Raw genomic sequence first — 114111 nt, 5'->3', positions numbered from 1 at the left:
CGTCGATGCAATATTGCACCATCGTCTCAAGCGCTTGCCGGCTGGCGCCGCGCACCTGCGCGGCCAGACGGTCATCCTTCATCGCCAAACTACGAAGCGGTGAATCGAGGTGAAGATCGGCAGTGTGCAGAATACGAAGGGTCACGGACGGAGGCCACCTTGTTCACGGAAAACGCTGCGGTCTTTGTCACGTAGTTCACATTCCGTTGCAACGGGCCGCAGTTGTGTCTTGCGGCTTTGATCCGCTGATCCCGCGGGCTAAGACTGTCACACCCGCCTGATAGAAAGTCATTCGATGCATCGACACGATATCCCGCTGACCCAAGACCTGGTGCTGATCGGCGGCGGGCATGCCCATGCGTTGGTGCTACGCAAATGGGGGATGAACCCGCTACCGGGCGCGCGGTTAACCGTCATCAATCCCGGCCCCACGGCCCCATATACAGGTATGCTGCCGGGCTATATCGCGGGCCACTATTCACGTGAAACACTCGAGATTGACCTCGTGCGACTGTGCCGCTTTGCGGGCGCGCGTCTGATCCTGTCTCACGCCACAGATATCGATCGCACTGCCCGTCTGGTTCATGTCGAAGACCGCGCGCCTATTGCATATGATGTTGCCTCCTTTGATATCGGGATCACCGCTAAAATGGGTATCCCGGGGTTTGATGGCTTTGCTGTCGGTGCAAAGCCACTTGATGTCTACGCCAAACGCTGGCGCGATTTCCTTGCCGCGGTGACGAGCGGCGACATAGAGCCCGAAATCGCCGTGATCGGCGGCGGTGTCGCCGGTTGCGAGCTGTCCCTCGCGATGGCCCATGCCGTGCGCAGCGCGGGGATCGAGCCTCGGGTCACCTTGCTACAGTCCGACCCGACGCTTTCGGGCCTTGGCAACCGCGCGCGCCACACGGTCGAGGCCAAGCTTCGCGGCGCCAAGGTCACCCTACGCACCGGCATACGCGTCACGGAAATCGCCGCCGATCATGTCGTTCTGGGCAGCGGCGACAAAATCCCTTCTCAATTGACGGTCGGCGCTGCCGGTGCTTTCCCGCATGAATGGCTGGCGCAAACGGACCTCCCCTTGCGTGATGGCTTCATCGAAACAACGCCCGATCTGTCACTTCCCGGTGACCCAACTGTATTTGCCGTCGGTGACTGCGCAGCAATGCCCTTTGCCCCACGCCCCAAGGCTGGCGTGTTTGCCGTTCGCGCAGCACCCGTCCTGTATCACAACCTTCGCGCCGCCCTCACCAATGGTCCCCGCAAGCCCTTCAAACCACAAAAACGTTACCTAAAGCTTATCTCCCTTGGGGAAAAATCGGCTTTGGCGGAAAAATTCGATCTTGCATTCTCGGGGCCTGCGTTATGGCACTGGAAAGACCGGATCGACCGCGCCTTCATGGATAAACTCGACGATTTGCCGCCGATGCAACCGCCAGCTTTGCCCGATACGCTGGCGCAGGGTGCCCGCGATATACTGGCCGCGAAAACCCTGTGTGGCGGCTGTGGCGCTAAGGTCGGAAACACAGTGCTTCGTGACGGGCTATCGTCGCTTCAAGGTCCGACGGATGCGGCCATTCTTTCTGTCCTCGGCGATGATGCTGCGGTGCTAAGGCAACCCGGTGGCGGTTTTCAGGTCATCAGCGCCGATCACTTGCGCGCTTTGATCCACGACCCTGCCTTGATGACGCGCATCGCAGCAGTGCACGCCTTGGGCGACATTTGGGCCATGGGAGCGCAGCCCCAAGTGGCCCTTTCCAGCATCGTACTACCCCGTATGTCTCAGGCGCTTCAGTCCCGGACACTGCAAGAAATCACCGACGCAGCCCGTGCGATATTCGACCACGCGGGCGCGACGATTGTCGGGGGGCACACATCGATGGGTGCCGAAATGACCATCGGATTCACCGTCACCGGCATGCGCGAAACGCCACCAATCACCCTGTCGGGCGCTCAAGCTGGCGACTGCCTTGTGCTGACCCGGCCCATCGGATCAGGAATTATCATGGCTGCGCATATGGATGGCACAGCACGGGGAGCCGACGTCGCCCAGGCCCTAAACGAGATGGCAGAACCGCAGGACCGTCAAGCCTTCCACCTGCGTCGCGCCAATGCCATGACAGATGTCACCGGCTTTGGCCTTGCGGGCCACATCGCCGCCATCTGCCGCGCATCGCGCCTGAGCGCGGAAATCTCGGCGGGTGCCATTCCCGTCTACTCCGGTGCCCGAGACCTATCAGATCGCGGCGTGCACTCCTCGCTGTATCACCCCAACGTCGACAACGCGCCCACGCGAGGACGCAGCGACCCGCTTTTGCACGACCCTCAAACCGCAGGCGGCTTGCTGGCTGCCCTCCCCCCGGCCGAGGCAAAGATTGCGATCAGAGACATGGCCGCCGAAGGTAAAAAATCCTGTATTATCGGGCATTTGACCGACGGCGAAGGACCAATCACTGTGCTGTAGCTACACTCGGTGCGCCTGGCGATCCCGGGAGGACTCGAACCCCCAACATCCTGATTAGAAGTCAGGTGCTCTATCCAGTTGAGCTACGGGACCACTCAGGTCATCTCATAGCTAGTTTGCGTGGGATGAGCAAAGCAAAATCTATCCGCAATCCCCATGATATTGTCATCAAGTATCTCCTCTTCCGATAGTGTAAATCACCAATGGCTCCGCACAGGGACCCAATACTTATTGATCTTTGGGGCTTAGCCGTCGGCGATCCCAAGTGATACCGGCACGCACAACACGCGCCGGCGCGCCCACGGCCAAGCTATGTGCGGGGATAACCCCAAGAACCATGGAGCGGCTACCGATCACTGAATGCTGCCCTATCTGCGCGCCTTTCATGATCCTGACACCATGGGCCAACCAGACGTGATCCCCGATTTCGATATCTTGGGGCGGGTTGACCCGTTCCCCCGTTTCTACGTCAAGGATCGAATGCATATCACTGACATCCATGGTGATATCCCCGGACAGCATGCAGTCCTCGCCAATCGTAATCGCGCCCGCTTCGTGCAGACTGAGATGCGCCATCATGATCGTGGTGCGATCGCCAATGCGAATATGCGTATCACGCGCGCGGCATCGAAATGACCCCGCCAAACGACAATCTGCGCCAATATAGACGGCGCTCTCGTGATTCCTGAGCTCAATCAAGCCACCGGAGATCACAGTACCCTCGCCGATCACCACGTGGTTATTGCGCCCGTATATATTAATCTGCACCCCTTCGGCGCAGGTGGCTGTTGGCGATATATCTACCTGATTGTTCTGACCATTATCCGTCACCAAAACGCCAAGTTGCGTTTTGCTCACCTATGTCACCTCCCGTAAAATCCGAACAAAAATTCTGTTGTAATGCTGAGTAAACTTAACCTCCCCTTAAGAGTGAGCGTGCTGATCTAGAGATCTATCAACGCAACATAGAATCGAAATGATTGATTTTGTATAAACAGCTCAAAGCTCTCTTTGCCCGCTATATCGCCGCCCACCTAAGGGCCGTGGGGCGTCCAATGCACATCACGGATCCGTCCGGTGCCACGGTGGGTGCCGTTGATGTATTTGCCGTAAATGACGGGAACTTGAGGCTGGCGGGCTGGACGTTCGCGGATGATATCGTGCTGCATATGAACGGCGTCAAAGTAAGCGCTAAAGCTGACTTGATCCGTGACGACGTGGCCGAAGCCTATGGTGGCGCCCGACGGGTCGGATTCGACCTGACCACGCCGCTCGCCCCGACCGGCTTGCAAGAAATCGGGCGGTTTGGGGTCGAATTTCACCGTGTCCGCAATGGCACCTGGACAATTGCGCGAAGTCTAGAACTCCCTCACCTTTGGTGGATTCAAGCGCGTTTGATAATCAAGTTCGTCATCGCGCTGATGCTGCAGTTGCCTGCTTATGGCGGCTGGCGCGTCAAACGAGACCCCGCTTTTCGCACGCGGATCAAACGGGGGCTGGGGCTATGCCCCGTTCACCATGCGCGCGAGCTTGACCCTGACCTATTCCGCGCCAATGCGCCTCCCCTCACAACGGCATCGGTGACGATAATACTGCCGGTATTCAACGCGCATGACCTACTGAAAGAGGCGCTGCGGCGCGTCGTCGACAATACCGATCTTCAGTGGCGCATTATTCTGATCGAAGATTGCTCAACCGATAAACGGATTCTACCGTTGCTGCGCGCGTGGTCTTTGGCACACAATGACCGTGCGACACTGCTTGAGAATGATCAAAACCTTGGGTTTGTAAAAAGCGTAAACAAAGGCTTGCGCTATGCAAAACGCTGGCCCGACAAGGTAATTTTACTGAATTCTGACGCCTTAGTCCCGGCGAACTGGGCGAGCCGCCTTATCCGCCCCCTCGTTGAATATCCACGCGCCGCCACTGTAACTCCAATGTCTAACGACGCGGAAATTTTTACCGCCCCCCTCATATGTGCACCCCAAAAACTTGCCGCCGGACAGGGGGATCTTATAGATGTGACCGCCGCGCAGCTGAACCCGCAAAGCTATCGCGTGGCCTCGCCGACCGGGGTGGGATTTTGCATGGCGATAAATCCCAGCTATCTCAGGACTGAACCGCAATTGGATGTCAGTTTTGGTCGGGGATACGGCGAAGAAGTCGATTGGTGCCAGCGCATCAGAGCAGCGGGCGGACAGCATTATTGCGCCGTTAACCTTTTCGTAGAGCATCGCGGTGGACAAAGTTTCGGATCGGAAGAGAAGACGCGTCTCATCGCGAAAAATAACGCTCTTATTTCAAAACGTTATCCCGAATACGATAGAGATGTGCAGCAGTTCATTGCCTCTGACCCATTGAAATCGCCCCGCCTCGCTTTGGCATTGGCTTGGCTAGGGGCACAAGACACGTATCCGGTCTCGATATATATCGCCCACAGTATGGGTGGCGGCGCTGAATCGTATCTGCAACATCGGGTGAAATCAAAACATCACGCGTTGGGCCGTTCCGCTGTTGTAATCAGGGTCGGCGGTGCCATGCGATGGCAAATCGAATTGCATTGCCATGACGGAATAATCTCCGGCGGGACCAACAACCTCGACTACGTCAAACAACTTCTACACCCCATAAAACGGCGACGATTAATCTATTCCTGCGCGGTTGGGGATCAAGATCCGCTGACTATTCCAAGTGCAGTTCTAGAATTGAGCCAAACCGGCCAACAGGTGATAGAGTTTCTCTTTCATGACTACTTCGCAATCTCGCCAAACTACACTCTTCTGAACGATCACGGAGTGTACGATGGCCTACCCCCACTTCACCTAAATGCCCCAGCAACCACAGGTGCACCGATAAGCATGATTCGGTGGCAAAGCGAGTGGGGAAAACTCATGACCGCATCCCAAGAGATCGTGGTATTTTCTAAAAATAGCAAAGAAATTGTGCGCGCAGCATTCCCCAACTGCGCCGATAAAATTCAAGTTACACCGCATAGAATTTCAGACGCCGTGCCCCGTATCCCTCGGCCCCTCAGCCCAAAGCGCCCGGTGATCGGTGTATTGGGCGACATTGGTCTTCAGAAAGGCGCACAGATCATCAGCCGAGCCGCTGATGCGATAGATGTGCAAGGTGTCGGTATGGTCATCGTCGGGAACTTCGATCCCGCCATTCCCCTCCCCCCCTCGGTGCCTATCCATGGAAGATATACCATATCAGATCTGGGCAAAATTGCCGCCCGATACGGCGTGACAGATTGGTTAATACCTTCCGTGTGGCCGGAGACATTCTCGTTTACCACGCACGAAGCTCTGACATCCGGTTTGCCCACCCATGCGTTCGCAATTGGTGCTCAGGGCGAGGCGGTTACGAAAGCTGAAAACGGTTTCCCTATTCCCTACTCAACCCAACAGGATTTGGCGGATATTCTGCTGTCTCACATTAAAAATCACATCACCAAAACCTGGGCGGTGGCCTCATGAGCCAGATCTCAGTTCCCCTAAAATTTTTGCGAAACAATGGCATCGAAGTACTGAACCGGGGTGCTACGTCGATCAACTTGCCCAGACATACCGTGCTCGAAGCCCCGGGGAGCCTGAAATGGACACAGTATGAACACTCGTTAGAGATGGGAACGTTCTCGTATCAAGTCTCGGGATACTGTTTTGCCGCACGCATCGGCCGATATTGTTCATTCGGCGAATCCGTCCAAATAGGTCGGCAAAACCACCCGTTGGACTGGGTATCCACAAGCCCCGCTTTCTATCTTGGGGACCGGGTATTCGAACTTGGCGACGGTTTTGAGGCAGCCGAACATTACCACAATTATAGGACAGCTCACAGCAAGCCTCCCACCAAGGTAAAAATCACTACAATTGGAAATGATGTATGGATCGGGCACGGGGCGTATATCGCCGCCGGGGTCACCATTGGCGACGGCGCAATAATCGGTGCGCATTCGGTCGTGACCCGTGACATTGCCCCTTATTCAGTCGTCGCGGGGAATCCGGCCACTCTCAAACGAATGCGCCTACCGCCGAACTTCATCAGTCTCATGTTAAAGTGCCGCTGGTGGCAGTTTGCGCCGTGGCAAATGGACCACCTTGATCCGTCGGATGTGCTGGAATTCTGTAGAGGGATAAACTCAATGCTCAAAGATGTCGCGCCTTTCGCACCCCCGACGCTGGATCTGAGATCGGAAACCATTCAGTGAAAAAAGTCGCATTTTTACACATACCCAAAACCGCGGGCCAATCTGTTCACTCGGAGCTCACTAAAATTTATAGCAGCGCTCGAACCTCTCCTGTTCGCGTTCACCACCAAGCTTCTTCAGACGGTCAATTCCCCAACGGGTATGACCTTTACTCGGGTCACCTAGATTGGTGCCGCCTTCGTGAGACCCAGACAGATGCCTTTGCGTTCACGGTACTTCGCGATCCATTTGAAAGGATCGCTTCTTTCTATTTTTATTTAAGAAATAAGGCCTCGCGCCTCACGGACAGCCTACTCTCGTCGCCTGGGCATATGGGGTTGTACAAAGTAAAAAATTGCTCCCCCGCCGCATATTTCTTTGGCGGAAGTCCCGCTTGGCAACAGTTCATTAAGGATCACTACGACAATTTTTACTGTAGCTATCTCGCCACCGGGAAAGTTCGCGGGGCGGCCGAGGTCTGCCATTTCTCGAAAGATATGCTTGTTGGTCAAGCGATAGGCGGCGCGCGGAAACTAGATAGAGTTTATCGCATAAGCAGTTTAAATCTGCTTGAGAATGACATTCAAAACCTAACGGGGCATCGTCCTTCGATTGTAAAAACGCGCATCAATGTTGGGCCAAAAGGCGTTCAGACAAGCCGTTGGCAAGATCTAATGACTCTGATCAACGATAAACCAGCACAGGAAAGACTGGCTGCGTTTGCTGAGGCTGACATAGCCCTGCTTGATCGCCTCAATGACGAGGGTTTGTTAAGTTAACACCGATTCAGAACCGTTTGAGTTGTGCAAGCGCGCGCAGGGCTAGATCCCCCGCCTGTGTTTGCCGGTAGATCCCGAGCGAAGTAAGTGCCGCGCGACCCTTAGTATGACTTTGGGATCGCCAATCGAGAAACCTCAGTAATTGCTCGCGAGCGGCCGCCGTCAGAACGGGAGCAATTCGGTACATCGCGGCCGCATTTGCATCGATCCAATTCACCAACGTACCATCCGCCATGCATCGAGCCCTGCGCCGTAAATGACGAACAGGCGCGCCCACAAGATTTTCACCGTGTTGCCTGTATAATACCCCAGGTTTCTGATCATGAAGAATACCAAACCCGGCGCCCGTGATCGCTTGATACATCCACCAATCATGAAAAGGAGTTTCCGCAACGTCGGTAGTACTTAAAATGCTACGCAGATAGTTGGTGACGATAGGTGGAATCACAATCGTATTCCCGCGCAAAACATTCTGTACGATTGCATTTCCAAACCGATAAGGGCGATTCAGCGTCGGGGACGTTCCCAACCGCCCCCCCGTTTGGTCCACATAGTAACTTCTACTACTGTAAACACATCTACCACCCAGCCGCCCGACGAGCGCGACAGCACGGGATAGTTTGTGAGGCAGCCAGACATCATCCTGATCGGAAAACGCCACCCACTTCCCATCTAACTCGTGGTTTTTCAACAATTTATAATAATTGGCGGCAACGCCCCTCTGGGGCCCTTTGAGCAAGTGAATATCATGGTGCGGAGTTTCCGCTTTGAAATTTTCAAGCGCCTCCCAGGTGCCATCGGTCGAGCCGTCATCGCTTGCCCAAAGGCTCCAATCCTGATGCGATTGCCCGCGGATTGAGGCCAGCTGATCTGCCAAAAACATGCCACCGTTCTTCGTCCCCATTAAAATGTGAACATGCGGTTCCGCCATCCCAAAGTCCTTCGTAGTTTAATCGACTTTCTCTGAACTACTTCGCGCGAATTAATAAACTGTGAGGACTATTGAATTAGGCACTGAGATCATGACCCATAATCCTGCCCAATCAACGACCACGCACCATACGCACGCGGCGCGCAAACAACAAAAACTGCGCGAGCGTGAGGAAGCTTTGCGACGCATCGAAAAAAAAAGGCATGATAGAGCGCTTGCCGTTGCGGCGCGGGAAACAAAACGAGAAACCGCCTCTCAAGCGACCATTCTGACACTGCCAGTCACGTCGATCGTCCCGCCTGTGCCGCAAGCGCGCCTTCACCTACGTCATCGGCTTTCGTTTGTCAGCTTTATCATCATCGTTCTCGGAACCAGCCTGTTCGTGTCATGGTACCTTTGGGAGCGCGCTGCAGATCGCTATACCTCTATCGCAGGATTTGCTGTCCATAGCGAGGATATGAGCTCGCCGGTCGAACTCTTGGGTGGGGTTGCAAATCTCTCGGGGTCCGGTGCCGCGGACGAAGAAGTTCTGTATCAATTCATTCAAAGTCAGCACTTAGTGGAGAAAATCGATAAGTCTCTGAACTTGCGAAAAATATGGTCGCCCCCCGCAACAAACTCTGATCCGGTCTTCGGCTACCACGCCCCTGGTACGATCGAGGATCTGACCAAATACTGGGGTCGCATGGTCAATGTATATAGCGATAGTAGCACCGGTCTGATCGAGGTTAAGGTGCAAGCATTTGCTCCCGAAGACGCGCGGGCCATTGTCCAAGAAATCTATGCTGAAAGCGCACAACTGATACATGAACTTTCCGCGATAGCGCGCGAGGATGCTACCCAACATGCTGAAGAAAACTTGGCGCGCGCAGCGCAGCGCCTCAAAAAAACGCGGCTTACGCTGGCCGAATTCCGCATGAGGAACCAATTGGTGAGCCCCGATACACCGCTTCAAATTCAAACTGGGTTATTGGCATCTTTAGAAGCAGAAATGACGGAAACGTTGATTAGCATCGACATGCTTCAACAAACCAGCACACCAACCGATCCCCGCTTGAAGCAAGCGCAACGAAGGCGCGACATAATAGCAGCGCGTATCTCGCAGGAGCATCAAAAATTGAACGCCAAGCAGGGTGCAACGCACTCCATTGGTTTCGCGGATCTTTTCGGGCAGTTTGAAAGCCTAAAGGTCGATTTGGAATTTGCTGAACAGTCTTATACCGCCAGCCAAGCCGCCTTTGATACAGCGGTTGCAGAGGGGCGAAAAAGATCAAAATACTTGGCGGCGCATATCCCTCCGACACTTGCAGAGACTTCGATTTATCCAAATCGCCCTTTTCTTCTAGGCGTCACATTCGCATCTAGCTTCGCCCTGTGGGCGCTCATTATGCTGGTTTGGCACTCCTTACGAGATCGGCACTAGGATCGCCGATGATTGTCTTTCGAAATTTGACCAAAACCTATCATGTGCGGGGGCGACGGAAGACAGTCGCTTCAAATATTAACGTTATTTTTCCAACTGGTATTTCTGTCGGGCTGCTAGGGCGGAACGGCGCTGGAAAATCTACGCTGCTCAAGATCATTGCGGGGGCAACTGACCCTACATCGGGCGAGGTCATCTCTGATGGCAGTGTATCCTTCCCAGTTGGCTTTGCTGGGTCGTTCCACCCCGACATGACGGGGGCACAAAACACGCGCTTCGTTGCACGGATTTATGGTGCAGACACGTCTGCACTGGTCGACTACGTCGCCGATTTTTCAGAGCTTGGGGTTCACTTTCACCTTCCATTCCGAACATACTCCGCCGGTATGAAGTCGCGTCTGGCTTTCGGCGTTTCCATGGGGCTGCAGTTTGACACCTATTTGATTGACGAAATCACCGCTGTCGGAGATGCTCGGTTCAAACAGAAAAGTCGTTCCATTTTTATGGACCGCCTGTCCCGATCTGGTGCAATATTTGTAAGCCACTCCAATGGCATGCTACGAGAACTATGCACTGCAGGCGCTGTTCTAGAGTCCGGAAATCTAGAATATTTTGCCGACATTAACGATGCGATAGCACATCACGAATACAACATGGGGAAATGATCAGCTCATCCCAAGGCGTACCGTATGACTCCATCTCTTCTGCCGGAAAACACCAAGCTTGCCTATTGCATCGGGGCTCAGAAAGCCGGCACGACTTGGCTTTATGAAACCTTGCGCACCAGCAGTCAGATTCATTTTTCGCGCAATAAGGAACTTCATTATTTCAATGTGATCGCGGGTAAGTCTGACCAGGTTTTTGACCTACGTATGAACACGGCGAAAACCTTGGCAAGGGAACTGGTGTCAGAACGCGGCCCCAAGAACCGGCGCAACCTTAGGGTCCTCAGCGAATTGGCTGACCTTTTGTCCATCTACACGGATGCGCCTGAACATCACGAGGCTTATCTTTCCTATCTTACTCAGGGATTTAGCGGCCAGCCTGTGATCTGCGACATCACCCCGGCTTATGCGATACTGGACGCAAAGGACTTCTCTGAAATGGGGAGCCTTGGCGAAAGTTGTTTCATTTTTATTTTGAGGGATCCGATTGATCGTATGTGGTCCCAAATCAGAATGGCCGTTAGCGCGGATGCCGCCCAGGTAGCCGACTTTCAAACGGCTTGCGAGGCGCGCGCGCAGCATTTGATCGACAGTAAACGGCTGCCTAAGTTAGAGCGGGCGAACTATCGGCGCACGATGAGCGAGCTGGAAGCGGTGATCCCTCCACATCGAATTAAATATGTATTTTACGAAGACCTTTTTCACGCTCATACCATGCGCGATATCTGCATGTTCTTAGGTATTTCGCCGATTTCACCCAAAGCTGATCTTCGCAGTAATTCTGGTCGCCACGCCATGTTGCCAGAGCACCTAAAACACAGTTTTAGAGAGGCCTTTGCCCTACAGTATGACTTCATTATAAATCGTTTTGGCGCAGCGACGCCCGCACGATGGCAGGTCAACAGCGCGCAGAGGGTACCAGGATGATAGGTCGGGTCGCACGCCGACGAAGAACAATGGTCTTTGCGACGCCGCGCATTATCGTCGCGCTGATACTTCGCGAAATCGGGACCAGCTATGGCCGGTCCCCGGGTGGGTATATTTGGGCATTGGCTGAACCCGTTCTCGGGATCGCGCTGTTGACCGCAATATTCTCGATCGGGTTTCGTATGCCCCCCCTCGGAAACAATTTTCCAATCTTCTACGCTACAGGATTGCTGCCCTTTTTGATGTTCGTCGATCTCAGCAACAAGGTCGCGCAGGCGATCAACTATTCGAAACAGCTACTAGCCTACCCGCGCGTGACTTTCGTCGACGCCATCTTGGGGCGGTTCATCCTCAATTTTCTCACTCAACTTCTTGTAGGCTTTATCGTACTGAGTGGGATCATTTTTCTGTTTGATACGCGGGCCGCAATAAATGCATCAGACATCGTGTCAGCTCTGACTATGATTGCCGCGCTTTCACTGGGCGTGGGGGTATTCAACTGTTTTATGATGTCAATGTTTCAGGTCTGGCAACGTGTCTACGGGATTTGCACGCGGCCGCTTTTGCTACTGTCCGGCGTCATCTTTTTATATGAAACGATACCCGAACCCTACCGCGGCTATCTTTGGTTCAATCCACTGATCCACGTGGTCGGCCGCGTCAGGTCCGGATTTTATCATAACTACGACGTACCCTATGTCTCCTCAGCCTATGTTTACGCCGTTGCCGCGATACTGGGTCTTTTTGGCCTTGTATTATTAAGGCGCTATCACCGTGACATTCTGGAACGGTAACGATCCCAGCGTGGCAGTTTAAACTTTAAAAGCTTTCGAAGTCGCCGTTTAGGATAGATAGGTTTTCGACGCCCAACAGGTCCAGTGTTTTGCCGCTGCCAAAATCCAGCACGATATGCCCCTCGGCCCCTTTGCGTGCGAACGACTGAAGTTGGCTCATCGATAAACTTCCCCCACCCCAAAGGGCAGAATCCAGCGAAAGAGTGTCAATTTCGTTTTGAAAGCTCAGGATAGTGTCTTGGCCTGCACCATAGATAAACCGATCCGCCCCGATCCCACCGGACAGCACGTCGTTTCCCGCGCCGCCATCAAGCGTATCGTGACCGGCATTGCCTTTGATCAAATCATCGCCGTCTCCGCCGATCAGCTGGTCGGCACCATTGTCGCCCGACAGCGTATCGTTCCCGGACCCACCGTTAACCGTATCGTTGTTGATCCCCCCGGCAAGACGGTCATTCCCGCTGTCCCCCTGCAGAAAATCTGCCCCCGCATTTCCGAAAAGCTGATCATTCCCGCTGCCGCCAAGCAGTTGATCCGCACCGGCGCTACCCTCCAAACGGTCTTTGCCGGCACCGCCCCACAGGCTATCGGCATTTAACCCGCCGATCAGATGGTCATCGTCCCTATCCCCATAGAGCCGATCCGCACCGTTATTGCCGGTTAACGTGTCGTTCCCATCGCCACCGCCAAGCGCGTCATACCCGTCGCCGCCCCACAGGGCGTCGTCCCCATCACTACCGCGCAAAGTGTCCCAGCCGATACCGCCCCAGATCTGATCCCCCTCGGTCCCACCGTCAATCAGATCGCTTCCGCCGTTACCATAGATCGTGTCGGCCCCAGCTTCGCCAAGAATCGTATCATTGCCGCCTGCGCCGATCAGCCTGTCGCCATCCGCGCGCCCACTGATATGATCATCGGCCGCATCCCCTTCCAGCACATCCGACTGGGGCGTGCCAACCAGAACCAACGGGGTCGGTGCGGTGGGGAGGGATGGCGTATCAGCTTCCTCTGGCAGGGTCCAATCCGGCATGAAACGCGACTGCCCAATCAGATCGAGCGCTTGAACCTCCTCCTCGCTAAGGGACTGTCCGTTCGATGTTTTTATCTCTAGCCGCTCCTCACCAAAGGACAGAACCGCACCGTCTTTGGTCGAAGATATGGTCAACTGAGACCCATGTCTCAGGAACGGCCAGGCCGACAGATCAATACTGTCCTGCGCGCTGTCGAAATCGGCAATCGTATCGGCCTCCCCATCTGCGGAAAGGACAAAAAGATCGCGGCCGGAGCCGCCGGTCAACAGATCACGGCCGCCGCCGTCTCGCAAAATATCATCCCCTGCGCGCCCGGCGATATGGTCCGCGCCATCCCCGCCGGATAGCAAATCGCCCCCCGTGCCGCCTGTCAGCGTGTCAGCTTGATCACCCCCTGTTGCCGCCGCAACCCGGTCAGAAATATCCACCGTAAAGATGCTCAGCCCCGCTTCGGCACCCGAGGCGACGGCGAGGTGCAGTAAATCTCCTTGTACCGAAAAGTTAAGCGCCGACACCGCGTCAAGCGTGCTCCCTTCCGTGTCTTCGATCGACACCAGATGCATCAACCGGCCATCGTCCATCAATTCGAAGACCGAAACACCGTCATCTCCGCCCGCCGCCGCCACATAGGCGCGGCCGCGATGTGTTGCGGTCTCGATCACATGCACCCCGTCAAATCGCGTGTCCCGCGTGTCGAGGACGTGATCCGTTAAGGTTAACCCACCATTTTCCCCCAACATCGCGACGCTCAAACTCGCGCTTCCCGCCGCGGCCAATATCGCAAATCCATGCCCCCCAACCTCTACAAAGGCTGTCGCGCTTGGCCTGCCGATCCCCACGCCATCCTCCGCCGCGATACGAGAGACTTCTCGCGGGATACCATTCCCATCCAATTTGAACGAAATAAATGCGTCGTCCCGCGCCGAGGACGCCAGCAGATACGGCGTGCTTCCGACATACCCGACGCTCAGCCCGGTCAGACCTGCCTCTGACGCGACGCCACTGTCGCCCGATATGCGCGTCAGCGCCCCATTGTCGCCCATGCGCCACGACCCGATGCTATCCGCCCCCCGCACCAGCCCGTATAGATGGCTCTGCCCGCTTAAATCCAGCGTCTCAACGGCCAGTAACTGGGCAGGCACGGCACCACCGGTCACGGCAGAAACATTACCAAAGCGCCCATCATCTGTTAACGCAACGCGGGTGAGCGCGGCGTTATCCGCCCCCGTGAGCAATAGCGCACCGTCTACGACCTCCAGCCTGCTGGTGACCCCGGCCCGCGTGTCCCCGGCGATGGCCCGACTGTCCACAAACCGAAGCCCCCCTTCCGCATCAATGCGATAGGCCAGCAAGTCACCGCCACCAAAGCGCGAGGTCGTGTACAGCACCGCCCCGCCAGAGGATTGGACAACCGCCATATCCGTCACCCCGGTCAGCGCCATATCCTCCCGCGCGGACAATGTGGTTTTGTGCTCAAGCTCCATCGGTTTATTCCCCTACATGTTCCGGGGATAAAGATGGGCCGAATTCCTTAACGGCAGCTTCAGCATTTAAGGCGGCAATGTGGCCCTTTCATACAATTGTCAGGTTTTCGCAGATCAGAGGTATAGGCCACCGCTTTGCGTCGTGCCCGCGATATCGCCCGGCAGCACGGTCCCGCCACTTTGCACCACAGCGTTGCTGCTCACGTCAAAACGTTTGCCCGTGGCTGTGCCGGTGAAACCATGCCCGCTGAAGTCCGCCTGCCCAGCCATCTCGCACCTCACAAACGCAGTGGCAAAGTCGGGCGTATTCGCCAGCGTCACCGTCTGCATCCCCCGCGCCAGCACAGCCCCCTGCGACAGACGCAGATGATACGCGGCATCGCCGTCGATAACGTACGAACCCGCACCCTCGACGCGCCCGCCAACGATATCCAGATGTCCCCCCGCCGCGCCAAAGATGACCTCATCAACCTCTAACACCGCTTCCGGCAACACCCGGATCGCCGGGTCGGCACCGGAGGTTTCTATCCTCATACCCCGCAAACTCAGACGCCCCGAAACCAGCTCGATCACCGACCCTGTCGCTGTCATCGTGACCGCGTCGGGGTCGCCGGTATTCCCGACAAGCTCAACCAGACCTCCCCCCAATGCCGCGCCTACCGCGACTGGCGAAGCGCCCAGATCATAGCTGCCATCCGCCAACTGAACCGTGACGGCGTGGCCTGCGCTGTCCAAACGGACGACTTCCTCCATCGCACGGCCTAGCGACGCAAAGGCAGCCGCCCCCGTGCCCCGCCCACTTTGCCCATCGCCACCCTGAAGGGGGTCCACGTAGTAAACGCGAGCGGCAGTCAGCCGCTCTCGCCAACCCGAGACTGGGGCGGTCACACGCCCGCTCGCCGCTTCAATGCGCAAAGCTTCCGCCCAATTTGCGCCGTCTGCGCTGACCTTGATGGCGAAATCATCGCTTCCCGAGGTCCCCATCTCGGCCCGCCCCCCGAAGGCGGTCTGGAACAGCAGACTGGCCGTGTCCCCTTCGGCTGCCTTGTTGATCTTCACCTGATGCCCCGCCCCGGCATTGTTGAACAGCACCGCATCCGACGCCACAACCAACCGGTTATACGCATCCGGCGCCGCCCCGACACCAAGCCGAGGCACATCTTGCAACCCCGGCACCGCCCAGCGCGCGCCGTCGTAAACCACTTGGGTTTGGCCGGGGGCCACAGATGCCACCCAGCCCGGCATCGGCGCGATAAACTGCCACGCCCCGTCCACGAACACTGCCACCGCGTGGTCATGCCCCGCCCAATCCCCGACAGCGTTTGAGGCCACCAGATACCGATCCCCCTCGCCTGCGGTCGCGGGTGGCGTAGTTTCGGTGAAAGACAGGACCGACAGTTGCACAATCGCATCCAAAAGCCGCAGCGCCTCGTTATGGGTTACATGCTTTTGCGCTTGCGACGGTTGAATATACGGAAGGGCGAGAACGGGGGATGTATCGGTCATATGGTGGCTCCTGTTCGGTAGATGGTGATCAGGGCTCACCCTGCCGCAGACAGGTTAACGCGAGCCTGCACCACCGCGCGCGGTATTGCGTAACCGCTCTTATCCTTCATTTCGCAACCAGCGGCTGACAATCCAAAACCGACCCGCTACAAGACCGCCTAGCGCAGAGGGGCCAGCGGGCCGCAAGGAGCGGGGCAGCCGGATATGACATCGCCACAACGCCACCCGAATGGGGCAGCCACATGACCACGATGATCCCCGCCTGGGTCAACGGCAAGCTTACCCCCGTCGAAAAGCTCGAGGTCCACCAGCGCGGTCTGCGCCATAAGGCTATCTCGGTTTTCGTCATGCGCGGACGCGAAACCCTGATCCAGCGGCGGGCGCTTGGCAAATATCACACCCCCGGTCTCTGGGCGAACGCCTGCTGTACCCATCCGTTCTGGGAGGAACCCGCGCTCACCTGCGCCAAACGGCGACTGGACGAAGAGCTGGGGATCAGCGGCCTAAGGCTCGACCATCGCGACCAGGTCGAATACCGCGCCGATGTGGGCGGCGGCCTGACCGAACATGAGCTGGTAGAGATTTACGTCGCCGAAGACGTCGCGCTCACCGATGTGACCCCGAACCCCGCCGAAGTGATGGACACCGCCTGGGTCGACCTCTCCGACCTCGCCCGCCAGACCCAAACCACGCCAGAGCGTTTTACCCCCTGGCTGCGCATCTATCTGGCCGAACACATGGACAGCATCTTTACCGCTTAATCCTCAGTCTCGTCCGACGGTTCTGGCGTAAACAGCATGAACAGCGCATTCCCTTCGCGCAGCAAGTGCACCTCGGCATCACCGGCAGTCATATCTGGCCGGGACGGGCAGGTATCAGGCAGCTCGTCACAGGCGACCGCCGTCTTTCCGGTCAACTGTTTCAGCCGGAACGGCAGCGCTTTGTAAGATTGTATGCCGGCCTTTAGCCCAGCGGCAATTTTCGACGAATCGCCATAGACATAGACCGGCCCCTCCGTCGCCCGCACCTCCTGCGCCCAGAGTTTGGTATCACTACGCCAATCATTGGACTGCCCATAGGCTAGAAACAGCTGGATGAACCACACCCCGACGATCAACAGCAATAGATTGCGCCCTAAACGGCCGTATAGACCCTCATCCTCGCTCAATATCTGAACCGCACGCACCACAGTGAGCGCAAAGAAAACCCAAAAGAAGATAAACGCGCGCGGCGGAACGATCACCCCCAGCTTCAGCGCCTGAACCACCGTCAGCGCCAGCCCGATCGCCATACCAGCCGCAAGATACAAAGCCTCAAGCGGCGCGCGCTTGCGCAGCACATTCAGGGCAATGATATAGACGAAAGGAATAAGCCCGATCAGCGGCGGATACCCGATGCCGGTCCGGTTGAGGAACAGCGTAAATGTTTCCCCCAGCTTCGGCAGGTTCGCGATCATCCCGCCAATCCCGTCCCCCGCGGTCGGATCACGCCAATCGGCTACAGGCACGCCAAACACACCGTGAACCTGCCAGTTCAACGTATAGACCGTCAGCACCGCGACAACGAAGCTTGCGCAAAACAGCGCCATCAGCTCCGCCAGATCGCGGATTGACCGGTCCCGCGTGCGCGCAATGCAAATCGCCAACAGCAGCAGCGGATAGGTCGTATAGGCCATAAAGCTGACGATCACGAAAATCGGCAATAGCCAGCGCAACTGCGCGCTGGAGATGTAACAGGCCAGCACCGCAAACAGCGCCACAACAGCCAACCCGGGGATGAGCGTATTGAACCAGAGCGAGATCAACATCTCGGACGGGCAAACCACCAGCAGCAGGGCCAGCACGACAGTAAACCAGCGCTGCGCACCGGGCCCCATCGCCGCAACGGCAAACGCAGCGACAAACGCCGCCCATAGGCTCTGATACAGGGCAAAGTTCAGCCAGGCAGGCGTAACCACCTCGCGCAGGTGCCAGATGTAGTTCAGCCACCGCCCCTCGTGCAGGGTCTTGTTCCAAAAGGCGGGCGCATCTGCGAAAAAGGCGGGATAGTCATCATGGCGGATCATCGGATCCAGCAGATTTTGCCCCGTCAGCAAGAACGCCGCCACCAGTGTGATCAGGAAGACCGGTGCCAGCTGCAGCCGTTCAGATTCGGCCCGCATCGCCAACTGCCGCCCGACCGCCGCCGTCATACAACCGCGCGACCCAGGGTTTTGGCACGGCGCGCCCGCAGGGCAAGCACCATCGCCCGCGCTTGCGCAATGGCAGTGACAACGCCGCGTGGCAGGGTCTTGACCACAGCCAAACGCAACCGCCAGCCAAGGCTACCCGCGTTGCGCAGCTTTTGGCCCGCAGGCACTTGGGTCGCGAGGATCTCTTTCGGCAAACCCGCGCGCCCGGCCTCATTCACATACAGGATCGCGTTGTAACGATACCAGGGCGCGATATCCTTGTTGTCTTTCAATGCAGGGCGCACGCAATCATAGGCGACATAGCCTTTAGCCGCGAAAATATCCTGCCAGAAGGACAATGGCTGTTCATTCACGTGAAACTCGCCCCCCTGTCCGGTGACCGCAGCGGAAAACAACACACGATCAGATGCCCGCGTGAGGCTATCAACCAGAACCTCCGAGGCTTTGGTGGGCAGATGCTCCCCGACCTCAAGGCTCTGCGCCAGATCAAAGCGACGGCCCGTCTTTACCGGCTGTGTCAGATCGGCGGCCATGAACTGCTCTGGCGCGACTGCCAGTTGCGCCCGGTCTACATAGTCCCCGTCTACCGCCAGCACGTCCTCCGCGCCACCTTTGCGCCATTCATCCATCCAAACACCGCGTCCACTGCCCAGATCGATCACCGTCGTGGGCTTCAGCAAAGGAAACAGCAATGACACAAACGGTTTTGCCGACGCGCGCGCACTTTGGTTGATGTAGTCGAAAAATGTATCACTGTAGATATGGCTCATGACATGTACTCCGTCTTGGGGTGCGGCAAGGCGAACACCCATAGGGTCATCAAAATATAGTTCTGCACCGGTAGATACAGCGCAACGGCCAGCGCCGCCGCCCAGGCCGGCATCCCCAAAGCCTCTGCCAGAGGGCCCGTGACAAGCATCGACATGCCAAAACCGCAGCCCACCATGATGGCGAATTTTGTGATCTGGCTGCGATTGATCAGCCGCCGTTCAAAGGTGAACAAGGCATGACCAATGTACTGCAGCACGATCGCCAGAAAAAACGCCAGCGCATTGGCTGCCGGTTGTGGCACCCCCGCCGCCAGAAACGCCGGATACATCGCCACGTAGGATAATGCCGTCATAATGCCGACAACCCCAAAGCGGGCGCACTTATAGTCAAAAACACGCATCAGGCACGCAACCGTTTCACGTCTGGGACCATATCGCGCGTATCATCGCTCACGAAATAAAGCGGGCGATCCTTGGCCTCGACGTAAAGGCGACCGATATACTCCCCCAGAATACCCAGCGTCAAAAGCTGCGCCCCCGAGAAGAAGCTAACGGCGAGCACCACCGACGCCCAACCCGGTGCCGTCTGGTACACGACCAGCGAATAGATCACATAAACGGCCATCAACGCCGCCATGAACAAGCTGACAAAAGACAGACGCGTCGCAAGTTTCAACGGCTTCGTCGAAAAGGCGGTCATCGCGTCGATGGCAAAGCGCATCATGGCGCGGAAGGGATATTTGGTTTCGCCCAAGGCGCGTGGTGCGCGGATATATTCAATACCCACCTGTTTAAAGCCTGCCCAAGCGAACATCCCCCGAATAAAACGGGCCTTTTCCGGCATCGCCAGCACCGCATCCAGCGAGCGACGGTTGACCAAACGGAAATCGCCCGTGTCCTGCGGGATCGGGACATCGGACATGGCATTGAGGAAGCGGTAGAACAGATGCGCCGTGGCCTTCTTGAACATGGTCTCGCCTTGGCGCTCGCTACGACGGCCGTAAACCACGTCAAACCCGCGATCCATCATGAACATCATGTCGACCAGCAATTCCGGCGGATCTTGCAAATCGGCATCCAGCATAAAAATGCGTTCGCCCTGTGCCGCCTCAAGCCCGGCGGTCAGCGCGATTTGATGCCCGCGATTGGCCGAAAGCTTGATACCCACCAGTTGCGCACAGCCGGCTTGCGCGGCCTCGATCGCTTTCCACGTGGCATCGGTGGATCCATCATCCACCAGAATAATCTCGGCCCGATCTTTCCACGGCGCGATTGCCTGCGTCAGCCGCGATACCAGCCCCGGGATCGAGGCTTCTTCGTTCATGCAAGGGATCACAACAGAAAGATACATATCACACCGCCTGAATAATTGACCCGTTCAGGGGTAATGAGGCGATGTGGCTGAAATAGGGCACCGATGGGTTCTATTTGCGAAACCTCTGGCCGTTAGACATTCCCTTTGAAACATAAAAGGCCGGACATTTCTGCCCGGCCTTTGGTCATCAATCGTGGTCAGATCAATTGCTGACCGCGTTCCCCACACTCAGGATCTGCGGCAGGATCTGCGAAACAGCGCGGCTCCATTTGGTGACGGGCTGCTGCGCGATAAAGATGATGTCATCGGGGCGCAGCTCGAACCGCGGGGCCAGCGCGAAATTCGCGGCGTTGCGGGCATCCAGATGCCACGCGGTAATGGCGCCCAGTTCGCGCGGGTCAGAGGAGGCGCGCAGCACATAGACCTGCGATACATCGCCGGTCGACGACGCCACACCACCCGCATCATACAAGGCATCTGCCAGACTTGCCTTACGCTCGTACGGCAAGGCAAAGCGCGACTGCGTTCCAACCTCACCCGCGAGATAGACATAGTCGCGATCATCGGCGCCTAGATCACGGCGTGCTTTATAGTTATCGCGGGCTTCGTCCAGATTATCGCGGCGCAAGGACACCTCAAGCTGAAGCTCCTGTAATGCCGAGGCGCGTGCCGCCTGACGCGCCTGAACCAAAGTAATCTGCTGCGCGAAATATTCCTGCGCACGCGCCAGTTCGTATTCCGTATCAACAAAGATCGCATCGCCGGGCAGCAGACGGGTCTTGGTCAGGCTCGCGCGGGAATAAAGCTGCGACAGCGGGATCTGATACAGCGTACCATCACGGTACAAACGGATCGAGGCATAGTCCTGATCCTCGACCGTGATCCCGCCGGCAGCGGCCAAGGCTTCTTCCAGATAGAGCGGCGTCAGCGTTACCGGCACAACAGTCGGCTGCGACACGGCACCCCCGATGGACACACGGCGCGAGTTGAACTCGGAAATCTCGAGGCTGAAAGTCGGGTCAATCTGGTTCTCGACCAGACGCTGGAACAAGGCCGCTTCGGCGTCTTCAATGGTCAAACCGGCAATACGCACACGGCCCACATCGGGAATGTTGATCGATCCGTCATCCTGCACCGTATAGCCTTGGCGCGCGTTTTGTGCGGCCAGCAGCCCGGTCAACTGTTCAACCGATCCGGCGGCGCGCGGCGTGGCCAGCAGCACCACATCACCGATACCAATCTCGTAGGGACCGGGATCAACCGGGGGCGGCAGGCGCAGCTCAAGCGCGTTGGGGCGGGTCTGAACGTCGAGTGTGGGCGATGGCAGCGCCCCGGTTCCACGCAGCCCCGAGCCAGAGCCTGCGGTGCGGGAAAACACATCGGGCAGGCTCCGTGGCGCATAGGCGGATCTATTCGCCTGAATGACGGATTCAGCAGTGAGGTTCATTACCCGTACATTGGTGCCGCCAGCGACGCCCTCTACAACTTCAGGTGTTCGGTAAACCGTACCACAGCTTGCAAGGGTCAGGCCCAAAACAGCTACCAATAGGTATCGCACTTTAATACTCCCATTCATCATGTGACACCTCGCCCCCAGACAGGTTCGGCCCCTGTTAACCTTAACGGGCGGCGGCCTTGGTCATCAAATACCCGACCTCGTCACCCGCCCATTGCCGCGCCTGTACAATGGCACCGCTCTTTACACTGACCCAATACGTATTCCGAAACGACTGGTCCAGACTTTTACAATCCTCGGTTACAACCCGCGTCGGCACGGTGCCGATCTCAAGCGCGAGCGTCGCGCTGCCCTGCGGCTCCACCAGACAGCGATACGCGCGGGTAGAAATCTCATCCAATCCTGTCAGATTGCTGTGCAACCGGTCTGAATAACCGCGCCGCCCGGACAGGATCAGCGCCTTGGGCTCCGACACATCAGCGGCGAAGAGTTCAGACCCAAGGCCGCGTGTACCTTGCAGCATCCCGTCTTCCAGCATCAGCGCCGTTAAATCCGAACTCAGCCATGTATCGACACCGTTCACACGCGCCTCGCGCAGCATGCGGCCGGTTTGTGCACGGTTTTCTACGGTCAGCAGCAAGGCGGGGGTAGCGGTATCCTGCACCAGCGCGGCAAAACGCGGCGGAAACCCTTGCGAGGTTTTGGGCACGACTGAATCGTCGTCCACAGCAACGGCAACACCACGCGCCAGAAGATTCTGACTGGCGCTACAGGCTGTGAGGCCCGCCAGACACAGACCAAGGGTCAACGCACGTAAGATCATCGCAGGTATCTCCCCCAGCTGTCCCGCAGCTCTTTGCCGCGATAGTCGCGCACGACCCCGTGCAAACGGTTGGCGACAGCAAGACGCGCCCCGCCGTCGCGTGTAATCGGCTTGATTGTTTGCTGGACTTTCGTCCGCGACGGGCGTCCGGTCAGCCACGAAAGCGGCACTTCGAACCGCAGGCCCTTGTCGAAAGACCCTTCACCAAAATCATCAAAGGACACATCCGTGAGCGTGAAATACCCGCCAACCTTGAACCCGTTGTTAAATTCACGATCCAAAGAGAACGTCGCGCCATAGTCACCCGCAAGATAGCGACCAACGTCTAGCTGCCCGAAGAACCCATTGCCCAGATCATAATAGGCAGAGGCATGGCCGGTCACAACGTCATAGTCCTGAAACCCGAACAGCATGTCGAAATCACGTTGTTTGACATAGTTCAGCTCTGCCCCAAGTGCGAGCCGGCTATCCATCGGATACCAAAGCACCTCGGTCGACACGCCGCCAAACATCCCTTCCAGATACCCTGCAGAAACACGACCGAACAGGTTTTTCCCCGGGCGGAACAAATACTCCGCCGTGAGGCTGTTCACCTCAAGCTCAGATTCCTTTGCATAGCGTATAGCATTAGAGCGGACCGGCTCGATCACGGAATCCGACACGCGGAACGATTTATCGATATTACCCACCAGCGGATAGCGGAAACGACCCGCAAAGGTCAGCCCCGGACGGGGCCGGTAATCCATCTTAAGCTGGACGCCTAAATCGGCCCTGATCGGGCTGTTAGGGTCGAAAAAGGACGTGGCGAGATATGGGCCGATCGACGTGTCAAAGACCGGATAGACATCCGCCAACTCGCCTTCGCGGCCCTGATCGTGCCCGTCTTCCAGACGCGCCCGCGCCAGACTGCGCCAGGCACCATCGTAATCAAACTGCAGCTCTTCCAGATCGGATCTTTGCGTCACGATCTGGTTCAGCGGCACGCCGCGCTCCAGAAACACGACCGTGAACTCTTCGATCGCGGGGGGTAGCGTCACCGCCATGGCCCGCGCCGTGCGCCCTGCCGCTTGGGCCTCATTGTCGAAACGGGTGTTTTCCACGCGCACGGTCGCGCGGTTGCCCGACATGGTGAAGCCTTGCAGCTCCAGCCCGTCTTCCGCCAGCACACGCTGCAAAACGGTCTCGACCGCATCACGCCCGCCCCCGGCAGCAGAGTTGTTCCACTCAGCAATCGCCAGACGGTTGCGCGCGCCGACGGTGCGCGGGGCCTGCTCCAACCCGCCGGGTACAGACGGTTTCTTGGGGTTGATGACATAGCTCAGCTGCGCGCCGACCTCATGCCCCCCGACGACAAACCCCTTGAGGTGCACACCGTTCTTGAAACGATACTCCAACCCCACGTTGAGGGGCGAAGACACGTCGATGCCCGTGTTCACCGATTCCCGCGTGTATTCATCGGGGGAGTATTCGGCGAATAGCGTCATCTGGTCCGACACATTCCACTGCACGCCCGCGAAGACCGACGTCGGCCCGCGGAACCAGTTCCCTGTTTCTAGCTGGCCGCCCGTGTTGGCGTCGCGCGTCCGTGTGTCAAACCGGTCTGACAAAATACTGAACGGATTCGAGAATGAGTTCCGCCCCGCAAGCCGCCCCCATCCCAGACCGCCGGTGACCTCCAGCTTCGACCCGAAGCTTTTGGTGGCCACAAAATATTCACTGCTCAGGATACCGGTGCCTAAAAAGTCACGCAAACCCACGGCGAAAGCAGGGCGTAGGTCGGTTTCATCCCAGATCTGGTAATGCACATCAAAGCTGCGGTCGAAGGTATCGCCATCAAGGAACGCATTGGTACTGATATTCTTAATCTGCGAATACCGGAATGTCCCATAGAGACGCGGCAAGACCTGGAACGTTGCTGAATACCGGTAGTTGGGGCCAAACGTGCTTGCCGTGAAGGCCAGATCGCCGTCCTTCAACACGCGGGCCGTCGGCATTTCAACCAACCCGGGTGTGCCGTAGGTCGATAAAGATTGCGCTGAACCTTCGGCAAGACTAGTGACGCAAAACGCCCCGGCTAGCATCGAACAAGCTAGTTTCCTCGAGCGCCCTTGCATCTGCTAACCTACCTATTAATTAATTGTTGCGAATACCGGGACCGTAGAGAAGTTTAGGAAGGACTACACTTTGTGTGCCGTCCAATCAACGGATTTACCATTTCGTTGCGCCAGTTTTGCAACACAGAGGATACGCCAAGACCCATGCTGAACCGTTGGTTTAAACGCCGTCAACCTGACCCCGAGCCCGAACCCCATTTCGATCCGATCACACCGGATGTGCCCGTGATTGCGATCGGAGATATTCACGGGCGTTTTGATCTGCTTGAAAGACTGCCCGAACCTCCGGCCGGCACACAGGTGATCTGCGTCGGCGACCTTGTCGACCGCGGCGAACAAAGCGCGCAGGTTCTGCAGGCGCTGCACGAACAGCCCGATATCATCACGCTTATGGGCAACCACGAACAGATGATGCTAAAGTTTATCGACAATCCGAAAGAGAATGGTCCGCGCTGGCTCCGGTACGGCGGGCTCCAGACTTTGTCGAGCTTTGGCGTCTCGGGCGTGTCGCAAACATCCTCTGGTGACGATCTTGAACGCGCCCGCGATGCCCTGCAAGGTGCTATGGGCGAGGCCTTGCTTGACTGGGTGATCAACCTTCCGACCTCTTGGATGTCGGGCAATGTCGCCTTCGTCCACGCCGCTGCTAACCCACTGATCCCTATCAAGGATCAGGAAAGCCGGACGTTGCTTTGGGGGCATGAGGATTTCGGGCGCAAACGCCGCCGTGACGGCATCTGGGTCGTACACGGGCACACAATCGTCGACACGCCGATGATCAAGGGCGGCGTGGTGTCGATCGACACCGGTGCCTACGCGACGGACAAGCTCACCGCCGCAACGATCCACAATGGCGAGGTCGAATTTAACTACCTTTGATCTGACGGCATCCCGATTTTAACCACACCTTAGGATACCTCTGCTTTAGCTGACACACCGGCACATGCGTCGGTGTTTGGTTGCTATGGGTAAGAGGTGACGATGGCGTTTATCGATATCGGGATACGGCAGGGCAGTGATGTCCATGCACGTCGGGCACCACTTTACGAACGTGGCGGGAAACGGGTGTTCGACCTTGCCGTCAGCCTCGCGTTGCTGCCGCTGATCCTGCCGGTGATTATCGTTTTATACTGTCTGGTGGCATCCACGGGTCAGGGCGGCCTTTATGCCCACCCGAGGATTGGGCGCGCCGGCAAGGTTTTCCGCTGTTGGAAAATCAGAACGATGGTCCCTGATGCACAGGCCGCGCTGCCGGCGATTCTATTGGCGCGACCTGATCGCGCGCTGGAATGGGCGTTGTACCAAAAGCTGACCAAAGATCCGCGCGTGATCCCCGGCGGCCATTTCCTGCGTCGCACCGGTCTGGATGAACTGCCCCAGATCTGGAACGTACTGCGCGGCGATATGTCTTTGGTCGGGCCGCGCCCCGTCACCCGGGCGGAGCTGCACAGCTACGGTGATGCACGCCAGGCTTACCAACGGGTGCGCCCGGGGGTCACAGGGCTTTGGCAGGTATCGGGGCGCGGCATCCTGCTGTTTGCCGAACGCGCTTCGCTTGATGAACGCTATGCCCGCCAGCCAAGCTTTATGGGCGATCTCAAGATCATCGCGCGCACTCTGCCCGTCCTGTTGCGCCCCACCGGATACTGACGGGGCGCAACAACAGTTAACGCGGTGACAAGGCGCTAGACCAACCCTTTGATCCCCGTTGCGGTGGTGCCGCTGTCGCGCACTTTTGAGATGCGAAACGGGTAGACGACCCCCGCCATCAAACCGGGCAGAGTGATTGCATCCCCGCTTTTCAGCGTCACCGCGACATCACCGGCCCCACCGACCATAAAGCCACGGGTGATCTGCGGCAGGTCGGCGGTATCGTCGGGCACAATATCAAAGGCCCCGCAAATAGGGCCGGTCAATCCTGCGGTATAGTCGTTGAAATTGTCGGTAATTGGCATGTCGCTCTCCGTTTGGTGAAAAGCGCAGCTTGGTCTACCGATCCTACCTAAATCTTACCCCACCGTGCGGAGCACCCCCAAGGCCAGCAACCAGCCTTGGGGAAGATCATTTACGCAAGCTTGCCGTGGCAATGCTTGAACTTTTTGCCCGACCCACAGGGGCATTCATCATTGCGCGCAGGGGTGCCCCACGTGCTTGGATCATTCTCATCGAACCCCGCCACAGCGGTCGAACCGGACGCGGCAGCGGCGGTCGAAGCCGGCGCTTCGCTGTTCTCTTCCGCCGCCTGCGCTGCGTTAACCTGCGCCGCGGCCTGACGTTCCTGCATTTGCGACAGGATTTGCTGCTGCTCTTCCTCTGTCATCGGACGGATCTGACCCAGCTTCTGGGTCACTTCGGTCCGCAGGCTGTCCAGCATGCTTTCAAACAGTTGGAAGGATTCGTTCTTGTATTCGTTCAACGGATCACGCTGCGCATAGCCGCGGAAACCGACGACCGACCGCAGATGTTCTAGCGTCAGAAGGTGATCACGCCACTTGCCGTCAATCGCCTGCAACAACACCTGCTTTTCGATGTTGCGCATGTTCTCGGGGCCGAATTGTTCAGCCTTCTGGGCCATCATGTTTTCGCTGGCTTCGACAAGACGTTCGCGGATGACCTCATCGTCGACGCCCTCTTCCTCACACCATGCTGCAACGGGCACATCCAGGTTCAGCTGATCCGCAACCGCGGCCTGGAAACCTTGTGTATCCCACTGATCTGCATATGTTTTTGGCGGCATGAACTGGTCGATCAAATCGTCGATCACCTGCTCGCGCATGTCGGCGGTGATCTCTTGCAGGTCGGCAGCTTCCATGATGTCGCGGCGCTGGCCAAAGATGACCTTCCGCTGGTCGTTCATCACATCGTCGAACTTCAACAGCTGTTTGCGAATGTCAAAGTTGCGCCCTTCGACCTTGGCCTGCGCGCGCTCCAACGACTTGTTGACCCAAGGGTGTACAATCGCTTCGCCCTCTTTCAGGCCAAGCGTCGTCAACACTTTCTCAAGCCGTTCAGAGCCGAAAATACGCATCAGATCGTCTTCGAGAGACAGGTAGAAGGACGACCGGCCGGGGTCCCCCTGACGGCCCGAACGGCCGCGCAGCTGGTTATCGATCCGGCGGCTTTCGTGACGCTCGGACGCCAGAACATAAAGGCCCCCTGCGTCGAGCACTTTTTTCTTCTCGTCAGCGTGTTCCGCTTCGATCTTTTCACGGATCGCAACGGGATCGGCATCAGGATCAGCGTCCAGCGCTTCAATCACCTTCAGCTCGACGTTGCCGCCCAGCTGAATGTCGGTGCCGCGACCGGCCATGTTTGTCGCGATGGTCACCGCGCCGAACTTGCCCGCATCCGCCACGATCTGCGCTTCCTGCTCGTGCTGGCGCGCGTTCAGAACGTTATGCTTGATGCCCGCTTCGGTCAGCATCTGGCTCAGCATTTCGGATTTCTCGATAGAGGTGGTACCCACCAGAACCGGCTGGCCTATCGCATTGGCTTCTTTGACCTTTTCGATCATCGCCTGATATTTTTCCAGCGCCGAACGATAGACCTGATCGTCTTCGTCCACACGTGCAACCGGCACGTTGGTCGGGACAACGACAACACCCAGCCCGTAAATCTCGGCGAATTCTTCGGCTTCGGTTTCGGCAGTACCCGTCATGCCCGCCAGCTTGTCATATAGGCGGAAGTAGTTCTGGAAGGTGACCGAGGCCAGTGTCACGTTCTCGGGCTGGATCTGGCAGCCTTCCTTCGCTTCGATCGCCTGATGCAACCCGTCGGACAGACGACGACCGGACATCATACGCCCGGTGAATTCATCGATCAGCATCACCTCGCCGTCGCGCACAATGTAATCCTTGTCGCGCTGGAACAGCTTATGCGCCCGCAAACCCTGGTTCACGTGGTGCACGATGGTGGTGCTTTCGGGGTCATACATCGTTAACCCTTCTTCCAGCAAGCCGCGGCTGTGCAGCTCTTGCTCGAGGAACTCGTTCCCTTCGTCGGTAAAGGTCACGTTGCGGGTTTTCTCGTCCAGCTCGTAGTGGCTTTCCTGCAGCAGCGGGATCACATCGTCGACGATTTTATACATCTCGGAGCGGTCTTGCGACGGGCCAGAGATAATCAGCGGCGTCCGCGCCTCGTCGATCAGAATACTGTCGACTTCATCCACGATGGCAAAGTTGTGCTGTTTCTGGAAAATCTGGCTCAGCTCAGACTTCATGTTATCGCGCAGATAATCAAAGCCCAGCTCGTTGTTCGTGGCGTAGGTTACGTCGCAATCATAGGCGGCGCGTTTGTCTTCCTCGGTCATGCCGGACACCGCAGCGCCCGTGGTCAGCCCAAGCGAGGCAAAGACCTTGCCCATCCAGTCGGCGTCCCGTTTCACGAGGTATTCGTTCACCGTGACCACATGCACGCCCTTGCCGGTCAGCGCATTGAGGTAAGCGGCCAGCGTCGCGGTCAGGGTTTTACCCTCGCCGGTTTTCTGCTCGGATATATTGCCCTGATGCAGGAAAATCGCCGACATCAACTGCGTGTCAAAGGCGCGCAGACCCAAGGTCCGGCGGGCGCCTTCACGGCAGTTCGCAAAAGCTTCCGGCAGCAGATCATCAAGGCTTTCGCCGTCAATGGCCCGCTTGCGCAGCTCTTCCGTTTTTTGCTTCAGACCGTCGTCGGTCAAAGCCAAGAATTCTTCTTCCAGCGCGTTGATCTTTTCAACCAGCGGGCGGGTCGCCTTGATTTTACGGTCGTTTGGGGTCCCAAAGACTTTTTTGGCGAGTGTTCCGATGCCCAGCATGCAATCTCCTGCCGAAGTTATGTTCCAAGGCGTCCATCTGCTTGCCGAGCCGCCGGACAGCCCCTAGATACAAGACTGAACGTGCGCCAAGGCCGCGCCCATAGGGCGATGTAAGGGCCGCACTAAACCGTGTCAATGTAGCAGCCCCTTGTGGCTGCCAAACCAAGGACAGATACATGCAAAAACCTCTCACTTTTCTGGCACCATTCGTGGTGGCAGCTTCGCTCGCCCTGCCCGCTGTTGCGCAGGACGACACTGCCGAAAACACGGATGCGCAGACAGACGTCACCGCTGAAACCGTGGTTGCCACGGTCAATGGCACCGACATCACGATTGGCAGCATGATCATTGCCCGCGCCACCCTGCCCGAACAATATCAACAGCTTCCCCCCGAAGTCCTGTTCAAAGGCATTCTGGATCAGCTTGTGCAGCAAACCGCCTTGTCGCAAGATTTTGACGGCGAAGTGCCAAAGCGGATCGAGATGGCGCTTGAAAACGAACGTCGCCAGCTGATCGCGGGCGAAGTGATCGAGAGAGCAATGGCCCAGGACGTCACCGAGGAAGAGCTGCAAGCCGCCTATGACGAAGCTTACGCCGATGCAGAACCGACCGAGGAATTCAGCGCGTCGCATATTCTGGTAGAAACAGAAGAAGAAGCCCAAGCCGTCAAGAAAGAGCTGGATGAAGGCGCGGATTTTGCCGAGCTGGCGAAAGAAAAGTCCACCGGTCCTTCCGGTCCTGCGGGCGGTACTTTGGGTTGGTTCGGGCCCGGCATGATGGTGCCCGCGTTTGAAACCGCCGTTGCCGAGCTTGAAGTCGGCGCTGTGTCTGATCCCGTTGAAACCCAGTTCGGCTGGCACGTGATCAAACTGGACGACAAGCGCCAGAAAGAAGCGCCCAAGCTCGAAGACGTGAAGGACGAGCTGGAAACCCAGGTCCGTCAGGTCAAGGCACAGACCCTGATCGAAAAGACCACCGAAGCCGCAGATGTTGACCGCTCGGCGGCTGACACAATCGACCCTTCGGTTCTGACCAACCTCGGCCTGCTGGAGTAACAAATGGGCAAAATCACCGCTGTATCCCCGCTGGCACCCGATCACTTCCCTGATCTTCCTGTCATCGATGGTGTGCGTTTCGCCACCATCGCGGCGGGGGTACGGTATCAAGGCCGCACCGATGTGATGCTGGCCGAATTGGCGCCGGGCTCTACGGTGGCGGGGGCGTTTACACGCTCTGCCACCCGCGCCGCGCCGGTTCTGGATTGTCAGGCCAAGATCGGCGCGACATCAGACACCGGTGCCGCGATCCTGGTCAACTCGGGCAACGCCAACGCCTTCACCGGCAAGGGCGGCGTCACCGCGGTCGAAGCAATTACCGCTGCGGTTGCTGATGCCTGCAACATTCCCCAATCGCGTGTCTTCACATCTTCAACAGGTGTGATCGGCGAACCGCTGCCCTACGACCGGATTACGGCTGTTCTGGCGGACCTTAAGGGCGCGTTGTCCGACAAGGGCATTTCCGATGCGGCCAAGGCGATCATGACCACGGACACCTTCCCCAAAGGGGCTCGTGCCGAGGTCGAGATTGACGGTGAAACAGTCTCTATCGCGGGGATTGCGAAGGGATCGGGCATGATCGCGCCAGATATGGCGACGATGCTGGTCTATATCTTCACCGATGCGGTTGTGAGCCAACCGGCGCTGCAAAAGATGCTGTCGACCCATACCGATAGCACCTTTAACTGCATCACCGTGGATAGCGACACATCGACCTCCGACAGTTTGATCCTGGCTGCAACTGGCGCGTCGGGCGTGGATGCCAGCGAAAGCGATGCGTTCTCGGGAGCGCTGCACGGCGTCATGCTGAACCTCGCGCATCAGGTTGTGCAAGATGGCGAAGGGGCGACCAAATTCGTCGAGATCGCCGTGACCGGTGCCGCTACGGATGACGACGCCAAGACCCACGGCATGGCCATCGCCAATTCCCCCCTCATCAAGACCGCCATCGCGGGCGAGGACCCGAACTGGGGCCGCGTGGTGATGGCCGTCGGTAAATCAGGTGCTGCTGCTGATCGGGATCGCCTGTCGATCCGCTTTGGCGATATCGAGGTGGCCAAAGACGGCTGGCGCAGCCCCGACTACTCGGAAGAGGCAGCGGCGGCGCATATGAAGGGCCAGAACATCACCATCGGCGTTGATCTGGGCCTTGGCGACGGCAAAGCAACGGTTTGGACCTGCGACCTGACCCACGGCTATATCGAGATCAACGCGGACTATCGTTCGTGAAGGTTATCCTTGTCTCGGCGGTTGCCCTGATCGACGTGGACGGGCGCGTGCTTTTGGCACAGCGCCCGCCCGGCAAATCCATGGCCGGTTTGTGGGAGTTTCCGGGCGGCAAGGTCGAAGCCGGCGAAACCCCCGAAGCCGCGCTGATCCGCGAGCTGCAAGAAGAACTGGGCATCGACACATGGGCCTCCTGCCTTGCCCCGCTGACCTTTGCCAGCCATGCCTACGATGATTTTCACCTGCTGATGCCGCTGTTTGCCTGCCGCAAATGGAACGGCACACCGCAGGCGCGTGAGGGGCAGACCCTGAAATGGGTCCGTGCCAATGCGCTGAAAGATTATCCGATGCCCCCTGCGGACATTCCCCTGATTCCGATCCTGCGCGACTGGCTTTAGGGCCAGCGCGACCTCGCCGCTGTTTCTTTACGCGCGTGAATACTGCATCCTCGACTTTTTTGTTGCTAGACTTAGGCAAATTGTCGCTTATAAAGATGCAACTTCAGGTTCTTCTGGGAGGAAGCAATGCTTCGCACAATCACCATCGGTTCCACCGTATCCGTCCAGGGTATTTTCGTCCGCGACATGCCCGACGGCCGCGTATCGGTTAAGGTTGATGACGCGATCTATACCGGCAAGCCAATCCAGCGCCGGAACTGATCAGGCACACGCAAAACATCTGAACCATCCCCCTGCCCCAAGCGTTTGCTTAGGTCATCAAGGATGGATCAATCATGAAGCCTCAACGTGTTATCGTTATTCTGAACAAGGGCTCCGGCCGCCAAGACGGGACAGAGCGTAAGTCCCGGATTTCAGAGAGGTTTCAACACCACGACATTCCCGTCAGCTTCGTTGAATTCTCGCCCAATGGCGCGGATTTGGGACAGGTGGCGCAATCCACTGCCGAAGCGAACCCCGATGCCACCATCGTCGCGTCAGGCGGCGATGGAACGATCAGCGGCGTCGCCTCGGGCTTGGCGCATGTGCCCAACCAGATGGGGATTATCCCCGCAGGCACCTTTAACTATTTCGCCCGTTCGCTGAACCTGCCCGAAACCGTTGACGAAGCCGTGGATGTCATCGCCAAAGGCGTCCTGCGCCCCACGGACATCGCCAAGATCAATGGCAACGCGTTTCTGAACAACGCCAGCATCGGGGCCTATGCCGCCATCCTGAAAACCCGCGAAGGCATCTATGACCGCTGGGGCCGCAGCCGTGTCGCGGCCTATTGGTCGGTGGTCAAAGCGCTGGCAACACTCCGCGCGCCGCTCAGGCTGACGGTGACGATTGATAGCAAATCCTTTAAACATAGGACACCGCTGGTCTTTGCGATCAGCAACGCCTTTCAGCTGAACCAAATGGGGCTGAGCGGCGAAGACTGTATCGCCAAGGGCGGCATGGTGCTGCTGGTTGCCCCCGATACGAACCGCTGGGGGTTGTTCAAACACGCCGCCGCGCTGGCCCTTGGGGTCGCGAAACGTGAAACCGACTATCAAATGCACTGCGGGAACGAGATCACGCTTGAGATGCCGCATAAATCACGCCCCGTCGCCCGCGACGGAGAGCTAAGCCGCATGAAAGGCCCGTTCAAACTGCACATGCAGCGCGAGGCCCTGCAGCTGATCGTTCCTGCCGAATTCAACGAGGCCGTCAGATGAGCACATTGGTACATCTCTCAGATTTACACTTCGGCAAGGATCGACCCGACCTGCTGGAACCGCTGCTCTCTTGTGTGAACGAACTGAACCCCGATATGGTCGCCATCTCGGGCGATTTCACGCAGCGCGCGCGGCGGAGCCAGTTCGAGGAAGCGCATAACTTTATCCAGCGGATCAACGCGCCTGTCTTGGGTGTGCCGGGGAACCATGATGTCCTGCTTGACCGCCCGTTCCAGCGGTTTTTCATGCCGTGGCGGCGGTATCGCAAATGGATCAACGCCGATCTGACGCCTCGGTATGAAGACGACGATATGGTCGTCATCGGCATCAACTCGGTCGATCGCTTTTCGTGGCAGACGGGAAAGCTGACGGCAGGGCGTATCGCGCATGCCTGCAAGGCGATGGACGACACCGCCGCGCGCAAAGCCCGCGTGTTAGTGGTGCATCACCCGCTAGAGCATCCCAATCACACCAAGAAAAAGCCCATACCCGGTGCCGAGATCGCGCTGGAAAAGCTGCTGTCTTGCGGGGCGAACCTGATCCTGTCGGGGCACCTTCACACGTGGCACGCAGAGAATTTTACCGTCGAATCCGGCGGCACCACGGCGATCCAGTTGCATGCGGGGACCAGCCTGTCGTCGCGCGTGCGCGGAGAGCCGAATGATTTCAACCTTGTGAAAATCTCGGACGATCAGGTCTGTGTCGACCGGCTGAGCTTTAACGAAGATAAACGGGTCTTTGAAACGACAGAAGCCCGGACATTTAACCGGGCTTCTGATCATCAGATATCGGACGAAGTGTAACTTAGTCCAGCGTGCGTACGACTTCTTCACGTGTGAAGATTTCGATAACGTCGCCCGGACGGATGTCTTCGTAGTTCTCGAACGCCATACCACATTCCTGGCCTGACGGTACTTCGGCAACTTCGTCCTTGAAGCGCTTGAGCGTTTTCAGCGTGCCTTCGTGGATCACGACATCGTCGCGCAGCAGACGCACACCAGCGGCGCGGCTTGCTTTGCCTTCGGTCACCAGACAGCCCGCAACCTTGCCAACGCCAGTCACTTTGAACACCTCTTTGATCGACGCATAGCCGATGAAGTGTTCGCGGATCTCGTTGCTCAGCAGGCCACTTGCGGCAGCTTTCACATCATCAACCATGTCATAGATGACCGAGTAATACCGGATCTCGACACCCTTCTGGTTTGCCGAGGCACGGGCCGATGCGTTTGCACGCACGTTGAAACCGATGATCGGCGCGTTGGAGGCTTCGGCAAGACCAACGTCGGTATCGGTGATCGCACCCACGCCCGAGTGAAGGACGCGCACGCGGACTTCGTCGTTGCCGATTTTCTCCATCGCTTGAACGATCGCTTCGGCAGAACCCTGAACGTCTGCTTTGATCAACAAAGGCAGCTCGCTAATGGTTTCATTCACTTTGGCGTTCGCCATCAGCTGTTCCAGCGTCGTGGCAGCACCAGCCGCAGCGCGTTTGTCTTTGGCGGCTTTTTCACGGTATTCCGCAATCTCGCGCGCCTGCGCTTCGGTGTCGGTGACGTTCAGAACGTCGCCCGCACCCGGTGTCCCGTTCAGGCCAAGCACCTCTACCGGCACGGATGGGCCTGCCTCTTTCACGCGCTCGCCCTGATCGTTGATCAGCGCACGGACCTTACCGTACTGCTCGCCCACAACAAAGATGTCGCCCTGACGCAGCGTACCGTTCTGAACAAGAACAGTCGCAACGGGGCCGCGGCCCACGTCAAGCTGCGCTTCGATCACGGCACCGACCGCGGCGCGGTTCGGGTTCGCTTTCAGTTCCAGCAGTTCCGCTTGCAGCGCGATGGCTTCCAGCAGTTCGTCCAGACCTTGACCCGTGGTGGCCGATACTTCGACGTCCTGTGTTTCACCGGACATCTTTTCAACGATGACCTCGTGCTGCAGCAGGTCCGTACGGACTTTGTCAGGGTTGGCTTCGTATTTGTCGATCTTGTTGATCGCCACGATCATCGGCACCTTGGCCGCTTTCGCGTGGTTAATCGCTTCGATCGTCTGAGGCATCACAGCATCATCCGCCGCGACCACCAGAACGACGATGTCGGTGACCTGCGCACCGCGCGACCGCATCGAGGTAAAGGCCGCGTGGCCCGGTGTATCGAGGAAGCTCAGAACCTGACCGTTGTCGGTTGTGACCTGATAGGCACCGATGTGCTGCGTGATACCGCCCGCTTCGCCGGACTGAACCTTGGCTTTGCGGATCGCGTCAAGCAGCGATGTCTTACCGTGGTCAACGTGGCCCATGATCGTGATGACCGGAGGACGCGAGACCAGATCTTTCGGATCGTCTTCGGCTTCCTTGATCACGTCTTCAACGTCAGCGTCGGAAACGCGCACCACTTTGTGGCCGAATTCCTCGATGATCAGCTCGGCTGTGTCAGCGTCGATGGTTTCGTTCTGTGTGACCATCATGCCGTTTGTCATCAATGCTTTGACGACAGCGCCAACGCGTTCGGCCATCCGGTTCGCCAGTTCGGAAACCACGATCGCCGGAGGCAGGTTGACGTTGCGCACGACCTTTTCACGCTCGACCGAACCGCCCATTGCCTTCTGGCGCTGGCGTTCCTGCTTGCGTTTCATCTGCGCCATGGACCGTTGACGGCCACCTTCGCCACCGGACAAAGCCTGGTTCAACGTCAGTTTGCCGGAACGGCGGCTATCGTCGCCACCCTTGTTGCGCTTGTTGGTTTCCTCGCGGTCGCCTTCTTTCTTGCGGGCCGCAGGGGTCGGTGCGCCGGATTTGATGTTCGGCGAACGCGGCGCGACAGGGGCCGCTGCGGGGGCTGCGGCAGCGGCTGCTGCGGCTTCCGCTTCTTTCTTGCGGCGCTCGTCCTCTTCGGCTTTCGCCTTCAGGCTTTCCTCGCGCTCGCGCTCTTCGGCTTCTTTCGCCTCGATCTCGGCACGACGACGCTCGCGGTCTTCCGCGCGGGCCTTTTCCTCGGCTGCGCGTGCTTCGGCTTCTTCCGCCTCGCGGGCGCGGGCAGCCTGAACCGCCTTCAGCCGGCGTTCCATTTCGGAATCGGTGATCCCTGCCGGACGCTTGGAGGGATCCCCGAGCGATGGATTGCTACCGCCGCCGGCTTTTGCGCCAGCAGGTTTGGGCACCACAACGCGCTTGCGCTTGGTCTCGACCACGACGTTTTTCGTCCGCCCGTGGCTAAAGCTTTGCTTTACGTTGCCGGGACGCGAAGACGCTCCCCGCAGGCCCAATGTCTTTTTGCCGTCACTATCGCTCATGAAGCTCGTCTATCCTTTCGGGTGACCGTTGCCACCCTCGTTTATGCGCACGCCTTTTAACCGCTGAGCCTCCTCTACAACACGAGAGGTAAGACCACCAGAGGCGAGCGCCCCATGTATCACAGTTTGGCGTCCGAAAGCCAAACCCAATTCGTCTGCCGTCAGCCAGCCAATGTAATGGCCGTAATGCGGCGTGCTTAGTTTCGATTTGCCGCGGCCCGATCCATCTACTGCCTGGATCAACACTTCGGCTTCTTCCATTTGCAGCCAACCTTTGACTTTTTCGTAGCCCGCAACGGCCTTGCCCGCCTTGCGTTGCAACGAAATCAGGTCAACCACACGGCGGACAAGTTGCTTTTCAACTTCATCCACCAAATCATCCGCAACCTTGACAGGTTGCTTGGCCGAGCGAGCGAACAGACCCTTCTTGGCCGCTTTCTCCAATGCGGCCCGATCCGCTGACACATACATCCCCCGACCGGGCAGTTTTCCCATGATATCCGGGAAAACATGCATGTCGGGGCCAATGACAAAGCGGATCAGCCCGTTTTTGGGCTGCGCCTCGCCAGTGGCGATACACTTTCGTTCGGGACCGTCTTGCCGGTCTTTAGAAACGCCACCACGTGTCATATCGTTCCCCAAGGCCCCGCGATCAGGCCTCGGCCTCCTCGTCCGTGTCGATGTCGGCATCGAACTCTTCGTCGACATCATCCGCTTCAAGCTCGGCAGGATCGACCCAGCCCAGCAGGACGCGCGCGGTCATGATCAGCTTTTGCGCATCTTCCAGCGACAGATCGAAAGGTTCAAGTGTCCCTTCATCCTTGGTGCGTTCGCCATTCACGGTAGTCCAGCCGCCGGCCAGCTCCCAATCCGCGCAAGTCGCGAAATCTTCGAGCGTTTTTACGTCGTCTTTGGCCAGTGCCTCAATCATTTGGGGTGTCAGACCGTCGAATTCAATAAGCGTGTCGTCCACACCCAAGGCGCGCGCCGCATCAAGCGCCGCTTTGTTCTGCGCTTCGATCACGTCACGGGCGCGGGCTTGCAGTTCGCTTGCGGTGTCTTCGTCAACACCGTCGATGACCAGCAGCTCGTCCACTTCGACATAGGCGACTTCTTCGAGGTTGGTAAACCCTTCGGAGACCAGAAGCTGGGCAAAGAATTCGTCCAGATCCAGATTGTCCATGAACAGCTTGGTGCGCAGTTCGAACTCTGCCTGACGGCGCTGGCTCTCTTGCTCTTCGGTCATGATGTCGATGTCCAGACCGGTCAGCTGCGACGCCAGACGCACGTTCTGACCACGACGGCCAATCGCCAACGACAGTTGTTCTTCGGGAACGACGACTTCGATTTTGCCCGCTTCCTCGTCCAGAACAACCTTGGAGACTTCAGCAGGCTGCAACGCGTTCACCAAGAACGTCGGCTGGTCTTCGTTCCACGGGATGATGTCGATCTTTTCGCCCTGAAGCTCGTTCACAACGGCCTGAACGCGGCTGCCGCGCATACCAACGCAGGCCCCCACAGGGTCGATGGAGCCATCATAAGAGATGACAGCGATTTTCGCGCGCGAACCGGGGTCACGGGCGACGGCCTTGATCTCGATGATGCCGTCATAGATTTCAGGCACTTCCATCTTGAACAGCTCGGCCATGAACTCAGGCGCGGTGCGGCTCAGGAAGATCTGCGGGCCACGCTGTTCGCGGCGCACATCCTTGATGTACACGCGGATACGGTCGTTCGGGCGATAGCTTTCGCGGCCGATTTTCTCGTTGCGACGCAGGATCGCTTCGCCAGCGCCCACATCGACGATAACGTTGCCATATTCCTCGCGCTTGACCAGACCGTTGATGATAGTACCGGCGCGGTCTTTGAATTCTTCGTACTGGCGGTCACGCTCGGCTTCGCGGACCTTCTGCAAGATCACCTGCTTGGCGGATTGTGCGGCGATACGACCCATTTCAACCGGTGGGACTTCTTCGCTGAATTCCTGACCGACTTCGGGGTTCGCCATATACTGCTTGGCCTGCTCTACCGTGAATTCCGCCTGATAGTTCTCAAGCTCGTCATCGGCCACAACCGTACGCACACGGGTAAAGGTCGCGCGACCGGTCTTGCGGTCGATGGAAACGCGAATGTCCATCTCAGCGCCGTAGCGCGACTTCGCCGCCCGAGCGAGCGATTCTTCCATCGCTTCAACCACGAGATTGGGGTCGATCATCTTTTCGCGGGCCACAGCCTCGGCGGTTTGCAGCAGTTCCAGCTGGTTGGCAGATGTAATGGCCATTTAGTCGTCTCCCTCGGTGGACCCTTCGGTCTCGATGTCATCGAATTTGGTTTCGTCAATCGCACCGGACGCTTTGCGTTGGCGCAGCATTTCTTTGATCAGATCGTCGGTCAGAACCAGTTTGGCGTCGGTCAGCCAATCGAACTTGAGCCCGATGGTGCCTTCCTCGACGTTGATCAGCACCTCGTCATCCTCGACGCCCGCCAGCTCGCCCTTAAAGCGGCGGCGGCCGTCGATCAGTTCGCCGGTTTCGATCTTGGCTTCATAGCCCTCGAACATCTCGAAATCCTTGAGCCGCGTCAGCGGGCGGTCGATGCCGGGGCTCGACACTTCAAGGGTGTATTCATCAAGGATCGGATCCTCGACATCCATGACAGCGCTGATGGATTGGCTGATCAGGGCCAGCTCGTCCACCTCGATACCGCCATCGGGACGGTCTGCCATCACCTGCAACGTCGTCGATTTGCCCGACATCAGGCGAACGCGCACCAGTTCAAACCCCATATCCTCGATCACCGGTGTGATGATCTCGGCCATGCGGCGATCAATGGCTGCTTTTGCAATCAGGTCGTTGTTCATAATCTCACTATCATCCTGCGGTTTCGAGCAGGCACAAAAAAACGGGCGCGCGGCCCGTGTTCAAGATCGGTGGAGCCTCAGGTGTGGACCCCGATGCGCCGCTGTTGAGACGTCATATACGCCCGTATATGTGAAACTGCAAGCCCCGTGTGCCTGCCCTGCTTAGGCCAGCCACCAGCGTTCGGCGGCGCGCAGGTTGTCCAACGGGCGATGCTGGCCGGTGCGCAGGGGCATGGCGATGCTGCGTGACACCGCATGGGTCACCCCGCGTGCATGGGGCAGCAAGGCAATATCATCATAGGATTGAAGGGCTTCGCCATCATTCAGGTCTGCCGCTTCGACCAGATATTCAGCCATCGCCTGCGCACGGACCTGCTGCGCGGGAATGGACACCAGTTCAACCGTATCGAACCAACCGGCGCTGCGCCCTTTGTAGTGATCCGCCACACGTTCGGCCAAAACCTGCTGACCCGGCGTAAATCTTCGCAGACGGTACAGGCCGGTGCCGATGCCGTCGTCCATCCCGTGGGCGGCGCGGATCACATGACGCGGGTCCGCCAGCGTAAAGGGCAAGTCCATCGCGGGCGCATCCATCGTGATGCGCAGCTGATGGGGGCCTGTCGCCTCTACCACACCGTCCAGCGCGAGGGACGCGACAACATCGCGCGCGGTCATGGGGCGTTGATCGTGAAACAGCACATCCTTGCGCAGATCGACCAACCAGACGCGCCCGTCGGCGCTGCCCTGCCAAGCTGTTGCCAGCTCTCCGCGCAGGGTGCCGTCAGCGGCGATTTCGGTCAGCGTATCAAAGATCAACCCCTGCCGCGCCACCTGCATGAACAGACCATCGCCCTGCCCCCAGGTATCGCTGCGCGCCGCCCCCGACAGCGCCATCCGCAACCGCCCGCCCGCTTTGGGCATGGACGCCGCCGACACCCCTGTCGCCGCCAGCAAGGCCGCCGCAGCACCCGAGGCAAATAAAGCACGGCGATCCATCAAAGAGCGGGTCATTGCGCGGCAATCCTGTCCATCGTGCGCACCAGTTCGGCGCTGATGCCGGGTTCAGACAGCGCATGACCGGCATTGCGCACCATCTTCAGCTCGGCATTGGGCCAAGCCTGCGCCAGTTCATACGCGCTGGAGGGGGGGCAAATCATATCGTAGCGGCCTTGCACAATCACGCCGGGGATATGGGCAATGCGGTCCACATGCGCAAGGATCTGGCCATCAAACTCAAGAAATCCGGCGTTGGTGAAATAGTGATTCTCAAGCCGGGCGAAGGTGCGCGAATATTCCCCCGGGCCCTCATACGACCCGCCCGATGCATGGATCGAGGCCAGCGCATTTTCCCACGCGGCCCAGGCCTTGCCGTATTTCACTTCGGTCATGCGGTCGCCACAGAACAGCCGGCGGTGGTAGGCAGCGATCAGATCGCCGTGCTCGGCTTCGGGGATCAGGCCGGTAAACCGCGCCCAAAGATCGGGCCAGAACTTGCCCGCGCCGCCGCCATAGAACCAGTCAAGCTCCGCCTGCGTCATCATGAAAACGCCGCGCAGGATGATGTTGCGCACCCTCTCGGGGTGGGTTTCGGCATAGATCAACGCCAGCGTCGCGCCCCAGCTGCCACCAAAAGCGATCCATTTCTCTATGCCAAGCGCTTTGCGGATGCGTTCGATATCCGCGACCAGATCCCATGTGGTGTTATTGATGACCGACGCAAAAGGCTTGGACCGCCCGCACCCGCGTTGGTCAAACAGGATCACGTGATATTTTGCCGGATCGAAATAGCGCCGCATCGACGGGCTGCACCCGCCGCCGGGGCCGCCATGCAGGACCACCACGGGGATGCCATCGGGGTTGCCGCATTGTTCGACATAGATCGAATGACCATCGCCCACGTCCATCATCCGCTGATCGAACGGGTCGATCGGCGGGTGAAGATATTGCACTGCGCGCTTTTGGTCCGGGATTTTGTCCATTACAGCCCTATATAGTCATTGGACCCAAAAGAGCACAGAGAGATCAGAATGCAAGCGCCTCAAAGCACTGTTGACCCCGCCGAGATCGAAAAGTTTCAGGCCATGGCCGCCGAATGGTGGGACGAGAACGGCAAGTTCAAGCCGCTGCATATGCTCAATCCCTGCCGTCTGGATTACATCACCTCCCAAATCGCCGGAGAGTTCGACCGTGACCTGAAATCGCCCGAACCGTTTCGCGGGCTGCGGATTCTGGACATCGGCTGCGGCGGCGGGCTGCTGTCGGAACCGATGGCGCGGTTGGGTGCGACCGTGGTCGGTGCCGATGCCGCGGCGGGCAACATCCCCGTCGCGCAGGTCCATGCGCAGCAATCGGGGCTCAACATCGACTATCGCCACACCACCGCCGAGGCGCTGGCCGAAGCGGGGGAACAATTCGACGTGGTGCTGAACATGGAAGTGGTCGAACATGTCGCCTCTCCCATCGATTATCTGATCGCCTGCCGCACCCTGCTGAAACCCGGCGGGCTGCACATCTGTTCGACACTGAACCGCAACCCCAAGTCTTTCATGATGGCGATTGTCGGGGCAGAGCACGTGATGCGCTGGCTACCCAAGGGCACCCATGAATGGTCGAAATTCATCACGCCGGATGAACTCTTTGACCTGCTGCACAAGGCGGGCCTGACGGCGGTGGATCGCAAAGGGTTCGTGTTCAACCCGATCACATGGTCGTGGCGTTTGTCCGATCGTGACCTGAGCGTGAACTACGTCACCGCCAGCCTGAAGCCAGAGTGACCCAAACCGGCGTCAGCCTTCCAGCTGGCGCCGCAGGGCGCGCAGGGTATCAAGCGTGGCACGCACCTGTGCCTCGCCCAGATCATCGGCCACGTCATTGATCAACGGCGAGATTTGCCGGATCGCATGATCCCGCGCATTGCGGCCTGCGGGGCTGATCGCCACCATCTTGCGCCGCGCATCGTCCCAATCGGGGCGGATATGCACATAGCCCGCCCAGACCAGTTTATTCAGCGTGTTTGTCATCGCGCCACGGGTGACATTGAACGTCTCGGCCAGCTGCGCGGGGGTCTTTTCACCGTCATGCCAGGCCAGATTGTTCAGCACCGAAAAATGCGAAATCTCCATGCCTTTGGGCAGCGCCCGGGTCAGCCGGTTGCGCATCCGTTGATCAGCCGACAGCAATTCGCTGATCAACGTGATCGCAAGTGAGTTTCGATTTTCCGTCATAAGCCGTTACTAAGGTGCCTTGAAATCCCGCCGGTTGGCAAGACTGGGTACGCGGGTACGTGCCTCTTGTACACGCGCCATGTCCAGCGTGAACGGATAAATGCCCGGCGCGGTGCCTGCATCCAGCAGCACCTCGCCCCACGGGGCAACAACCAGCGAATGGCCGTAGGTGTCGCGGGTCTTGTGGCTGTCGCTGGCATGGGTGCCGGTCTGCGCGGGGGCTAACACGAAACACCCTGTCTCGATCGCGCGGGCCCGCAGCAGCATGTGCCAATGCGCGGCACCGGTCACGGGCGAAAACGCGGCGGGCATGGTCAGGATCGTGGCCCCCGCATCCGCCAGCGCCTGATAGAGCTTGGGGAAGCGCATGTCATAGCAGATGCTCATCCCGACTTTGGCAAAGGGCGTCTGCGTCACAACCGCCTGATCGCCGGGGCGGTAGCCTGCCGATTCGCGGTAGCTTTCGCCCGCGTCGATATCCACGTCGAACATATGGATCTTGTCATAGCGGGCCTTGATCTGCCCCTGCGGATCAATCAGGAACGACCGATTGGCAAAACGCCCGTCCGCATCCCGCGTTTTCAGCCCAAGCGATCCGATCAGCAGCCAGATGCCCGCCTCTTGCGCCACATCCCGCAAGGCGGCGAGGGTGATGTCATCGTCTTCGTGCTGCAAAACGCTGCGCTGGTGGTCGCGGCTGGTCGAGACGCAGTTCGTGACCTCTGGCGTGAGGACAAACGCCGCCCCCTGCGCCGCGGCATCGCGCACCATCTTTACCGTGCCCGCCAGATTGCGGGCCGGTGTATCGCTGACGTTCAGCTGGATCAGCGCCGCCTGCATCAGGAGGCCAACAAAGCGTCCAGCTTGCCCGCACGCTCAAGCGCGTAAAGGTCATCACAGCCGCCGACATGGGTGTCGCCGATAAAGATCTGCGGCACAGTGCGCCCGCCATTCGCACGCTCGATCATCTCGGACTTACGCTCTGGCTGGGCAAGCACGTCGACCTCGGCAAAGCTCACGCCTTTTTCATTCAGCAGACGTTTGGCGGCATGGCAAAAGCCGCACAGCGGGGAGGTATAGATCTCAACAGGTTGCATGTTGATGTCCTTTCAACAAATGGGTTGGATCAAGACTTAAGTATCTTTTACCACTCTTGCCAGTGTCACGACGCAGATTGGCCCTGCGCGTGCGTCCAGACAGGCCCGCGCCGACGCCTGTAATGTCGCGCCCGATGTCATCACGTCATCCACCAACAGCACCGGACGGTCACGCAGCAGGTCAGCGCGGCGGGGATGGGCGGTGATCGCGCCATCCAGATGGGCGAAGCGTTCGCGGCGTCCCTTCCCCTCTAGCGCGGCGGTGCGTCGGACGCGGCGCAGCGCGTCGGGGCACCACCCGAGCTTGTGTTCGCGGGCAAGTGCACGGGCCAGCAAGGCCGATTGGTTGAACCGCCGCTTCCACAGCCGCGCGTAATGCAGCGGCACGGGCACCACCAAAGTGTCAGGCGTGACGAAGGGCGCGATCACCCGCGCCATCCAGTGCCCTGCGGGTTTGGCGATGTCCTGACGGTCGCCGTGTTTCAGCGCCAGCACCAGTCGGCGGCCGGTATCTCGGTACAAAAGGACTGCGCGCCCGTGCTCCCACGGCGGCGGCGCGTCAAGGCACGCGTCGCAGCGCACGTCTGTCTCGGACATATCGCCCAGCAAGGGAATACCGCAGGTCTCGCAAACCACACCTTCGATGAACCCCGTGTCGCGCCAGCACGGGCCGCACAGCCCCCCATGTGCAGCCACCCACGCCCCGCACGCCAGACAGGACGGCGGATAAATCAGCGCAACAGCGGTTTGTAACTGGTCTCGCATGATCTTATTATCCTTTCATGAACGCTTCACACACCCTGACCGATCGCGCGGCGCTGACCCGCAACCGTAGCCGCGCAACCGATGACGCCCTGTTCCTGCACCGCGCCGCGCTTGAAGAGGTCGATGATCGGCTGTCGCTGGTTAACAGAACCTTTACGTCAGCAGCGATTGTCACCGGCTTCCCGCAGGTCTGGGGCGCGCTGCACCCCTCCGCGACGCTGGTGGAGGACACCGATACGCTTGCGCTGACCCAAGGCGCGCATGATCTGGTGGTCCATGCGATGGGGATGCATTGGGCGAATGATCCGGTGGGTCAGATCATCCAGTCACGCCGTGCCCTGCAACCCGACGGGCTGTTTTTAAGCGTCGGTTTCGGCGGGCAGACACTGCACGAGCTGCGCGCCTGTCTGGGTCAGGCCGAGGCGTCGATCACCGGTGGGCTGTCGCCGCGGATCGCCCCTATGGCCGAGTTGCGTGATATCGGCGGGCTGCTGCAACGGGCGGGGCTTGCGCTGCCGGTGGCGGATTCCGTGACGCTGACGACAGAATACAGCGATATCTGGCACCTGATGCGCGACCTGCGCGCCATGGGAGAGGCCAACGCCCTGACCAGCCGCCTGCGCCGTCCCAGTGGCCGAGCGATCTTTGACGCGGCGGGGCAGCTTTACCGCGACCACTACGCCACGCCAGAGGGGCGCATCAAAGCAAGCTTTGAGCTGGTCTTTCTGGCGGGCTGGGCACCGGCGGACAGCCAGCCCAAACCCCTGCGACCCGGCTCTGCGCAGCAGCGCTTGGCCGATGCGCTGGCCACGGCAGAAACGCCGCTGCGCGATTGACGCGCGACCATAACCGTTTATCTCAGCGCTAAACGCAGAAAAGGAATGCCAGATGACGCAGCAGCGCCCAGCCCATGCACAGCCTGACCACCCCACCGTGCCCGCCCCCAAGGTGGGTATCCTGCTGGCGAACCTCGGCACGCCGGACAACTATGATTACTGGTCAATGCGCCGTTATCTATCGGAATTTCTGTCGGATCGCCGCGTCATCGACTATAGCCCGTGGAAATGGCAGCCGCTGCTTCAGCTGGTGATCCTGTCGAAACGCCCCTTCACCAGCGGTGCCGCGTATAAGTCGATCTGGAACCACGAGGCGGGGGAAAGCCCGCTGATGACCATCACCAAACAGCAAACCGCGAAGATAAAAGACGCGATGCAGGCGCGGTATGGTGACGCAGTCATGGTCGATTACTGCATGCGCTACGGCAACCCGTCGACCCAATCCAAGGTGGCGGCGATGACCGCTGCGGGCTGCCAGAAGATCCTGTTCTTCCCGCTGTACCCGCAATACGCCGGTGCCACATCTGCCACCGCGAATGACGCGTTTTTCGCCGCGCTCGCCAAAGAGAAATGGCAGCCCGCCGCCCGCACGGTTGAACCCTATTTCGACCGCCCCGATTATATCGAAGCGCTCGCCACCTCGATCGAGAAGGCCTACGCCAAGATGGAGACAAAGCCCGATAAGCTGCTGTGTTCCTATCACGGTGTCCCGCTGCGCTATTTGATGGAAGGCGATCCCTACCACTGCCAATGCCAGAAAACGACGCGCCTGCTGAAGGAACGGCTGGGCTGGGACGACACCCAGATCATGACGACCTTCCAGTCGAAATTCGGCCCCGAAGAATGGTTGCAGCCCTATACCGTGGAAGAGGTCGCGCGGCAGGCCGAAGCCGGCAACAAAAAGATCGCGGTCTGTGCCCCTGCCTTTTCAGCCGATTGCATCGAAACGCTGGAAGAGATCAACGAAGAGATCAAGGAAAGCTTTGAACACGCGGGCGGGGAGGAGTTTCACTATATCCCCTGCCTCAATGACGACGACTTGCACATCAAGGCGCTGTCCAACGTGATCGAGGAAAACCTGCAAGGCTGGATCGACTAATCCCCCGCGCGGGTTGGACCTGAAAACAAAGAAAGCGCCTGTGGCTACAGGCGCTTTTCTTTTGTCCGCTTGTCATCTGGAGCCGAACGGCAGACATAAAAAAAGGCGGTGTAGAACACCGCCTTTTTCTAACTGAAACTTCGACCGAATTAGTCGGAAGCAACTGCAGCAGCAACAACGGCCAGCAGCAGCAGAGGAATCAGGATGCCCGAGGAAGAAGAGGTGGACTCTTCAACGATGACGGGTGCTTCGATGATTGGCTCTGCCAGCGAACCAGCAAATGCATTCGATGCAGCAGCTGTCAGAGCAGCGGCGAGAACGAGTTTCTTCATAACATAACCTCCAGAAAAGGCGTACTTCACAGTGTGATAGCACGCGCCCAAGACTTACCTCGTAAAACTTTCTAAACAGCATCAGCGGGTAATTGCAAACCCGGATTCAGCTTTTGAGCACCACAATCGCTAAAAAGTTGTCAAATAAGCAACACTTGGGTGCCGACGTTCGCCATGCCAAAAAGTTCAGCAATATGTTCATTGTACAGGCCAATGCAGCCATTCGACGAACGACGCCCGATCTTGCGTGTGTCATGCGTGCCATGGATACGGTAGTACGTCCAGCTCAGGTACAGCGCGTGGGTGCCCAAGGGGTTGTCAGGGCCTGGCCCGATCACCGCTGGCCACTCTGGGTTGCGTTCCAGCATCGACGGGGTCGGGCGCCATGTGGGGCCGACGACCTTCTGGATCACGCTGGTGCGCCCACGGCGGGTCAGTTCCTCTGTCAGCGGTACGCTTGAGGGGTAAAGTTTGTAGATCGATTGATCCTCGGACCAGTAATGCACCGCGCGGCTGTCGATATCGACAAGAATGGCCCCGTTCTTGGTGTCGCTGAAGTACGGCTGCCAATCCAGCGTGCGGAAGCTGGAGGTGTTGCGACGCACCGTCTCGGTCAGATCACGCTCCGTCTCCGTGGTCGCTTCGCTGTTCACGCTGCTTTGCGCCAGAGCGGGCGTTGCCAGCATTGCGGCGCTGCCAGCAAGGAAAGCACGGCGCGACGAAAGGGTAAATTTCTTATCAGACATCAGATGTCTCCTGAAGGTAGTTACAACCTAGTATAATACTGTCGTATATGGCTCGAAAGTCGCAGTTTCAAATCAAACAAGCGTTAACAGGCGCGCTCACGCTCATGTGCGTTTGATCTGCAACGCATCAAGCTGTATGGCACGACAAACCCAATTGCGTGGAGCTGCGCCATGATCCGTCTGTTTTCAATCCTTATTTCCCTGACCGTGGCGCTGGCGGCCTGTACCCCTGCACCGACCCCGCTTGCGTCCGACGGTCGCCCCGGCCCTACCGTCTATAAGATCGGTCGCAATGATACCGGCAAGCTGCAATTCCGCATGCTTGATTCCGTGAACGCGCTGCGCGGTGCCTCCGGTCTGGCACCCGTTCAACTGGACGCACAGCTGAACGCCGCCGCCGCGACCCATGCGCGGGATATGGCGGTGCAGAACCGCCCCTGGCACTTCGGGTCTGACGGGTCGTCCCCTGTCGATCGTATCCAACGTGTAGGATATACTGGCGCGCTGGTCGGCGAAGTCATCTCGGAAACCTACGAGACCGAGCTCGAAACACTTGCCGCGTGGATGGAGAAGCCGGACACCCGCCGCATCATCATGTCGAAGGACGCTTTGAACATGGGCTTTTCCTGGCATCAGGAAAACAACGGCAAGATCTGGTGGACCATGGTGATGGGGAAGTGACCGCCAAGGTCACCCCCGCTTTTAGCTAGACATCAGGGGTTCAGTGCGATCGGGGTGTTATCCCCGACCATCGCATAGATCTCCTCCATCTCGTCGTTCGAGACAGAGATACATCCCCACGTCCAATCGGTGCGATTCTTGTCCTTGGCGGTCTTTTGACCGTGGATAAAGATATCGCCACCGGGGCTTTTGCCCAAAGCTTCCGCGCGGGCGCGGTCCATTTCATTGGGGTAGTTGATGCCGATCGACAGGTGGAAGCGGCTGTTCGGATTGCGCCGGTCGATCATATAGATCCCTTCGGGCGTGCGCCCGTCACCTTCGTACACCTTGTGGCCCACAGGCGCGAACCCCAGTTTGATATCGTATGATTCCAGCACCTTGTCGTGGTGCATCAGATACATCCGGCGGTCGCCCTTGTTGACGATCACATAGGTGACCTGCGGCCCATTGTACCGTTTGAATTTACTGCTGCTGCAGGCCCCAAGCGCGACCAGCGCGGTGCCACCCAGAATCAGGTTTCTGCGTTTCATGTTCACTATGCCTCGTTCCCGCGACCTTTTCGGCCTTATGTGGATGCCCTATCATGTAGCAAATATCGATGCGGTCAAAAAGCCGTTACTGGCGGCTGTGCTCTGCCAGCTTCTTTTCGATCGCTTCCAGCTTTTCCATCACCTCAAGCCGGTAGGCATCGGTGCGCACGGTCTCTTCCTCGTTATGCGCGTCCTGCATCGAGTTCACGATCAGACCCACCAGCAAGTTCACCACGGCGAAGGTCGTGACCAGAATAAACGGCACGAAGAAGACCCAGGCATAGGGGTAGACCTCCATCACCGGGCGGACGATCCCCATCGACCAGCTTTCCAGCGTCATGATCTGAAACAGGCTATAGGCGCTGGCGGGCAATGACCCGAACCATTCGGGGAACTGGTCGCTGAACAATTTGGTCGCGATCACGGACCCGATGTAAAAGATGATCGTCATCAGTAGGAACACCGACCCCATACCGGGCAACGCGGTGATAAACCCTTCGACGACGCGGCGCAGACGCGGAGCGACGGACAGCACCCGCAAAACCCGCAGGATACGCAACGCCCGCAAGACAGACAGCCCCTGCACCGCGGGCACCAGCGCGATGGCAACGACCGTAAAGTCAAAGACGTTCCACCCGTTGCGGAAGAACCCGACCCCACGCGCAATGATCTTGAGCGTGATCTCGGCGATGAAAATGAACAGGCAGACGCGATCCAGAAACAGGATCAGCGTGCCGTATTTCTCCATCAGGGCGGGGGCTGTCTCCATCCCCAGCAGGGCGGCGTTGAACACGATCACACCGATGATGAAATTGCTGACGGCCCGCCCTTCGACCCATCTTCCCAGACGTTCCCGCATATTTACCGTGCCCACCATAGATCTGCGTTATTTACGTTTGCGTTGTACTTCCGGCGCAGTGAACTGCGCTGCCAGCTCCACATGGGATGACCAGCGGAATTGATCAACGACTTGCACCCAATTTAAGGTATAACCGGCGGCAATCAGCACGGCGGCGTCCCGCGCGAAGGTGACGGGGTTACACGACACATAGGCCAGCACCGGCGGCATCGCTTTGACGATCTCGGCGATCTGGGCCTCGGCCCCCGCGCGCGGCGGGTCGATGACCACCGCGTCGGTCTTGGCCAGCTCGTCCGGCAGCAAGGGACGGCGGAACAGATCGCGCGCCTCTGTCGTGACGGGTTTGAGCCCCGTCGACATGCGCCACCCGTGATCCAGCGCGGCGGTCATGGCGGCGTCACCTTCGACGGCGTGTACCTCTGCCTGATCGGCCAGGGGCAGGCTGAACGTGCCGCAGCCGGCAAACAGGTCAATCACATGACGCGCCTCACCGACAGCCTCGCGCACGGCGGTGACCAGCGCCGCCTCTCCGTGCGGGGTGGCTTGCAGGAAGGCACCGGGCGGGGGTGTCACCTTGGCCGCACCGAAACGCTGTACGGGCGGCGTGCGCATCGCGATCACCTCGCCGTCCCAGGTCAGCCGCGCCAGCCCCAGACTGTCGCACAGATGCGCCAGTTCTTGCCGCAAGGGGCCGTCCAGCTCTTTCCCGTTCTGGACCGAGATATCGAGCCCCCCGCGCGACGCGGTCACCGTTACAGCCAGTGCGGCCTTGCGGCTTGTACCGATCACGGCAAGCTTTTCGGCAATCGGCAGCGCGCCCATCACCGCAGGGTCCAGCAGCTGGCACCCGGGAATTTCGATCACCACATCAGACCCGCGCCCGTGGAAACCGGCCATCGCGCCCTTTTTGGTGCGTTTCGCCGCAAAGGTGGCCCGACGGCGCGATTGCGCGGGCGAGGTTTGCAGTTGCTTAAAAACAGTCTCTATCCCGTGGGCATCCAGCGACGCCTTGACCACGCCCAGCTTGAAATCCGCGACATAGTCATCCGACGCATGCTGCAACTGGCAGCCGCCACAGGCCTTGAAGTGGCGACACGGCGCCGACACCCGGTTCTCTGACGGGGTGACGATACGGATGTCGGTCAGGGTCTGACCGTCAGGCGTGCCTGTCACCACCTCGCCCGGCAGGGTCATCGGGGCAAATAAAGGGCCGGGCGCAATGCCGTCGCCCAGGTGGCCAAGTCGCTGGATTGTATATTCTGTCATGCGCAGGGCTTACCGCGAAGCCGGGCGCAGCAAAAGCCTTATTCTGCGGCCTTCATATCCAAAAACCCGCCCGACTGCCGCCGCCAGTAGCGGGCATAAAGCCCGTCTTTGGCAAGCAGCGCCTCATGGGTGCCGATCTCTACGATGCGGCCCGCGTCCATCACGGCGATGCGGTCCATCTCGGTCAGGGTCGACAGACGGTGGGCGATGGCCATCACGGTCTTGCCATCCATCACGCGGGTCAGCGCGCTTTGGATCGCGGCTTCGACCTCGCTATCCAGCGCGCTTGTCGCTTCGTCCAATATCAGGATCGGCGCGTCCTTGAGGATCGCGCGGGCCAGCGCAATACGCTGACGTTGCCCGCCCGACAGCTTCACCCCCCGTTCCCCCAGATGCGCGTCATAGCCGCTGCGGCCCGTGTGGTCCTGCATCTTCTCGATGAACTCATGCGCCTCGGCCTTGCGTGCGGCGGCGATGACCTCTGCCTCTGTCGCGTCGGGTTTGCCATAGCGGATGTTGTCGAACGCCGACCGGTTGAACATCGCCGTCTCCTGCGTGACCATCCCGATCTGACGCCGCAAGCTTTGCTTGGTGACCAATGAGACATCCTGCCCATCAATCGAAATGTGACCCTGTTCCGCCGTATAGAGCCGCAGCAAAAGCGACACCAACGTCGATTTCCCCGCCCCCGATGCGCCGACGATGCCCAGCTTCTCTCCCGGTTTGATCGATAGGCTCAGCTCTTCGATACCGCCCGTATCGCGGCCATAGGTAAAGCGCAGCCCGTCAAAGCGGATCGCCCCTTCGCGCACCACCAGCTCTGCCGCGTTGTCTGCATCGCGCAGCTGCTGCGGCGCGGCCAGCGTGCGCATCCCGTCTTCAACCTCGCCCACATTCGCATAAAGCGCCATCAGCGTGAAACTGACCCAGCCCGTCATCTGCGCCAGCCGAAGCGACACCGCCCCCGTCGCCGCAATATCACCCGCCGTCACCAGACCCAGCGACCAATACCAAAGCGCACCCCCCACCAGCAGCACCGGCAAAAATCCCGCAATCGTCATCAGCCAGAACCGGAAAGAGACGCTGACCCGCCCGAAATCGAGGCTCGTATCCAGAAACTTGCGCATCGCCCCCAAGGCGGCGCGGTCCTCGTGATCGGCATGGGCGAAGAGCTTGACGGTTTTGATGTTGGTGATCGTATCGACCACTTGCCCCGTCACCATCGCGCGCGCGCCTGCCCGCGCTTTGGAATGTTTGCGGACCCGCGGCATGAAGTGGCGGATCAGGAAAACATAGCCCACCATCCAAAGCACCAGCCCCGCAGCGATGCGCCAGTCTACCGTGCCAAGCAGCATCACCGCACCGACAAAGGACGCGGCGGCGAAGAGCACCGTATGCAGCACCTCGGTCACGACATCGGTCAGCGCGCGGCTGGTCTGCATTTCCTTTTGCGAAATCCGGCCCGCGAAATCATTGTCGAAAAACGTGACCGCCTGCCCCAGCGTGTAGCGATGCAAGCGCGACAGCACGAGGTTGAACACATTCGGCGCGACCACGATCGACTGCATATACGAACTGACGCCGAACAGCGCCGGACGCAGCAGCAAAAAGAACGCCAGTCCCGCCAAGAGCAGCCCCGTATGATCCGAGAATACGGCCCCCGCCTCGGCGGCAAGCGCCGCATCCACGACCCACCCAAGAACCAGGGCGGCCATCACCTCTATCACGCCGGCGAAAATCGATAGCACGCCCGCGACGCCAAGCGCAGGGCCGCTGCCCTTCAACGCCCAACGAAAAAAGGCCGCCAGACGGCGCGGCGGCTCTGTCTTGGCGGGGGAAAACGGGTCGATCCATGTCAAAGGCATTACGATGTCGGCTCTTCTGTGCGAAGGAACCCGCCGGATTGCCGGTTCCAGAAATCTGCATATAGCCCGCCTTGTGCTAAAAGCACCTCATGTGTGCCCTCTTCGACGATACGGCCCCCGTCCATGACCAGAATACGGTCCATTTCAGCGATGGTGGACAGGCGATGCGCGATGGCGATGACGGTCTTGCCCTCCATCATGCCGTACAGGGTCTGCTGGATCGCGGCTTCTACCTCGCTATCAAGCGCGCTCGTCGCTTCGTCCAGCAAAAGGATCGGCGCGTTCTTGAGGATGACCCGCGCCAGCGCGATGCGTTGCCGCTGCCCGCCCGACAGCTTTACCCCCCGCTCGCCAACCTGCGCGTCATAGCCGGACCGCCCGCCCTGATCGTTCAAACCCTGAATAAAGTCATGGGCTTGGGCCTGTTTCGCTGCGGCGATCACCTCTGCCTCCGTCGCAGTGGGACGACCGTAGAGAATGTTCTCGCGGATCGATCGATGCAGCAGGGCATTGTCCTGCTGTACCATCCCGATCGCTTGCCGCAGGCTGTCCTGCCGGACGGTGGTGATATCCTGCCCGTCAATCAGAATACGTCCGCCTTCGGGGTCGTAAAACCGCAGCAGCAGCTTGACCAAGGTCGATTTGCCCGCGCCCGACCGCCCGATCAGGCCGATCTTTTCCCCCGGCTGCACGGTGATATCCACCTGATCCAACCCGCCCGAACCACGGCCATAATGATGGGTCAGCCCGCGCATTTCCACCCGCCCGTCGGTCAGGGCCAGCGGCTTGGCATCGCTGTCGTCAACCAAGGTGATTGGCTGCCCAATCGTTTCTAGCCCCTCGGCCACGACGCCAAGCTGCTGGAAGAACGTCGATAGCGCCCACATGATCCAGGCGGTCATGGAGTTCAACCGCAGCGTCAGCGCCGTCGCAGCGGTCACCACGCCCACCGTCGCGTTGCCGGTTGACCACAGATAGAACGCCCAGCCTACGACCCCGACGATTAACAAACCGTTCAAGCTGACCAGACAGATATCCATGATGGTGAATATCCGCATTTCCTTTTGAAAAGTGACGCGCGCCTTCTCGATGGCGCCCTTGGCATATTCAATCTCGCGGTCATGGTGGGCAAACATCTTGACCGAATGAATGTTGCTGTAACTGTCGACCACGCGGCCCGTCACCTCTGAGCGGGCATCCGACGCGGCTTGCGACGCAACCGCCACACGCTTGATCGTCCATTGGGTCAGCACAGCATAAAGCGCGAACCACGCGACCAAGGGGATCAGCAGTTGCCAGTCCGACGTGGTTAACAAAATCGCTGCGCCGATGAGATAGGCCAGCGCATATGAAATCGCGTCAAAGACCTGAAACACGACCTCCCCCGCAGCGGGGGGCGTTTGCATGATGCGGTTGGCGATGCGCCCGGCAAAGTCATCCTCGAACCAGCCGACTGATTGCCGCAGTACCTGCCGGTGTCCGCGCCAACGGAAAAGCGTGCCGTAATTTGGCAACACAGCGTTGTTCAGGAGTAACACATGAACCGCCTGCACAGCAGGCCGCGCGATCAGGATAAGCAGCGCGACGACGATAAACTCCGTCCCATAGCTACGCCATACCTCGGCCGGGCTGCCGTCCATCAGATCGACAAGACGGCCCATATAGTAGATCAACCCGATCTCGATCGCTGCGACGACAACGGAAAGCACACCCGTGACCCAGAACACCGTTTTGAACGGCGCGCTGTAGTTGCGGAAAAAGGGCCACAGCCGCGTGGGCGGCGTGTCTTGCTCGGCGTAATCCGCATAGGGATCGACAAGATTTTCGAAAAATCGAAACATAATTCACCTGTAGGGCGCGTGTTCGCCGCCACTATAGAAAGAGCCGCGCCGAAAAGACCACAGGTTGCGTCAGCTTTCTGGCGTGTCCAACAAACTGTCGCGCGTCGCCGCAAACCCCGAAGCGATCCAGACCGCCCTAAGCTCGGCCAGCCGCCTGCCCAAAGCAGGTCCGGTGTATTCCGGCATCAAATCAGCGGCTTGCACGGGAAATACGGCAGCTTCGGCCTGCGCGATACGATCAAGCACTGCCGCATCGGGTGGCGTTTCAGACAGGTACGCACGCAGCACAACAACCGCGCGCGCCATATCGCCGCCGTCGATATGGGCAATCGCGGCCACCGTCTCTGCGCCATATGCCGCCTCTTTCAGCCGATGCAGGTGTTTCGCGTCTGCCTTGCTCAACCTCAGGCGCTGGTCGATATCCTCACCGCCAAGCGCGGCCAGCCGCGTTCGCCAGTCCACAGACATCTGCAACAGCTGTTCGAAATGCACGACCATCCCGAGCCAGCGATCATCGCTCCCCGGCAGAATTGTCCCCAAAACGCCGGTTTGGCGCATCGCCGCGACCGCTGGCGCAGGGTCCGGCGCGGTTAACAGCTTCGTAAGCTCTGCCCCGATCCGCTCTGCCGACAGGCTTTCCAACCCGTCGGTATGCGCTGCAATCGCGGCCAAAGCCTCCGGATCGAAGCCCTCGACCGGGTCCGCATACCACGCGCAAAACCGGAAATAGCGCAACGTGCGCAGGTAATCTTCGCGGATACGTTGGGCGGCATCCTCGATAAACCTCACCCGCCGGGCGCGCAAATCAACAAGACCTTCAAGCGGGTCGATCACCCGCCCCTGCGCATCCGCGTAAAGCGCGTTCATCGTAAAATCACGGCGCAACGCATCGTCGAGGATACTGTCCGAAAAAGCGACAACCGCACGTCGCCCGTCCGTTTCCACGTCCCGGCGGAAGGTCGTCACCTCGAACCCCTTACCGCCGCTGACCACGGTGACAGTTCCATGTTCCACGCCCGTCGGTACGGCTTTCAGCCCAGCGCGCGCGGCAAGAGCCATGACGCGTTCGGGCAATGCATTGGTCGACATGTCGACATCGCTATCCGCCACGCCCAAAAGCGCGTTCCGCACACAGCCCCCGACAAAATAGATCGCATGCCCGCCGTCCGTCACCGCATCGCATACGGCTTGGGCATCGGGGTCGGAAAGCCAGCGCGTGCTGGCGGGAAGGGTCACATCATACGTTCTGTCCATGCCCGCAACATACGCGCGGTTGCCCCCCAAATGTAATAGGGCCCATAAGGAACCGTGTAATAATACCGTCGCTGCCCCTGCCATCGGCGCGACTGGACCACGTAATTTTCGGCGTTGAGCACATGATCAAGTGGAACGGTAAAGACTTCCTCAACTTCGCCGGGCTCGGGGATAATTTCAAAGTCTTTTTTCACGAAGGCAATGACGGGCGTCACCAGAAAGTTGGTAACTGTCTCATGTGCGGGCAGCGTACCCAAGACGTCAACCAGATCCGAGGGCAGGCCGATTTCTTCCCGTGCCTCGCGTAGGGCTGCGGCAACGACATCCGCATCACCGCCATCCTGCTTGCCGCCCGGGAAGGCGATTTGCCCCGGATGGTGCTTTAGCGCGGACGACCGTTTGGTCAGGATAAGTTCCAACCGCCCGCCCCGTTCAACGATCGGGGCCAAAACGCCAGCTGGCCGCAATGTCCGGTTTGCCGGTGGCGTAGACCCTTTGTTAAGGTCAAAATCGGAAGACGTGACACCAGTTTGCGCCAGCGCCTTCCGAAAATGGGCGAGCTGATCAGCTGCCACTGTTGTCTTCTGCCTCGAACCCGACTGTTTTCGGGTCCAGATCATAATGCGCGCCACAGAACTGGCAGTCGGCCGTGACGCGGCCGTCGTCTGTCGTCATCGTTTCGATATCCCCCGCCGAATAGATCGACAGGCTTTGTCGCACACGATCTTCGGAGCAGGTGCAGCCAAAGCGGACCGCCTGCGCGTCGAAGACTCGCGGCATCTCTTCGTGAAACAGACGTTTCAAAAGATCTGTCGGCGGCAGGCTCGGCCCAATCAGTTCAAGCTCGTCTACCGTATCCAGCAAGACGTTGACGCGGCGCCAGTTATCCCCCTCTTCACCGTCGACCAGATCAGTGGCTTGCAGCACCTCGCCGCTACCTTCCCCTTGCGCGGCAAAGGGCGAGGCTTTGGGCATATGTTGCAGCATAACACCGCCGGCGCGCCAATGCTCATCCTCCCCCGGGGAGGTGGATTTGCCAAAGCTCAGCTCAAACCGTGTGGGCAGCTGTTCGGACTGCGCGAAATACGCCTCTGCACATTCGGACAGCGATTTACCGGTAAGCGGCGTAATCCCCTGGTAGGGGGTCATCCCGTTGCCCTGATCGATCATAATGGCAAAATACCCCTCGCCAACCTGATCAAAGGCCGGCCCATCGGTGATCCGGTCGGCATCATAGCTGGCGTAAGCGCGGATGCGCGCGGGTTCACCATCCTCCGTCGGGCCGTAGTAGTCTGTCGCAATCATGCGCACGGGCCCTTTGGATTGGACCTGCAGTTGCAATTTCCAACGCAGCTTAATGGTTTGCCCGATCAGCGCCGTAAGCAAGGCCATTTCGGCGACCAACGCTTCTACCTTGTCGGGATAGTCATGCTGACGCAAAATCCCTTCCAGCACGCCATCCAGACGCGCGACGCGCCCCCGAATATCAGAGGCATCGAGTTGAAAGGGTAGAACGGTGTCGTCCCACGCGATTTTGTTTCCTTGGGTCATTTGACTTTCCTTACCGGCAGACGGTTGGCATACCGCGTCTATATAAGGGCAACAAGCCGTGCGAAAAGGGGGAGTCATATGATGCGACGCGTTGGGGAACCGCCCATTCCGGGAAAAACATACACGTCGCGCCCCGGAGCCTATGCGATTTTGCCCCTCAAGGGTCGCTTTTTGATGACCGCCCAGCTTAGGCCACATGTTGATATTCAGTTGCCAGGCGGTGGCATTGACCCCGGTGAATCGCCTCTCCAAACGCTCCACCGCGAGGTAATGGAAGAGATTGGCTGGACCATTGCGCGCCCCCGGCGGTTGGGCGCATTCCGGCGACACGTCTATATGCCGGAGTATGACATCTGGGCCGAGAAAATTTGCCATGTCTATGTCGCCCATCCCGTCCGTCATATTGCCCCCCCGATAGAGCCTGACCACGCAACAGTTGTTCTGTCGGGGGAAGAGGCCGTTTCGGTGCTAGGCAACGATGGGGATCGGCACTTTCTTGAACGGTTTCTGGCGGCAAGGTCCTGAAATTCGAAGCAGATGCCGGAAACATCATCAGGAAAGTCAGCCGTCCCCGCATGATCTTCTAGCCGCGACGTGAGCGCGTCAAAGAAAAGCGGCCCCCTGATGGGGTGCAGATCATGTAGAACCTGATTTAGACCATTATCGTCAAGCATTTGCCCAATCGGGTCAGGACATTCCGTCACCCCGTCGGAAAGCACGATCAGACGGTCGCCAGGGTAAAGCTGGCTCGCGACTGTTTCATATTGCGCATCGGCAATCAGCCCTACGGGCAGCCCGCCTCTCCCGAAGTTTTCCAACCTGCTGTTGCGTCGCTGAATGAAGGGGTGCGGGTGGCCGGCCTGGGTTGCCCTGATCCTGCCGGTATCAAGTTCAATTTCCGCCAGAAAAAGTGTGAAATACTGCTCCGATTCCATGTCAGAGAGCACTAGGCTGTTCAGCTCGGCGATTACTTGGTCGGGCGGGCGCATTTTATACGTCCCGTCAGATTGGCGTGCCAATGCCAGGTTTTGCTCAGGTGCGACGGCGGAAAATATACCGGCCAAACGGGCGGCCATCAGAGCCGAGCTCACCCCGTGGCCGGACACATCTAGCCCGTAGATCCCGATGCTATTTCCCGCTGTGAAATATCCCACCAGATCGCCCCCTACATGCCCGCTGGACCTGAGCATCAAAGACACGGCACCCGCATCGAAGGCGCAGTAGGGTTCCTGCAAAAGGGATTTCTGAAACTTTCGCGCTTCGCCTAGGTCCCGATCCAATGCGTCATGTACGTTTTGCAACGCGTCCAGAGCTTCAGTAATGACACGGTTTTTCGACGATAATTCACGCTGCATCGTCAAAATGCGTTCGCCCGCCATAATTCGCGCGCGTAGCTCGTCAACGTTGACGGGCTTGCTGACAAAATCGTCCGCACCGCTGTCCAACCCTTTAACCACCTCGGATTTATCAGATTTTGCCGTCAGTAAAATGAAGTACCCGTAGCTGCCCTTCGAAAGTTTGCGAAACGCCTCGCAAAATTGCAGCCCTGACATACCAGGCATAATCCAATCGCTGATGATCAGATCTGGTAGATTTTGTTCGCAGACCACCAATGCTTCTTCAGCAGAGGCCGCTTCCTGCACATCGAATCCCCATCGCGACAACGTCGCCATCAAGATTCGCCGCTGCAGCGCGCTATCGTCGACAACCATAGCTGTTTTGATCGCGCGAAACCGCTGCGGCGTGTTTGGTCGGGCTATTTTTTCAATCTTGTTCTGCAACATTCAAAAGCTTTCGGCAACTTCGCCCCGAGCCTAGCCAACGACTGATTAAGATTCGGTGAAGTCCAAAAGTTTTAAAGTGATGATCGCCCTGCACGCTTTGTTAAGAATTTTGCCCCACATTGGCCGGAGAAAGAGGGCGAATCAGTGATTGACTGGGAACAGGTCGCGACCTTGCAGGCCGCTGTTGGGCGCGACGACTTCAGCACAATTATGTGCGTGTTTTTTAAGGAGGTGGAAGAAGCCAATGCTCAGCTAACGATGGGCGTAACGACCGATCAGTTTCGCGATATACTTCACTTTGTGAAGGGCAGCGCATTAAGCGTGGGGTTTGTCGAATTGTCAGAACAATGCGCGCAGGCCGAAGGCAATGTTGCCGGCAGCCATCAAATCACATCTATTTGGAAGGAGATCCTTACCAGCTATGAAAAATCGAAAGAACATTTCCTATCGAACACGGAGACCTGAAGTGCGCCTATAGAACAAATTGAGCCAAGGTTTCGTCATTCGTGATGTCCGTATAGGTAAATCCTGCGTCCTTCAGTTGCGCCAAGAACGGCCCAAAACTGTCAGGGCTGCGTGTTTCAATTCCGATCAGGACAGAGCCGAAGTTTCGCGCAGACTTCTTCAGGTATTCAAACCGACAGATGTCATCGTCCGGGCCGAGAATGCTTAAGAATTCTTTCAGCGCACCAGGGCGCTGCGGCATCCGCAGAATAAAATATTTCTTGACGCCGGAGTACCGCTGCGCCCGCTCTTTCACCTCTGGCAGACGCTCAAAATCGAAGTTTCCGCCGGATGCTACGCATACAACGGTCTTGCCCTTGATCTGGTCAGCTACTTCGCCCAGCGCCTCAATAGAAAGGGCACCAGCAGGTTCTAACACGATGCCTTCAACATTCAGCATTTCGATGATCGTGACACAGATGCGGTCTTCGGCCAGATGGATCACATCACTCTCTGCGACACGATCCAGCCGTGCGAAGTTACGTTGGCCAATTTTTGCGACCGCGGCCCCATCGACGAAACTATTGATAGGAGACACATCCACCGGTGCACCCGCGGCCAAAGCTTTGGCCAAACTAGGGGCCCCTTCAGGTTCAACAAAGCTATACCGGCACGCATTTTGAAAATAGCTGTAAACGCCGGACGAAAGACCGCCGCCACCAACGGGAAGCAGAATGTGGTCGGGCACGCGCCCTAACTGCTCCTCTATTTCAACCGCAACGGAGGCTTGCCCCTCAATGACATCTTCATCATCGAAAGGAGACAGAAAATGCGCACCCTCTTCCACGCAATACTGCTGCGCCGCGGCGAGTGTTTTGTCAAAGTAATCGCCGATCAAGCGAACCTCGACCTGAAGCCCACCGAACATCTTGGTTTTCTGAATTTTCTGTTGAGGCGTCGTAACGGGCATGAAGATCACACCTTTCACACCGAAATGACTGCACATAAATGCAACACCTTGGGCGTGATTGCCCGCGCTTGCACAAACGAAAACAGACTTCTCGGGGATCACTTTGCGCATCGCGTTGAACGCTCCGCGCAACTTATATGATCTAACGGGGCTTAGGTCTTCGCGTTTCAACCATATGTCAGCGTCGTATTTTTCTGACAGATGTTCGTTGCGCATCAAGGGGGTGGCGGGAAACACCTCTCGCATCTGTTGCGCTGCGCTGCGTGCTGCAGTTTTGAACATATCTGTCATCTCATCGACCTTCCCGTTGAATACTTGTCGATACGATTCCCAGGTGACGCGGTCAACGCAGCCTTCAATCTTGCTCACGCCTTGAAAAACAGGTACTTCGCGGTGCAAACCGAAAAGGAAACATCATGTCCGCGCCCAAAAAAGTTGTGCTCGCCTATTCTGGTGGGCTTGATACCTCGATCATCCTGAAATGGCTGCAAACCGAATATGGCTGCGAGGTGGTTACCTTTACCGCTGACCTCGGCCAAGGCGAAGAGCTTGAGCCCGCCCGCGCCAAAGCTGAAATGATGGGCGCATCCGAGATTTACGTGGAAGACGTGCGTGAAGAATTCGTGCGCGATTTCGTCTTCCCCATGTTCCGCGCCAATGCGGTCTACGAAGGCCTATATCTGTTGGGCACCTCCATCGCGCGCCCTCTGATTTCCAAACGCCTTGTTGAAATCGCCGCCGAAACCGGCGCCGATGCCGTTGCGCACGGCGCGACAGGCAAGGGCAACGATCAGGTTCGCTTCGAATTGGCGGCCTATGCGTTGAACCCCGACATCAAGGTGATCGCGCCATGGCGGGAATGGGACCTGTCCAGCCGGACTAAATTGATCGAATTTGCCGAAAAACATCAGATCCCCGTGGCGAAGGACAAACGTGGCGAAGCGCCGTTTAGCGTGGATGCGAACCTGCTGCACACCTCTTCGGAAGGCAAAGTGTTGGAGGATCCGGCCGTGGACGCGCCCGACTATGTGTACCAGCGCACCGTCTCGCCAGAGCAAGCACCAGATACGCCCGAGTATGTGGAAATCGGGTTTGAACGTGGCGATGCGGTAAGCATCAACGGCGAAGCCATGTCGCCCGCGACACTTCTGGCTAAATTGAACGAACTTGGCGGCAAACATGGCTGCGGGCGCCTTGACCTTGTCGAGGGTCGTTTTGTCGGGATGAAATCCCGCGGTATTTACGAAACGCCGGGCGGCACCTTGCTGCTTGAAGCACACCGCGGGATCGAATCAATCACTCTCGACCGTGGGGCGATGCACCTGAAGGACGAGCTAATGCCGCGCTATGCGGAGCTGATCTATAACGGTTTCTGGTACAGCCCCGAGCGCACCATGCTGCAAGCGGCGATTGATGCCTCACAAACCCATGTAACCGGTACAGTTCGACTGAAATTGTACAAAGGCCACGTGCGTACCGTCGGCCGCTGGTCGGATCATTCGCTGTATTCCGAAGCCCACGTGACATTTGAAGATGACGCTGGTGCCTATGATCAAAAAGACGCAGCGGGCTTCATTCAGCTGAACGCGCTGCGCCTCAAGCTCTTGGCCGCACGCGATAAGCGCCTCAAAGGGTAAACAAAGAAGGCCCGGACAGGGGGATATTCTGTCCGGGCCTTCTCTTGGGTTAGAACGGTTTACTCTGCAGTAATAACCGTCATCACCAATTTACCGTCTGGCTTGATCGGGCCGTCTTCTTTGGCACCCAATGTGTATTCAAAGCCGCCGGTTTTCATGCCGCCCTCTTCGGAGTGGACCATGAGCATCAACATATCGCCGGATTTCACTTCTTCTTGCAGAATGGCGGCAACGTCGACGTTTTCACCGGCACGCAGAGGCGCGTAGCCGACAACGGGGCCGGGTTTCATCTCCGCATCTGTGCGGTGAACGACCATCCAGCCGTTTTCAGTTGCCATCACCTTATCGGCGCTGACCACACCGTTGGATACATCTTGATCCATCGCTTCGACCATCGCGTTGCTGTGTGCGGCGGCGAAGGCTGTACCCGTGGCAAGCGTGAGAGCCAGAGCGGTTGCTGTAAACATCTTCATGTTAAATCTCCTTGTTGCGTGGTTCTTCCTGATAATTCACGCAACATGAGATGATTTAGTTTCGATAAATCGAAGATTTTTACCCGAAATCACCTAAGCCGTTGATCATAAAGCTTCTGATAATGAGGAAGTGCTTTGGCACACAGCGCTTCTGCGGCAGGTTCAAGCCTGGGCAACGGCCCCTCTGCCCCTGCAAAACCGGTGCTTTTGTGCACGGCACCATACCAATGTGATGCCCAGATGCCATCTTCGGCACGTGGGCCCGCCGCCCAGGATAGCATTGCCGGATCGAAGGGCAGGTTGATGGCATCACACAGCTTACGCAGCATGCCTTCGGGGTTCGCGCGAATATCAGCGGAATCGATGACCAGCCCACCGATTTGATCGTACAGCGCGGTCTGTTGGCCATAGCCGATATCACTAAAATTCGGCGCTTCTCGTTTCGCGGTATAGCTCGCGATCACGCGGGCGGGGTGGCGTATCAGGTGGACATGCACGCAGCCCTCTGCCCAATCCATTGGAAACCCGTCAATCATATGATGGGGCATGTGTTTCATATAGCGATGCGGCGTGCCCGGCTCTGCGCAGCGCGCTGCGACGCTCAGGGGGTCGCATTCATGGCCCGCGATAATTTCATCTTTCATCGGATGATCGGCGCTGGTGGCCTTAAGATACGGCGCATAGAACGGTTCATCCATCGCGGTGAAATTGGCCCGGTTTCCGAAGCTATACATCATCGCCGTGCTCAGATTGCGCGGGCCGGACCACATTGCGATACGCATCAGGCACATTCCTTTGCGATCAGGTCTTTGTACAAGCGGCGCAGCTTTTTTGTTACCGGCCCCATGTCGCCCGTGCCAATCTGGCGGCCGTCGATCATCGCGACAGGTGTTTGCGCCCCGAATGTGCCGGTCAAGAAGGCTTCGTCGGCACCATAGGTGTCGACCAATGAATAATTCCTTTCGAAACACGGGATATTATTGGCGCGGCACAGGTTGATGACCTTCTGACGGGTGATTCCATTCATGCAGTAATCGCCGGTGCTGGTCCAAACCTCCCCTTTGCGGACGATGAAAAAGTTACAGGCGTTGGTTGTATTCACGAAACCGTTAATATCCAGCATCAGCCCTTCGTCGGCACCCGCTTTTTCCGCGGCAATACACGCGAGAATACAGTTCAATTTGGAATGACTATTTAGCTTTGGGTCCTGCGTCATCGGCAGCCCGCGCAGATGCGGTACTGTGGCCAGCCGGATCGGGCGCGGCATATTCGGGCGCGAGTGTTCCATAATGATCGTGATGGTGGGGCCCGATTGCGACAGCGACGGGTGCTGGAAGGGCCGCGTTTTTGGCCCCCGTGTGATCATCAGACGCGCGTGGGCGTCGGTGGTCATGCCATTGGCTTTTTGCGTCTCTAACAAGGCTAAAATCAGGGCGTCGCGCGTCATCCCGATGTCAAGGTCAATGGCTTTGGACGCCTCGAACAGGCGGTCAAAATGATCGTCCAGAAAGGCCCATGTACCATCATACAGCCGCAGCCCTTCCCAGATGCCATCGCCCAGCATGAAACCGCTGTCATAGACGCTGACCACGGCCTGTGCCTTGGGGACAATCTGACCGTTTAAATAGATCAAAATGTCTTCATTGCGGGCATCTTCTTCGGCTTGGTGCGTGGTGACGTGGGTTTGCATCAAATTGCTCCTTCTTTGGGGCTGACGCTAAGAACTTCGCGCCGCGGGGCCAAGGGTGAAACCGACATCACTTGGCCGTGACATCACAGGCACCTGAGTTGCGTCGCGCAGGCATTGCGGTCACCGTCAGGCAAAACAAAGGAGAGTATTCCATGGGATTTGCCACAAATATGCGCATGATCGCGTTAAGCGCCGCCATTGGTCTGGGTCTTGCAGCACAGGCGACAACCGCAAAAGCCGCCGGAACAGAGACGCTTTTGGTCGCGGGCGGCTGCTTTTGGTGCGTTGAAGCGGACTTTGAAAGCGTTAAGGGCGTGAAAGAGGTCGTATCGGGTTTTGCGGGCGGAAGCGTGAAAAACCCCACCTATAAACAGGTCGTCGCCGGCGGCACCGGGCACTATGAAGCGGCGCAGATCCAGTATGATCCGGCGGTGGTGTCTGCGGACCAGTTGCTGTCGATGTTCTTCCGGTCGGTTGATCCAACGGACGCGGGCGGGCAATTCTGCGACCGCGGCGATAGCTACCGCACCGCGATTTTTGCCGACGGTAACGGGCAGAAGGCCGCTGCAGAAAAGGCCAAGGCCGATGCGCAGGCCGCTTTGGGCAAGAACGTCGTAACCCCGATCTTGGGCAAAGCCGCGTTCTACCCCGCCGATGCCTACCACCAAGATTACTACAAAAGCGATGATCGTCTGGCCTTTACCAGCGTCGGCTTGGGTGTGAAGAAATCCGTCGCCTACAAGCGCTATCGCAACGGCTGCGGGCGCGACCAGCGCGTGAAACAACTTTGGGGTAGCGCTGCGCCCTTCGCGAAATAACGTTAACCCCGCGTTAATCGCGAGCGTTAATCTTCGTCAAAACCGTGATCCTGGATGTCCTTGAGGTCCGGGATCACATCCGCTGTCCCTTGCCGCGTGACCATCAAGGCGCCAGCTTGCATTGCCAGCGCAATCGCATCCGGCATCGACAGTTTGCGGTCCAAGGCGGCGATCAGATAGCCGGTAAACGTGTCCCCCGCCCCCGTGGTATCGATGGCTTTGACCGGATAGGCCGGAAAGCTTTGCACCGTTTTCGCCTTGTTAGAGACCCATTTGCACCCCTCAGCACCCAAGGTCACGATAATATCGTCGATCGGCAGCGCGTCGATGCGGGTGCCTGTGGTTTTTTCAAGCGCCTCTGCCTCGACCTCGTTCAACACCAGCAGATTAATGTCGGGCAGAACCTGCGCCACGATTTCAGCATCAAAGGGCGCGGCGGCATAGGCGACGCGCAGGCCCAGAGTATGCGCGGTCTGCGCGGCAAAGCGTTGGCCCAGGGTTTCGTTCTGCATCAGCAGAAAGTCACCGGGCGATGCCTCTGCCAGGGCGGCCCCGATCATCTGGGTGGTGATCTGGTGATTGGCCCCTGAAAACAACACGATAGAGTTTTCGCCATCCTCGGCCACGCAGATATTCGCGTGACCGGTGGCCGTGTCGATCAAGCTGATATGCTGCGTTTCGACGCCGTATTCCAGCAAGCGGTCCACGGTCCATTTACCGTCCGGCCCCACGGCGCCGATATGCATAACGCGCGTTCCGGCGCGGGCGGCGGCGACCGACATATTGGCCCCCTTCCCGCCCAACCCTTGCCGGAAATCATGCGCGGCAATCGTTTCCCCCGGCGCCGGCAGATGCCGCAGATAGTAGAAATTATCCGCGTTGATAGAGCCGAGGTTCCAGATCATTCGCCGACCTTACAGGCCGCCAGAATAGCCATGTTCAGGATGTCATTCGCGGTGGATGTGGTTGAACAGATCTGGATCGACTTGTCCAACCCCGTCAGGATCGGGCCGATTACTGTGGCCCCCGCCATTTCCTGCATCAATTTGACCGAGATACTGGCCGAATGCCGCGCCGGCACGACGAGGATATTCGCAGGCCCTGTCAGCCGCGAGAACGGATAGTTCTTCTGGCTTTCGGCATTCAGCGCCACATCCACGGTCATTTCGCCTTCGTATTCGAAATCGACCCCGCGTGCGTCCAGCACATCTGGGGCACGCTGCATCTTTTCTGCTCGCTCGGAAACCGGATAGCCAAAGGTAGAGAAGCTAACGAAGGCAACCCGCGGCTCAAGCCCCATGTGGCGGGCGACCTTGGCCCCTTTTTCAGCAATATTCGCAAGGTCTTCTTCGTTCGGCCATTCATGCACCAGCGTATCGCCGATGAACACAATCCGCCCCTTGTGCAGCAGCGCAGTGATCCCGACGGCGCCGTGTTTTGCATTTGCATCGAACACGTGGTTTAGCCGTTCAAGCACATGGGCGGATTTGCGGGTTGCACCGGTCACCAGACCATCGCCATGCCCGTGCGCCAACATCAAGGCGGCAAAGACGTGGCGGTCACGGGCGGCCAGACGGTGGATGTCCTTGCTGTCCGACCCTTTGCGCTGCAAGCGATTGTAAAGGAATGACTTATACGTCTCCAGGTGCTGGGTATTGGCCGCATTCACGACCTCAAGCTCGCGGTAGGCATCCTCCATCCCCGCCGCCGTCAGCTTGGCCTTTACGTCGTCAGCGCGTCCGACCACCAGCGCCTTGCCCAGCCCGGAGCGTTGATACATCACCGCAGCCCGCAGAACCTTGGGGTCATCCCCTTCGGCAAAGATCATCCGCGCCTGATTAGCACGGGCACGGGCGTTGATCCCGCGCAGGATATTCGCCGTCGGGTCCATCCGCGACTTCAGGCTCAGCTCGTAGGCATCCATATCGATGATCGGGCGCCGCGCGGCGCCGGTGTCCATACCTGCACGTGCAACAGCAGGCGGAATACGATGGATCAGACGCGGATCGAACGGCGTCGGAATGATGTAATCCCGACCAAAGCTCAGGTTCTTGCCATAGGCCAGCGCCACTTCGTCCGGCACATCCTCGCGTGCCAGATCGGCCAAAGCGTGGGCGCAGGCGATCTTCATCTCGTCGTTGATGGCGCGGGCGTGGATATCCAGCGCCCCGCGGAACAGGTAAGGAAAGCCCAAAACGTTGTTAACCTGATTGGGGTAATCGCTGCGGCCCGTGGCGACAATCGCATCGGGGCGTACCTCGTGCGCTTCCTCCGGCGTGATTTCAGGATCGGGGTTCGCCATCGCGAAGATCACCGGATTATCCGCCATGCTGGCGACCATCGCGGGCGTCACCGCCCCTTTGACCGACACACCCAGGAACACATCCGCGTTCTTCATTGCCTCTTCCAGCGTGCGCAGCTCGGTCTGCGCGGCATGGGCCGACTTCCACTGGTTCATACCCTCGGTACGGCCCTGATAGATCACACCTTTTGTATCGCACATGATACAGTTGTTATGCTTGGCCCCCATCGCCTTGAGCAGTTCAAGACAGGCGATCCCCGCCGCCCCCGCACCGTTCAACACGATCTGCACATCTTCGATCTTCTTGCCCGAAATGCGCAAAGCGTTCAGCAGACCCGCAGCACAGATCACCGCGGTGCCGTGCTGGTCGTCGTGAAAGACGGGAATATCCATCTCTTCTTTCAGACGCTGTTCGATGATGAAACATTCCGGCGCCTTGATATCCTCAAGGTTGATCCCGCCGAACGTCGGCCCCATCAGCTTGACCGCGTTGATGAATGCCTCTGGGTCTTCGGTGTCCAGCTCGACGTCGATCGAATTCACGTCGGCGAACCGTTTGAACAGCACCGACTTGCCCTCCATCACCGGTTTCGACGCCAGCGCACCAAGGTTGCCCAAGCCCAAAACAGCAGTGCCGTTGGAAATCACCGCGACCATATTGCCCTTGTTGGTATAGTCATATGCCAGCTCGGGATTTTCGGCGATCGCTTCACAGGGAACGGCAACACCGGGGGAATAGGCGAGGCTCAGATCCCGCTGGGTCGTCATCGGGACGGTTGCGGTGATTTCGAACTTGCCCGGCGTGGGTTCAAGGTGAAAGGCGAGCGCCTCTTCGGACGTGATGCGGTTTTTGGTCACTAGAACGGCTTTCCTCATGGTTTCCCGCTTGATATCGCCGATCGGCCCCTCACACAATCATGATGGCGCTCACGGTTTGCACGACGTCGCGGCGACGCCGCGCGTGCAACGCCGGTCCGCCCTTTCGTCCGGAGGCGCGGTTTTGTACACAACGTTAACTCGAACCGGGGGCGCAGGGTGACCGAAGAAAAAATCACGCCAATGATGGCGCAATATCTAGAGCTTAAATCCCAGTACGCCGAAGCGCTGCTGTTCTACCGCATGGGCGATTTCTACGAGATGTTCTTTGACGATGCCGTCGCCGCGGCTGAAGCACTGGATATCGCGCTGACCAAACGCGGCAAACACGGGGGCGAAGACATCCCCATGTGCGGCGTTCCGGTGCATGCCGCCGAAGGGTATTTGCTGACGCTGATCCGCAAGGGCTTCCGCGTGGCGGTCTGCGAACAGATGGAAAGCCCGGCGGAGGCGAAGAAACGCGGCTATAAATCCGTGGTCAAACGCGATGTCGTGCGGCTGGTCACCCCCGGCACATTGACCGAGGAATCCCTGCTCGAAGCGCGGCGCCACAACTATCTGGCCGCATTTGCAGAGGTCCGCGACGGTCATGCGCTGGCCTGGGTCGATATTTCGACCGGCGCGTTTCACGTGATGCCCCTGACCCTGTCGCGCCTTGGCCCCGAACTGGCCCGCCTGTCCCCGTCAGAGCTGATCGTGTCAGAAGCGAAAGAGGCTGATTTACGCGAATTAGTCTCTGATTTCGACATCGCGCTGACCCCTATCGCACGCTCTGCCTTTGACAGCAGCAGCGCCGAAAAACGGGTCTGCGATCTGTTCGGCATCGGGTCGCTCGACGCCTTCGGCAGTTTTGAACGGGCTGATATCTCGGCTATGGGCGCGATCATCGACTATCTCGAGATTACACAGAAGGGCAAACTCCCCCTCCTGCGCCCGCCGCAGAAAGAGGCCGAGGCCCGCAGCGTGCAGATCGACGCTGCCACACGTCGCAATCTTGAACTGACACATGCGCTGACCGGTGGTCGCGCCGGTACGCTGTTATCCGTTATGGACAAGACAGTGACCGCCGGTGGCGCCCGGCTGCTGGAACGGCGTATTTCGTCACCTTCCCGTGTGTTAGAGACGATTCAATCCCGTCTGGACGCGATCAGCTTTGCCTATGACACACCGTCGATCCGAAATGACATCCGCCAGCATCTGCGCAACGTCCCTGATCTGGACCGCGCCCTGTCGCGCCTGTCACTGGACCGTGGCGGCCCCCGTGACCTTGCCGCCATCCGCAACGGCCTGACCGAAGCCAGCCATCTGGCCGACAAGATGCAAGCCGCCGCCCTGCCCGATCTGCTGGCGCAGGCCGCCAAAGGGCTTACCGGCCATGACAGCCTGATTGATCTGCTCGACGATGCGCTGATCGCCGAACCACCCCTGCTGGCCCGCGACGGCGGCTTTATCGCGCCGGGCTATGACGCCGAACTGGACGAGGTGCGCACCCTGCGGGACGAAGGCCGCAGCGTCATTGCCCAGATGCAGCAGGATTTCATCACGCTCACCGGTATCTCGACGTTGAAGATCAAACACAACAACGTGCTTGGGTATTTCGCCGAAGTCACAGCGACCCACGCCGAGAAAATGCTGTCGGCGCCGCTGTCCGATACCTTTATCCACCGTCAGACCACCGCCAATCAGGTCCGTTTCACAACCGTGGAACTGTCCGAGATGGAGACAAAGATCCTCAACGCGGGCAACCACGCACTGGAGATTGAAAAGCGGCTCTATGAAACGTTGAAACGCGCGATTCTGGATCACTCCGGCCCGATCGGTGTCGCCTCGGCTGGATTGGCCGAGATTGATCTGGCCACCGGTCTGGCCGATCTGGCGCAGTCCGAAAACTGGGTGAAACCCCGAGTCGACAATTCACGTGCCTTCGACATTCAGGGGGGCCGCCATCCGGTCGTGGAACGCGCCTTGGCCCAGCAATCCGGCAGCCCCTTTATCGCCAACGATTGCACCCTGTCGGCCGATGGCGACAACGCGAATATCTGGCTGCTGACCGGCCCTAACATGGCGGGTAAATCGACCTTCCTGCGGCAGAACGCGATCATCGCCCTGATGGCGCAAATGGGCAGCTACGTGCCTGCCGCCACCGCGCACATCGGCCTGATCAGCCAGATTTTCAGCCGTGTCGGCGCCTCTGACGATCTGGCACGGGGCCGTTCCACGTTTATGGTCGAAATGGTCGAAACCGCCGCAATCCTCAATCAGGCGGACGACCGCGCGCTTGTGATCCTGGATGAAATCGGGCGCGGCACGGCGACCTATGACGGCTTGTCCATCGCTTGGGCCACGCTGGAACACCTGCATGATATCAACCGCTCTCGCGCTTTGTTCGCGACGCACTACCATGAAATGACCGCGCTTTCGAACAAGCTGGGCGGGGTCGATAACGCCACCGTCGCGGTCAAGGAATGGGACGGAGAGGTGATCTTCCTGCACGAGGTCCGCAAAGGCGCCGCCGATCGGTCCTACGGTGTGCAGGTCGCGCAATTGGCCGGCCTGCCGCCTTCCGTCATCGCGCGCGCACGCGTCGTGCTTGAAGCGTTGGAAAAGGGCGAACGCGAAGGCGGCGCGACGCAGAAAACCCTGATCGACGACCTGCCCCTGTTTGCCGTGGCACCGGCACCTGCGCCTCAACCAAAACAAAGCTCCAAGCTCGAAGAAACGCTGGCCGAGATTATCCCCGACGAGCTCTCTCCACGTGAAGCGCTCGACCTGCTCTATAAATTGAAAGAGGCGGCCAAAACCTGACCGCCTCCCTCGCTTCCAAATGGTGCTAAATCCTCCCCGAAGGGCCGCTCTATCCCGGGCGTTTACCCTGCGGGGGTAGAGGAAACGCCAACCTGCGCCGGACGCAGCAGACGGTCGTGCAACATGAAACCTTCGGCGGCGACCTGGATAATATCGCCTGCTTTGGTGTCTGGCACGGGTGCCTCGAACATCGCCTGATGATGCTGCGGATCGAACTTGTCACCCACTGCGGGCGAGATAACTTCGATGCCGTGCTTCTTGAACACGCTCAGCAACTCGCGCATCGTCAGCTCGATCCCTTCCAGCAATGGGCCGGAGATGGTGCGCTGCTCTTCTGTAGCGGCTTCCAAGGCGCGTTTCATATTGTCGTAGACCGGCAGCATGTCGCGCGCCAGTTTCGACCCGCCATAGTTTTCCGCCTCGCGACGGTCCTTGTCGGATCGTTTGCGCGCGTTCTCTGCGTCGGCCAGGGCCCGCATGAAACGGTCTTTCAGCTGGTCACGCTCGGCACGCAATTCGTCCAGTTCCAGCGCTTCGTCGTCAATTTCGGACATCTCGTCGGCATAGGCTTCGGCCTCTGCGTCATCGATATCATCCAGAAATTCGTTCTCTTTCGGCTCTGCCATAATTCACCTCTAGCTGCGGTTCGAAATCAGCTTTCCAACCAGCTGCGCCGTGTAATTCACAATCGGCACGATACGTCCATAATTAAGGCGCGTGGGGCCGATCACACCGACCGCCCCGATCACCTTACGATCAGCGTTCATATAAGGGGAAACGACCAGAGAGGAACCCGAAAGTGAAAAAAGTTTATTCTCAGAACCAATAAAAATGCGCACACCGTCGCCCGCGTCGGCCAATTCGAGGAATTCCGCGATATCCCGCTTGCGTTCAAGGTCGTCAAACAGCTGGCGGATCAATTCGACGTTCTCGGCCTCGCCTTCGGTGTTGATCAGATTCGACCGTCCGCGCACGATCAACCGCTCGGGGGATTCCCCTTCGCCCTGCCACAGCGCCAGACCGCTTTCTACAAGCTGCTGCGCAAGAACGTCGATCTGCTGGCGCCGCTGGCTGATCTCATGCGCGATGGTGCGCTGCAATTCCGAGATGGTTTTCCCCTCGACCAGCGCATTCAGGAAATTCGCGGCTTCACGCATGCTGCTGGGGGTCTGGCCCGGCGGCGGTGTGAACAATCGGTTCTCCACGTGACCGTCGGAAAAGACTAGAACGACCAGCGCCCTATCGTGAGACAGTGAAACAAATTCGATATGCTTGATCGGCGCCTCGTGCTTGGGCGTCAGCACAAGCGAGGCGCCCTGGGTCACGCCGGACAGCGCCGACCCCACCCGATCAAGAATGCCGCTGACATCGGCGTTGTTGCTGCCAACGGTCGCGTCGATCTTTTCACGGTCCGTCTCGGTTGGATCGCCGATCTCGATCATGCCGTCGACGAACATGCGCAGCCCCATCTGCGTCGGGATACGACCGGCGCTGACATGGGGGCTGCCGAGCAGGCCCATATATTCAAGATCCTGCATCACATTACGGATCGTCGCCGCACTGACCTTTTCGCTGAAATCACAGGTCAGCGTGCGCGACCCCACGGGATCGCCATTCGCCAGATAGCCTTCGACCACGCGGCGGAACACCTCGCGCGAACGGTCGTTCATCTCGTCTAAAACTGTAGGTGTTTTGTCCATAGTGGGAGAAGTATGTGCGACAGGGGGCAAACGTCAATCGGGGTTGCATCGCGCCGCAACGCAGAGTTATCCCCAATGGCAAATGGAAAAGGAAATACCTATGCGCCCCTCTGGTCGGAAACTTGACGAACTGCGTGCCGTATCGATTGAAACGGGATTCACCAAACACGCCGAAGGATCGGCCCTGATCAAGATGGGCGACACCCACGTGCTGTGTACCGCCACGATCGAGGACCGCGTGCCGCCCTTTATCAAGGGTTCCGGTCTGGGCTGGGTCACGGCAGAATACGGCATGCTGCCCCGTGCCACCAACACCCGTATGCGCCGCGAGGCGGCCATGGGCAAACAAGGGGGCCGTACCGTTGAAATTCAACGCCTTATCGGTCGCGCTCTGCGCGCCGGCGTGGATCGCAGTGCCTTGGGCGAACGTCAGATCACCATCGACTGTGACGTACTGCAGGCCGACGGCGGCACGCGTTGTGCCTCTATCACGGGGGGTTGGGTCGCGTTGAAACTGGCGGTGAACAAGCTGATGAAGGCGGGCGACGTGGTCAGCGACCCGCTGGTCGATCCGGTCGCCGCGATCAGCTGCGGCATCTATGCGGGCCAGCCGGTGCTTGACCTTGATTACCCCGAGGATTCCGAAGCAGGCGTCGACGGTAACTTTATTATGACCGGCAGCGGCAAACTGATCGAGATCCAGATGAGCGCCGAAGGCTCCACCTATTCGCGCGACCAGATGAACCAGCTGATGGACCTCGCCGAAAAAGGCGTGGCAGAGCTGGTCGAGAAGCAGAAGGCAGCCACCGCATGACCCGTAAATTCACCGGCGACCAGATTCTGGTCGCCACCCACAACGCTGGCAAGCTGCAGGAAATGACCGAGCTTTTCGCCCCCTTCGGCGTCACCGTCAAAGGTGCCGCCGAGATGAATCTGGGCGAGCCGGAGGAAACCGAAAACACTTTCATCGGCAACGCCCGCATCAAAGCACGTGCGGCGGTGGCGGCAACGGGCCTTCCCGCGCTTGCAGATGACTCCGGGATCGAGGTCGAAGCGCTGGACAATGCCCCCGGCGTCTATACCGCCGATTGGTCCGAAACGCCCAACGGCCGCGATTTCGTCATGGCGATGACCAAGACCCATAGGTTGCTGGAAGAGGCAAACGCCCCCCACCCGCGCCGCGCGCGGTTCTGCGCGACACTGGTTTTGGTCTGGCCCGACGGACATGAAGAGATTTTCGAAGGCCGCGTGAACGGCACGCTTGTCTGGCCGATCCGCGGCGACGTCGGTCACGGCTATGACCCGATGTTCCAACCCGACGGGCACGAACAGACCTTTGGCGAAATGTCCGCCGACGCCAAGAACGCAATCAGCCACCGTGCGGACGCTTTCGCCAAACTGATCTCTGCCTGCTTTGACTGAGGATTGGCGCCAGGGGGGCTTTGGCCTTTATATCCATTGGCCGTTTTGCGAGGCGAAGTGCCCCTATTGTGATTTTAACAGCCATGTTAGTCGCACAATCAACCAACGGGCCTGGCGCGATGCCTATCTGGCGGAGCTTGAACGCGGCGCCGCCGAAACCCAAGGGCGCGTCTTGAACGCCGTCTTTTTCGGCGGCGGCACCCCAAGTCTGATGGACCCGGATGTCGTCGCTGATGTCATCGCCGCGATCCGTCGACTGTGGCCCACGGCCAATGATCTGGAAATCACGCTCGAGGCGAACCCCGGTTCGGTTGAAGCCGACCGTTTTTCAGCCTTCCGTCAGGCGGGCGTCAACCGCATTTCAATGGGGATACAGGCCTTGAATGATGCGGACCTGAAACGTCTGGGCCGCATCCATACGGTTGACGAAGGGCTTGCCGCTTTTGACATCGCCCGCAACACCTTTGAACGCGTCAGTTTTGATCTGATCTATGGTCGCCAGAACCAGGGTTTGGCCGACTGGCAGACCGAACTGAAACAGGCCCTATCCCTAGCGATAGACCATATGTCGCTGTATCAACTGACCATCGAACAAGGCACCGCATTTGGCGATCGCTATGCGGTGGGAAAACTACGCGGACTGCCCAGCGATGATCTGGGTGCCGATATGTATGCGGCCACTCAGGATATTTGCGGCGAGATGGGCATGCCCTCTTACGAGGTATCAAACCACGCCCGCGACGGGGCGCAATCGCGGCACAACCTGATCTACTGGCGCTACGGTGATTATCTTGGCATCGGTCCGGGGGCCCACGGGCGCCTGACCCAAAACGGCAATCGCTTTGCGACCGAGTGTTTTAGTAACCCCAAACGCTGGCTTGCCGCTGCTGCCAGCGGTGCCACCGAAAAGCCCCGCGAGCTTTTGACGACCGAAGATCAGGGGAGCGAGTTTCTGATGATGGGGCTTCGTCTGAAAGAAGGCGTGGACCTGCGCCGGTACGAGGCGCTTTCCGGCGCACCGCTTTCGGCAAAAAAAATCACCCAGATGCAGGACATCGGGATGATTTCTAGGGATAAAGACCAGCTTTATGTGACGGATCAGGGCTTTATGGTGCTAAACGCGATCCTGGCCGAACTTTTGTCGGATTAAGAGGCCGACAGGCGTTGGCAAAGCTCGTCCAGCTCGTCCATCGTCGTGTAGTGCAGCACCATCTGGCCCGCCTCCTGTCCCGGCTTGTGGTTCAGGGTTACCTTCAAACCAAGGTTCGCTGACAAATCCCCTTCAAGCGCGCGGGTATCCGCGTCTTTTTCGTTCGAGGATTTGGCCGCCCGCTTGTTTGGACCTTCATTCTCGGCTTGCTGCTCTTTCTTGATCAGCGCCTCGGCCGCACGCACCGACAAGCCGCCGGCGATAATCTGTTTGGCCAGCTTTTCAGGGTTCTTCGACGGCACCAAGGTCCGGGCGTGGCCCGCTGTCAGATCGCCCTGACGCACCATTTCCAGTACATTTTCGGGCAAGTTCAGCAAGCGTAGTAAGTTCGCGATATGACTGCGGCTTTTGCCCAAGGCTTCCGCCATCTTCTCTTGCGTGTGTCCAAAACGGTCCATCAGCTGACGATAGCCCGCCGCTTCCTCGATCGAATTGAGGTCCGCCCGCTGGATGTTCTCGATAATCGCAACTTCGAGAACTTCAACATCGGTGAATTCGCGCACGATGATCGGAAGCTCGTGCAGCTGCGCCATCTGCGACGCGCGCCAACGGCGTTCACCCGCGACAATTTCGAACGTCCCATCATCGCGGCGGCGTACGATCAGCGGCTGGATAACGCCCTTTTCGCGGATAGAGTTTGCAAGATCGTCCAAATCCTGCGGATCAAACCGCTTGCGCGGCTGCTCCGGATTGGGAGAAATCTTTTCAATAGGAACATACTGTTCCGCCGCGCCTTCTGATGCCACCGTTTGTGTCTCCGCTACGTCCGCCATCAAAGCTGACAATCCTCGACCCAAACCGCGCCGTTTGTCTTTATCTGCCATTGCCTGACCCCTTATTTATACGGCACTATTTGCCAGTACTTCTTTCGCCAGATCGCGGTACGCTTTGGCACCTTTCGACCCGCTATCGTAACTTAGAACCGGCATCGCGTAACTGGGTGCCTCACTGACCCGTACGTTGCGCGGAATAACGGTTCTATATACCAGTTCGCCCAGATTGCTTCGGGCGTCCTGCTCAACCTGTTGCGACAGGTTGTTCCGCTGATCATACATCGTCAGCAAAATTCCTTCGATCCGCAGATCTTTGTTCCCGCTTTGGCGCACTTCGCGGATGGTCAGCATCAGCTGCGACAATCCTTCAAGCGCGAAAAACTCGCTTTGCAGCGGGACAAGCACAGAATGCGCCGCGATCATCGCGTTCACCGTCAGCAAGTTCAGCGATGGCGGGCAATCAATCAGAATGTAGTCGAAGGCGTAGCTGTCCATCTGCGTCTGCCGCAGGGCGTCGTGCAAAAGAAAACTACGCTTTTCATTAGCGATCAATTCCATATCTGCGGAACTGAGATCGACAGTGGCGGCAACGATATGCAGGCCTTCTGTCTCGGTCGTCATAATCACTTGATCAAGGTCGATATCCTCAAGCAAAAGCTCGTAGGTCGTAAATTCCCGATCATCCAGTTCAATGCCCAGACCAGTTGACGCGTTGCCCTGCGGATCAAGGTCAATCACCAGAACGCGCTGCTTCTGCTCAACCAAAGCCGCCGCGAGGTTGATCGTCGTCGTGGTCTTACCCACTCCACCCTTCTGGTTCGCAATCGCAATAATTTTGGGCCCCGAAGGTCGAGACAGATCAGACATGTTTGATTTCCTTGATCTTAAGAATTGCGGCGGATGGGTTCGTCTGGCTCTGGATCGCGTCGCAGGTATATGCCCAGGTCTCTTTCGCGGCGGCATCCTCTGCGCGCCAGTTCTCCCCCTTCGGGAAAAGCGCAGTGCCAGAAGGTGAAAGATGACGATCTGCAAAGCCGAGCAAAGCAGTCAAGTCGGACAGGGCGCGCGCGCTTAGTACGTCTGCTTCCAAGGGTTCAATCTCTTCAATCCGCGCGTTCGCCACCGTTGCGTTCAGCTCAAGCTCCCGAATGGCTGTTCTCAGGAACGCGCATTTACGCTGGTCGCTTTCGACCAAGGTAAATTTCGTCGCACGCTTCTCTTGCTGCGACATCAGCGCCACGACAATTGCCGGAAAACCGCCACCGCTTCCAAGATCTACCCAATGGTCCGCATTGGGCGCGTGGGAATAGATTTGTAGTGAATCGAGAATGTGGCGCTCCCACATCTCGGGGACGCTCGGCTTGGAAATCAGATTAATCTTCGCGGTCCATTTCTCGACCAGTTGCGAGAAACGCTGAAGCTTCTCCAATGTTTCACGTGAAACATCCTCCTCAAAAGCGCCCATCATGCAGACTTCTTCTGGCTGCCGCGCTTGAGGTGAGACAGAAGCAGCGTCAAGGCGGAGGGCGTCATACCGTCAATTCGGGCCGCCTGTGCGAGGTTGGTCGGGCGTGTCAGCGACAGCTTCGAGGTAAGCTCATTTGACAGTCCGTCGATGGCTTCATAATCAAAATTCGCGGGAATAACATGCGCCTCATCCTTCTGGAGGAGGTCGATATCCCGTTGCTGACGCGCGATATAGTTTGCATATAGCGCATCCCGCTCGACCTGACGGCGAATTTCGGGTTCTACCGTTTCAAGCTCTGGATTAATCAAAACGATCTGCTCGAATGTCACATCCGGAAATGCCAACAGTTGGAAACCGGTCCGCTTCGTTCCGTCCTGGCTAACCTTGATCCCTGCCGCCTCGATCGCCTTTGATGCATAGGGCGTTTTCGTGAGCTCTGCCATCGCCGCGTCGATCTTAGCCATTTTGGCGTTAAAGTGCGCAACCCGCTCTTGCGATACGCAGCCCAAGGCGATCGCCAAAGGCGTGAGGCGCTGGTCAGCATTATCAGCACGAAGCGACAAACGGAATTCGGCGCGAGAGGTGAACATGCGATAGGGCTCTGTCACACCCCGGGTGGTCAGGTCATCAATCATCACGCCAATATAGCTATCGGCGCGGCTGAACGTCACCGGCTCTTTACCCTGTGCTGAAAGCGCCGCGTTCAATCCGGCAACCAAACCTTGTGCTGCAGCTTCTTCATAGCCGGTGGTACCGTTGATCTGACCAGCGAGATATAGGCCAGGCACAGTCCTCACGGAAAGGGCCAGATCAAGGGCGCGGGGGTCGACATAGTCATATTCAATCGCATAACCGGGCTGGATGATTTCTACATTTTCCAACCCAACCATCGACCGCACATAGGCAAGCTGAACATCCTCAGGCAGCGAGGTCGAAATACCATTGGGGTAGATGGTGTGGTCATCGGCGCCCTCAGGCTCCAGGAAAACTTGGTGCGAGGTTTTGTCAGCGAAGCGGACAACTTTATCTTCAATCGACGGGCAGTATCGCGGCCCTACCCCATCTATAAGCCCCCCGTACATAGCGGAGCGCGACAGGTTATCGCGAATAATTTGATGCGTTTTTTCATTGGTATGCGTAATACCGCAGGAGATTTGCGGTGCCGACGTCGCCTCTGACAAGAAAGAGAACAAGACAGGCTCATCATCCCCGGGTTGCGATTCCAGCTTCTCCCAGTCAATCGTCCGCCCGTCCAAACGCGGTGGCGTTCCCGTCTTCAGACGCCCGAGTGGCAAGTTGAACGAATCAATGCGGTTTGCCAGGTCGACGGAGGCTTTATCGCCCATCCGACCGCCGGAGCGCGACACATCCCCAATATGGATGACCCCGCGCAAGAAAGTCCCAGTCGTCAAAACAACCGCAGCCGCAGCGATCTGTTCACCATCGGCAAGAACGGCACCAGAAACCTTACCATTATCGAGAATGAAGTCGGTCACCTCACCCTCTACGATGGTCAGATTCTCCTGGCGTTCGGTCTCGGCCAGCATTTCTTTCCGATAGATAGCACGGTCAGCTTGCGCCCGCGGGCCTTGCACAGCGGGCCCCTTGCGGCGATTCAAAAGACGGAACTGGATGCCGGCTTTATCCGCGACACGACCCATAACACCATCGAGCGCGTCAATCTCGCGCACCAAATGCCCCTTACCCAGTCCACCGATAGCCGGATTGCAGGACATCACCCCGATCCCATCGCGCGACATCGTGATCAAAGCAGTATTCGCGCCCATACGCGCGGATGCGTGGGCCGCTTCGGCTCCGGCATGGCCGCCACCGATAACTATCACGTCAAAATGTTTCACGTGAAACACTCCATCTATTTTCCCAAGCAAAAGCTCGAAAAGATTACATCCAGCAGGTTCTCAACGTCAATTCGGCCTACCAGCGCCTCAAGTGCGCGAATCGAATGGCGCAGTTCTTCTGATGCTATATCATATTGATCGGGGCCGTGATCCAGAACCAACATCGCAGCGGCTAATCCCTCGGCTGATTTCTGCAATGCAACGCGGTGACGTTCGTGCGTCGCAAGGCCGGCATTCAGACTTCGCGCGCCAAGGATGGTCTGTATTCTTTCTATCAGCTGCGGTACGCCCTGCCCTGTCACACCAGATATAGCTTTGTCAGCGCTATCGCGTAAGTCAGCCTTTGGTCGTAGGACGATATCATCCGCAACCGCGGCAACGGGCAGCTCCTCACCCTCTTCAACCAAAAACACGCGCAGGTCAGCTTGCTCGCCGCGGGTTTTCGCGCGGTCGATCCCGATGGCTTCGACCTCGTCTGCCCCTTCGCGCAAGCCCGCCGTATCCAGCAAGGTCACCGGCAGGCCACCAAGGTCCATCCGGACCTCGATCACGTCGCGCGTCGTACCCGCCACGGCAGAGGTGATCGCCGCATCGCGCCCCGCCAATGCGTTCAACAAAGTCGATTTCCCGGCGTTGGGCCGGCCGATGATCGCGACCTCAAAACCCGTTCGGATACGTTCCGCCGTATGGGTACCGGCGATTTCAGCCAGAATATCGGCGTTCACCGCATTCAGCAGTTCCGTAACCTCGGGCGAGACGTCGACGGGAACGTCTTCATCCGCGAAATCGATGGTCACCTCAAGCAGAGCGGCTGCGCGGATCAGTTTTTCGCGCCAGATATCGACCTTTTGACCCAAGTGCCCGGACAAAACGCGCAATGCTTGTTTTCGCTGGGCTTCGGTCTCTGCCTCGATGAGGTCACCCAAACCCTCAACCTGCGTGAGATCCAGCTTGCCATTCTCCATCGCACGGCGGGTAAATTCGCCCGGCTCGGCAAGGCGCGTGCCGTCAAAACCAGAGAGCAGCGCCAGTACCGCACGCACCACGGCGATGCTCCCATGTAAGTGAAGCTCGACCGTGTCTTCGCCTGTAAAGCTGTTCGGACCTTCGAAGGTCAGGACAAGCGCACGATCAATGACCTGTCCATCGGCGTCACTAATTGCCCGCACGGCGGCCACCCGCGGGGCGGGCAACGGCTGCGCGATGGTTTCAGCGATGAAAAACGCCTGCGGGCCCGAGATACGAATGACGCAAACACCGGCCCGCCCCTGCGCTGTGGCTTGGGCGAATATCGTATCCATATCATTTAACCCACTGATTTAAGTGAATATTTAGCTATTCATTGAGTCGAAGAAATCGGAGTTCGTCTTGGTTTGCTTCAACTTCCCGATCAGGAATTCAATCGCATCCGTCGTGCCCATCGGGTTCAGAATACGACGCAACACAAAGGTCTTTTGCAGATCGTTTTTGTCGACCAGCAGATCCTCTTTCCGCGTACCGGACTTCAGAATATCGATCGCAGGGAAGACGCGCTTGTCCGCAATCTTGCGATCCAGCACGATTTCAGAGTTACCGGTCCCTTTGAATTCTTCAAAGATCACCTCGTCCATGCGGCTGCCGGTGTCGATCAGCGCGGTGGCGATAATGGTCAGCGACCCACCCTCTTCGATGTTCCGTGCGGCACCGAAGAAACGTTTGGGGCGCTGCAGCGCGTTGGCATCAACACCACCGGTCAGAACCTTACCCGACGACGGCACAACAGTGTTGAACGCGCGGCCCAGACGGGTGATCGAATCCAGCAAGATCACAACGTCGCGCTTATGCTCGACCAGACGTTTCGCCTTTTCGATAACCATTTCAGACACGGCCACGTGGCGCGTTGCAGGCTCGTCGAAGGTCGAAGAAACAACCTCCCCTTTGACACTACGCTGCATATCAGTGACTTCTTCAGGGCGTTCGTCAATCAGCAGAACGATCAAGTAACACTCGGGGTGGTTCTGTTCGATCGAATTCGCGATGTTTTGCAGCAGAACCGTTTTACCGGTCCGTGGCGGCGCCACGATCAAGCAGCGCTGGCCCTTACCGATGGGCGATACCAGATCGATGATACGCGAGGACCGGTCCTTGATCGTCGGATCATCGACTTCCATCGTCAAACGTTCATCAGGGTAAAGCGGCGTCAGGTTTTCAAAGGCGACCTTGTGGCGCGCTTTTTCCGGCTCTTCAAAGTTGATCTTGGTGACATCTGTCAGCGCGAAATACCGCTCCGCATCATCTGGCGCTTTGATCAGCCCTTCGATTGTGTCGCCGGTGCGCAGCGAGTGCTGGCGGATCATCTCGGGCGAGACGTAAATGTCATCGGGGCCCGGCAAATAGTTCGCTTCGGGCGACCGCAGGAAGCCAAACCCGTCCTGCAACACTTCCAGCACACCATCGCCCGAGATTTCCCAGCCTTCATCCGCACGTTCGCGCAGGATCTGGAACATCATTTCGCCTTTACGCATGGTCGATGCGTTTTCGATCTCAAGCTCTTCGGCCATCGCCAGAAGATTCTTGGGCGTCTGCGCCTTTAGATCGGCAAGGTTAAGTGTTTCAGTTGTCATGGAAATATCCTGTTCCGATTCCGTAATGCGGGCGGGTCGTGTCATAAAAATGGGCAGATGTATACGGTCCCCGGACGGGGTGCAGGAAACACATACTCAGAATGGCGGGTTTCGTCAATCAGCTTAGAATTTCACGACGACCGAGACTACAATGATGATCATCAGCAGCGTCGGGACCTCGTTCATGATCCGGTAACGTTTACCGCTCAGCCGGTTCTCCCCCGCTGCAAAGGCCTTCACACGCCCGACAAGCCACCCGTGGAACCCCGTCATCGCAAATACGCTTGCCCCCTTCGTCCAGGGCCACACAGCGGCCCAGTCGACGATGCCCGGTGTGAACACCAGCGCCAGCCCGAAAATCCAGGTGCCGATCATCGCGGGGCGCATGATCACGGTGGCAAGCTTGAACTCCATCATCTTGAAAAGATCGTGGGTCTGGCCGCTTTGGCCCACCTGCTCTGTATGATGCACGAGAAGCCGCGGCAGATAGAACAGCGCCGCCATCCACGAAATGACCGAGATAATATGAAGCGATTTTACCCAAGGATAGGCGATGGCAAGCAAGTCGGTCATGTCACACTCCGGTTGGTGCCTTCTTACTAATATAAATAAGAAAAGAAGAAAGATGATGATGTAAGTAGGGGGTTCATTTTCTGTGGATTACTGTTTTGTACCTCGATTTATCCACCTGTGCATGTTGTGAATCCCGTCTCGATGATAACTCGGCGCCGCGCGGATAAATTCACCCTTTTTCAAATACTTAAATAAAAAATTTTCAGGGGATAAACTGTGTAGCTTTGTGGATAAGCTTGGGATTAACTCCGTTCAGGGGGTTTGCGATTTATCCTTATGCCGCCCCGTATAAAGCTGGAATTTCCCTCTGGCAGGCAGGGGTTTTCCCGACGCTTTCGCGCACTCTCGCCATTCGGGGGAAAAATCCCTAAGAACTTCCTAGCGTCGCACACAGGTTTATCCCCATGCCCCAACGTTTCATCCTCGCCTCCGGGTCGTCGATCCGGTCACAGCTGCTGCAACAGGCCTGCGTCCCCCATGAGGTGAGCGTGGCGCGAATTGATGAACAAATGATTAAGTCGGCCCTGCTGGCAGAGCAGGCGCCCCCCCGCGACATCGCCGATACATTGGCCGAGATGAAAGCCCGCAAAGTCAGCGACAAGACCCCGGGCGCCTTGGTGATGGGCTGTGATCAGGTGCTCGACCATCGCGGGACGCTACTGTCAAAACCCACCACGCCAGACGAGGCGATTGCCCAGCTGAAATCCCTGCGCGGCGATCGCCATAGCTTGCTATCCGCCGCAGTGATCGTCGAGGATGGCAAACCGATCTGGCGTCACGTGGGTCAGGTGCGGCTGCGCATGCGCGACGCGTCCGACAGCTATATAGAGGAGTACGTCGCGCGGAACTGGGACAGTATCCAACATGCGGTCGGCGCCTATAAGTTGGAAGAGGAAGGCGTCAGGCTGTTCAGCGGCATTGAAGGCGATTACTTTAATGTCCTAGGGTTACCCCTGCTTGAACTGTTGAATTATCTGACGCTACGGGGGGATCTATCCGCATGAGCTTGGCTAAAATACCGCTGGCAGGTGTGATCGGATCGCCGATTGCCCATTCAAAATCCCCGCAGATCCACGGGCACTGGCTGAAAACGCTCGGGCTGCAAGGGGCCTATATCCCCCTGCACGTCGAACCCGAAGATCTGCGCCAAGTGCTTGAGGCGATGCCGAAAATGGGGTTCATCGGGGCCAATGTCACGATCCCCCATAAAGAAGCGGTGATCGAGATCGCAGATATCATTACAGACCGCGCCGCGATGATTGGGGCCGTGAATACGATCACCTTCCGCGCAGACGGTAAAATTCAGGGCGATAATACGGACGGCTACGGGTTTATCGAAAACCTCAAGGCAGGCGCGCCGGATTGGGTGGCGGGTAATGGCCCCGCCTGCGTCTTTGGTGCCGGTGGCGCCGCGCGGGCTGTGATATCTTCGCTACTGGACGCCGGCGTGCCCGAGATCCTGCTTGCCAATCGCACCCGTGTGCGGGCCGAACGCTTGCGGTCGGTCTTTGGTAACCGCGTGACGGTCTACGACTGGTCGCAGGCGGGGACGATGGTCAGCCATGCGTCCTTGGTGGTGAACACCACGTCGTTGGGTATGATCGGAAAATCCGAGCTGCGCGTGCCGCTTGATGGGTTGCGCGCCGATACCGTGGTCACGGATCTGGTATATGCGCCGTTGAAAACCACGCTTCTGGCAACCGCAGAGGCGGCAGGATGCGTCACTGTTGACGGTTTAGGCATGCTTTTGCATCAGGCGGTGCCGGGGTTCGAACGGTGGTTTGGCGCGCGACCGACGGTGGACCATGAAACACGCCTGGCGGCGTTGCGCTGATGTTTCTTCTGGGTCTGACCGGGTCGATCGGTATGGGGAAATCGACCACCGCACAAATGTTCGCTGATCTTGGCTGCGCCGTCTGGGACGCAGACGCCGCCGTGCATCGGCTCTATGCCAAGGGGGGGGCCGCCGTCGCGGCGTTTCAGGAAACGCTACCCGATGCGGTGGTTGCGGGCGAGGTATCGCGGCCCGCGCTCAAAAGCCTGATTGATGCGGACCCCACCGTATTGAAAACGATCGAAAGCATCGTGCATCCGCTGGTCGGCGAAGATCGCGCAGCCTTTCTGGCGGAGACAAAGGCCAAGATCGTCGTGCTCGACATCCCGTTGATTTTTGAAACCGGTGGTGACAAACGCATGGATGCGGTGGCCTGTGTCACGGTCTCGGCCGACATCCAGCAAAAGCGTGTGATGGCGCGCGGGACGATGACGCTGGAACAGTTCGAAAACATCCGCGCCAAACAGATGCCAAACGATGAAAAATGCGCTTTGGCCGATTATGTGATTGAAACAGACACCCTGCCCCACGCCCGCGCGCAGGTGGAGGCTGTCATCGACGATATCAAAGGAAAGCTGTCCCATGCGTGAGATCGTACTGGATACGGAAACCACCGGATTCGACCCTGAAAGCGGCGATAGGATCGTTGAAATCGGTGCGGTTGAACTGATGGGTCACGTGGCGACCGGCAATACCTATCACCAATATATCAACCCCGAACGCAGCATGCCCGCCGAAGCCTTCGAGGTGCACGGGCTGGGCGACGAGTTTTTGCGCGACAAACCCAAGTTTGCGCAGATCGGGCAGGATTTTCTGGATTTCATCGGTGATTCAAAGCTGGTGATCCACAACGCCGCCTTCGATATCAAGTTTCTGAACGCGGAATTGAAATGGATGGGGCTGCCCCAGATCCCGTGGAAACAGGCGCTTGATACGCTGGCCATCGCGCGCAAACGCTTTCCGGGTTCGCCCGCGTCGCTGGATGCGCTATGCCGCCGCTTTGGCATCGATAACACGTCGCGGACGCTCCACGGTGCTTTGCTTGACAGTGAAATTCTGGCGGATGTCTATCTAGAGCTGATTGGCGGGCGGCAACCGGACTTCGGCCTGTCGACCAAACCGGAAAAGAAAGAGGGCGACACCACCCCCGATTGGACGCCAAAACCGCGCCCGACGCCCCTGCCCTCGCGGATAACCCCGCAAGAGGCCGCCGCCCATACCGAATTTGTCGATAAACTGGGCGACAGCGCTGTGTGGAAGACGCTTTAGGCGTCCGCTTTTTGCGTATTCTCGGCCTGACGGCGCGCGATCTCGTTGCGATACAGCGCAACAAAGTCGATGTTTTCGAGGTTCAGCGGCGGGAAGCCACCGTCGCGGGTCACATCGCTGACAACGCGGCGCAGGAACGGGAAGATCATGCGCGGGCATTCAATCAGCAAGAACGGGTGCATCTGGTCTTCGGGCACGTTTTCAACGTGGAAGATACCGACATAGTCGATTTCCAGCAGGAACAGCGTCGCGTCGCCGCCTTTGGCTTTTGACGTGACCTGAAGCTTGATCGCGGATTCATACTGGTTCTCGGCCGACCGCTTTTTCGCATCCAGATTGACCTGAACCTGAACGTCGGGCTGCACATCTGTCGGCGCGCCTTTTTGCGCCATGATGTTTTCAAAGGACATATCACGAATGAACTGACCCAGAATGCGCATCTGCGGCTGTGCGGCCTGGGTCGGTTGTGTTGCTTCTTCTTCAGCCATTTAGAGGCTCCTTAAGACAATAAACTCATTTAGTCGGGCTTATCAGATCGCCTTGCCGCGCTCAATGGCCCGCTTCAAATGGCCTGAAGTCGGTGGCCCGCAGTCAATGCCCCGTCGTCAGTGATCCGTCCAGCCAGAGGGGCGTTTGGGCCCGCGGTCCTGTTCCGACAGCTCGTGGTATTCGCCATCGATCACATCCCCCTGCATCGGACGATGGGGCTGCGGGCGCCGTGGCCCCGAGGTGCCGCCCATATGGACGCTGCTCACGTTGACCTTGCTTCGTGCAGCTTTGAACGCAGCGGTACGCACGCCGGGTATCAGCAGGGCAAAGCCCAAGGCATCGGTGAAAAACCCCGGTGTCAGCAGCAACGCGCCGGCAAACAGGATCATCGCGCCATGCACCAGCGGTTCGGTCGGATCACGGACTTCGGACAGGGACGATTTGATCTGGCCAAGCGCCAGCGCACCCTGAGCGCGCATCAGATAGGTGCCGATGATCGCGGTAGAAACAACAATCGCCAGCGTCCAGCCGAGGCCAATTGCCCCACCCACCTGAATGAACAACGTTATTTCTATCAACGGTACGGCAATAAAAGCCAAAAACAGCCACATGGCATGCGTCCTTTCCTATGGGCCAGAGTGGACTTGGCCCGGTTCACACCCTACATAGGGGCACTAGACCGACGTTTCCATGTTTCTCAGCACGAGGTACCTATGAATTCGCCCATGATACAGCTTCTGGTACTGGCCGCTATTGCCGTGTTCCTGATCCTGCGGCTCAAGAATGTGCTTGGCACACGCACCGGTTTTGAAAAACCGGCCGAGGTCAGCGAGAAACCCGAACGCCCCAGCGGCCCCGCGTTCGAAGTCATCGAAGGTGGCCCTGATCTGGATATCACCGATCACGCGCCCGAAGGGTCCGATACCGCGCTCGCACTGGCCGAAATGAAGCGTGTCGAGCCGTCCTTTGGGGTCAGCGACTTTCTGGGCGGCGCCCGCGGCGCCTACGAGATGATCGTGATGGGCTACGAACACGGTAATCTTGACGAGATCAAACCTTTCCTTTCAGAAGACATCTACGAAAGCTTTGTCGAAGGCGTCGCCGCGCGTGAAGACCAGGGCCTGACCGTGGAAAGCCACTTTATCGGCATCCGCGAGATGGAGCTTGAGAACGCCACGATGGACAAGACCACCAACGAGGCAGAGCTGACGATCCGTTTCGTGGCCGAGCTGACGTCGGTCGTGAAAGACCGCGATGGTGAAATCGTCGAAGGCAGCACGACAGAGGTCAATCGTCAAAAAGACACATGGGTGTTTGCCCGTGTCATGGGCTCGGATGATCCAAATTGGCTGCTCGTTTCTACAGACGGTTAAAGCGTGCCTGTGCGGGTGCATTGCTGTGGGCGGGCCTGATGGCGCCGCCCGCTTCTGCGACAGATGTGTCCTATTCGATCCTGTCGTTCGACCAGCTTGAGGGTTGGGAAACCGACGACCACGCCGCCGCCCTGCGCGCGTTTCTGAATACCTGCGGTGATATGAAGGATGTCGATTGGCGCAACATCTGCGCCTATGCCAGATCCGACCCCGACCCGCGCCAGTTCTTTGAACTTCTGTTCCGCCCTGTGTTGATCGAGGACGGAAACGAGGCGATGTTCACCGGCTATTTCGAACCTGAACTTGATGGCGATCTCTACCCCTCCGACCGCTACCGCTATCCGGTCTATGCCATGCCGCCAGAGGCGAAGGCGAACAACCCGTGGCTGACCCGCCGCGATATTCTGGATACCGACGTGATGAAGGGCCGCGGCCTTGAGATCGCCTATGTTGACGATCCGGTCGAACTTTTCTTTCTGCAAATCCAAGGCTCTGGCCGGATCAGGCTGCCCGATGGAAATTACCTGCGCGTGGGCTACCGTGGGGCGAACGGCCACCCGTACCGGTCGATCGGCGTCGAACTGGTGCGCCGCGGCGTTTATGATCCGCATCAGGTAAGCGCAGAGGTGATCAAGAACTGGGTCCGTCGTAACCCTGATGACGGGCGCGAGCTGCTGTACCACAACCCGTCTTATGTGTTCTTTCGCGAGGTCAATCAGGTGCCCGCCGATCAGGGGCCGCTTGGCGCGATGAACCGGTCGGTGACCACCCTGCGCACCGTTGCAGTGGACCCCAAGTTTGTACCGCTCGGCGCCCCTGTCTGGATCGAAAAAGAGGGCAAGGAACCGATGCACCGCTTGATGATCGCGCAGGATACCGGGTCGGCGATCAAGGGCGCGCAACGGGCGGATGTGTTCTTTGGCACCGGCGACAAGGCGGGGCGTGCCGCGGGCAAGCTGCGTGATCCGGGGCGGATGATGGTCCTGATGCCGATCCAGCGCGCCTATGCGCTTTTGCCGGAGCCGCTGCTATGAGCCGCAAGCGTTTGGATAAGGATGATCTATCGCTTTGGAAAAAGGTGACAGAGCGGACGGAAAAGCTTGATGTTGACAAGCTGTTCCGCGCCGAGATTGACGGCACCTCCCCGATCCACGGCCCCACGCCAACGGCGCCGCAAATCCGCAAGCGCAGCTCTGTCGTCATGGGCAAGCCGGATCCCAAGCCGCGGCGAAACACCCATGATCTGATGCCCTCCCTGCCCGATCAGCTGCGTCAGGCACCGGTGCAGATGGATTCAAAGGCGTTTGGCAAGCTCAAGCGGGGCAAGATGCGCCCCGAAGGGCGGATCGACCTTCACGGTATGACGCTGGACCGCGCGCACCCTGCGCTGACCAAGTTCATTCTGGGCTCGCATGCCAAGGGGCGGCGCCTTGTCTTGGTGATCACCGGCAAAGGCAAGATGCGGGACGAAGGCGGCCCGATCCCCGTGCGCCACGGTGTGCTGCGTCATCAGGTGCCGCAATGGCTGTCGATGCCGCCGCTGTCGTCAGCGGTGCTTCAGGTCAGTCAGGCGCATATCAGCCACGGCGGCGGCGGCGCCTATTACGTCTATCTGCGGCGTCACCGTTAGGCCGTGGCAGGCGCGACCAACCGCTTGCGATAGCGCAACACCCCGACAGTCGCCATGATCGCGGCCACGGCATAGTAGATCGCAATCGGGATCATCTGCTGCGGGAAATCAACGCCCAGATCAATGAACAGCCCCGTCACACCCGGCCCGATGGCCGACCCGAACACCATCAGCGCTGCACCCACGGCCTTGATCGACCCGATATAGCGCGTGCCATAGAATTCGGCCCAGAAAACAGAGGTCGCGGTCGCCTGCATCCCCTGCCCCACGCCAAAGATCATCAACCCGACACCCGCCATCGCAATCGTATCGGCAAAGGCGAGCACGGCGAAAGACAGCGCAAAAGGCAGCATTTGCACCGGCGTGACCCGCGTCACGCCAAACCGGTCGATTGCCCAGCCCGACACAAAGGTCGAGACCACGGATGTCACCGTATAAAGCGGCATCAGCGCGACAAAGCTGACCAGCGTCCAGCCCTTCACCTCTGTCAGGTGGACCTGCTGAAAGAAAAGCGCTGTCCCCCACGCCGGAGGACCGATCACCAGCGGGATCATCAGCCAGAACAACCCGTGGCGGATCATCTGCATCCGCGTCCAGTGCTGCCCGTCCATCCCCGCCGATTGCGTGCTTTGCGCCATGGATTGCGGCGTACGCTCTTGCCGCAGCAACAGCAGCATCACCGGCATGGTGATCAGCACCAAAGCGGCGGCCAGCACCCAAAGGCTGCGCCAGTGAAAGCTTGCGAAAAGGGCGACGAAGACGACAGGCAAAATCGCCTGACCCGCCGCAAAGCCCATAGACGATAGCGACAGCGCCTTGCCCCGTGCGGCTTCGAACCAGCGCACCATGGCCACGGCCCCAAGCTGAGACATCATCCCCTGCCCGGTCAGACGCAGCGCATAGATGACAAAGATCAGCGCGATCCAGTTCGGCACAGCGGCCATCGCCAGACAGGCGCCCGCCAGCGCGACCATCACCCAGAATGACAGGCGGCGCACCCGAAACCGGTCTGTCAGCACACCCGCCCAGACCATCGTGATCGCCGAGAGCGTCGTGCCGATCGTATAGATCCCGCCCCATTGACCGTCAGACAGCCCGAAACTGCCCTTAATCTCGCCCGCGAAAAGCGAGATGAAATAGGTCTGCCCATAGGCCGAGGTAAATGTCAGCAGGAAACCCGCCAACAAGAACACCCAATTGGCGCGGATAAATCTGAAGTATGCCATGCGCCATCATTCTCAGGCGCATGGCAGATTGAAAAGCCCTAAAGAACGTAGCGTGACAGATCGGTGGATCGTGTCAGTTCGCCGAGATTCTGTTCGACGAAATCGCCGTCGACAGTGATCTTTTCGCCGGTGCGATCCGGCGCGCTGAACGACAGCTCTTCAAAGACACGCTCCATCACGGTGTAAAGCCGCCGCGCGCCGATATTCTCGATCGACTGGTTCACGTCGGCGGCGATCTTGGCCAGCGCCTTGATACCTTCGTCGGTGAATGTGACCTCGACCTCTTCGGTGCCCATCAACGCCGTATATTGCAGCGTCAGCGCATTGTCGGTCTCGGTCAGGATGCGAACGAAATCATCCTCCGTCAGCGCGCGCAGCTCGACGCGGATGGGCAAGCGGCCCTGCAATTCGGGCAACAGGTCGGACGGCTTGGCAATATGGAAGGCGCCCGAGGCGATAAACAGGATGTGATCCGTCTTCACCGGCCCGTGTTTGGTAGATACGGTGGTGCCTTCGATCAGGGGCAGCAGGTCACGCTGCACGCCTTCACGGCTGACATCGCCGCCACGCGCGTCAGAGCGGGCGCACACCTTGTCGATCTCGTCCAGAAAGACGATGCCGTTCTGCTCTACCGCCTCGATCGCGGCGCGGTTGACGGTTTCGTCATCCAGCAGCTTGTCGGCCTCTTCGCTGATCAGCACCTCGTAGCTTTCGGCGACAGACAGACGTTTCTTGACCGTCCGACCGCCCATGGCTTTGCCAAACAGATCGCCAAGGTTCATCATCCCCATACCGCCGCCGGGTTGTCCGGGGATATCCATAGCCGGAAACGGGCTAGAGGTATCAGCGACTTCAAGCTCGATCATCGTATCGTCCAGCTCGCCCGCTTTCAGCTTCTTGCGGAACATATCGCGGGTGCCTTCGCGGGCGTCTTTGCCCGCAATCGCGTCAACGACGCGTTCTTCGGCGGCCTTATGCGCGCTGACCTTCACGTCCTCGCGCATGTATTCGCGGGTCATGACGATGGCGCTGTCTACCAGATCACGGATGATCTGTTCCACATCGCGGCCGACATAGCCGACTTCGGTGAATTTCGTCGCCTCGACCTTGAGGAAAGGGGCCCGCGCCAGTTTTGCCAAGCGGCGGCTGATCTCGGTCTTGCCCACGCCGGTGGGCCCGATCATCAGGATGTTCTTGGGGTAGACTTCGTCGCGCAGATCATCGCCCAATTGCTTGCGGCGCCAGCGGTTGCGCAGCGCCACGGCAACGGCGCGTTTGGCGTCGTTCTGGCCGATGATAAAACGGTCAAGTTCAGAGACGATTTCGCGGGGGGTCAGATCGGTCATTGTGTGATTTTCTCCACCGTGAGGTTACCATTGGTATAAACGCAGATGTCCGACGCGATCTTCATCGCATCCCGCGCGATGGTTTCAGCGTCGCGGTCGCTGTCCATCATGCCGCGCGCCGCGGCCAGCGCGTAATTCCCGCCCGACCCGATGGCCGCGACAGAATGTTCAGGCTCCAGCACGTCGCCCGCGCCGGTGATCACCAGCAGCTCGCGCCCGTCTGACACGATCAGCATCGCTTCGAGCTTTTGCAGGTATTTGTCGGTGCGCCAGTCTTTGGCAAGCTCGACACTGGCGCGCGCCAGTTGCCCGGGCGTGGCTTCAAGCTTGGCTTCAAGCCGTTCCAGCAGCGTGAAAGCATCGGCAGTCGATCCGGCAAAGCCCGCCACAACGTCAAACCCGCCGGGGCTGAGCCGGCGCACCTTGCGTGCGGTTCCTTTGATCACGGTTTGGCCAAGGCTGACCTGACCGTCGCCCGCGATCACGACTTCGCCGTCTTTCTTCACACCGATGATGGTGGTCCCGTGCCAGCCGGGGAATTCTTGCTTTGACATGTAGCCTCCATAGTTCAAACCTATATGAAAACCCCGCCGCTGTTTCGCAAGGCTATTGTCCCGAAAGGATTTGAATGCCACCGGTAGACGACCTGAAAACCAAAGGGTTTCAGATATTTGAGCGATTGGCGGCCAAGGCGGGGATTGCGCCCGAAACCTGTACCTGCGGGGCCGAGTGGATCAAGGATGACAGCAATCAGCGCCAGATCGTGCAGCGCTATGACGGGCGTGACGGCGCCTCTGTCGTGCTCAAACACGTGGCCCGTCCGTGGGATACCGACAGGTTCACCGCGATGCTTGCGGCCCATCAGGCTGCCTGTGACGCGCTCGACGGCGTGCCCGGCTATAGCGTGCCACAAATCCTCGCGGCGGACCCGGGCCAGCAGGCCTATCTGATGCGCTTTGCCAAGGGCGACACGTTTCTGGACCTGTGCCGCCAGAGAGAGGATCACGCCCCCTTGCTGCGACGGGCGGGCGGCTGGCTGGCGGCGTTTCACGGGGCCACTTTGCAGGGCACCCATCCGTTTCAGCCGCGGTTCATGGTCAATCACCTGCACCGTCTGGTGGCGCGTGTTGAAAGCGGTGCACGTCGGATCAACGGCAAGCAACGATTTGCGGCCTATGTGGGCCGTATCGCGGACTACGCGCCGCAGGCCCAAGGGCACGCGGGCCAGATCGCAGCGAAACATGGCGATTTGAACGGGTATAATCTGGTGATGGCGCCCGACGAGACGGCAGCGTTCGATTTTTCAGCGACCACACCGTCGCCCGTGGGCTATGACATCGCGCGACTGCTGCAAAGCTATACCCAGATGGTCGGCGACCTTGATGCCTTGCCCAAAGGCCATAGCGTTCCCCCCGCCGCCTGGGACGCGTTCTTTGAAGGATACACGCTGGTGCCGCCCGATGATCCCACGGTGCACTTCCTGACGCGGGTGCAGATCCTGACCGACTGGAACCGGATTCAAGAACATGGATCTATCGCCAATGTCATGCGGTTCGAGCGGATCAAAAAAATAGCGCGCCAAGCCTTTGCCTGACGCGCCATTGAATGTGCTTGCTGCGGGTGCGGCAGCTTAGATCGACTCTTCGATCCAGCCTTGCAGCGCGGCCTTGGGGCGGGCGCCCGCCAGGTTCGATACGACTTCGCCATTCTTGAAGATGAACAGGGCAGGGATGCCACGGACACCCATCTGGGCGGGGCTGTTGGGGTTTTCGTCAACGTTGACTTTGACGATCTTTACCTTGCCGTCCATCTCGGAGGAAAGTTCCTCGAGCGCGGGGCCGATCTGCTTACAGGGGCCGCACCACTCAGCCCAGAAATCCACCACAACGGGGATATCGGAATTCTTAACTTCTGCGTCGAATGTTGCGTCTGTGACTGCGACGGTTGCCATGTTGCTGCTCCTGCACGGGGTTGGTTAGAGTGGGAACCTATGTAGCCCCATGCGTCCCGTCAAGATCGCGCACCCGCGATAGGGCGTTTGTGATCAGCGCGTCGGGCAGTTCCATCAGCGTGGCGGTACGGGTCCATAAAATAGCGGTGCGGATGCGGTGATCGGGAAACACCTGCGCCAGCGCGGCGGCATAGGCCCCCATCTGGCGCAACAGCCCTTCGGGGCAGCGATCAGGCGTGTCCGGTACCACGCGGTTGGTTTTGTAATCCACCAGCAATACATCCGTATCCGACACCAGCAGCCGGTCGATTGTCCCGTGCAGCCGTTCGGTGCCCAAGGGCGCGGTGATCGGTACCTCTGCCAAGGCGTCCTTGCCAAAGACATGCGCCAATTCGGGCGTATCCAAGACGGCGATCGCCTCTCTCAAGGCGGCTTGGGCGACGGTTTCGTCATACCCCTGCGCCAGCGTGTGCAGCACACCGTTCCAGCGGTCGCTGTGCATCATGGGCAGGGTTTCCAGCATCTTATGCACCAGATTGCCGTAGGATTTCGCCGCATCTTCCGATTGGCCATCATCGCCGGGCAGGGCCTTGGCACCGCCCAGATCAGAGGGGGCCAGCGTTTTGGCGCGTAGCGGAATATCGGTAAGGGGCGTGTTAAAAGCAGGCTCTAACACTGGCGTCGTATGGGTTTTGGGGGCGGTGTCGATCACTGGCAGCGCATCCCAGTCGCCATGTTCAAACCGCATCCCGCCCGAGCTGCCAACCGGCTTGGCACCGGCCTGACCCATCGCGGCGCCGACCATCTGATACCAGCTGTTGCCATCCTTGGGCAGCTCTCCCGCCGCGGCCACGATCAGCCATTTCTCGGCCCGCGTCATCGCCACATAGAGCAGCCGCAGCCGTTCGGCCATCTCGCGCGCCTTGCGGTCGTCCAGCGCGCCGCGCATGGCAGCGGGCATATCCCCTTCGGACAGTTTCCACACAGGCGTGTCACCGATCTTGATGATCTCATCGCGGATCACCAAAGGGCGTTTGCCCGTGTCCGGCAGGATCACAATCGGTGCCTCTAGCCCCTTTGCCCCGTGCACGGTCATCACCCGCACCTGATCCGAGGCATTGTCGATCTGGCGCTTGATCTCAAGGTCGTCGGTCTGCATCCACACCAGAAACCCCGTGAGGCTGGGGATTGCGCCGCGTTCATACGATAGCGCCTGCGAGAGCATGGCGTTGATCCCGTCCTCTGCCTCTGACCCCAGCCGCGCCAGCAGCTTACGGCGCCCGTCATGGCGGGTCAGGATACGTTCGATCAGGTCATAGGGCCGCAGGAAATCGACCTGCGCCCGCAAATCTCGGAGGATCGCAACGGTTTCGGGGTAGGCATCGCTGCTGCGCAACGCCTGCCACAGGTGATCTTCCTTGCGGTAGTGGGACAGGGTGAACAACATCTGCTCTGTCCACCCGAACAGAGGCGATTTCAGCGCCGTTGCCAGCGACAGGCTGTCTTCGGGCGTGGCAAGAAAGCTCAGCAGCGCCGCCAGATCCTTGACCGCCAGTTCGGCCCCGACCTTGAGCCGGTCCGCGCCCGCAATCGGCACACCGGCGGTTTTGCACGCGCGGATGATTTCCGAGAACAGATCACTGCGCCGCTGCACAAGGATCAAAAAGTCACCCGCCCGAATACGCCGCCGCGCAAAGGTGCCGGGGGTATCGGTATCGACGGGAAGATAATGTTCGCCCTCGATCAGCTCCTTGATCTGCGACGCGACCTGATCGGCCAGAACGACCGTATGGTGATGCGCCGACTTCTGATCGACAGGATCGGACCATTCACGGTCATCAGGTTCATCGGTTTTCTCAACCACAGGCCAAAGATCAACACGGCCGGGCAGGGCGGATTTGAACGCCTTATGCGCCGCATCCGCCTGAAACCCTGCATCCGTATGCGGGGCGAGCGTTGTATCCACCAGGTGCAGGATCGCCGAGGATGATCGGAACGAATATTCAAGGCTGCGCCGTTGAAAGATCTGACCCGCTTGGGTGATTTTCTGTTCGAACAGATCCTGTTTGTGATCAAACTCGCGCGGGTCGGCCCCCTGAAAGGAATAGATCGACTGTTTTTTATCGCCCACAACGAACAGCGTGCGGTCTTCCTCTTCTCGGGCACCGTCGCCGCTGTAGAATTCATCGGCCAGCCGTTCGATCACATCCCATTGGCGCGGGCTGGTATCCTGCGCTTCGTCCACCAGAATATGATCAATGCCACCGTCGATCCGATAAAGCACCCAAGCCGCGACCGCAGGGTTGGTCAGCAGCGCCCGCGCCTTGAGGATCAGATCATCAAAGTCGAGCCAGCCGCGTTTCTGTTTCTCGTGGGCGTAGATTTCAAGGAAACGATGTGCGAATTGATGCAGCACATGGGTCTTCTGCGCCGCCCGCAGCGCCAGCCGCGCGTCACGGGCATCTTCGACCCGCCGCATCAAGTCATCGACCTGCGGCATCAAATCAAACAGCAGCTTTTGCGTCGGTTTCGTGGGCAGGGTGCCGACCTTGGCGGTAAAGGGTTCCTTGGCACCCGCACCGGTCAGCATCACGTCTTCCAGAACGGGCAGGGCAGAGATATTCATTGTCTGGATCGTCGCCAGCTTTTCCGCCGCTTTGCCGTCCAGCCCGCCCTTGGCCCGCATCGGCGGGATCATCTGTTCAAGGATCATCGCCTCTGATCCCAGAAACACCGAAGTTGTGATCTTCTCCTCGGTCAGGTCGGCGGGCTGATCGAACAGCGCCAGCACATCTTCCCATGACAGCACAGTGGCAAAGCCTTCGCGCTGCCCGACGATACTGCGGGTAAGCTTGCTGAAATCCTCGCCCGTGTACATCCGCGCCAGCGTGGTGATCAGCGCGGCATCCTGCCCCTCGGCCATGGTGTCCACGATCTCGGCCCGCAGCAGATCGGCGGCGCGGTCTTCGATCTCGGTGAACTGCGGGCTCACCCCTGCTTCTAGTGGAAAGCGCCGTAATAGAGACGCACAGAACGAATGGATCGTCTGGATTTTCAGCCCGCCGGGGGTTTCGATGGCGCGGGCAAACAGGGTGCGGGCCATGCGCAGCTTTTCGGGGGTAAAGCCATCCTCGACCCCCAGCTCCGACAGTGAATGACGCAGATCGGCGTCGGTCAGCATGGCCCAGGCACCGAGCCGCTTGAACAGCCGGTTCTGCATCTCTGACGCGGCGGCCTTGGTGTAGGTCAGACACAGGATATGCTGCGGTTCGACCCCGTTCAGCAACAGCCGCGCCACGCGGTCGGTCAGCACGCGGGTCTTACCCGACCCCGCATTCGCCCCCAACCACGTAGAGGCATCGGGCCGCGCCGCGTCGATCTGCGCGCGGGTGGCGTCGTCAAAGGGGGCGGTCATGTCAGATCCTCCGGCGTGGGTTCGGTTGTGGCATCCCATTCGCCAAACCGGGCCAACTGGTCATAATCGCCCGCAAAATCCGTGGTTTTAACCATCCGGCGCGCGGTAAAGCCTTGTTCATCCGACAGGTAGCTGGTGATCAGCGCGTGCAACTTGGCCAGCACCTCGTGCGGGGGTTCATCCTCAAGCGGCGCTGGGCGTTCCACCGGTTTGCTGCCAAGCCCGATATAGGCGGCTTGGGCAACGGGGGCGGGGCCGATTTCCTTGAAACCGCCTTCCTCGACCATCGCGGCTTCAAGCAGCAACTGCTTATCAAATGCTTTCTGCTCGGCCACACTGGGCGGCGTGCCGGTCTTGTAGTCATAGATCAGAATATCGCCATCTTCCGTCCGGTCGATCCGGTCGGCAAATCCCATAAGGGTAAAGCCCAGATCGGGGAACGCGTGACTGCCCTTGGCGGCTTTTTCAAAAGCGGCGGGGGTGGAATAGCTTTGTCGATGCAGCTCGTTTTCGATGAACCAATCGGCAATCCGTTCGATCTTGGTCAGCCACATGACGCGCGCGGCGGGCCAGGGGGCTTCGGCCTCTAACACGGTGCGGGCCGTCTCTAACAAATGGCTTTTCGTCAAAAGCGCAGGCTCCGCTGTCACCGATTTGATGAAGCGTTCCATGATCTCGTGCACGATGATGCCGCGCACAGGCGCGTCTGGCGATTGCACCAGCGGGTTCAGCGCACGCAGTTTCAGGCTGTGTTTGGCATAGATCGCATAGGGGTCGCGGATCAGGCGCTTGATCTCTGTTACCGACAGCGCGTGGGGGCGTGCGGCACGGGGCGGGCGCGGCGACGGGCGCGGCGCGGGGGGCACACGGGTCACGGTTTCCAGCGCGCGGGCCTGATCCAGCCAGTGGTCGCCGCGTTTGATCATCGCCGTCCACGCCGCATCACCGCCCTGCGCGGGCAAACCGTTCAGCAGGTTGCCCAAGCGGTTGAGCCAGCGCGAAGGCACGGTTTCCGCCTCGTCCGAGCGGATTGCGCGGGTCAAACAGACCTCGGGCGCGGCAATGGATTGTTGATAGTCATGGGCCGACAGGCCGATCCGCCGTTCGGGCAGCAGCAAACCGGCTTTCAGGCGCATCTGGCGGTTCAGCCAAGGGTCGGGCGGCGGAGCTTCGGGCCAAGTGCTGTCGTTCAGCCCGCCAAGGATCACCAGATCGGCGCCTTGCACGCGGGCCTCGAGCGTGCCCCAGATCATGACGTTGGGATGCGGCGCGTCGCGGTCGCGGATTTCGCCCTGTTGCAGCAGGGCACCCACCAGATCGGTATAATCCGCTGCCGACATCTCGCCCCCATAGGGCGCGTTTTCGGCAAGGTCGTTCATCACCTTCGCCGCCTCTTCGCCCGCGTGGTGCTGCCACAACCCGTTGGGCTGGCTTGGCGTGGCACCGTCGGCGATGGCATCGGCCAGCGCCATATGCAGGGCGACCCATTCCTCTAGCGGCCGGTCGCCGGTGAGTTCGCAATCGGTCAGATGGGTGCCGACCCAATCGGCCCAAACATCCATTTGCGCGGGGTCTTTCGACCGCGATACCGTCTTGCGCGCCAGTTTCAACACACCTTCCGCATCCGGATAGGGCAGCCCGTCGCGGCGCAGTTGCAGTTCCAGCCGTTGGGTGTTGAGCTGGTGAAAATTGCGATCCCCGCCGCTGTGGGTTAGCGGGTGTTTCAGCAGGGTTAGCAAGGCTTCGGAATCCAGCTTGCGCAGGAACAGATCGCCCACGTGACGCAAGAACCGACCCGGAGGCGACAGATGCAGCGGCAGGCCCGCGCTGTCGTCGGGCAGGATGTTCCACCGGTCCAGCGCCGAGGTCACCTGACGCGACAGCATCCGGTCCGGGGTGATCAGCGCGGCGGTTTTACCGTCCTCGACTGCTTGGCGCAGGCGCAGCGCAATCGCAAGCGCTTCGGCACGTGGGGTGGGGGCCTGTATCAGGGTTAACCCTTCGGTGGCCTGATGCAGATCGGGCAGTTTCGGCCCTTCGGTCAGCCAGACGTGGGTCACAGGGGCAGGGCGCAGGGACAGCGACACCAACGCATTGCGCGCGGCAGAGGGCGGCGGCGTGTCGGTCCAGGCATCGATCTTGCTGCGCGACATCTCGAGCTGGCGCAGCAGGTCGCGGAACCGGTATTGCGGATGATCCTGAGAGATCTTTTCCTGATCCTCGCCCAGATCGGTCCAGACCGCTTGCGGCATGTCGAAACAGAAACCCGGAAGCACAAGCGCGCCTTGCGGCAGCTTTGCCACCGCCTCCATCAGCAGGGCAGAGGTGCCCCGTGATCCGGTAGAGCCCGCGACGATCACCGGATGCCGGGGCGGGTTCTGCTCCCACTCTGCGATCAGGCGCTGTGCGACCTGACGTTGCCGCGCACGCGGATCGGGGCGGGTGACGCTTTCCCCCAGATACTGATGCGCGATGGCGAGGAACTGTTTCGCGCGTTCCCAATGGCCCGATTGGTCGCTGACATCCAGCTCGGTCACGGCCTCGACCGGCACGCCTTCGCCCTGCATTTCGTCGATCAACTGCGCCAGACTGTCCGACAGGTCATAAAGCGACGCGCGCGGGGCCAGTTCAGGCGCTTGATCCAGCAGCTTTGACACCAGTGTAATCAACTCTAACCGGCGGCGTAGAGCCGGACCGGGGCGCGGCAGGTCAACGCCGCTGCCAAGGGTATCAAGGTTGTCGATCAGATGGATGCGCGGCAGCAGGCTGGGCGGGCCCGCGTCAAAAATATCGCGCAAACGCCGCTGCATCCGGCGGGTGTTCACCACCAGATCGATCCGCCCGATGGCATGGGCGGGTTGCCCTTCCAGCCGCGAAAGCAAACCCCGCACCAGTTCCTTGGGAAAGTCGACGCCGGGGGCCAACCCGAAAACGCGCGGTGCGTCCTGCGGTTCAAACATCGGCGGCGTCCAGCATGTCTTCGGCAAGGGTGATCCCGCCGGGGTGGCCGACATCGCACCAGCCGCCGGGATAGGACAGCCCATACATCCGCCCGCGGTCCAGCATCACGTCCCACAAGAGGTTGAGCGAGAATGCACGCTCTGAAATCGTCTCTAACAGGTCGGTTTTGATGATCTGCACCCCGCCATAGACAACCCCCGGCCCGCGTTTCAACGCGCCGTCGGTGCCCATTGTAAAGTCTCCGTCGCCCCCATGCCCCACGGCCTGCGTCACCGGCACGCCCATCAGCAGCGCATCCATCCTGTCGGGGTCCCATGCGTCCGCCAGCAAGGACAGCGGGTTGGGGCCCGCCCAGATCGCATCGGTGTTCATGGTAAACACGGGCCCGTCGCCCAAAAGCGGCAACGCATTGCGCAGCCCGCCACCGGTTTCCAGAATATCGGGCTGTTCCACAATCGTCTGCACGTCGCGCCCCGCCAGATGATCCAGCAGCGGGTCGGGCTTATAGTGCAGGTTCACGACGATCCGCCGCGGCGCGACACCGCGCGCCAGATCAAGCGCGTGGTCGATCAACGGCTTGCCCGCGACAGGGATCATCGGCTTGGGCTGGTCTTTGGTCAGATGTTGCATCCGCGTGCCGAAGCCGGCGGCAAACATCATCACGGCATCTGGGGCGTGGCGCATCTGGCTTTCAAATCCTTCAGAAAATCGGGGGTCGGCGCGGGGAGGGCGGGACGCAGTACATCGGCCAAGGGCGCAAGCGCCGGATCATCAAGGTTACGCTGCACATAGCCCCAAACGCGGGGGATGAAATCGACGTAGTGCGCCTTGCCGTCGCGCAGGCACAGCCGTGCAAAGATACCCAAGATCCGCAGGTTGCGTTGCAGGCCAAGCAAGGCATAGGCGCTGCGGAAGGCGGCATCATCCTGTCCGCTTTGCCGGATGTAATGGGCGATCATCGCCGTCTCGATCTGCGGGATCACATCGCGCCGCGCATCTTGCAGGATCGAAACCAGATCATAGGCGGGGTGGCCCTGCAGCGCGTCTTGGAAATCCAGCAGCCCCACGCGGGCAGAGCCCGTCCGCTCGGGCCGCCACAACAGATTTTCAGCGTGGTAATCGCGCAGGATGATCACACGGGGGCTATTGTCCAGCGCGCGGGCCAGCGGGGTGAAGAGGGCGTTAAACTCCGCCGCGGCGCCGCTGTCGGGGGCGTACCAATCAAACACCATCTGCGCCGCCTCTGTCAGCCAATCGGCATCGCAGAGCGGCAGATCGGGGGGCGGGGCCTTGTGCAGGTCCAGCAGACAGTCCGTCGCGGCGGTATAAAGCTGCCGCGTCATCGCGGGCGATTGGATCATCAGCCGCGCAAACAGGTCATCGCCCAGATCCTCGATCAGCAGAAAGCCGTTGCCTGCGTCTTGCGCGTAGATCTCGGGCGCGCTGGCCCCTTGGGCGCGCAGCCAATCGGCGATGCGGACAAAGGGGCGCACGTCTTCGCCCTTGTCGGCGGGGGCGTCCATCAGCACGGCGGTGCGGCCATCATCAAGGATCAGACGGTCATAGCGGCGGTTCGATGCGTCCCCGGCCAGCAGATCGCGCCGCGCCTGTGCCCACCCCGCATCGGCAAGAAAGCGGTCCATAGCGGTCATACGGTCGTTCATTTGCGCCATGCCCCCAGCTTTTCGGGCCATTTATCGTCGTTCCACGTGGCAGAGAGCCGGCGTGTGTCGTCGCCGGTGACCGTCAACGTCAGATCAAGCGCATCTTCGGGGCGCAGATCGCCCAGCCTGTCGGGCCATTCCACAAGGCAGATGGCATCGCTGAACGCATCGGTCAGCCCCAGCTCTTCGATCTCGTAGACAGAGGTCAGACGATACAGATCCGCATGCCAGATCGCGGCGGCGGGGGCGTCATAGGTCTGCACCAGCGTGAAGGTGGGCGAGGGCACGTCTTCGGGCACCGCCAGCAGCGACTGGATCAGCGCCCGCGCGAAATGCGTCTTGCCCGCGCCAACGTCGCCGGTCAGTAAAACAACGTCGCCCGCAGTGAGCGCGCGCCCAAGGGTCACGGCCAATCGGGCGGTTTGGTCTGCGTCATGCAGCGTAAGATCAAGTGCGTGTGATGCCATGCGCCAAGGTTACTTGGGCGCGGTGGTGCGCCGCAAGGCGAAAGCGGGGCGTCAGGCGTCTTGTGGCGGTTTCTCGGCTTCGGGGTTTTCAATCTCTGCCACCGGCTTTTTCGGCTGGTGAAACCGGATCAGCGTGGCCCCGTCCACGATGGGGGAAAACAGGCAGGTCAGCTCTGTACCATTGGCAAGATACAGCGGCATGCTCCACTTCATGCGATCTTCGCGGTTGGTCACGAAATCCTCTATCTCTTGCCACAGCAGATTGGGGGCGGACCGGCGGTGCCAGCCCTGAATGGCGTCGTGGATAGAGATATCGGCAAAGGTCATGTCGGGATCGACACCCCAAAGGTCATTATACGCGGTGTTAGAGAAGGTCAGGATACCCGACGACGAAAAGACGACGATGGCATCGTCCAGCGTATCAAGCATCGCCTGCCCCTGTTCCAGCTCTGCCCTGAAGGTGCGGGTCAGGCTGACCTGGGCGCTGATATCCTCTATCAGAAAGGCGGTGGCCCCGTCGGGGTGCGGCCGACCCTTGACCCGAAAAGTCTGCCCTGACTCAAGCGACCATATCTCTTCATAGCGGCCATCATGGGCGGCGCTGATCAGCTCGGACACGGTGGTGCGCCAGGTGGCATAATCCTTGGGCTCGGGGATTTTGCGCGCCTCGCGCAGCTTGTCGAAGAAGGTCTGGATCGCGGGGCGCGCGCTCAGGAATTGCGCTCCCAATCCGGTCAGGTCGATTAACGCCGGGTTAAAAAGCACCAGCTGGCTTTTGCGGTCAAATATCGCGAGCCCGATGGACAGCTGCGCAAAGGTCTTGGTCAAGGTTTGCACGAAATTGCGCTGCGCCTCTTCGGCGCGGACCAATGTGGTGATGCAGGTCGCCTGATAGCAGTTGATGCTACGCGATTGGCTGTGGGTGACCGCGTACCAGTCTTTCACCCCCGTGGTCCGGTCGCGCAAGGACAGACGGTGGGTCGCGTTGCTGAAATCGCTGGGAAACAGCCGCTGGGTTTCAATCGCCTGACCGGGGTGACAGGCGTTAAATAACTCGTGATAGGCATCGTTGTACCAAAGCAGCCGGTTCGCATGGTCCGTATGCCAAAGCGGCACCGACACGGTAGAGCGTAGCCGCGTCAGCGTGACCTCCGCCTCTGACCGCAGATCGACGCCCATATCATTGGGGTCCAGCACCACCACGCGGCACAGGTGCTTTTCCCAGGTGATGCGGATCAGCGTGTGAATCTTGGGGTCGGTGGCCGGGACGATTAACTGGCCTTCAGGCGTCGAAGGGGGTTTGTCGGGGAACATCGCAAAGCGACCTGACACGTTGTGATGCAAGTCGGACCATTCGTGAAACCCCGCCTCTAGCGGGCAAAACTGCGCTGTCGTGCCAGAGGCGTGCTGCAACACCCCGTGGTCAAAAAGATAGGACAGCTCGGGCTCCCCCCGCGGATCGGCCTTGTCGGCGGTCTCTGCGTTGTCGAGCCAGAGATAGGCGATATAGCCACTCGAAAGAATGGCAAAAATCACGAGCGCAATGTCGAAGGTGGAAGCCACGGCGGGACTCAATTCTTTAGGGTTCCACTCAGTTAAGCGCCCAAATAGTTAACAGTTTATTAACCGCCGCGTGAATGGCCGTGTGACCTACCGCGGAAAATCGCCGAGATCGTCTTTGGTGCCCCCCACGCCGCTGCCGCAGGGATCAGGTGAAGCGCGTGTTCTCTCCGGTGGGCAGGGGCGTTTCGCCGTGATGCGCATCCAGCTTTTCGCGGGGCCATGTGACCTTGACCACCGCACCGACGGGGGTGTCCGTCTTGGGGGCGCTGTCCGGCCCGTTGGCAAAACGAAGCTCCGCACCCGAACGTTCAAGCAAGGTCTTGGCGATGAACAGCCCCAGCCCCATGCCTTCGTATTCGGGGCGCCGCGCGTTGCTGCGGTCCGAAGGGCGCCGCCGCATGAAAGGGTCACCGATGCGGCCAAGGATATGCGGAGGAAAGCCCGTACCATCGTCAAATATCCGGACCGAGATCACCGTGTCAGACCAGTTCGCCTCTACCCAGACTGTTGTGGCGGCGAAATCCACCGCGTTTTGCATCAGGTTGCGCAGCCCGTGGATGATCTCGGGTCGGCGCAGGATCGCGGGCTGGTCGGCGGCGTCTCCGGCATCTGGTCCGAGGGTAAAGGTAAACGTCTTGCCGCGCATCCGGTGCGGTTCGGCGGCTTCTTCAAGCACCGTCATCAAGGGGGCTTGGCGCAGATGCAGATCGTCTTTGCCCGCCCGCCCCATGTCGCGCAGAATATCGCGGCACCGGTCGGCCTGATCGCGGATCAACGCGGCATCTTCGGCCAGATCGGGCTGGTCTTGCAGTTCATTCCACAGCTCGCTGCTGGCCAGTTTGATCGTGGCAAGGGGCGTGCCCAGTTCATGGGCGGCAGCGGCCACCACGCCGCCAAGGTCGGTCAGCTTCTGTTCGCGCGCCAACGCCATCTGGGTGGCGGCCAAGGCGTCGGCCATCGAATGGATCTCGGTGGTGACGCGGCGGGAATAGGCGGTAGAGAACACAATCGCGATCACCAGCGCGATCCAGATGCCGAAGATAAAGATGCCCGGCAGCTCAAGCACGCCCCCATCTTGTGTGATCAACGGCAGGTGAAACAGCGCCAGCCCCGTCGCCAGCCCAATGGCTGTGCCACAAAGCACGATGGTCGACCGCAGGCTCAGCGCCGTGGCAGAGATGGTCACCGGCCCCAGCAACAGCAGCGAAAACGGATTATGCAGCCCGCCCGTCAGGAACAGCAGAAAGGCCAGCTGTACCAGATCGAACAGCACCATCAGCAGGTTTTCATACTCAGACAGACGCTTGTTTTCGGGAAACACCAGAATGGCGATCAGATTACCGATCACCGACACGCCAATCGCGAAATAGCACAGCCCCAGTTCCAGCTGCAGGCCAAAGATGCGTTGCGCGACGGTGATCGCCGTCAGTTGCCCCGCAATCGCCACCCACCGCAGCACGATCATTGTGCGCAGGCGGATCCAGTTGGCACGCGCGCCCTTGCCCAGGCCTCTACCCACGGGAATGTTAGCGGCCTGCGTCATCGGCGCACCTTTTCAAAATGTCGTTTGCGTTGATAAAGGGAAAGCGTAGGTCTGTGTCCGACCGGGATCAAGAGCGCCTAACCGCGCAGGAGAATGAATATGAGAAGAGTGTTGGCAATTGGCGCGGTGTTGGTCGTGCTGGCGTTTCTGGCGGTGTCCCTGATGCTGGTATACCGGACCGATGGCGACAGCGACAAATACGCGCAGTGCAAGAACTCTGCCGTGGCCGGTGGCGCGGAATTGGGCGGGCCGTTCGAACTGGTGAACGCCCAAGGCCAGACCGTGACGGACGCGGATGTGATCACCGAGCCCAGCCTCGTTTACTTTGGCTATACCTTCTGCCCGGACGTCTGCCCGCTGGACGTGGACCGCAACGCCCGCGCTGTGGATGAGCTGGAGGCGCGTGGTATGTCTGTGACGCCGGTGTTCATTTCTGTCGATCCTGCCCGCGATACCCCTGAAGTTGTTGGAGATTTCGCCGCCAACATGCACCCCAAGATGATCGGTCTGACCGGATCGCCCGCACAGGTCAAAGCGGCAAGCGATGCCTACCGCACCTATTACAAGGCGCATGAGGATGAAGGCGATGACTACCTCGTGGACCATTCGACCTTTAGCTATCTGGTGATGCCGGGCGAAGGTTTCGTCGATTTCTTCCGCCGCGATGTCCCGCCAGAGCAGCTGGCCGACAAGGTCGCCTGCTTTGTGGAACATCAGTAAAAGTTTGACCAAGCTAGGCCACCGCCACATATCTGGATAAAGTCCCGGTACAACATTCAACCAGCGGAGCATGATATGGTTCAGGAAAATGCGCTTGATCTCGGCGAGGATCGGTCCCTCCTTCTGGTGGATGATGACGAACCGTTTCTGCGCCGTCTTGCCAAGGCGATGGAGAAGCGCGGCTTTGACGTAGAAACCGCCGGTTCCGTCGCCGCTGGTGTGGCGATCGCCACCGCGCGGCCCGCGGCCTATGCGGTGGTCGATCTGCGGTTGCAGGACGGCAACGGGCTGGATGTGGTCGAGGTGCTGCGCGACAAACGCCCCGATGCGCGGGTTGTGGTGCTGACCGGCTACGGTGCCATCGCCACCGCCGTCGCCGCGGTCAAGATTGGTGCGACGGACTACCTGTCAAAACCCGCTGATGCCAATGACATCGTGAACGCGCTGCTGGCCACGGGCGATGACATGCCGCCGCCACCGGAAAACCCCATGAGCGCGGATCGTGTGCGGTGGGAACATATCCAGCGTGTCTACGAGCTTTGCGACAGAAACGTGTCCGAAACGGCGCGGCGGCTGAACATGCACCGCCGGACCTTGCAGCGCATCCTGGCAAAACGGTCCCCGCAGTAACGCGCTAGACGTCGTAGCGTTTGCTGATCTTGTCCACGACCTGACCCGAGGCAAGCGAGACCCCTTCATCATAATGCCAGTCGCGAAATCCACGGCTTTGGTAATAGGTCAGCCCGCCGTGGTTGTCGGCGCGGATTGTGGCGTTGATCCAGACATACCCCAGCCGTGCCGCTGCCTGCGCGGTGGCATCAAACAGCGCTGATCCGATGCCCAGACCGGTACGACCAACCTGCACAAAGCTCGCGATGTCGCAGGCCTCGGGCGGCAGATCGGGGTGCGGGCTGATCCACTGGAACCCCACGACGTTCTCCTGATCATCCAGCGCCACATGCCACGCGCTTTGATCGGCGTTGCTGGCCATCCATTGGGTCAGATCCTTGCCGGTGACAGGGCGGGTCATCGCGGTGGTGCCCCCGATGGTGATGATCTCGTTCAGCAGCTGCGCCATATTGCCGGCATCCAGCGCGATTGGCGGGCGGACCTTGACCATCACAGCGCGCCCAGCAAATCCAGATGCCGCGCGGTGAAGTCATTGCGCGTGTCCACCGGCGGGCGCAGCACAATCGACAGCCCCTCCATCAGATCGGGGTTGGGCCGGCCAAAGAACTTGGACGCCTCTGCTTCCGAGAAACCGGCGATCTGCGTCGCCTCCATCCAGGCGCTGACCTTATCGGCGCGCTTGATCTGCTGCTTGACCGATTTCGGCAGTGCCGCAGGCAGGCCAAAGCGGATATGGATCGCGGACATCAGCCGGTCATCCAGCGCGCCATATTCCGGCCCGACCGCCGCCTTCACCGGAGAGATCATATCGCCGATCACATATTCCGGCGCATCATGCAGAAGCGCAGCCAACCGCCACTTTGGCGGGGCCTTGGGGTTCATCCGGCCATAAATCGTTTCGACCAGCAGCGAATGTTCGGCCACGGAATAGGCAAAATCCCCCCGCGTTTGCCCGTTCCACCGCGCGACAAAGGCCAGCCCGTGGGCGATATCCTCGATCTCTATATCGACCGGTGTCGGGTCCAGCAGGTCAAGCCTGCGGCCGGATAACATACGTTGCCATGCACGGGATTGCTGCGCCATTCTATTGCTCTGCCTTTGACACGTGGAACATTTGCGGGTTTCGCCGTGTTCTTCCCACGAAGGAGACGATCATGAAACCTGTTATTTCTGCTCTCACACTCGCACTTGGCCTCGGGAACGTGGCCGCACCCGCAATGGCAAGCGATGTCTGCATGCCCGCGCAAGAGCTGAAGGCGTCGTTGGTGGATTGGTACGGCGAAACACCGGTTGAAGGCCAGGACGACGGCGCGGTCCAAATCTGGGCCTCGGATGACACGGGCACATGGTCTGCTGTAAAAACCCTGTCGAACGGAATGGCCTGCGTCACCGCGCAGGGCGCAAACTGGATGGCGGGGATGACCACGGACGAGATGATCGTCGCCTCGGCAGAGTAACCGTTTCGTGTGACGCTTGACCGCCACCGTTGAGATCACCGCATCAAAGTGCTACGGCCCTTTTCAAATATACGATACATAGCCGATCTTTTGAAAAGGGATGCCCCGATGGCCAACGATTACATCGTTAAAGACATTAGCCTTGCCGCCTATGGCCGCAAGGAACTTGATATCGCAGAAACCGAAATGCCCGGCCTGATGGCCTTGCGCTCGGAATATGGCGACAGCAAACCGCTGTCCGGTTCGCGCATCGTCGGCTCGCTGCACATGACGATCCAGACCGCCGTGCTGATCGAAACGCTTGTCGCATTGGGGGCCGATGTCCGTTGGGCGTCGTGCAACATCTTCTCGACCCAGGATCACGCGGCGGCGGCGATTGCCGAAGGCGGTACGCCTGTTTTCGCGATCAAGGGGCAATCGCTGGAAGAGCATTGGGATTACCTGGATAAATCCTTCCAGTTCCCCGACGGCCCGAACCTGATCCTTGATGATGGCGGCGATGCGACGCTGTACATCCTGATGGGCGCCCGTGCCGAAGCTGGCGAAGACGTGATCCCCGTGCCAACGTCGGAAGAAGAAGTCGCGATCAAGGCGCAGATCAAAAAGCGGATGGAGCAATCCCCCGGTTGGTTCACCAAGATGCGTGACCAGATCAAGGGCGTGTCCGAGGAAACCACCACAGGCGTTCACCGTCTGTATGATCTGGTGAAGCAAGGCCAGCTGCCCTTCCCCGCGATCAACGTCAACGACAGCGTCACCAAGTCCAAGTTCGACAATAAATACGGCTGCCGTGAATCGCTGGTCGACGGTATCCGCCGCGCGACAGACGTGATGATGGCCGGTAAGGTCGCTGTCGTCTGTGGCTATGGCGACGTTGGCAAAGGCTCTGCCGCGTCGCTGGCCGGTGCCGGTGCCCGCGTGAAAGTGACCGAAGCCGACCCGATCTGCGCGCTGCAAGCGGCGATGGACGGGTTCGAGGTTGTCCTGCTGGAAGACGTGCTGGACACCGCCGACATCTTCATCACCACCACCGGCAACAAGGACGTGATCCGCATCGAGCATATGCGCGAGATGAAGGATATGGCGATTGTTGGCAACATCGGCCACTTTGACAATGAAATCCAGGTTGCCGCGCTGAAGAACCACAAGTGGACCAACATCAAGGAACAGGTCGACATGATCGAGATGCCTTCGGGCAACCGTCTGATCCTGCTGTCCGAAGGCCGTCTGCTGAACCTTGGCAACGCCACCGGTCACCCTTCCTTCGTCATGTCCGCGTCCTTCACCAACCAGGTGCTGGCGCAGATCGAACTGTGGGAAAACACCGGCAAATACGAGAACAAGGTCTATATCCTGCCCAAGCATCTGGACGAAAAAGTCGCCCGTTTGCACCTTGATCGTATCGGCGTGAAACTGACCCAGCTGAGCAGCGAACAAGCCGCTTACATCGGCGTCACACCCGAAGGCCCGTTCAAGCCGGAACACTACCGCTACTAAGCCGGTGCGTACCGTCTGACAAAACGCCGCCTTGCAGGGATGCAGGGCGGCGTTTTTCGTGGGTCAGCTGCCAAGCGCGAAGCGTTCGACCTCGTGAAAACGTCCCTGCGTATCCTCGCCACAAAGCGTCAGACTATCGATGGTGAAAGGGGCAGGGGTATCCGACCCTAAATAGCGGTGCAGAGCCGTCTTTACGGGGTCGATCTGATCGGGCGCAAGCGGCCCGGTGAGGGTGATGTGAAAGCGGAAATACTCCATAATATGGGGGTATCCGTAGGTTTTGAGGTAAATCCGCTGCTGATCGGTCAGGTAGGGGGCGTTCTTGCGCGTGAACTCCGCCTCTGACAGCGGCGCGCGGAAGGCGTCCAGCACCACATTGGCCGAGGCCGCAAGACTGCCAAGCGCGGTCGTGTCGCCCTGCGGCACCAGCGCCAGAAACCGCCCGATCTGCGACAGGGCCAGCCCGTCCAACTGCACTGGCGCTTGCCCTTTGCAAAAGGCGGCGAGGCCATCGGTCAGCTGTGCCGCGCTGGTCGCATCCGCCAGAAAGAACGGCGCCTTGACCGTCCCGTGTAGCCCGTATTTGCGTGGTCTTTGGGTCAACTTGGCAACATCAAGCCCCGCGATATCGGGATGTGCAACAGCTTCGCCGGCCTGCACATCCCAGCCCAACCAAGCCGCGCCCCGCCGGGCGAAATCCCCCGGCGGCGGCGTATAGTAAATGGCGTAGCGTTTGAACATCTTGGGCCCCCTTATCGGTCAGCCTAGACCCCTAACAGCGCCATGTAACAGCTTAAAGATAGCGGTTAACCAGATTTTCCAGCGCTTCCTGACGGCCCGAGGCGGGCTGCGGGTTCAGCGCATCGGCTTTGACCTGCGCGTTGATCGTCTCCAGATCGCTGCTCAGCAAGCCTTGGCCGCGTTCAGAGCCCCAACCGGCATAGCGCGCGTCCCGCGCCGCTTCGAGCTTGCCATCCTCCAGCATCGCGGCGGCGGCTTTCAGGCCCTTGGCACAGACATCCATCGCACCGACATGGGCCAAAATCAGATCCTCGGCGTCCAGCGACTGGCGGCGCAGTTTGGCGTCAAAGTTGGTGCCGCCGGTGGTGAAACCGCCCGCTTTCAGCACTTCGTAATAGGCCAGCGCGACTTCGGGGACGGAATTGGGGAATTGGTCGGTGTCCCAGCCTGATTGGTAATCGTTGCGGTTCATGTCGATCGACCCGAAAATCCCAAGCGCCGAGGCCATCGCCAATTCGTGTTCAAACGAATGCCCGGCAAGAATGGCGTGACCCTGTTCGATGTTCACCTTCACCTCGTTCTCAAGCTCGTAATCCTTGAGGAAACCATAGACGGTGGCCACGTCGTAATCATACTGGTGCTTGGTCGGTTCCTGCGGTTTAGGCTCGATCAGGATGGCGCCTTTGAAGCCGATCTTGCGGGCGTATTCGACGGACATCTGCAAGAAACGCCCCGCCTGTTCGCGTTCGCGTTTCAGGTCGGTGTTCAGCAGCGTTTCATAGCCTTCGCGTCCGCCCCACAGCACATAGTTCTCGCCGCCCAGCTTGTGGGTGACGTCGATACATTCCTTCACCGTCGCGGCGGCATAGGCAAAAATATCGGGGTCGGGGTTGGTGGCAGCGCCCGACATATAGCGGCGGTTGGAAAACAGGTTGGCCGTGCCCCACAGCAGCTTGGTGCCCGTCTGCTCCATCTTTTCGCCAAAGTAATCGGTGATCTCGTGCAGCCGCGCGGTGCTTTCGGCAAAGGTATCGCCCTCGGGACGGACATCGGCGTCGTGGAAGCAGAAATACGGCTGACCGAGGATCTTGAACATATCAAACGCGGTGTCAGCCTTGGCGCGCGCGGCGTCCATCGTGGTGCCGAACCACGGGCGCAGGAAGGTCTGACCGCCAAAAGGGTCGCCGCCTTCCCATGCGAAACTGTGCCAATAGGCAACGGCAAAGCGCAGATGCTCTGCCATCGTCTTGCCCATCAGCATCTCGTCGGGGTTATAGCTGCGATAGGCGAAATCATGGTCCGCTTGCGGGTCGTAAGAGATCGTCGGGATGCCGTCGAAAAAGCTGGTCATGGGGATGGTCCTTCTTGTCTTAGCGCAAATGTTTTACGGCGCTATACGTGTCTGAATATCGGGCGTGGGCCTCTGAAAAGGCGTCGACTAGAGCTGGAACAGGCTCTATCACGCGGGAAATGGGGGGTGGCACGGCGATCTCGGCCCCGGTGCCGGTGGCAGCCATACGACCCAAGCGCGCAGCCCCAAGAGCACCGCCAAAGTCACCCGCGGCGGGCAGCTGGATCGGCATGTTCAGCGACGTGGCGATGGCCGATAGCCAATAGTCGGATTTAGACCCGCCGCCGACGGCGATCAGGCTGTCGATGTGGGTGCCGGTGTGCCGCATCGCGTCGAAACTGTCGCGTAGGGCGTGGGTCACCCCTTCCAGCACCGCGCGGGTCATGGCGGCGCGGTCGGTGTTATGGGCAAGGTGCAGGAAACCGCCCCGGATATTGGCGTCGTTATGGGGCGTCCGTTCGCCCCCAAGATAGGGCATAAAGATCGTGCGGCCGGGGGCCTGTAGCGCGCCCAGATCAGAGGTGAGCGTCCGCGCGTCCTCGTTCAAAACACCGGCCAGCCAATTCAGCGAATCCGTGGCCGACAGGATCACCCCCATCTGGTGCCACAGGTCCGGCAGCGCGTGACAAAAGCTGTGCAGCGCGCTTTCAGGTGCAGCGGCATAGCCCGGCGTCGCGGCAAACAGCACGCCCGAGGTGCCAAGCGAGACGAACGCCTGACCCGGTTTCACCACACCCATCCCGATGGCCGAGGCGGCATTATCGCCGCCGCCCCCCGCAACGGGGATCCCCGCAGGTAGGCCCAGTTGCGCGGCGATAGAGCCGCTTAGGTGCCCTGACACCTGCGATCCTTCGACCAACGAAGGCATCTGTTCCCGCGTCAGGCCAGATCGTTCCAGCAAAGCGTCGGACCAGTCGCGCGCGCCGGTATCCAGCCAGCTTGTGCCTGCGGAATCCGACATCTCTGACACCGGGTCGCCGGTCAGCCAGAAGCGCAGCGCGTCCTTGGGCAGCAGCACCTTGTCGATCCGCGCGAAAATACCGGGTTCATGGTCGCGCACCCATGCCACTTTGGGCGCGGTGAAACCGGGGAACACAATGTTGCCCGTGACCGCACGCCAGAGGGGATCAGCATCCATCGCGGCGGCCTGTGCCGCGGCGCGGGTGTCGTTCCACAGCATACAGGGGCGCAGCGGCGTGCCCGCGGCATCCAGCAGGGTCGCGCCATGCATATGCCCGCTAAGCCCGATACCCTGCACGGCGGCCAGATCAACCCCCAGCCCCGCAATCGCGTCGGCGCAGGCGGTGAACCAATCGCGCGGGTCCTGTTCGACCCAGCCATCGTGGGGGCGCGACACCTGCAAGGGTGCCACGCTTTCCGCGATGATGTTTTCGGCGTCGTCCACCAGCAGGGCCTTCAGCCCAGAGGTGCCCAGATCAAGCCCCAGAAACATGGTTTTCCCCTTTGTCAGCGCCTATGCGGCGTCGCGCGCCTTGCCCATGATGATCATGCTCAGGATGTCATCCTCGGTCACGTCGCCGACCTTTTCGGTGCCGATCAGCGCGCCGTTTTTCATCACCGACACACGGTCGCAGAGCTCCAGCATCTCGCGGGTGTCGTGGCTGATCAGGAAGATGCCAAGCCCTTGGGCCTTCAGTTCCTTGATCAGATCGGCAACCATCTTGCTTTCATGCACCCCAAGAGCGGCGGTCGGTTCGTCCATGATCAGGATCTTGGCGTTGAAATAGACCGCGCGGGCAATCGCAACCGATTGCCGCTGACCGCCCGAAAGCGCCGAGACAGGCTCGCTTATCTTCTTAAAGTTGGGGTTGAGACGCGCCATGATCTTGCGGGTCTCTGCCTCCATCCGCGCATCATCCACGAGGC

The 114111-nt window shown here is 59.1% G+C and carries 109 protein-coding genes, 1 tRNA gene and 1 pseudogene (2 of these 111 cut by a window edge); 41 read left to right on the top strand and 70 right to left on the bottom strand.

The features are described from left to right. Window positions 1-130, bottom strand: partial view of a metallophosphoesterase family protein gene (locus ACTRWK_RS06210; protein WP_289082196.1) — the beginning only. 1085 nt of this gene lie to the left of the window's left edge; 130 of the gene's 1215 nt are visible here — the first part of the coding sequence; its start codon is at window positions 128-130; its stop codon lies beyond the left edge, outside the window. A gap of 165 nt (window positions 131-295) precedes the next feature. On the opposite strand from ACTRWK_RS06210, the gene selD reads away from it, so the two are divergent. Further along, complete coding sequence (selD, locus tag ACTRWK_RS06205; protein WP_289082194.1) at window positions 296-2464, top strand: selenide, water dikinase SelD; 2169 nt, start codon at window positions 296-298, stop codon at window positions 2462-2464. A 16-nt stretch (window positions 2465-2480) separates the two neighbouring features. Here the strand turns inward: selD and ACTRWK_RS06200 are convergent. Then, a tRNA-Arg gene (locus tag ACTRWK_RS06200) sits at window positions 2481-2557 on the bottom strand. Window positions 2558-2692: 135 nt separating this feature from the next. Beyond that, window positions 2693-3295 carry an acyltransferase gene (locus ACTRWK_RS06195; protein WP_289082193.1) on the bottom strand — a complete coding sequence of 201 codons (603 nt, stop codon included), beginning with the start codon at window positions 3293-3295 and terminating at the stop codon, window positions 2693-2695. Between the two features lie 155 nt (window positions 3296-3450). Between ACTRWK_RS06195 and ACTRWK_RS06190 the strand changes: the two genes are divergently transcribed. Genes ACTRWK_RS06190 through ACTRWK_RS06180 form a run of 3 tightly spaced genes read left to right on the top strand, consistent with a single transcriptional unit; the run spans window position 3451 to window position 7432 of the window. Next, window positions 3451-5943 carry a glycosyltransferase gene (locus tag ACTRWK_RS06190; protein WP_289082192.1) on the top strand — a complete coding sequence of 831 codons (2493 nt, stop codon included), beginning with the start codon at window positions 3451-3453 and terminating at the stop codon, window positions 5941-5943. Next, a complete protein-coding gene (locus ACTRWK_RS06185; RefSeq protein WP_037942327.1) occupies window positions 5940-6674 on the top strand; it encodes a CatB-related O-acetyltransferase in 735 nt (244 codons plus the stop codon). The genes ACTRWK_RS06190 and ACTRWK_RS06185 overlap by 4 nt, the downstream gene beginning before the upstream one ends. Beyond that, on the top strand, window positions 6671-7432 hold the full coding sequence (locus ACTRWK_RS06180; RefSeq protein WP_081858753.1) for a sulfotransferase family 2 domain-containing protein: 762 nt from the start codon (window positions 6671-6673) through the stop codon (window positions 7430-7432). The genes ACTRWK_RS06185 and ACTRWK_RS06180 overlap by 4 nt, the downstream gene beginning before the upstream one ends. Before the next feature lie 7 nt (window positions 7433-7439). Here the strand turns inward: ACTRWK_RS06180 and ACTRWK_RS06175 are convergent, their stop codons facing one another. After that, window positions 7440-8363, bottom strand: coding sequence for a glycosyltransferase family 2 protein (locus ACTRWK_RS06175; protein ID WP_037942332.1), 924 nt, complete (start codon window positions 8361-8363; stop codon window positions 7440-7442). A 91-nt stretch (window positions 8364-8454) separates the two neighbouring features. Between ACTRWK_RS06175 and ACTRWK_RS06170 the strand changes: the two genes are divergently transcribed. Genes ACTRWK_RS06170 through ACTRWK_RS06155 form a run of 4 tightly spaced genes read left to right on the top strand, consistent with a single transcriptional unit; the run spans window position 8455 to window position 12172 of the window. Next, a complete protein-coding gene (locus tag ACTRWK_RS06170) occupies window positions 8455-9786 on the top strand; it encodes a capsule biosynthesis protein (RefSeq protein ID WP_051843873.1) in 1332 nt (443 codons plus the stop codon). Window positions 9787-9794: 8 nt separating this feature from the next. After that, window positions 9795-10451 carry an ABC transporter ATP-binding protein gene (locus tag ACTRWK_RS06165; RefSeq protein WP_005850904.1) on the top strand — a complete coding sequence of 219 codons (657 nt, stop codon included), beginning with the start codon at window positions 9795-9797 and terminating at the stop codon, window positions 10449-10451. A 24-nt stretch (window positions 10452-10475) separates the two neighbouring features. Next, entirely contained in the window at window positions 10476-11378 is a 903-nt protein-coding gene (locus tag ACTRWK_RS06160) for a sulfotransferase (protein WP_037942333.1), read from the top strand. Between the two features lie 29 nt (window positions 11379-11407). Then, a complete protein-coding gene (locus ACTRWK_RS06155; RefSeq protein ID WP_009825770.1) occupies window positions 11408-12172 on the top strand; it encodes an ABC transporter permease in 765 nt (254 codons plus the stop codon). Between the two features lie 25 nt (window positions 12173-12197). Here the strand turns inward: ACTRWK_RS06155 and ACTRWK_RS06150 are convergent, their stop codons facing one another. After that, window positions 12198-14687 (bottom strand): calcium-binding protein, encoded by a 2490-nt coding sequence (locus tag ACTRWK_RS06150; protein WP_289082191.1) that lies wholly within the window; start codon window positions 14685-14687, stop codon window positions 12198-12200. A 114-nt stretch (window positions 14688-14801) separates the two neighbouring features. Further along, window positions 14802-16193, bottom strand: a complete 1392-nt coding sequence (locus tag ACTRWK_RS06145) for a DUF2793 domain-containing protein (RefSeq protein WP_289082190.1) — start codon at window positions 16191-16193, stop codon at window positions 14802-14804. Window positions 16194-16435: 242 nt separating this feature from the next. Between ACTRWK_RS06145 and idi the strand changes: the two genes are divergently transcribed. Continuing rightward, the gene (gene idi / locus ACTRWK_RS06140; RefSeq protein WP_289081938.1) at window positions 16436-16954 is read left to right on the top strand and encodes an isopentenyl-diphosphate delta-isomerase; all 519 of its coding nucleotides are present in this window, start codon (window positions 16436-16438) and stop codon (window positions 16952-16954) included. On the opposite strand, the gene ACTRWK_RS06135 is transcribed toward idi, so the two are convergent. The 7 genes from ACTRWK_RS06135 to ACTRWK_RS06105 form a co-directional block, all read right to left on the bottom strand. Further along, complete coding sequence (locus ACTRWK_RS06135; protein ID WP_289081937.1) at window positions 16951-18354, bottom strand: hypothetical protein; 1404 nt, start codon at window positions 18352-18354, stop codon at window positions 16951-16953. The two genes, idi and ACTRWK_RS06135, sit on opposite strands and share 4 nt — an antisense overlap. Before the next feature lie 26 nt (window positions 18355-18380). After that, entirely contained in the window at window positions 18381-19154 is a 774-nt protein-coding gene (locus tag ACTRWK_RS06130) for a methyltransferase domain-containing protein (protein WP_289081936.1), read from the bottom strand. Next, on the bottom strand, window positions 19151-19555 hold the full coding sequence (locus tag ACTRWK_RS06125) for a GtrA family protein (RefSeq protein WP_037942347.1): 405 nt from the start codon (window positions 19553-19555) through the stop codon (window positions 19151-19153). The genes ACTRWK_RS06130 and ACTRWK_RS06125 overlap by 4 nt, the downstream gene beginning before the upstream one ends. Beyond that, window positions 19555-20505 (bottom strand): glycosyltransferase family 2 protein, encoded by a 951-nt coding sequence (locus tag ACTRWK_RS06120; RefSeq protein WP_037965791.1) that lies wholly within the window; start codon window positions 20503-20505, stop codon window positions 19555-19557. Before ACTRWK_RS06120 ends, ACTRWK_RS06125 begins: the two co-directional genes overlap by 1 nt. 166 nt (window positions 20506-20671) lie before the next feature. Next, window positions 20672-21916, bottom strand: coding sequence for a polysaccharide biosynthesis/export family protein (locus tag ACTRWK_RS06115; RefSeq protein ID WP_184583737.1), 1245 nt, complete (start codon window positions 21914-21916; stop codon window positions 20672-20674). A 172-nt stretch (window positions 21917-22088) separates the two neighbouring features. Then, window positions 22089-22748 (bottom strand): YjbF family lipoprotein, encoded by a 660-nt coding sequence (locus ACTRWK_RS06110; protein WP_009825760.1) that lies wholly within the window; start codon window positions 22746-22748, stop codon window positions 22089-22091. Further along, entirely contained in the window at window positions 22745-24862 is a 2118-nt protein-coding gene (locus ACTRWK_RS06105; protein ID WP_184583736.1) for a YjbH domain-containing protein, read from the bottom strand. Before ACTRWK_RS06105 ends, ACTRWK_RS06110 begins: the two co-directional genes overlap by 4 nt. A gap of 144 nt (window positions 24863-25006) precedes the next feature. Between ACTRWK_RS06105 and ACTRWK_RS06100 the strand changes: the two genes are divergently transcribed. Next, entirely contained in the window at window positions 25007-25741 is a 735-nt protein-coding gene (locus tag ACTRWK_RS06100) for a metallophosphoesterase (RefSeq protein ID WP_289081934.1), read from the top strand. 102 nt (window positions 25742-25843) lie between these two features. Next, window positions 25844-26512, top strand: a complete 669-nt coding sequence (locus ACTRWK_RS06095; RefSeq protein ID WP_243250977.1) for a sugar transferase — start codon at window positions 25844-25846, stop codon at window positions 26510-26512. 35 nt (window positions 26513-26547) lie between these two features. On the opposite strand, the gene ACTRWK_RS06090 is transcribed toward ACTRWK_RS06095, so the two are convergent. Continuing rightward, window positions 26548-26817, bottom strand: a complete 270-nt coding sequence (locus ACTRWK_RS06090) for a spike base protein, RCAP_Rcc01079 family (protein ID WP_005850873.1) — start codon at window positions 26815-26817, stop codon at window positions 26548-26550. A 110-nt stretch (window positions 26818-26927) separates the two neighbouring features. Then, window positions 26928-29657: a preprotein translocase subunit SecA gene (secA, locus tag ACTRWK_RS06085; protein WP_037942361.1), complete on the bottom strand. Its 2730-nt coding sequence runs from the start codon at window positions 29655-29657 to the stop codon at window positions 26928-26930. Between the two features lie 176 nt (window positions 29658-29833). Here secA and ACTRWK_RS06080 point away from each other — a divergent pair, with 176 nt between their 5' ends. The 6 genes from ACTRWK_RS06080 (at window position 29834) to ACTRWK_RS06055 (ending at window position 34399) form a co-directional block, all read left to right on the top strand. Next, window positions 29834-30712: a peptidylprolyl isomerase gene (locus ACTRWK_RS06080; protein ID WP_462843826.1), complete on the top strand. Its 879-nt coding sequence runs from the start codon at window positions 29834-29836 to the stop codon at window positions 30710-30712. A 3-nt stretch (window positions 30713-30715) separates the two neighbouring features. Further along, on the top strand, window positions 30716-31942 hold the full coding sequence (argJ, locus tag ACTRWK_RS06075; RefSeq protein ID WP_462843825.1) for a bifunctional glutamate N-acetyltransferase/amino-acid acetyltransferase ArgJ: 1227 nt from the start codon (window positions 30716-30718) through the stop codon (window positions 31940-31942). Beyond that, complete coding sequence (gene mutT / locus ACTRWK_RS06070; protein WP_005850865.1) at window positions 31939-32337, top strand: 8-oxo-dGTP diphosphatase MutT; 399 nt, start codon at window positions 31939-31941, stop codon at window positions 32335-32337. The genes argJ and mutT overlap by 4 nt, the downstream gene beginning before the upstream one ends. A gap of 126 nt (window positions 32338-32463) precedes the next feature. Then, window positions 32464-32598 (top strand): hypothetical protein, encoded by a 135-nt coding sequence (locus ACTRWK_RS06065; RefSeq protein WP_005850863.1) that lies wholly within the window; start codon window positions 32464-32466, stop codon window positions 32596-32598. Window positions 32599-32672: 74 nt separating this feature from the next. Beyond that, complete coding sequence (locus tag ACTRWK_RS06060; RefSeq protein ID WP_462843824.1) at window positions 32673-33596, top strand: diacylglycerol/lipid kinase family protein; 924 nt, start codon at window positions 32673-32675, stop codon at window positions 33594-33596. Continuing rightward, window positions 33593-34399: a metallophosphoesterase family protein gene (locus tag ACTRWK_RS06055; RefSeq protein WP_037942368.1), complete on the top strand. Its 807-nt coding sequence runs from the start codon at window positions 33593-33595 to the stop codon at window positions 34397-34399. Before ACTRWK_RS06060 ends, ACTRWK_RS06055 begins: the two co-directional genes overlap by 4 nt. Window position 34400: 1 nt before the next feature. Here ACTRWK_RS06055 and infB read toward each other — a convergent pair whose 3' ends face one another. The 6 genes from infB to pip all read right to left on the bottom strand — a co-directional run bounded on the left by infB (window position 34401) and on the right by pip (window position 41723). Next, window positions 34401-36884: a translation initiation factor IF-2 gene (gene infB, locus ACTRWK_RS06050; RefSeq protein ID WP_462843823.1), complete on the bottom strand. Its 2484-nt coding sequence runs from the start codon at window positions 36882-36884 to the stop codon at window positions 34401-34403. Between the two features lie 9 nt (window positions 36885-36893). Then, window positions 36894-37514: an RNA-binding protein gene (locus ACTRWK_RS06045; RefSeq protein WP_005850857.1), complete on the bottom strand. Its 621-nt coding sequence runs from the start codon at window positions 37512-37514 to the stop codon at window positions 36894-36896. 22 nt (window positions 37515-37536) lie between these two features. Further along, window positions 37537-39165 (bottom strand): transcription termination factor NusA, encoded by a 1629-nt coding sequence (gene nusA / locus ACTRWK_RS06040; RefSeq protein WP_005850855.1) that lies wholly within the window; start codon window positions 39163-39165, stop codon window positions 37537-37539. Next, entirely contained in the window at window positions 39166-39744 is a 579-nt protein-coding gene (rimP, locus tag ACTRWK_RS06035) for a ribosome maturation factor RimP (protein WP_005850854.1), read from the bottom strand. It lies immediately after the preceding gene. Between the two features lie 162 nt (window positions 39745-39906). Beyond that, complete coding sequence (locus ACTRWK_RS06030; protein WP_289081932.1) at window positions 39907-40755, bottom strand: ABC transporter substrate-binding protein; 849 nt, start codon at window positions 40753-40755, stop codon at window positions 39907-39909. Continuing rightward, window positions 40752-41723 carry a prolyl aminopeptidase gene (pip, locus tag ACTRWK_RS06025; RefSeq protein ID WP_074636697.1) on the bottom strand — a complete coding sequence of 324 codons (972 nt, stop codon included), beginning with the start codon at window positions 41721-41723 and terminating at the stop codon, window positions 40752-40754. Before pip ends, ACTRWK_RS06030 begins: the two co-directional genes overlap by 4 nt. Before the next feature lie 48 nt (window positions 41724-41771). On the opposite strand from pip, the gene ubiG reads away from it, so the two are divergent. Next, on the top strand, window positions 41772-42518 hold the full coding sequence (ubiG, locus tag ACTRWK_RS06020; protein ID WP_180828523.1) for a bifunctional 2-polyprenyl-6-hydroxyphenol methylase/3-demethylubiquinol 3-O-methyltransferase UbiG: 747 nt from the start codon (window positions 41772-41774) through the stop codon (window positions 42516-42518). A gap of 12 nt (window positions 42519-42530) precedes the next feature. Here ubiG and ACTRWK_RS06015 read toward each other — a convergent pair whose 3' ends face one another. Genes ACTRWK_RS06015 through ACTRWK_RS06000 form a run of 4 tightly spaced genes read right to left on the bottom strand, consistent with a single transcriptional unit; the run spans window position 42531 to window position 44830 of the window. After that, window positions 42531-42968 (bottom strand): MarR family winged helix-turn-helix transcriptional regulator, encoded by a 438-nt coding sequence (locus ACTRWK_RS06015; RefSeq protein WP_005850847.1) that lies wholly within the window; start codon window positions 42966-42968, stop codon window positions 42531-42533. 9 nt (window positions 42969-42977) lie between these two features. Beyond that, window positions 42978-43808 carry a carbon-nitrogen hydrolase family protein gene (locus tag ACTRWK_RS06010; RefSeq protein WP_462843822.1) on the bottom strand — a complete coding sequence of 277 codons (831 nt, stop codon included), beginning with the start codon at window positions 43806-43808 and terminating at the stop codon, window positions 42978-42980. Further along, on the bottom strand, window positions 43808-44065 hold the full coding sequence (gene grxC, locus ACTRWK_RS06005) for a glutaredoxin 3 (protein WP_005850844.1): 258 nt from the start codon (window positions 44063-44065) through the stop codon (window positions 43808-43810). The genes ACTRWK_RS06010 and grxC overlap by 1 nt, the downstream gene beginning before the upstream one ends. Before the next feature lie 36 nt (window positions 44066-44101). Then, on the bottom strand, window positions 44102-44830 hold the full coding sequence (locus ACTRWK_RS06000; protein ID WP_289081930.1) for a ComF family protein: 729 nt from the start codon (window positions 44828-44830) through the stop codon (window positions 44102-44104). 17 nt (window positions 44831-44847) lie between these two features. Between ACTRWK_RS06000 and ACTRWK_RS05995 the strand changes: the two genes are divergently transcribed. Both ACTRWK_RS05995 and hemH read left to right on the top strand, forming a co-directional pair. After that, entirely contained in the window at window positions 44848-45666 is an 819-nt protein-coding gene (locus tag ACTRWK_RS05995) for a methyltransferase domain-containing protein (RefSeq protein WP_260004418.1), read from the top strand. A gap of 52 nt (window positions 45667-45718) precedes the next feature. Continuing rightward, entirely contained in the window at window positions 45719-46765 is a 1047-nt protein-coding gene (gene hemH / locus ACTRWK_RS05990; RefSeq protein ID WP_009825741.1) for a ferrochelatase, read from the top strand. A 149-nt stretch (window positions 46766-46914) separates the two neighbouring features. Here the strand turns inward: hemH and ACTRWK_RS05985 are convergent, their stop codons facing one another. Together ACTRWK_RS05985 and ACTRWK_RS05980 are read right to left on the bottom strand one after the other, a co-directional pair. Further along, window positions 46915-47097 carry a hypothetical protein gene (locus ACTRWK_RS05985; RefSeq protein ID WP_005850832.1) on the bottom strand — a complete coding sequence of 61 codons (183 nt, stop codon included), beginning with the start codon at window positions 47095-47097 and terminating at the stop codon, window positions 46915-46917. 140 nt (window positions 47098-47237) lie between these two features. After that, window positions 47238-47843: a L,D-transpeptidase gene (locus tag ACTRWK_RS05980; RefSeq protein WP_037942384.1), complete on the bottom strand. Its 606-nt coding sequence runs from the start codon at window positions 47841-47843 to the stop codon at window positions 47238-47240. Window positions 47844-48014: 171 nt separating this feature from the next. Between ACTRWK_RS05980 and dalA the strand changes: the two genes are divergently transcribed. Next, the gene (gene dalA, locus ACTRWK_RS05975; RefSeq protein ID WP_037942386.1) at window positions 48015-48524 is read left to right on the top strand and encodes a divisome-associated lipoprotein DalA; all 510 of its coding nucleotides are present in this window, start codon (window positions 48015-48017) and stop codon (window positions 48522-48524) included. A gap of 32 nt (window positions 48525-48556) precedes the next feature. Here dalA and ACTRWK_RS05970 read toward each other — a convergent pair whose 3' ends face one another. From ACTRWK_RS05970 to hslO, 8 genes are all read right to left on the bottom strand, one after another. Then, window positions 48557-49054 (bottom strand): L,D-transpeptidase family protein, encoded by a 498-nt coding sequence (locus ACTRWK_RS05970; RefSeq protein WP_005850826.1) that lies wholly within the window; start codon window positions 49052-49054, stop codon window positions 48557-48559. Window positions 49055-49139: 85 nt separating this feature from the next. Then, window positions 49140-49931: an ion transporter gene (locus ACTRWK_RS05965; RefSeq protein WP_005850824.1), complete on the bottom strand. Its 792-nt coding sequence runs from the start codon at window positions 49929-49931 to the stop codon at window positions 49140-49142. Window positions 49932-49940: 9 nt separating this feature from the next. After that, window positions 49941-51179 carry a class I SAM-dependent RNA methyltransferase gene (locus ACTRWK_RS05960; protein ID WP_353628111.1) on the bottom strand — a complete coding sequence of 413 codons (1239 nt, stop codon included), beginning with the start codon at window positions 51177-51179 and terminating at the stop codon, window positions 49941-49943. A 38-nt stretch (window positions 51180-51217) separates the two neighbouring features. Continuing rightward, window positions 51218-53044 (bottom strand): ABC transporter ATP-binding protein, encoded by a 1827-nt coding sequence (locus tag ACTRWK_RS05955; RefSeq protein WP_037942388.1) that lies wholly within the window; start codon window positions 53042-53044, stop codon window positions 51218-51220. After that, window positions 53044-54885, bottom strand: a complete 1842-nt coding sequence (locus ACTRWK_RS05950; protein WP_037942390.1) for an ABC transporter ATP-binding protein — start codon at window positions 54883-54885, stop codon at window positions 53044-53046. Before ACTRWK_RS05950 ends, ACTRWK_RS05955 begins: the two co-directional genes overlap by 1 nt. 69 nt (window positions 54886-54954) lie before the next feature. Beyond that, window positions 54955-56139 carry a CCA tRNA nucleotidyltransferase gene (locus tag ACTRWK_RS05945; RefSeq protein ID WP_037942393.1) on the bottom strand — a complete coding sequence of 395 codons (1185 nt, stop codon included), beginning with the start codon at window positions 56137-56139 and terminating at the stop codon, window positions 54955-54957. Continuing rightward, window positions 56118-56714 carry a CoA pyrophosphatase gene (locus tag ACTRWK_RS05940; protein WP_009825734.1) on the bottom strand — a complete coding sequence of 199 codons (597 nt, stop codon included), beginning with the start codon at window positions 56712-56714 and terminating at the stop codon, window positions 56118-56120. The genes ACTRWK_RS05945 and ACTRWK_RS05940 overlap by 22 nt, the downstream gene beginning before the upstream one ends. Further along, window positions 56704-57690: an Hsp33 family molecular chaperone HslO gene (gene hslO, locus ACTRWK_RS05935; RefSeq protein WP_037942394.1), complete on the bottom strand. Its 987-nt coding sequence runs from the start codon at window positions 57688-57690 to the stop codon at window positions 56704-56706. The genes ACTRWK_RS05940 and hslO overlap by 11 nt, the downstream gene beginning before the upstream one ends. Before the next feature lie 78 nt (window positions 57691-57768). Between hslO and ACTRWK_RS05930 the strand changes: the two genes are divergently transcribed. Further along, window positions 57769-58215: an NUDIX domain-containing protein gene (locus ACTRWK_RS05930; protein ID WP_081858756.1), complete on the top strand. Its 447-nt coding sequence runs from the start codon at window positions 57769-57771 to the stop codon at window positions 58213-58215. A gap of 11 nt (window positions 58216-58226) precedes the next feature. On the opposite strand, the pseudogene ACTRWK_RS05925 reads toward ACTRWK_RS05930, so the two are convergent. Next, window positions 58227-59402, bottom strand: a pseudogene (locus ACTRWK_RS05925) (SpoIIE family protein phosphatase); the annotation flags it as partial. A 216-nt stretch (window positions 59403-59618) separates the two neighbouring features. Here ACTRWK_RS05925 and ACTRWK_RS05920 point away from each other — a divergent pair. Beyond that, window positions 59619-59939: an Hpt domain-containing protein gene (locus ACTRWK_RS05920; RefSeq protein WP_462843821.1), complete on the top strand. Its 321-nt coding sequence runs from the start codon at window positions 59619-59621 to the stop codon at window positions 59937-59939. Between the two features lie 7 nt (window positions 59940-59946). Here the strand turns inward: ACTRWK_RS05920 and ilvA are convergent, their stop codons facing one another. Next, window positions 59947-61179: a threonine ammonia-lyase IlvA gene (ilvA, locus tag ACTRWK_RS05915; protein ID WP_348000664.1), complete on the bottom strand. Its 1233-nt coding sequence runs from the start codon at window positions 61177-61179 to the stop codon at window positions 59947-59949. A gap of 125 nt (window positions 61180-61304) precedes the next feature. On the opposite strand from ilvA, the gene ACTRWK_RS05910 reads away from it, so the two are divergent. Continuing rightward, the gene (locus ACTRWK_RS05910; protein WP_005850804.1) at window positions 61305-62525 is read left to right on the top strand and encodes an argininosuccinate synthase; all 1221 of its coding nucleotides are present in this window, start codon (window positions 61305-61307) and stop codon (window positions 62523-62525) included. Between the two features lie 59 nt (window positions 62526-62584). On the opposite strand, the gene ACTRWK_RS05905 is transcribed toward ACTRWK_RS05910, so the two are convergent. The 3 genes from ACTRWK_RS05905 to ACTRWK_RS05895 all read right to left on the bottom strand — a co-directional run bounded on the left by ACTRWK_RS05905 (window position 62585) and on the right by ACTRWK_RS05895 (window position 64688). After that, the gene (locus tag ACTRWK_RS05905; RefSeq protein ID WP_005850801.1) at window positions 62585-62998 is read right to left on the bottom strand and encodes a DUF7282 domain-containing protein; all 414 of its coding nucleotides are present in this window, start codon (window positions 62996-62998) and stop codon (window positions 62585-62587) included. 89 nt (window positions 62999-63087) lie between these two features. Beyond that, window positions 63088-63780 (bottom strand): sulfotransferase-like domain-containing protein, encoded by a 693-nt coding sequence (locus ACTRWK_RS05900; protein ID WP_037942401.1) that lies wholly within the window; start codon window positions 63778-63780, stop codon window positions 63088-63090. Then, window positions 63780-64688 carry a D-amino acid aminotransferase gene (locus ACTRWK_RS05895; protein WP_289081928.1) on the bottom strand — a complete coding sequence of 303 codons (909 nt, stop codon included), beginning with the start codon at window positions 64686-64688 and terminating at the stop codon, window positions 63780-63782. The genes ACTRWK_RS05900 and ACTRWK_RS05895 overlap by 1 nt, the downstream gene beginning before the upstream one ends. Window positions 64689-64840: 152 nt before the next feature. Here ACTRWK_RS05895 and msrA point away from each other — a divergent pair, with 152 nt between their 5' ends. Continuing rightward, entirely contained in the window at window positions 64841-65506 is a 666-nt protein-coding gene (msrA, locus tag ACTRWK_RS05890) for a peptide-methionine (S)-S-oxide reductase MsrA (protein ID WP_289081927.1), read from the top strand. Between the two features lie 26 nt (window positions 65507-65532). On the opposite strand, the gene ACTRWK_RS05885 is transcribed toward msrA, so the two are convergent. Together ACTRWK_RS05885 and ACTRWK_RS05880 are read right to left on the bottom strand one after the other, a co-directional pair. Further along, entirely contained in the window at window positions 65533-66411 is an 879-nt protein-coding gene (locus tag ACTRWK_RS05885; protein ID WP_289081926.1) for a ribokinase, read from the bottom strand. After that, a complete protein-coding gene (locus tag ACTRWK_RS05880) occupies window positions 66408-68666 on the bottom strand; it encodes an NADP-dependent malic enzyme (protein WP_005850791.1) in 2259 nt (752 codons plus the stop codon). Before ACTRWK_RS05880 ends, ACTRWK_RS05885 begins: the two co-directional genes overlap by 4 nt. Before the next feature lie 201 nt (window positions 68667-68867). On the opposite strand from ACTRWK_RS05880, the gene mutS reads away from it, so the two are divergent. Then, on the top strand, window positions 68868-71489 hold the full coding sequence (gene mutS, locus ACTRWK_RS05875) for a DNA mismatch repair protein MutS (protein WP_289081939.1): 2622 nt from the start codon (window positions 68868-68870) through the stop codon (window positions 71487-71489). Between the two features lie 62 nt (window positions 71490-71551). On the opposite strand, the gene ACTRWK_RS05870 is transcribed toward mutS, so the two are convergent. Together ACTRWK_RS05870 and hrcA are read right to left on the bottom strand one after the other, a co-directional pair. Continuing rightward, window positions 71552-72115 carry a nucleotide exchange factor GrpE gene (locus ACTRWK_RS05870; RefSeq protein ID WP_005850788.1) on the bottom strand — a complete coding sequence of 188 codons (564 nt, stop codon included), beginning with the start codon at window positions 72113-72115 and terminating at the stop codon, window positions 71552-71554. A 9-nt stretch (window positions 72116-72124) separates the two neighbouring features. Then, complete coding sequence (gene hrcA / locus ACTRWK_RS05865) at window positions 72125-73159, bottom strand: heat-inducible transcriptional repressor HrcA (RefSeq protein WP_462843820.1); 1035 nt, start codon at window positions 73157-73159, stop codon at window positions 72125-72127. A 130-nt stretch (window positions 73160-73289) separates the two neighbouring features. On the opposite strand from hrcA, the gene rph reads away from it, so the two are divergent. The 3 genes from rph to hemW are packed head-to-tail and all read left to right on the top strand — an operon-like array spanning window position 73290 to window position 75761. Then, on the top strand, window positions 73290-74003 hold the full coding sequence (gene rph / locus ACTRWK_RS05860) for a ribonuclease PH (protein WP_037942417.1): 714 nt from the start codon (window positions 73290-73292) through the stop codon (window positions 74001-74003). Beyond that, entirely contained in the window at window positions 74000-74611 is a 612-nt protein-coding gene (rdgB, locus tag ACTRWK_RS05855) for an RdgB/HAM1 family non-canonical purine NTP pyrophosphatase (protein WP_037942418.1), read from the top strand. Before rph ends, rdgB begins: the two co-directional genes overlap by 4 nt. Then, window positions 74604-75761, top strand: a complete 1158-nt coding sequence (hemW, locus tag ACTRWK_RS05850) for a radical SAM family heme chaperone HemW (protein ID WP_289081925.1) — start codon at window positions 74604-74606, stop codon at window positions 75759-75761. The genes rdgB and hemW overlap by 8 nt, the downstream gene beginning before the upstream one ends. Here the strand turns inward: hemW and ACTRWK_RS05845 are convergent. The 7 genes from ACTRWK_RS05845 to ACTRWK_RS05815 form a co-directional block, all read right to left on the bottom strand. After that, on the bottom strand, window positions 75758-76645 hold the full coding sequence (locus ACTRWK_RS05845) for a ParB/RepB/Spo0J family partition protein (protein WP_037965709.1): 888 nt from the start codon (window positions 76643-76645) through the stop codon (window positions 75758-75760). The two genes, hemW and ACTRWK_RS05845, sit on opposite strands and share 4 nt — an antisense overlap. Before the next feature lie 15 nt (window positions 76646-76660). Continuing rightward, window positions 76661-77461: a ParA family protein gene (locus ACTRWK_RS05840; RefSeq protein WP_005850775.1), complete on the bottom strand. Its 801-nt coding sequence runs from the start codon at window positions 77459-77461 to the stop codon at window positions 76661-76663. Continuing rightward, a complete protein-coding gene (gene rsmG, locus ACTRWK_RS05835) occupies window positions 77454-78062 on the bottom strand; it encodes a 16S rRNA (guanine(527)-N(7))-methyltransferase RsmG (protein ID WP_037942426.1) in 609 nt (202 codons plus the stop codon). Before rsmG ends, ACTRWK_RS05840 begins: the two co-directional genes overlap by 8 nt. Then, window positions 78059-79921 carry a tRNA uridine-5-carboxymethylaminomethyl(34) synthesis enzyme MnmG gene (gene mnmG / locus ACTRWK_RS05830; protein ID WP_289081924.1) on the bottom strand — a complete coding sequence of 621 codons (1863 nt, stop codon included), beginning with the start codon at window positions 79919-79921 and terminating at the stop codon, window positions 78059-78061. The genes rsmG and mnmG overlap by 4 nt, the downstream gene beginning before the upstream one ends. Before the next feature lie 14 nt (window positions 79922-79935). Beyond that, a complete protein-coding gene (gene mnmE / locus ACTRWK_RS05825) occupies window positions 79936-81222 on the bottom strand; it encodes a tRNA uridine-5-carboxymethylaminomethyl(34) synthesis GTPase MnmE (protein ID WP_289081923.1) in 1287 nt (428 codons plus the stop codon). A gap of 30 nt (window positions 81223-81252) precedes the next feature. After that, a complete protein-coding gene (rho, locus tag ACTRWK_RS05820) occupies window positions 81253-82524 on the bottom strand; it encodes a transcription termination factor Rho (protein ID WP_005850767.1) in 1272 nt (423 codons plus the stop codon). Between the two features lie 123 nt (window positions 82525-82647). Next, window positions 82648-83097 (bottom strand): CopD family protein, encoded by a 450-nt coding sequence (locus tag ACTRWK_RS05815; RefSeq protein WP_286758641.1) that lies wholly within the window; start codon window positions 83095-83097, stop codon window positions 82648-82650. Between the two features lie 404 nt (window positions 83098-83501). Here ACTRWK_RS05815 and ACTRWK_RS05810 point away from each other — a divergent pair, with 404 nt between their 5' ends. The 4 genes from ACTRWK_RS05810 to dnaQ are packed head-to-tail and all read left to right on the top strand — an operon-like array spanning window position 83502 to window position 86200. Further along, window positions 83502-84101 (top strand): Maf family protein, encoded by a 600-nt coding sequence (locus ACTRWK_RS05810; RefSeq protein WP_289081921.1) that lies wholly within the window; start codon window positions 83502-83504, stop codon window positions 84099-84101. Beyond that, on the top strand, window positions 84098-84931 hold the full coding sequence (locus ACTRWK_RS05805) for a shikimate dehydrogenase (RefSeq protein ID WP_289081920.1): 834 nt from the start codon (window positions 84098-84100) through the stop codon (window positions 84929-84931). Before ACTRWK_RS05810 ends, ACTRWK_RS05805 begins: the two co-directional genes overlap by 4 nt. Then, window positions 84931-85521 carry a dephospho-CoA kinase gene (coaE, locus tag ACTRWK_RS05800; protein ID WP_184583687.1) on the top strand — a complete coding sequence of 197 codons (591 nt, stop codon included), beginning with the start codon at window positions 84931-84933 and terminating at the stop codon, window positions 85519-85521. The genes ACTRWK_RS05805 and coaE overlap by 1 nt, the downstream gene beginning before the upstream one ends. Further along, a complete protein-coding gene (dnaQ, locus tag ACTRWK_RS05795) occupies window positions 85514-86200 on the top strand; it encodes a DNA polymerase III subunit epsilon (RefSeq protein WP_462843819.1) in 687 nt (228 codons plus the stop codon). The genes coaE and dnaQ overlap by 8 nt, the downstream gene beginning before the upstream one ends. Here the strand turns inward: dnaQ and secB are convergent. Next, a complete protein-coding gene (secB, locus tag ACTRWK_RS05790) occupies window positions 86197-86688 on the bottom strand; it encodes a protein-export chaperone SecB (protein WP_005850756.1) in 492 nt (163 codons plus the stop codon). The genes dnaQ and secB overlap by 4 nt on opposite strands. Window positions 86689-86805: 117 nt before the next feature. Beyond that, the gene (locus ACTRWK_RS05785; protein ID WP_009825706.1) at window positions 86806-87300 is read right to left on the bottom strand and encodes an FxsA family protein; all 495 of its coding nucleotides are present in this window, start codon (window positions 87298-87300) and stop codon (window positions 86806-86808) included. A 102-nt stretch (window positions 87301-87402) separates the two neighbouring features. Between ACTRWK_RS05785 and ACTRWK_RS05780 the strand changes: the two genes are divergently transcribed. Genes ACTRWK_RS05780 through ACTRWK_RS05770 form a run of 3 tightly spaced genes read left to right on the top strand, consistent with a single transcriptional unit; the run spans window position 87403 to window position 89692 of the window. Then, window positions 87403-88062 carry a Tim44/TimA family putative adaptor protein gene (locus tag ACTRWK_RS05780; RefSeq protein WP_005850752.1) on the top strand — a complete coding sequence of 220 codons (660 nt, stop codon included), beginning with the start codon at window positions 87403-87405 and terminating at the stop codon, window positions 88060-88062. A gap of 38 nt (window positions 88063-88100) precedes the next feature. Further along, entirely contained in the window at window positions 88101-89096 is a 996-nt protein-coding gene (mltA, locus tag ACTRWK_RS05775; protein ID WP_064217232.1) for a murein transglycosylase A, read from the top strand. Continuing rightward, on the top strand, window positions 89093-89692 hold the full coding sequence (locus tag ACTRWK_RS05770; RefSeq protein ID WP_037965690.1) for a Smr/MutS family protein: 600 nt from the start codon (window positions 89093-89095) through the stop codon (window positions 89690-89692). Before mltA ends, ACTRWK_RS05770 begins: the two co-directional genes overlap by 4 nt. Here the strand turns inward: ACTRWK_RS05770 and ACTRWK_RS05765 are convergent. Genes ACTRWK_RS05765 through hslV form a run of 3 tightly spaced genes read right to left on the bottom strand, consistent with a single transcriptional unit; the run spans window position 89689 to window position 92818 of the window. Next, window positions 89689-90918: an MFS transporter gene (locus tag ACTRWK_RS05765; protein ID WP_180828500.1), complete on the bottom strand. Its 1230-nt coding sequence runs from the start codon at window positions 90916-90918 to the stop codon at window positions 89689-89691. The two genes, ACTRWK_RS05770 and ACTRWK_RS05765, sit on opposite strands and share 4 nt — an antisense overlap. A gap of 38 nt (window positions 90919-90956) precedes the next feature. After that, the gene (gene hslU, locus ACTRWK_RS05760; protein WP_037942445.1) at window positions 90957-92264 is read right to left on the bottom strand and encodes an ATP-dependent protease ATPase subunit HslU; all 1308 of its coding nucleotides are present in this window, start codon (window positions 92262-92264) and stop codon (window positions 90957-90959) included. Continuing rightward, window positions 92261-92818, bottom strand: coding sequence for an ATP-dependent protease subunit HslV (gene hslV / locus ACTRWK_RS05755; RefSeq protein WP_278376258.1), 558 nt, complete (start codon window positions 92816-92818; stop codon window positions 92261-92263). Before hslV ends, hslU begins: the two co-directional genes overlap by 4 nt. Before the next feature lie 74 nt (window positions 92819-92892). Here hslV and ACTRWK_RS05750 point away from each other — a divergent pair, with 74 nt between their 5' ends. Then, a complete protein-coding gene (locus tag ACTRWK_RS05750; RefSeq protein ID WP_289081919.1) occupies window positions 92893-93858 on the top strand; it encodes a phosphotransferase family protein in 966 nt (321 codons plus the stop codon). Between the two features lie 36 nt (window positions 93859-93894). Here the strand turns inward: ACTRWK_RS05750 and trxA are convergent, their stop codons facing one another. From trxA to regB, 8 genes are all read right to left on the bottom strand, one after another. Then, complete coding sequence (gene trxA / locus ACTRWK_RS05745) at window positions 93895-94215, bottom strand: thioredoxin (protein ID WP_005850739.1); 321 nt, start codon at window positions 94213-94215, stop codon at window positions 93895-93897. 37 nt (window positions 94216-94252) lie between these two features. Further along, a complete protein-coding gene (gene addA / locus ACTRWK_RS05740; RefSeq protein ID WP_289081918.1) occupies window positions 94253-97630 on the bottom strand; it encodes a double-strand break repair helicase AddA in 3378 nt (1125 codons plus the stop codon). Further along, a complete protein-coding gene (gene addB, locus ACTRWK_RS05735) occupies window positions 97627-100590 on the bottom strand; it encodes a double-strand break repair protein AddB (protein ID WP_037942449.1) in 2964 nt (987 codons plus the stop codon). The genes addA and addB overlap by 4 nt, the downstream gene beginning before the upstream one ends. Further along, a complete protein-coding gene (locus ACTRWK_RS05730) occupies window positions 100583-101275 on the bottom strand; it encodes a nucleotidyltransferase family protein (RefSeq protein WP_037942451.1) in 693 nt (230 codons plus the stop codon). The genes addB and ACTRWK_RS05730 overlap by 8 nt, the downstream gene beginning before the upstream one ends. Beyond that, complete coding sequence (locus ACTRWK_RS05725; protein WP_289081916.1) at window positions 101251-102264, bottom strand: aminoglycoside phosphotransferase family protein; 1014 nt, start codon at window positions 102262-102264, stop codon at window positions 101251-101253. Before ACTRWK_RS05725 ends, ACTRWK_RS05730 begins: the two co-directional genes overlap by 25 nt. Beyond that, a complete protein-coding gene (gene tsaE, locus ACTRWK_RS05720) occupies window positions 102252-102722 on the bottom strand; it encodes a tRNA (adenosine(37)-N6)-threonylcarbamoyltransferase complex ATPase subunit type 1 TsaE (RefSeq protein ID WP_005850727.1) in 471 nt (156 codons plus the stop codon). The genes ACTRWK_RS05725 and tsaE overlap by 13 nt, the downstream gene beginning before the upstream one ends. Window positions 102723-102773: 51 nt before the next feature. Then, complete coding sequence (locus ACTRWK_RS05715; protein ID WP_180828492.1) at window positions 102774-104285, bottom strand: PAS-domain containing protein; 1512 nt, start codon at window positions 104283-104285, stop codon at window positions 102774-102776. 145 nt (window positions 104286-104430) lie between these two features. Next, on the bottom strand, window positions 104431-105828 hold the full coding sequence (gene regB, locus ACTRWK_RS05710; RefSeq protein ID WP_243250930.1) for a sensor histidine kinase RegB: 1398 nt from the start codon (window positions 105826-105828) through the stop codon (window positions 104431-104433). Between the two features lie 99 nt (window positions 105829-105927). Here regB and ACTRWK_RS05705 point away from each other — a divergent pair, with 99 nt between their 5' ends. Both ACTRWK_RS05705 and ACTRWK_RS05700 read left to right on the top strand, forming a co-directional pair. Next, entirely contained in the window at window positions 105928-106548 is a 621-nt protein-coding gene (locus ACTRWK_RS05705) for an SCO family protein (protein ID WP_174226592.1), read from the top strand. A gap of 75 nt (window positions 106549-106623) precedes the next feature. Continuing rightward, entirely contained in the window at window positions 106624-107178 is a 555-nt protein-coding gene (locus tag ACTRWK_RS05700; protein ID WP_037942457.1) for an ActR/PrrA/RegA family redox response regulator transcription factor, read from the top strand. Between the two features lie 4 nt (window positions 107179-107182). On the opposite strand, the gene ACTRWK_RS05695 is transcribed toward ACTRWK_RS05700, so the two are convergent. Further along, window positions 107183-107668 (bottom strand): GNAT family N-acetyltransferase, encoded by a 486-nt coding sequence (locus tag ACTRWK_RS05695; protein ID WP_037965665.1) that lies wholly within the window; start codon window positions 107666-107668, stop codon window positions 107183-107185. Further along, on the bottom strand, window positions 107668-108261 hold the full coding sequence (locus ACTRWK_RS05690) for an HD domain-containing protein (protein ID WP_037965663.1): 594 nt from the start codon (window positions 108259-108261) through the stop codon (window positions 107668-107670). The genes ACTRWK_RS05695 and ACTRWK_RS05690 overlap by 1 nt, the downstream gene beginning before the upstream one ends. Window positions 108262-108332: 71 nt before the next feature. Between ACTRWK_RS05690 and ACTRWK_RS05685 the strand changes: the two genes are divergently transcribed. Together ACTRWK_RS05685 and ahcY are read left to right on the top strand one after the other, a co-directional pair. Further along, window positions 108333-108635, top strand: a complete 303-nt coding sequence (locus ACTRWK_RS05685; RefSeq protein ID WP_289081915.1) for an S-adenosyl-L-homocysteine hydrolase — start codon at window positions 108333-108335, stop codon at window positions 108633-108635. Between the two features lie 108 nt (window positions 108636-108743). Next, window positions 108744-110132 carry an adenosylhomocysteinase gene (gene ahcY / locus ACTRWK_RS05680; RefSeq protein ID WP_289081914.1) on the top strand — a complete coding sequence of 463 codons (1389 nt, stop codon included), beginning with the start codon at window positions 108744-108746 and terminating at the stop codon, window positions 110130-110132. 63 nt (window positions 110133-110195) lie between these two features. Here the strand turns inward: ahcY and ACTRWK_RS05675 are convergent, their stop codons facing one another. The 4 genes in view from ACTRWK_RS05675 to ACTRWK_RS05660 are tightly spaced (at most 52 nt apart) and all read right to left on the bottom strand, a layout consistent with a single transcriptional unit that may run on beyond the window. After that, window positions 110196-110873, bottom strand: coding sequence for a DUF1045 domain-containing protein (locus tag ACTRWK_RS05675; RefSeq protein WP_289081913.1), 678 nt, complete (start codon window positions 110871-110873; stop codon window positions 110196-110198). A gap of 52 nt (window positions 110874-110925) precedes the next feature. Continuing rightward, window positions 110926-112224 (bottom strand): xylose isomerase, encoded by a 1299-nt coding sequence (xylA, locus tag ACTRWK_RS05670; RefSeq protein WP_462843818.1) that lies wholly within the window; start codon window positions 112222-112224, stop codon window positions 110926-110928. Between the two features lie 19 nt (window positions 112225-112243). Then, window positions 112244-113677, bottom strand: coding sequence for a xylulokinase (xylB, locus tag ACTRWK_RS05665; protein WP_289084194.1), 1434 nt, complete (start codon window positions 113675-113677; stop codon window positions 112244-112246). A gap of 21 nt (window positions 113678-113698) precedes the next feature. Beyond that, window positions 113699-114111 carry the 3' portion of an ATP-binding cassette domain-containing protein gene (locus ACTRWK_RS05660; protein WP_005850705.1) on the bottom strand. It continues 331 nt past the right edge of the window, so 413 of the gene's 744 nt are visible here — the last part of the coding sequence; its start codon lies beyond the right edge, outside the window; its stop codon occupies window positions 113699-113701.

The organism is Sulfitobacter sp. G5_S2_6_S6 (assembly GCF_054968505.1).
This window is presented reverse-complemented; position numbering and strand designations above follow the sequence as displayed.

Coding starts and splice junctions, on each gene's coding strand:
- hslV (WP_278376258.1), bottom strand. CDS start 92,818: ATGTCAAAGCAAGAATTCCCCGGCTGGCACGGGACCACCATCATCGGT.
- tsaE (WP_005850727.1), bottom strand. CDS start 102,722: ATGGCATCACACGCACTTGATCTTACGCTGCATGACGCAGACCAAACC.
- ACTRWK_RS05675 (WP_289081913.1), bottom strand. CDS start 110,873: ATGTTCAAACGCTACGCCATTTACTATACGCCGCCGCCGGGGGATTTC.
- ACTRWK_RS05705 (WP_174226592.1), top strand. CDS start 105,928: ATGAGAAGAGTGTTGGCAATTGGCGCGGTGTTGGTCGTGCTGGCGTTT.
- ACTRWK_RS06100 (WP_289081934.1), top strand. CDS start 25,007: ATGCTGAACCGTTGGTTTAAACGCCGTCAACCTGACCCCGAGCCCGAA.
- ACTRWK_RS06080 (WP_462843826.1), top strand. CDS start 29,834: ATGCAAAAACCTCTCACTTTTCTGGCACCATTCGTGGTGGCAGCTTCG.
- secB (WP_005850756.1), bottom strand. CDS start 86,688: ATGGCTGAAGAAGAAGCAACACAACCGACCCAGGCCGCACAGCCGCAG.
- xylB (WP_289084194.1), bottom strand. CDS start 113,677: ATGTTTCTGGGGCTTGATCTGGGCACCTCTGGGCTGAAGGCCCTGCTG.
- ACTRWK_RS06015 (WP_005850847.1), bottom strand. CDS start 42,968: ATGACGGAAAATCGAAACTCACTTGCGATCACGTTGATCAGCGAATTG.
- ACTRWK_RS05980 (WP_037942384.1), bottom strand. CDS start 47,843: ATGTCTGATAAGAAATTTACCCTTTCGTCGCGCCGTGCTTTCCTTGCT.
- rimP (WP_005850854.1), bottom strand. CDS start 39,744: ATGAACAACGACCTGATTGCAAAAGCAGCCATTGATCGCCGCATGGCC.
- ACTRWK_RS05960 (WP_353628111.1), bottom strand. CDS start 51,179: ATGACAGAATATACAATCCAGCGACTTGGCCACCTGGGCGACGGCATT.
- ubiG (WP_180828523.1), top strand. CDS start 41,772: ATGCAAGCGCCTCAAAGCACTGTTGACCCCGCCGAGATCGAAAAGTTT.
- addB (WP_037942449.1), bottom strand. CDS start 100,590: ATGTTTGAACCGCAGGACGCACCGCGCGTTTTCGGGTTGGCCCCCGGC.
- rdgB (WP_037942418.1), top strand. CDS start 74,000: ATGACCCGTAAATTCACCGGCGACCAGATTCTGGTCGCCACCCACAAC.
- ACTRWK_RS06130 (WP_289081936.1), bottom strand. CDS start 19,154: ATGAGCCATATCTACAGTGATACATTTTTCGACTACATCAACCAAAGT.
- ACTRWK_RS06175 (WP_037942332.1), bottom strand. CDS start 8,363: ATGGCGGAACCGCATGTTCACATTTTAATGGGGACGAAGAACGGTGGC.
- grxC (WP_005850844.1), bottom strand. CDS start 44,065: ATGCAACCTGTTGAGATCTATACCTCCCCGCTGTGCGGCTTTTGCCAT.
- ilvA (WP_348000664.1), bottom strand. CDS start 61,179: ATGACAGATATGTTCAAAACTGCAGCACGCAGCGCAGCGCAACAGATG.
- ACTRWK_RS06165 (WP_005850904.1), top strand. CDS start 9,795: ATGATTGTCTTTCGAAATTTGACCAAAACCTATCATGTGCGGGGGCGA.
- ACTRWK_RS05970 (WP_005850826.1), bottom strand. CDS start 49,054: ATGAAACGCAGAAACCTGATTCTGGGTGGCACCGCGCTGGTCGCGCTT.
- ACTRWK_RS06055 (WP_037942368.1), top strand. CDS start 33,593: ATGAGCACATTGGTACATCTCTCAGATTTACACTTCGGCAAGGATCGA.
- selD (WP_289082194.1), top strand. CDS start 296: ATGCATCGACACGATATCCCGCTGACCCAAGACCTGGTGCTGATCGGC.
- ACTRWK_RS06045 (WP_005850857.1), bottom strand. CDS start 37,514: ATGACACGTGGTGGCGTTTCTAAAGACCGGCAAGACGGTCCCGAACGA.
- ACTRWK_RS06145 (WP_289082190.1), bottom strand. CDS start 16,193: ATGACCGATACATCCCCCGTTCTCGCCCTTCCGTATATTCAACCGTCG.
- ACTRWK_RS05930 (WP_081858756.1), top strand. CDS start 57,769: ATGATGCGACGCGTTGGGGAACCGCCCATTCCGGGAAAAACATACACG.
- ACTRWK_RS05950 (WP_037942390.1), bottom strand. CDS start 54,885: ATGTTTCGATTTTTCGAAAATCTTGTCGATCCCTATGCGGATTACGCC.
- hrcA (WP_462843820.1), bottom strand. CDS start 73,159: ATGAACGACCGTTCGCGCGAGGTGTTCCGCCGCGTGGTCGAAGGCTAT.
- ACTRWK_RS06065 (WP_005850863.1), top strand. CDS start 32,464: ATGCTTCGCACAATCACCATCGGTTCCACCGTATCCGTCCAGGGTATT.
- hslO (WP_037942394.1), bottom strand. CDS start 57,690: ATGACCCAAGGAAACAAAATCGCGTGGGACGACACCGTTCTACCCTTT.
- ACTRWK_RS05910 (WP_005850804.1), top strand. CDS start 61,305: ATGTCCGCGCCCAAAAAAGTTGTGCTCGCCTATTCTGGTGGGCTTGAT.
- hemH (WP_009825741.1), top strand. CDS start 45,719: ATGACGCAGCAGCGCCCAGCCCATGCACAGCCTGACCACCCCACCGTG.
- ACTRWK_RS05840 (WP_005850775.1), bottom strand. CDS start 77,461: ATGTCTGATCTGTCTCGACCTTCGGGGCCCAAAATTATTGCGATTGCG.
- ACTRWK_RS05780 (WP_005850752.1), top strand. CDS start 87,403: ATGAATTCGCCCATGATACAGCTTCTGGTACTGGCCGCTATTGCCGTG.
- infB (WP_462843823.1), bottom strand. CDS start 36,884: ATGAGCGATAGTGACGGCAAAAAGACATTGGGCCTGCGGGGAGCGTCT.
- ACTRWK_RS06120 (WP_037965791.1), bottom strand. CDS start 20,505: ATGTATCTTTCTGTTGTGATCCCTTGCATGAACGAAGAAGCCTCGATC.
- pip (WP_074636697.1), bottom strand. CDS start 41,723: ATGGACAAAATCCCGGACCAAAAGCGCGCAGTGCAATATCTTCACCCG.
- ACTRWK_RS05895 (WP_289081928.1), bottom strand. CDS start 64,688: ATGCAAACCCACGTCACCACGCACCAAGCCGAAGAAGATGCCCGCAAT.
- trxA (WP_005850739.1), bottom strand. CDS start 94,215: ATGGCAACCGTCGCAGTCACAGACGCAACATTCGACGCAGAAGTTAAG.
- xylA (WP_462843818.1), bottom strand. CDS start 112,224: ATGACCAGCTTTTTCGACGGCATCCCGACGATCTCTTACGACCCGCAA.
- ACTRWK_RS05765 (WP_180828500.1), bottom strand. CDS start 90,918: ATGGCATACTTCAGATTTATCCGCGCCAATTGGGTGTTCTTGTTGGCG.
- msrA (WP_289081927.1), top strand. CDS start 64,841: ATGGGATTTGCCACAAATATGCGCATGATCGCGTTAAGCGCCGCCATT.
- mnmE (WP_289081923.1), bottom strand. CDS start 81,222: ATGGATACGATATTCGCCCAAGCCACAGCGCAGGGGCGGGCCGGTGTT.
- ACTRWK_RS05690 (WP_037965663.1), bottom strand. CDS start 108,261: ATGGCGCAGCAATCCCGTGCATGGCAACGTATGTTATCCGGCCGCAGG.
- rho (WP_005850767.1), bottom strand. CDS start 82,524: ATGACAACTGAAACACTTAACCTTGCCGATCTAAAGGCGCAGACGCCC.
- ACTRWK_RS05750 (WP_289081919.1), top strand. CDS start 92,893: ATGCCACCGGTAGACGACCTGAAAACCAAAGGGTTTCAGATATTTGAG.
- ACTRWK_RS05730 (WP_037942451.1), bottom strand. CDS start 101,275: ATGCGCCACGCCCCAGATGCCGTGATGATGTTTGCCGCCGGCTTCGGC.
- ACTRWK_RS06030 (WP_289081932.1), bottom strand. CDS start 40,755: ATGACCCGCTCTTTGATGGATCGCCGTGCTTTATTTGCCTCGGGTGCT.
- ACTRWK_RS06135 (WP_289081937.1), bottom strand. CDS start 18,354: ATGCGGGCCGAATCTGAACGGCTGCAGCTGGCACCGGTCTTCCTGATC.
- ACTRWK_RS05815 (WP_286758641.1), bottom strand. CDS start 83,097: ATGACCGACTTGCTTGCCATCGCCTATCCTTGGGTAAAATCGCTTCAT.
- ACTRWK_RS06095 (WP_243250977.1), top strand. CDS start 25,844: ATGGCGTTTATCGATATCGGGATACGGCAGGGCAGTGATGTCCATGCA.
- idi (WP_289081938.1), top strand. CDS start 16,436: ATGACCACGATGATCCCCGCCTGGGTCAACGGCAAGCTTACCCCCGTC.
- secA (WP_037942361.1), bottom strand. CDS start 29,657: ATGCTGGGCATCGGAACACTCGCCAAAAAAGTCTTTGGGACCCCAAAC.
- dnaQ (WP_462843819.1), top strand. CDS start 85,514: ATGCGTGAGATCGTACTGGATACGGAAACCACCGGATTCGACCCTGAA.
- ACTRWK_RS05805 (WP_289081920.1), top strand. CDS start 84,098: ATGAGCTTGGCTAAAATACCGCTGGCAGGTGTGATCGGATCGCCGATT.
- ACTRWK_RS06125 (WP_037942347.1), bottom strand. CDS start 19,555: ATGCGTGTTTTTGACTATAAGTGCGCCCGCTTTGGGGTTGTCGGCATT.
- hslU (WP_037942445.1), bottom strand. CDS start 92,264: ATGACCGATCTGACCCCCCGCGAAATCGTCTCTGAACTTGACCGTTTT.
- ACTRWK_RS05810 (WP_289081921.1), top strand. CDS start 83,502: ATGCCCCAACGTTTCATCCTCGCCTCCGGGTCGTCGATCCGGTCACAG.
- ahcY (WP_289081914.1), top strand. CDS start 108,744: ATGGCCAACGATTACATCGTTAAAGACATTAGCCTTGCCGCCTATGGC.
- ACTRWK_RS05785 (WP_009825706.1), bottom strand. CDS start 87,300: ATGTGGCTGTTTTTGGCTTTTATTGCCGTACCGTTGATAGAAATAACG.
- ACTRWK_RS06185 (WP_037942327.1), top strand. CDS start 5,940: ATGAGCCAGATCTCAGTTCCCCTAAAATTTTTGCGAAACAATGGCATC.
- ACTRWK_RS06110 (WP_009825760.1), bottom strand. CDS start 22,748: ATGATCTTACGTGCGTTGACCCTTGGTCTGTGTCTGGCGGGCCTCACA.
- nusA (WP_005850855.1), bottom strand. CDS start 39,165: ATGGCCATTACATCTGCCAACCAGCTGGAACTGCTGCAAACCGCCGAG.
- ACTRWK_RS05995 (WP_260004418.1), top strand. CDS start 44,848: ATGAACGCTTCACACACCCTGACCGATCGCGCGGCGCTGACCCGCAAC.
- coaE (WP_184583687.1), top strand. CDS start 84,931: ATGTTTCTTCTGGGTCTGACCGGGTCGATCGGTATGGGGAAATCGACC.
- ACTRWK_RS05945 (WP_037942393.1), bottom strand. CDS start 56,139: ATGGACAGAACGTATGATGTGACCCTTCCCGCCAGCACGCGCTGGCTT.
- ACTRWK_RS05845 (WP_037965709.1), bottom strand. CDS start 76,645: ATGGCAGATAAAGACAAACGGCGCGGTTTGGGTCGAGGATTGTCAGCT.
- ACTRWK_RS05700 (WP_037942457.1), top strand. CDS start 106,624: ATGGTTCAGGAAAATGCGCTTGATCTCGGCGAGGATCGGTCCCTCCTT.
- ACTRWK_RS05905 (WP_005850801.1), bottom strand. CDS start 62,998: ATGAAGATGTTTACAGCAACCGCTCTGGCTCTCACGCTTGCCACGGGT.
- dalA (WP_037942386.1), top strand. CDS start 48,015: ATGATCCGTCTGTTTTCAATCCTTATTTCCCTGACCGTGGCGCTGGCG.
- addA (WP_289081918.1), bottom strand. CDS start 97,630: ATGACCGCCCCCTTTGACGACGCCACCCGCGCGCAGATCGACGCGGCG.
- ACTRWK_RS06155 (WP_009825770.1), top strand. CDS start 11,408: ATGGTCTTTGCGACGCCGCGCATTATCGTCGCGCTGATACTTCGCGAA.
- ACTRWK_RS06160 (WP_037942333.1), top strand. CDS start 10,476: ATGACTCCATCTCTTCTGCCGGAAAACACCAAGCTTGCCTATTGCATC.
- rsmG (WP_037942426.1), bottom strand. CDS start 78,062: ATGATGGGCGCTTTTGAGGAGGATGTTTCACGTGAAACATTGGAGAAG.
- ACTRWK_RS06115 (WP_184583737.1), bottom strand. CDS start 21,916: ATGAACCTCACTGCTGAATCCGTCATTCAGGCGAATAGATCCGCCTAT.
- ACTRWK_RS05725 (WP_289081916.1), bottom strand. CDS start 102,264: ATGGCGCAAATGAACGACCGTATGACCGCTATGGACCGCTTTCTTGCC.
- ACTRWK_RS06010 (WP_462843822.1), bottom strand. CDS start 43,808: ATGCAGGCGGCGCTGATCCAGCTGAACGTCAGCGATACACCGGCCCGC.
- ACTRWK_RS05885 (WP_289081926.1), bottom strand. CDS start 66,411: ATGATCTGGAACCTCGGCTCTATCAACGCGGATAATTTCTACTATCTG.
- ACTRWK_RS05870 (WP_005850788.1), bottom strand. CDS start 72,115: ATGGCAGAGCCGAAAGAGAACGAATTTCTGGATGATATCGATGACGCA.
- ACTRWK_RS05695 (WP_037965665.1), bottom strand. CDS start 107,668: ATGGTCAAGGTCCGCCCGCCAATCGCGCTGGATGCCGGCAATATGGCG.
- ACTRWK_RS06105 (WP_184583736.1), bottom strand. CDS start 24,862: ATGCAAGGGCGCTCGAGGAAACTAGCTTGTTCGATGCTAGCCGGGGCG.
- ACTRWK_RS06170 (WP_051843873.1), top strand. CDS start 8,455: ATGACCCATAATCCTGCCCAATCAACGACCACGCACCATACGCACGCG.
- rph (WP_037942417.1), top strand. CDS start 73,290: ATGCGCCCCTCTGGTCGGAAACTTGACGAACTGCGTGCCGTATCGATT.
- ACTRWK_RS06060 (WP_462843824.1), top strand. CDS start 32,673: ATGAAGCCTCAACGTGTTATCGTTATTCTGAACAAGGGCTCCGGCCGC.
- mutS (WP_289081939.1), top strand. CDS start 68,868: ATGATGGCGCAATATCTAGAGCTTAAATCCCAGTACGCCGAAGCGCTG.
- ACTRWK_RS05955 (WP_037942388.1), bottom strand. CDS start 53,044: ATGCCTTTGACATGGATCGACCCGTTTTCCCCCGCCAAGACAGAGCCG.
- argJ (WP_462843825.1), top strand. CDS start 30,716: ATGGGCAAAATCACCGCTGTATCCCCGCTGGCACCCGATCACTTCCCT.
- ACTRWK_RS05685 (WP_289081915.1), top strand. CDS start 108,333: ATGAAACCTGTTATTTCTGCTCTCACACTCGCACTTGGCCTCGGGAAC.
- ACTRWK_RS06000 (WP_289081930.1), bottom strand. CDS start 44,830: ATGCGAGACCAGTTACAAACCGCTGTTGCGCTGATTTATCCGCCGTCC.
- ACTRWK_RS06150 (WP_289082191.1), bottom strand. CDS start 14,687: ATGGAGCTTGAGCACAAAACCACATTGTCCGCGCGGGAGGATATGGCG.
- mltA (WP_064217232.1), top strand. CDS start 88,101: ATGGCGCCGCCCGCTTCTGCGACAGATGTGTCCTATTCGATCCTGTCG.
- ACTRWK_RS05900 (WP_037942401.1), bottom strand. CDS start 63,780: ATGCGTATCGCAATGTGGTCCGGCCCGCGCAATCTGAGCACGGCGATG.
- regB (WP_243250930.1), bottom strand. CDS start 105,828: ATGACGCAGGCCGCTAACATTCCCGTGGGTAGAGGCCTGGGCAAGGGC.
- ACTRWK_RS06090 (WP_005850873.1), bottom strand. CDS start 26,817: ATGCCAATTACCGACAATTTCAACGACTATACCGCAGGATTGACCGGC.
- ACTRWK_RS05965 (WP_005850824.1), bottom strand. CDS start 49,931: ATGGTGGGCACGGTAAATATGCGGGAACGTCTGGGAAGATGGGTCGAA.
- ACTRWK_RS05770 (WP_037965690.1), top strand. CDS start 89,093: ATGAGCCGCAAGCGTTTGGATAAGGATGATCTATCGCTTTGGAAAAAG.
- ACTRWK_RS05985 (WP_005850832.1), bottom strand. CDS start 47,097: ATGAAGAAACTCGTTCTCGCCGCTGCTCTGACAGCTGCTGCATCGAAT.